88 protein-coding genes and 1 riboswitch (1 of these 89 running past the window's edge) are annotated in these 115343 nt (G+C 70.5%); of the genes, 39 read left to right on the top strand and 49 right to left on the bottom strand.

All coding sequences use genetic code 11. The features are described 5' to 3' along the window. Positions 1-532 carry the 3' portion of an ABC transporter substrate-binding protein gene (locus ACWEMY_RS02595; protein WP_452388572.1) on the top strand. Its footprint begins 398 nt before the window's first position, so the window shows 532 of its 930 coding nt (coding positions 399-930); its start codon lies beyond the left edge, outside the window; its stop codon occupies positions 530-532. Positions 533-574: 42 nt separating this feature from the next. Here ACWEMY_RS02595 and ACWEMY_RS02590 read toward each other — a convergent pair whose 3' ends face one another. Then, on the bottom strand, positions 575-1120 hold the full coding sequence (locus ACWEMY_RS02590; protein WP_452388571.1) for a hypothetical protein: 546 nt from the start codon (positions 1118-1120) through the stop codon (positions 575-577). A 108-nt stretch (positions 1121-1228) separates the two neighbouring features. Between ACWEMY_RS02590 and ACWEMY_RS02585 the strand changes: the two genes are divergently transcribed. Both ACWEMY_RS02585 and ACWEMY_RS02580 read left to right on the top strand, forming a co-directional pair. Next, complete coding sequence (locus tag ACWEMY_RS02585) at positions 1229-2377, top strand: sensor histidine kinase (RefSeq protein WP_452388570.1); 1149 nt, start codon at positions 1229-1231, stop codon at positions 2375-2377. Beyond that, a complete protein-coding gene (locus ACWEMY_RS02580) occupies positions 2374-3015 on the top strand; it encodes a response regulator (protein WP_452388569.1) in 642 nt (213 codons plus the stop codon). Before ACWEMY_RS02585 ends, ACWEMY_RS02580 begins: the two co-directional genes overlap by 4 nt. A gap of 56 nt (positions 3016-3071) precedes the next feature. On the opposite strand, the gene ACWEMY_RS02575 is transcribed toward ACWEMY_RS02580, so the two are convergent. Further along, a complete protein-coding gene (locus ACWEMY_RS02575) occupies positions 3072-3218 on the bottom strand; it encodes a hypothetical protein (protein WP_278262055.1) in 147 nt (48 codons plus the stop codon). Between the two features lie 279 nt (positions 3219-3497). On the opposite strand from ACWEMY_RS02575, the gene ACWEMY_RS02570 reads away from it, so the two are divergent. Genes ACWEMY_RS02570 through cynR form a run of 3 tightly spaced genes read left to right on the top strand, consistent with a single transcriptional unit; the run spans position 3498 to position 5344 of the window. Then, entirely contained in the window at positions 3498-3779 is a 282-nt protein-coding gene (locus ACWEMY_RS02570; RefSeq protein WP_278262560.1) for a hypothetical protein, read from the top strand. 40 nt (positions 3780-3819) lie between these two features. Continuing rightward, positions 3820-4404, top strand: a complete 585-nt coding sequence (locus ACWEMY_RS02565; protein WP_452388568.1) for an NAD-dependent epimerase/dehydratase family protein — start codon at positions 3820-3822, stop codon at positions 4402-4404. 52 nt (positions 4405-4456) lie between these two features. Beyond that, positions 4457-5344, top strand: a complete 888-nt coding sequence (cynR, locus tag ACWEMY_RS02560) for a transcriptional regulator CynR (protein WP_452388567.1) — start codon at positions 4457-4459, stop codon at positions 5342-5344. Here cynR and ACWEMY_RS02555 read toward each other — a convergent pair. The 8 genes from ACWEMY_RS02555 to ACWEMY_RS02520 form a co-directional block, all read right to left on the bottom strand. Then, complete coding sequence (locus ACWEMY_RS02555; protein WP_452388566.1) at positions 5337-6590, bottom strand: serine hydrolase; 1254 nt, start codon at positions 6588-6590, stop codon at positions 5337-5339. The genes cynR and ACWEMY_RS02555 overlap by 8 nt on opposite strands. A gap of 186 nt (positions 6591-6776) precedes the next feature. Next, positions 6777-9506: a fumarate reductase/succinate dehydrogenase flavoprotein subunit gene (locus tag ACWEMY_RS02550; RefSeq protein WP_452388565.1), complete on the bottom strand. Its 2730-nt coding sequence runs from the start codon at positions 9504-9506 to the stop codon at positions 6777-6779. Then, a complete protein-coding gene (locus ACWEMY_RS02545) occupies positions 9503-10243 on the bottom strand; it encodes an ABC transporter ATP-binding protein (protein ID WP_452388564.1) in 741 nt (246 codons plus the stop codon). Before ACWEMY_RS02545 ends, ACWEMY_RS02550 begins: the two co-directional genes overlap by 4 nt. Beyond that, complete coding sequence (locus ACWEMY_RS02540) at positions 10240-11091, bottom strand: ABC transporter permease (RefSeq protein ID WP_452388563.1); 852 nt, start codon at positions 11089-11091, stop codon at positions 10240-10242. Before ACWEMY_RS02540 ends, ACWEMY_RS02545 begins: the two co-directional genes overlap by 4 nt. Next, a complete protein-coding gene (locus ACWEMY_RS02535) occupies positions 11088-12512 on the bottom strand; it encodes an ABC transporter substrate-binding protein (protein WP_452388562.1) in 1425 nt (474 codons plus the stop codon). Before ACWEMY_RS02535 ends, ACWEMY_RS02540 begins: the two co-directional genes overlap by 4 nt. A 20-nt stretch (positions 12513-12532) precedes the next feature. Further along, positions 12533-12760 (bottom strand): 4Fe-4S dicluster domain-containing protein, encoded by a 228-nt coding sequence (locus ACWEMY_RS02530; protein ID WP_278262063.1) that lies wholly within the window; start codon positions 12758-12760, stop codon positions 12533-12535. Then, a complete protein-coding gene (locus ACWEMY_RS02525) occupies positions 12761-13528 on the bottom strand; it encodes a GntR family transcriptional regulator (protein ID WP_452388561.1) in 768 nt (255 codons plus the stop codon). A gap of 194 nt (positions 13529-13722) precedes the next feature. Beyond that, complete coding sequence (locus ACWEMY_RS02520; RefSeq protein WP_452388560.1) at positions 13723-14397, bottom strand: PaaI family thioesterase; 675 nt, start codon at positions 14395-14397, stop codon at positions 13723-13725. 78 nt (positions 14398-14475) lie between these two features. On the opposite strand from ACWEMY_RS02520, the gene ACWEMY_RS02515 reads away from it, so the two are divergent. Beyond that, positions 14476-15129 carry an HAD family hydrolase gene (locus tag ACWEMY_RS02515; protein ID WP_452388559.1) on the top strand — a complete coding sequence of 218 codons (654 nt, stop codon included), beginning with the start codon at positions 14476-14478 and terminating at the stop codon, positions 15127-15129. A gap of 59 nt (positions 15130-15188) precedes the next feature. Then, positions 15189-15677, top strand: a complete 489-nt coding sequence (locus ACWEMY_RS02510) for a hypothetical protein (RefSeq protein WP_452388558.1) — start codon at positions 15189-15191, stop codon at positions 15675-15677. Here the strand turns inward: ACWEMY_RS02510 and ACWEMY_RS02505 are convergent. The 3 genes from ACWEMY_RS02505 to ACWEMY_RS02495 form a co-directional block, all read right to left on the bottom strand. Next, a complete protein-coding gene (locus ACWEMY_RS02505) occupies positions 15674-15958 on the bottom strand; it encodes a hypothetical protein (RefSeq protein WP_452388557.1) in 285 nt (94 codons plus the stop codon). The two genes, ACWEMY_RS02510 and ACWEMY_RS02505, sit on opposite strands and share 4 nt — an antisense overlap. Positions 15959-16021: 63 nt before the next feature. Further along, on the bottom strand, positions 16022-16807 hold the full coding sequence (locus tag ACWEMY_RS02500; RefSeq protein WP_452388556.1) for an ABC transporter ATP-binding protein: 786 nt from the start codon (positions 16805-16807) through the stop codon (positions 16022-16024). Next, a complete protein-coding gene (locus tag ACWEMY_RS02495; protein ID WP_452388555.1) occupies positions 16804-17475 on the bottom strand; it encodes a FadR/GntR family transcriptional regulator in 672 nt (223 codons plus the stop codon). The genes ACWEMY_RS02500 and ACWEMY_RS02495 overlap by 4 nt, the downstream gene beginning before the upstream one ends. A gap of 257 nt (positions 17476-17732) precedes the next feature. Here ACWEMY_RS02495 and ACWEMY_RS02490 point away from each other — a divergent pair, with 257 nt between their 5' ends. Further along, positions 17733-19388 (top strand): 2-isopropylmalate synthase, encoded by a 1656-nt coding sequence (locus ACWEMY_RS02490; RefSeq protein WP_452388610.1) that lies wholly within the window; start codon positions 17733-17735, stop codon positions 19386-19388. A 45-nt stretch (positions 19389-19433) separates the two neighbouring features. Here ACWEMY_RS02490 and ACWEMY_RS02485 read toward each other — a convergent pair whose 3' ends face one another. Next, entirely contained in the window at positions 19434-20441 is a 1008-nt protein-coding gene (locus tag ACWEMY_RS02485; protein WP_452388554.1) for a YeiH family protein, read from the bottom strand. A gap of 118 nt (positions 20442-20559) precedes the next feature. On the opposite strand from ACWEMY_RS02485, the gene ACWEMY_RS02480 reads away from it, so the two are divergent. The 3 genes from ACWEMY_RS02480 (at position 20560) to ACWEMY_RS02470 (ending at position 23050) form a co-directional block, all read left to right on the top strand. Continuing rightward, positions 20560-21144, top strand: a complete 585-nt coding sequence (locus ACWEMY_RS02480) for a YdcF family protein (protein WP_375926848.1) — start codon at positions 20560-20562, stop codon at positions 21142-21144. 36 nt (positions 21145-21180) lie between these two features. Beyond that, positions 21181-22131 (top strand): LysR family transcriptional regulator, encoded by a 951-nt coding sequence (locus ACWEMY_RS02475; protein ID WP_452388553.1) that lies wholly within the window; start codon positions 21181-21183, stop codon positions 22129-22131. An 82-nt stretch (positions 22132-22213) separates the two neighbouring features. Then, positions 22214-23050 carry an IclR family transcriptional regulator gene (locus ACWEMY_RS02470; RefSeq protein WP_375926855.1) on the top strand — a complete coding sequence of 279 codons (837 nt, stop codon included), beginning with the start codon at positions 22214-22216 and terminating at the stop codon, positions 23048-23050. Between the two features lies 1 nt (position 23051). Here the strand turns inward: ACWEMY_RS02470 and ACWEMY_RS02465 are convergent, their stop codons facing one another. After that, positions 23052-24746, bottom strand: a complete 1695-nt coding sequence (locus ACWEMY_RS02465; protein WP_452388552.1) for an FAD-binding dehydrogenase — start codon at positions 24744-24746, stop codon at positions 23052-23054. A 97-nt stretch (positions 24747-24843) separates the two neighbouring features. Here ACWEMY_RS02465 and ACWEMY_RS02460 point away from each other — a divergent pair, with 97 nt between their 5' ends. Further along, on the top strand, positions 24844-25056 hold the full coding sequence (locus ACWEMY_RS02460) for a hypothetical protein (RefSeq protein WP_278262076.1): 213 nt from the start codon (positions 24844-24846) through the stop codon (positions 25054-25056). A 276-nt stretch (positions 25057-25332) separates the two neighbouring features. Further along, positions 25333-25902 (top strand): cutinase family protein, encoded by a 570-nt coding sequence (locus tag ACWEMY_RS02455; RefSeq protein ID WP_452388551.1) that lies wholly within the window; start codon positions 25333-25335, stop codon positions 25900-25902. Positions 25903-25911: 9 nt separating this feature from the next. On the opposite strand, the gene ACWEMY_RS02450 is transcribed toward ACWEMY_RS02455, so the two are convergent. After that, positions 25912-26514, bottom strand: coding sequence for a TetR/AcrR family transcriptional regulator (locus ACWEMY_RS02450; protein ID WP_375926866.1), 603 nt, complete (start codon positions 26512-26514; stop codon positions 25912-25914). Between the two features lie 148 nt (positions 26515-26662). Between ACWEMY_RS02450 and ACWEMY_RS02445 the strand changes: the two genes are divergently transcribed. The 5 genes from ACWEMY_RS02445 to ACWEMY_RS02425 are packed head-to-tail and all read left to right on the top strand — an operon-like array spanning position 26663 to position 30981. Then, on the top strand, positions 26663-27889 hold the full coding sequence (locus tag ACWEMY_RS02445) for an alkane 1-monooxygenase (protein WP_375926869.1): 1227 nt from the start codon (positions 26663-26665) through the stop codon (positions 27887-27889). Then, positions 27886-28062: a rubredoxin gene (locus ACWEMY_RS02440; protein WP_452388609.1), complete on the top strand. Its 177-nt coding sequence runs from the start codon at positions 27886-27888 to the stop codon at positions 28060-28062. The genes ACWEMY_RS02445 and ACWEMY_RS02440 overlap by 4 nt, the downstream gene beginning before the upstream one ends. Beyond that, positions 28059-28241 (top strand): rubredoxin, encoded by a 183-nt coding sequence (locus ACWEMY_RS02435; protein WP_452388550.1) that lies wholly within the window; start codon positions 28059-28061, stop codon positions 28239-28241. Before ACWEMY_RS02440 ends, ACWEMY_RS02435 begins: the two co-directional genes overlap by 4 nt. Further along, complete coding sequence (locus ACWEMY_RS02430) at positions 28238-29419, top strand: NAD(P)/FAD-dependent oxidoreductase (RefSeq protein ID WP_452388549.1); 1182 nt, start codon at positions 28238-28240, stop codon at positions 29417-29419. Before ACWEMY_RS02435 ends, ACWEMY_RS02430 begins: the two co-directional genes overlap by 4 nt. A 35-nt stretch (positions 29420-29454) precedes the next feature. After that, positions 29455-30981 (top strand): DUF4246 domain-containing protein, encoded by a 1527-nt coding sequence (locus ACWEMY_RS02425; protein WP_452388548.1) that lies wholly within the window; start codon positions 29455-29457, stop codon positions 30979-30981. 99 nt (positions 30982-31080) lie between these two features. Here the strand turns inward: ACWEMY_RS02425 and ACWEMY_RS02420 are convergent, their stop codons facing one another. The 5 genes from ACWEMY_RS02420 to ACWEMY_RS02400 form a co-directional block, all read right to left on the bottom strand. Next, complete coding sequence (locus ACWEMY_RS02420; RefSeq protein WP_452388547.1) at positions 31081-32283, bottom strand: alpha/beta fold hydrolase; 1203 nt, start codon at positions 32281-32283, stop codon at positions 31081-31083. Positions 32284-32431: 148 nt separating this feature from the next. Next, entirely contained in the window at positions 32432-34465 is a 2034-nt protein-coding gene (locus tag ACWEMY_RS02415; protein ID WP_452388546.1) for an SDR family oxidoreductase, read from the bottom strand. A 314-nt stretch (positions 34466-34779) separates the two neighbouring features. Next, the gene (locus ACWEMY_RS02410) at positions 34780-36411 is read right to left on the bottom strand and encodes an ABC transporter permease (protein WP_452388545.1); all 1632 of its coding nucleotides are present in this window, start codon (positions 36409-36411) and stop codon (positions 34780-34782) included. After that, positions 36408-37337 carry an ABC transporter ATP-binding protein gene (locus tag ACWEMY_RS02405; protein WP_452388544.1) on the bottom strand — a complete coding sequence of 310 codons (930 nt, stop codon included), beginning with the start codon at positions 37335-37337 and terminating at the stop codon, positions 36408-36410. The genes ACWEMY_RS02410 and ACWEMY_RS02405 overlap by 4 nt, the downstream gene beginning before the upstream one ends. 3 nt (positions 37338-37340) lie before the next feature. Next, positions 37341-37964 (bottom strand): TetR family transcriptional regulator, encoded by a 624-nt coding sequence (locus tag ACWEMY_RS02400; RefSeq protein WP_452388543.1) that lies wholly within the window; start codon positions 37962-37964, stop codon positions 37341-37343. A gap of 65 nt (positions 37965-38029) precedes the next feature. Between ACWEMY_RS02400 and ACWEMY_RS02395 the strand changes: the two genes are divergently transcribed. Next, a complete protein-coding gene (locus tag ACWEMY_RS02395; protein ID WP_452388542.1) occupies positions 38030-39961 on the top strand; it encodes an acyl-CoA dehydrogenase family protein in 1932 nt (643 codons plus the stop codon). A 4-nt stretch (positions 39962-39965) separates the two neighbouring features. Here the strand turns inward: ACWEMY_RS02395 and ACWEMY_RS02390 are convergent, their stop codons facing one another. The 3 genes from ACWEMY_RS02390 to ACWEMY_RS02380 all read right to left on the bottom strand — a co-directional run bounded on the left by ACWEMY_RS02390 (position 39966) and on the right by ACWEMY_RS02380 (position 42978). Then, complete coding sequence (locus tag ACWEMY_RS02390; protein ID WP_452388541.1) at positions 39966-40565, bottom strand: phosphatase PAP2 family protein; 600 nt, start codon at positions 40563-40565, stop codon at positions 39966-39968. A gap of 22 nt (positions 40566-40587) precedes the next feature. Then, the gene (locus ACWEMY_RS02385; RefSeq protein WP_452388540.1) at positions 40588-41466 is read right to left on the bottom strand and encodes an NERD domain-containing protein; all 879 of its coding nucleotides are present in this window, start codon (positions 41464-41466) and stop codon (positions 40588-40590) included. A 114-nt stretch (positions 41467-41580) separates the two neighbouring features. After that, a complete protein-coding gene (locus ACWEMY_RS02380; RefSeq protein WP_452388539.1) occupies positions 41581-42978 on the bottom strand; it encodes a DUF2252 domain-containing protein in 1398 nt (465 codons plus the stop codon). 122 nt (positions 42979-43100) lie between these two features. On the opposite strand from ACWEMY_RS02380, the gene ACWEMY_RS02375 reads away from it, so the two are divergent. The 9 genes from ACWEMY_RS02375 (at position 43101) to ACWEMY_RS02335 (ending at position 75847) form a co-directional block, all read left to right on the top strand. Next, positions 43101-43736, top strand: a complete 636-nt coding sequence (locus ACWEMY_RS02375) for a CDP-alcohol phosphatidyltransferase family protein (protein ID WP_375926908.1) — start codon at positions 43101-43103, stop codon at positions 43734-43736. Positions 43737-43778: 42 nt separating this feature from the next. Beyond that, a complete protein-coding gene (gcvH, locus tag ACWEMY_RS02370) occupies positions 43779-44177 on the top strand; it encodes a glycine cleavage system protein GcvH (RefSeq protein WP_375926911.1) in 399 nt (132 codons plus the stop codon). Positions 44178-44353: 176 nt separating this feature from the next. Then, positions 44354-44839: an oxoglutarate dehydrogenase inhibitor Odhl gene (gene odhI, locus ACWEMY_RS02365; RefSeq protein ID WP_110041099.1), complete on the top strand. Its 486-nt coding sequence runs from the start codon at positions 44354-44356 to the stop codon at positions 44837-44839. A 70-nt stretch (positions 44840-44909) separates the two neighbouring features. After that, positions 44910-45689 carry a transcriptional regulator FtsR gene (gene ftsR / locus ACWEMY_RS02360; RefSeq protein ID WP_375926915.1) on the top strand — a complete coding sequence of 260 codons (780 nt, stop codon included), beginning with the start codon at positions 44910-44912 and terminating at the stop codon, positions 45687-45689. A gap of 156 nt (positions 45690-45845) precedes the next feature. After that, positions 45846-46319 (top strand): bifunctional nuclease family protein, encoded by a 474-nt coding sequence (locus ACWEMY_RS02355; protein WP_278262095.1) that lies wholly within the window; start codon positions 45846-45848, stop codon positions 46317-46319. Between the two features lie 172 nt (positions 46320-46491). Continuing rightward, positions 46492-47049: a MerR family transcriptional regulator gene (locus ACWEMY_RS02350; protein ID WP_375926919.1), complete on the top strand. Its 558-nt coding sequence runs from the start codon at positions 46492-46494 to the stop codon at positions 47047-47049. Between the two features lie 76 nt (positions 47050-47125). Next, a riboswitch (glycine riboswitch) is annotated at positions 47126-47225 on the top strand. 155 nt (positions 47226-47380) lie between these two features. Then, positions 47381-50191 (top strand): aminomethyl-transferring glycine dehydrogenase, encoded by a 2811-nt coding sequence (gene gcvP, locus ACWEMY_RS02345; RefSeq protein WP_452388538.1) that lies wholly within the window; start codon positions 47381-47383, stop codon positions 50189-50191. A gap of 511 nt (positions 50192-50702) precedes the next feature. After that, positions 50703-75077: a non-ribosomal peptide synthase/polyketide synthase gene (locus tag ACWEMY_RS02340; protein WP_452388537.1), complete on the top strand. Its 24375-nt coding sequence runs from the start codon at positions 50703-50705 to the stop codon at positions 75075-75077. Then, complete coding sequence (locus ACWEMY_RS02335; protein WP_452388536.1) at positions 75074-75847, top strand: FkbM family methyltransferase; 774 nt, start codon at positions 75074-75076, stop codon at positions 75845-75847. Before ACWEMY_RS02340 ends, ACWEMY_RS02335 begins: the two co-directional genes overlap by 4 nt. On the opposite strand, the gene ACWEMY_RS02330 is transcribed toward ACWEMY_RS02335, so the two are convergent. Beyond that, positions 75844-76443, bottom strand: coding sequence for a TetR/AcrR family transcriptional regulator (locus ACWEMY_RS02330; RefSeq protein WP_452388535.1), 600 nt, complete (start codon positions 76441-76443; stop codon positions 75844-75846). The genes ACWEMY_RS02335 and ACWEMY_RS02330 overlap by 4 nt on opposite strands. A 60-nt stretch (positions 76444-76503) precedes the next feature. Here ACWEMY_RS02330 and ACWEMY_RS02325 point away from each other — a divergent pair, with 60 nt between their 5' ends. Beyond that, positions 76504-77994 carry an ABC-F family ATP-binding cassette domain-containing protein gene (locus ACWEMY_RS02325; RefSeq protein WP_452388608.1) on the top strand — a complete coding sequence of 497 codons (1491 nt, stop codon included), beginning with the start codon at positions 76504-76506 and terminating at the stop codon, positions 77992-77994. After that, positions 77987-78829 carry a Vgb family protein gene (locus tag ACWEMY_RS02320; protein ID WP_452388534.1) on the top strand — a complete coding sequence of 281 codons (843 nt, stop codon included), beginning with the start codon at positions 77987-77989 and terminating at the stop codon, positions 78827-78829. Before ACWEMY_RS02325 ends, ACWEMY_RS02320 begins: the two co-directional genes overlap by 8 nt. A 3-nt stretch (positions 78830-78832) precedes the next feature. On the opposite strand, the gene ACWEMY_RS02315 is transcribed toward ACWEMY_RS02320, so the two are convergent. The 5 genes from ACWEMY_RS02315 to ACWEMY_RS02295 all read right to left on the bottom strand — a co-directional run bounded on the left by ACWEMY_RS02315 (position 78833) and on the right by ACWEMY_RS02295 (position 83655). Further along, positions 78833-80500, bottom strand: a complete 1668-nt coding sequence (locus ACWEMY_RS02315) for a VWA domain-containing protein (protein WP_452388533.1) — start codon at positions 80498-80500, stop codon at positions 78833-78835. Positions 80501-80615: 115 nt separating this feature from the next. Beyond that, positions 80616-80870 (bottom strand): WhiB family transcriptional regulator, encoded by a 255-nt coding sequence (locus tag ACWEMY_RS02310; RefSeq protein WP_375926946.1) that lies wholly within the window; start codon positions 80868-80870, stop codon positions 80616-80618. Next, positions 80867-81409, bottom strand: a complete 543-nt coding sequence (locus ACWEMY_RS02305) for an HNH endonuclease (RefSeq protein ID WP_375926949.1) — start codon at positions 81407-81409, stop codon at positions 80867-80869. The genes ACWEMY_RS02310 and ACWEMY_RS02305 overlap by 4 nt, the downstream gene beginning before the upstream one ends. Before the next feature lie 294 nt (positions 81410-81703). Further along, a complete protein-coding gene (locus tag ACWEMY_RS02300; protein WP_452388532.1) occupies positions 81704-82993 on the bottom strand; it encodes an acyl-CoA dehydrogenase family protein in 1290 nt (429 codons plus the stop codon). Positions 82994-82995: 2 nt separating this feature from the next. After that, positions 82996-83655: a TetR family transcriptional regulator gene (locus ACWEMY_RS02295; RefSeq protein WP_452388531.1), complete on the bottom strand. Its 660-nt coding sequence runs from the start codon at positions 83653-83655 to the stop codon at positions 82996-82998. 245 nt (positions 83656-83900) lie between these two features. Here ACWEMY_RS02295 and ACWEMY_RS02290 point away from each other — a divergent pair, with 245 nt between their 5' ends. Beyond that, a complete protein-coding gene (locus ACWEMY_RS02290) occupies positions 83901-86078 on the top strand; it encodes a malate synthase G (RefSeq protein ID WP_452388530.1) in 2178 nt (725 codons plus the stop codon). Between the two features lie 1227 nt (positions 86079-87305). Here ACWEMY_RS02290 and ACWEMY_RS02285 read toward each other — a convergent pair. The 4 genes from ACWEMY_RS02285 to ACWEMY_RS02270 form a co-directional block, all read right to left on the bottom strand. Continuing rightward, positions 87306-87908, bottom strand: a complete 603-nt coding sequence (locus ACWEMY_RS02285) for a DUF6182 family protein (protein WP_452388529.1) — start codon at positions 87906-87908, stop codon at positions 87306-87308. Positions 87909-88292: 384 nt separating this feature from the next. Further along, the gene (locus tag ACWEMY_RS02280; protein WP_452388528.1) at positions 88293-89435 is read right to left on the bottom strand and encodes an alkane 1-monooxygenase; all 1143 of its coding nucleotides are present in this window, start codon (positions 89433-89435) and stop codon (positions 88293-88295) included. 112 nt (positions 89436-89547) lie between these two features. Further along, positions 89548-90951, bottom strand: coding sequence for a sugar porter family MFS transporter (locus ACWEMY_RS02275; protein WP_452388527.1), 1404 nt, complete (start codon positions 90949-90951; stop codon positions 89548-89550). Position 90952: 1 nt separating this feature from the next. Then, positions 90953-92557: a glucose-6-phosphate dehydrogenase gene (locus tag ACWEMY_RS02270; protein ID WP_452388526.1), complete on the bottom strand. Its 1605-nt coding sequence runs from the start codon at positions 92555-92557 to the stop codon at positions 90953-90955. 108 nt (positions 92558-92665) lie between these two features. On the opposite strand from ACWEMY_RS02270, the gene ACWEMY_RS02265 reads away from it, so the two are divergent. Both ACWEMY_RS02265 and ACWEMY_RS02260 read left to right on the top strand, forming a co-directional pair. Then, entirely contained in the window at positions 92666-93541 is an 876-nt protein-coding gene (locus ACWEMY_RS02265; protein ID WP_452388525.1) for an LLM class F420-dependent oxidoreductase, read from the top strand. 123 nt (positions 93542-93664) lie between these two features. After that, the gene (locus tag ACWEMY_RS02260) at positions 93665-94744 is read left to right on the top strand and encodes an alkaline phosphatase family protein (protein ID WP_452388524.1); all 1080 of its coding nucleotides are present in this window, start codon (positions 93665-93667) and stop codon (positions 94742-94744) included. Positions 94745-94757: 13 nt separating this feature from the next. Here ACWEMY_RS02260 and ACWEMY_RS02255 read toward each other — a convergent pair whose 3' ends face one another. Next, positions 94758-95603, bottom strand: coding sequence for a class I SAM-dependent methyltransferase (locus tag ACWEMY_RS02255; RefSeq protein WP_452388523.1), 846 nt, complete (start codon positions 95601-95603; stop codon positions 94758-94760). 29 nt (positions 95604-95632) lie between these two features. Next, on the bottom strand, positions 95633-96496 hold the full coding sequence (locus ACWEMY_RS02250) for an alpha/beta fold hydrolase (RefSeq protein ID WP_452388522.1): 864 nt from the start codon (positions 96494-96496) through the stop codon (positions 95633-95635). 202 nt (positions 96497-96698) lie between these two features. On the opposite strand from ACWEMY_RS02250, the gene fdxA reads away from it, so the two are divergent. The 3 genes from fdxA (at position 96699) to ACWEMY_RS02235 (ending at position 99141) form a co-directional block, all read left to right on the top strand. Beyond that, positions 96699-97034: a ferredoxin gene (gene fdxA, locus ACWEMY_RS02245; protein WP_452388521.1), complete on the top strand. Its 336-nt coding sequence runs from the start codon at positions 96699-96701 to the stop codon at positions 97032-97034. A 66-nt stretch (positions 97035-97100) separates the two neighbouring features. Continuing rightward, positions 97101-97748: a dihydrofolate reductase family protein gene (locus ACWEMY_RS02240; RefSeq protein WP_452388520.1), complete on the top strand. Its 648-nt coding sequence runs from the start codon at positions 97101-97103 to the stop codon at positions 97746-97748. A 163-nt stretch (positions 97749-97911) separates the two neighbouring features. Next, positions 97912-99141, top strand: coding sequence for an amidohydrolase family protein (locus ACWEMY_RS02235; RefSeq protein ID WP_452388519.1), 1230 nt, complete (start codon positions 97912-97914; stop codon positions 99139-99141). A 22-nt stretch (positions 99142-99163) separates the two neighbouring features. On the opposite strand, the gene ACWEMY_RS02230 is transcribed toward ACWEMY_RS02235, so the two are convergent. The 10 genes from ACWEMY_RS02230 to ACWEMY_RS02185 all read right to left on the bottom strand — a co-directional run bounded on the left by ACWEMY_RS02230 (position 99164) and on the right by ACWEMY_RS02185 (position 111314). After that, entirely contained in the window at positions 99164-100990 is a 1827-nt protein-coding gene (locus tag ACWEMY_RS02230; protein WP_452388518.1) for a glycoside hydrolase family 15 protein, read from the bottom strand. 51 nt (positions 100991-101041) lie between these two features. Continuing rightward, positions 101042-102421 (bottom strand): hypothetical protein, encoded by a 1380-nt coding sequence (locus tag ACWEMY_RS02225; RefSeq protein WP_452388517.1) that lies wholly within the window; start codon positions 102419-102421, stop codon positions 101042-101044. Between the two features lie 9 nt (positions 102422-102430). Further along, complete coding sequence (locus tag ACWEMY_RS02220) at positions 102431-103258, bottom strand: ABC transporter permease (RefSeq protein ID WP_452388516.1); 828 nt, start codon at positions 103256-103258, stop codon at positions 102431-102433. Positions 103259-103281: 23 nt separating this feature from the next. Continuing rightward, positions 103282-104220 (bottom strand): ATP-binding cassette domain-containing protein, encoded by a 939-nt coding sequence (locus ACWEMY_RS02215; RefSeq protein ID WP_452388515.1) that lies wholly within the window; start codon positions 104218-104220, stop codon positions 103282-103284. Next, positions 104217-105437: a glycosyltransferase gene (locus tag ACWEMY_RS02210; RefSeq protein ID WP_452388514.1), complete on the bottom strand. Its 1221-nt coding sequence runs from the start codon at positions 105435-105437 to the stop codon at positions 104217-104219. Before ACWEMY_RS02210 ends, ACWEMY_RS02215 begins: the two co-directional genes overlap by 4 nt. Before the next feature lie 4 nt (positions 105438-105441). Further along, positions 105442-106926, bottom strand: a complete 1485-nt coding sequence (locus tag ACWEMY_RS02205) for a condensation domain-containing protein (RefSeq protein WP_452388513.1) — start codon at positions 106924-106926, stop codon at positions 105442-105444. A 417-nt stretch (positions 106927-107343) separates the two neighbouring features. Beyond that, positions 107344-108648 carry a diacylglycerol/lipid kinase family protein gene (locus ACWEMY_RS02200; RefSeq protein WP_452388512.1) on the bottom strand — a complete coding sequence of 435 codons (1305 nt, stop codon included), beginning with the start codon at positions 108646-108648 and terminating at the stop codon, positions 107344-107346. A 55-nt stretch (positions 108649-108703) separates the two neighbouring features. After that, positions 108704-109135 carry a DUF7144 family membrane protein gene (locus ACWEMY_RS02195; protein ID WP_452388511.1) on the bottom strand — a complete coding sequence of 144 codons (432 nt, stop codon included), beginning with the start codon at positions 109133-109135 and terminating at the stop codon, positions 108704-108706. A 23-nt stretch (positions 109136-109158) separates the two neighbouring features. Continuing rightward, positions 109159-110763 (bottom strand): MFS transporter, encoded by a 1605-nt coding sequence (locus ACWEMY_RS02190; protein ID WP_452388510.1) that lies wholly within the window; start codon positions 110761-110763, stop codon positions 109159-109161. A 17-nt stretch (positions 110764-110780) separates the two neighbouring features. Further along, complete coding sequence (locus ACWEMY_RS02185; RefSeq protein ID WP_452388509.1) at positions 110781-111314, bottom strand: hypothetical protein; 534 nt, start codon at positions 111312-111314, stop codon at positions 110781-110783. A 391-nt stretch (positions 111315-111705) separates the two neighbouring features. On the opposite strand from ACWEMY_RS02185, the gene ACWEMY_RS02180 reads away from it, so the two are divergent. After that, complete coding sequence (locus ACWEMY_RS02180) at positions 111706-112077, top strand: YybH family protein (protein WP_375927169.1); 372 nt, start codon at positions 111706-111708, stop codon at positions 112075-112077. Between the two features lie 3 nt (positions 112078-112080). Here the strand turns inward: ACWEMY_RS02180 and ACWEMY_RS02175 are convergent, their stop codons facing one another. Continuing rightward, positions 112081-112422, bottom strand: coding sequence for a hypothetical protein (locus tag ACWEMY_RS02175; protein WP_375927171.1), 342 nt, complete (start codon positions 112420-112422; stop codon positions 112081-112083). Between the two features lie 166 nt (positions 112423-112588). Between ACWEMY_RS02175 and ACWEMY_RS02170 the strand changes: the two genes are divergently transcribed. Continuing rightward, positions 112589-113311 carry a 2'-5' RNA ligase family protein gene (locus ACWEMY_RS02170; RefSeq protein ID WP_452388508.1) on the top strand — a complete coding sequence of 241 codons (723 nt, stop codon included), beginning with the start codon at positions 112589-112591 and terminating at the stop codon, positions 113309-113311. Here ACWEMY_RS02170 and ACWEMY_RS02165 read toward each other — a convergent pair. Together ACWEMY_RS02165 and ACWEMY_RS02160 are read right to left on the bottom strand one after the other, a co-directional pair. Further along, positions 113301-113639: a 4Fe-4S dicluster domain-containing protein gene (locus ACWEMY_RS02165; protein ID WP_375927175.1), complete on the bottom strand. Its 339-nt coding sequence runs from the start codon at positions 113637-113639 to the stop codon at positions 113301-113303. The genes ACWEMY_RS02170 and ACWEMY_RS02165 overlap by 11 nt on opposite strands. Continuing rightward, complete coding sequence (locus ACWEMY_RS02160; RefSeq protein ID WP_452388507.1) at positions 113636-115228, bottom strand: FAD-binding protein; 1593 nt, start codon at positions 115226-115228, stop codon at positions 113636-113638. The genes ACWEMY_RS02165 and ACWEMY_RS02160 overlap by 4 nt, the downstream gene beginning before the upstream one ends. Positions 115229-115343 lie beyond the last annotated feature (115 nt).

Below are 115343 nucleotides of genomic sequence, written 5' to 3'. Positions count from 1 at the left end.
CCTCGATCAGGTCGGCCTGACCTGGTCGGATGTCGAACCGGTCGATGTCGACGTGCGCGGCGGCGGTGCCGCCCTGCTGAGTGGCGAGCTCGACGCCTGGGTGGGTACCTATCCTGGCCTGCGCGAGGTGGAGGCGGCCACCGAGCTCACCACCCTGGTCGACACCGCGTCGGTCTTCAGCCACCCGTCGCTGTGGTTCACCCGCCGCGACCTGGCCGAGAACAACCGGGCGGCGGTCGAGGCCGTGCTCGCGGCGCTGCGCGAATCCGATGCCTGGATCATCGCGAATCCCCGCGCGGCCGCGCAGTACTTCGTCGACGACGCGCAGGCCCGCGGCCTGCCCGCCGACCTCGACGCGTGGGAGGCGGCCCTGCGCGGCAGGCCCTTCGGTATCCACCCGGTGAGCGAGGCGTTCCTCGACGAACAGCAGCGCGCCGCCGACCTGCTGGCGGCCAACGGCCTGCTCCCGCGCACGGTCGACGTGCGCTCGGCGGTGCTGCCGGGCATCGCGGAGGAAACCGTCTCCGCCTGAACGAACGGCCCGGCACCCTCTCCGGGGGCCGGGCCGAGTTCGTCAGCGCCGTGATCCGCTGACCCACACCGGCCCGGTGACCAGCCAGATCACGGTGATCACGCCCAGCGTCCCGAACACCCCGGCCAGCTGCTCGCGCTGCTCGGCATCGGCCACGGTGTAGCTCAGCGCCAGCGTGAGCAGCGCCGCGATGGCGGCCGCGCCGAGCCAGCGCGCGAAGTCCGCCCACTCCTTGCGGGCCCGTTCCGGTCCGTCCTTCGGCACCTTCACCGGTGCGGGACCCCCGGCGAAACGGTAGGCGAAACGGGCGTCGAGCCATGCGATCATCCGGTGCCCGAACATCACCGTGCAGCCCAGGTAGATCCCGGCCAGACGATGCGCGAAACCCACCTCGCCACCCCGGTGCAGGTCGACGCCCACCGCGACGACGAGGACCACGTCCAGCACCGGGACCAGCGCCAGCGTCACCAGGCCCGCGCGCCGCAGCCGTGCGGCATAACGCAGCAGCAGCCCGCCGACCACCAGCACCCAGAACCCGATCTCGCAGGCGGCGATGGTCAGCAGTACGGGATTGTTCAGCTCGTCCATACCCTCACTGTGCCGGGCGGACCGGTGCGTGGTCGTCGTGCGGAAGGCGCGCGTGCGGTCCGTCTTTCGGGGGACCCGCACCCGCCCCGCGGTGTGCTGGAATGGGGCATGCCCACGCCGCGCTCGCCCCTGGACCGGCTCGCGGACATCTTCGACAGCGCGACCGCCGCCGCGGTCGGGGTCTTCCTGGTCGGGCTGCTGCTGTGGGCCGCCGGTGGCTGGGCGGTGGTCATCGACCGCGACCTGTACCCGCCCCCGGCCAAACTCGCGCTGCTGGGCGCCGCGTTCGCCATCCAGCTCACCGCCCAGCGCAGGCCCGCGCTCGCCTTCGGGCTGATGGTCGCCCTGCTGGCCGGTGACTTCGTGCTCGGACCCTCGCTGCCGCTGTGGATCGCGCTCACCGATGTGATCTTCCTGGCCGTCAGCACGGGTTCGGACCGGCTGGGACTGGTGGTCGGCTGGTTCGCGGTGCTCGTCACCGCGGGCGGCGCGCTGCTGGCCCTGGCCGTGTTCGGCGTGCGGGCGGCGTTGTACACCGCCCTGATCGCGATCGCCCTCACCTGGTCGCCGCTGGGGTACGCGCGGGCCGTACGCGCCTCGCGGCGGATGGTCGGGGTGGAACGCAATGCCGCGCGCGCCGAACTCGCCGCGCGCGACGCCGAACGCGCCGCCGCCCTCGGCGAGGAACGCCGCCGCGTGGCCAGGGATCTGCACGACACGGTCGCCGGACACCTGTCGGCGGTCGCGATCCTGGCCGAGGTCGCGCAGAAGGACCCCGGCAACACCGCCGTGCTCGGCACCATCCGCGCGGGTAGCCTGGCCGCGCTCGACGAGATGCGCGCGACCATCGACCTGCTCACCACCCCCGAGGACACCGCCGTCACCGCGCGGCTGTCCTCCCTGGACGGGCTCATCGAGGCCGCGCACGCCGCGGGCGGCACCGTGACCCTGCGCGGCGCCGACGACCTGGCCCTGCCCACCGCGGTCGAATCGGTGATCACCCGTATCCTCGGCGAGGCCATCGCCAACGCCACCAGGCACGCCCCCGGCGCTCCACTGGAGATCGAGGTGCGTCGCGAGGCGTCGCGGGTGGTGGTGACGGCCTCGAATCCGATCGAGCCGGACAGCGCCGTCGGACAGGGGAACGGATTGCGCAACATGGCCTTTCGCGCCGAATCGATGGACGGCACGCTCACCGCGCGCGCCGAGGACGGGCTCTGGCGCGTGCGCCTGCGGCTGCCGCTGGGGCAGCGATGACGGTGACGGTCGTGGTCGCCGACGACCACGCGACCATCCGGGCCGGCATCACCATGCTGCTCGAATCCTCCGGGCAGGTGCGCGTGGTCGGGGAGGCAGCCGACGGTGTCGCCGCGGTCGGCCAGGCCAGGGCGCTGCGCCCCGACGTGGTGCTCATGGACGTGCGGATGCCGCGCGTCGACGGGCTGGAGGCCACCGCGGCGGTGGTGGCCGACACCGACGCCAAGGTCCTGGTGCTCACCACCTTCGCCATCGACGACTACGTGCTCGGCGCGCTCGCGGCGGGCGCGAGCGGGTTCCTGCTGAAATCGGTCGGCGGTGACGAACTGGTGCGCGCCGTGCTCGCCGTGGCCGACGGCGACGCGGTGCTCGACCCGAAGATCACCCGCGCGGTCATCGCGGCGCTGCCCCGCGCCACCACCCAGGCACCGGCGCCCGACCTGTCCGCCCTCACCGACCGGGAACGGCAGGTACTCGCGGGACTGGGTGCCGGACTGTCCAATCACCAGATCGGCAGGCGTCTGCACATCGGCGAGGCCACCGTGAAGACCCACGTCTCGCGGGTGCTGAGCAAACTCGGCGTGCAGTCACGCGTGCAGGCCGCGGTGATCGCGACCCAGGCCGGACTCGAACCGTAACCGGCTGTGCCCCGCGACCGGGGCGGTCGCGGGGCACAGGCGCGGCGGGGTGGAGCTCAGCGTGCTGGTTGCGGGTCGGACTGATCCGGACGGATCCGGCGTGATTCAAACCAATAGGTCAGCGACACTGTGGCATAGGAGGTCACTACCACTGTTGCGGTCACCAGAAGAAACGCGGCGATCAAAGGGATCAGGAAAGCCATGTGCCCTCCTCGCGGTACGGTAGGCGTGCGATGAAGGTGGTGGTCAGCGCCTCGTCGCGCCGATTGTGGACAAGCCCCGCGTACTCGATCGTAGGGGCCCGGCGCGAGGAGAGCACGGCCCGGCGCGTGTGATCGCGATCATGTATCAGCTGGAGTGTCACCCGCGTCACCTCATCGGTTCTGAGGTTGAATGTTCAATCGATCTGGGTTCTACCGCGTCACGAGTTCTCGACATCGGCTTCACCACGAAAACCCGACGAAGGAGCAACGATCGTGAGCATGATCCTGGCTGTGTTGGACAGCGCCGTTCTCGCGCAAGTCGGCAATCCCACGCCGGAGGCGCCGCCGATGGCGGAGAAGATCCTGCAGTTGGGCCGGTATTTCACCTGGATGATCCTGCTGTCCGGCGTCACCGCCATCACCTACGGTGGCGGCCGCTTCGCCTGGGAGAAGTGGAGCGGCGGCGGCCTGCAGTCCCCGAAGATGATCGCCAGCGCGATGGCGGGCGGCGCGGTCGCCACCAGCGCGGGCACCATCATGAACGCGGTGATCGGCGCGTGAGCGCGACACCGTGACGCGCGGCCCCGGCTAAGGTCGGGGCGTGCGCATCTTTCTCGCCGGCGCGACCGGCGTCATCGGAACGCGACTGCTGCCGTTGCTGATCGGCGCGGGCCACGAGGTGGCCGGGCTGACCCGCTCCCCGGCGAAAGCGGCCGCGATCCGCGACGCCGGGGCACAGCCGGTGGTGGTCGATGTCTACGACGCGCCGGGGCTGACCGCCGCGGTCACCGCCTTCGCGCCCGAACTGGTCCTGCACCAGCTCACCGACCTGCCCGACGATGTCGCCGAGCTGGCGAACTCCGGCGCGGCCAATGCCCGCATCCGCACCGAGGGCACCACGAATCTGCTGGCCGCCGCCGCGGCGGCGGGCGCGTCCCGGTTCCTGGCCCAGAGCATCGCCTGGGAACCGCCCGCGGGTCGCGGCGCGGTGATCGCCGACCACGAATCCGCGGTGCTGGCCGCCGGTGGGGTCGTGCTGCGCTACGGCCAGTTCCACGGCCCCGGCACCTATTACCCCACCACCCCACCCGAGCGGCCCCGCGTCCACGTCGACACCGCCGCGGCACGGACGGTGGACCTGCTCGACGCCCCCACCGGCACCGTGGTGATCGTCGACCCGCAATAGCGGCCACCGCGCGCTCGCCGGGGCGCCGATAGTCCCTGCCTATCATCGAGACATGGAGCTGCGCCACGTCCGCTACCTGCTCGCCGTCGCCGAGCACGGGAACTTCACCCGGGCGGCCGAGGCGCTGCACATCTCCCAGCCGACGCTCTCGCAGCAGATCAAACAGCTCGAGCGGCTGCTCGGCGCGCAGTTGCTCGACCGCACCGGCCGCACGGTGCGGCTGACCGACGCCGGTCGGGCCTACACCGAGCACGCCCGCAACGCCCTGCGCGACCTCGAGGCCGGTGAGCGCGCGGTGCACGACGTCCAGGATCTGCACCGGGGACATCTGCGCGTCGCCATGACCCCGACGATCACCGCCTACCTCGTTGGCCCGCTGCTCGACCGGTTCCACCGCGCGCACCCCGGCATCACCGTCACGATCACCGAGACCACCCAGGACCGGCTCGAAGCCGACCTGCTCGCCGACACCGTCGACCTGGGTATCGCCTTCAGCGGCGCACACGCCCCCGGCATCGACCACACCGCGCTGGGCACCGAGTCGTTGAGTCTGGTCGTCGGCGCGGGGCACGCCCTCGCCGGGCGGTCCGCGCCGCTGCCGGTCGGGCGGCTGGCCGACGAACCGCTGGCACTGTTGCGCCGTGACTTCGCCACCCGCGCCCACATCGACGCCTACCTGGCCGGGTGCGGTGTCATCCCGCGCGTCGCGGTCGAGGCCAACTCCATCGGCGCCCTGGTCGAGGTCACCCGGTGCGGTGCCCTCGGCACCGTGCTGCCCGACGCGATCGCCCACGCCCACCCCGACCTGCGCCCGGTCGCCCTCGATCCCGCGGTCCCGTGCCGCACGGTGGAGCTACTGCGCCGCGACACGGCCTATCACTCGGCCGCCGCCCGCGCCTTCGCCGCTGTCGCCCGGGAAAGCACCGAGGCAGTCACCTGAGGTCGAGCCACTCCGGGGTGCGCTCGAGGCGCGGCAGGGTCGCGGAGATCTGGGCGACCAGCTTCCACGGCCGATCGGTATCGGTGGCGGCTTTGCCGCTGGTGAGGATCGCGCCGGACAGGCCGCGTTCGGGGTCGGCCCAGCCGTACTGGGTCGTCAGGCCGCTGCGACCGAAGTGCGCGCGGGTGTCGCGGCCGAATTTCGAACGGCGGCCGCCGAGTTCGAAACCCGCCCGGCTGACCCGGCCCGCCGCACCCGGAATACGCTTGGCCGGGCGGATCGCGTCACGTAGCGTGGTGGGTTCGATGATCCGCACCCCGTCGAGTTCGCCACCGCGCGTGAGGATTTCGTAGAAGCGCGACAGTTCCGCGGCGGTGGTGACGAGATTGCCGGAGGGGAGTTCGGCGGCGAGGAAGGCGTCGTTGTCGGCCTTGGACGCCTTGTCCATCCTGCCGCCGAGCGCCTTGCGCGCCAGGAACAGCGACAGGCGCGAGGGCGGGGGACCGGTCTTCACACTCGGCACCACCTTGTCGATATCGGCGGGCGCGACGCCGAAGGTGGTCCAGCGGAAGCCGAGTGGGTCGAGCACCTGCTCGGCGAGGTGTTCGCGCATGCGCTTGCCGGTGGCCCGCTGCACGAGCAGCCGCTGGATCAGTCCGCTGGTCAGCGCGTGGTAGACGCGGAACCGGCCGGGCGGCCAGCTCGGCACCAGATCGGTGAGCGCCGCCAGCGCCAGCTCCTCGTCGGGCACCACCTCGCTGGCCCGGTACGGCGACGGCATGAACGGGACACCCGCGGAATGCGACAGCACGTGACCGATGGTGATGCGGTCCTTGCGATGCGCGGCGAACTCCGGAATGTATTCGCACACCGGGTCGTTCAGCGCGAACGCGCCCTGCTCGACGAGCATGGACATCACCGTCGCGGCGACACCCTTGGCCGTGGAGAAACCACAGAACGGGGTGTCCGGGGTGACGAGGATCTTCTCCGCGTCGGGGGCGTCCCGGGGCCCATTGCCCCAGCCGTGGCCGATGGCCCGGTTCAGTACGATCCTGCCGTTGCGGCGCAGGCACACCTGGATCGCGGGCGTGGTCCCCATGGCGTACCAGTCGCACACCGACGCCCACAGCCGCGCCACGGCCTCGGGCGACGTGCCCGCCGCCAGCGGATCGTCCTCGGGCCCGACGGTCGTCACCGACGTCAGATCCTCGGCGACCGTCACCACACTGCCGGTTCGTGCGCTCATGGGCCCCACCCTAGCGACGGCGCGGGTCCCCGACACTGTGACGAAGACACCTCGGGGCCCTGACCTGCGCAGACGATGGGTTCAGCCGGTCGGTACCCGCGCCGGGGCACCGGTGCTGTTCGGCGTGCTCCGCCCGGCGGAGCGGGGATCGTGCGGTGGTGCGGCACGACCCCCGCCCGGCGGTGCTCACGCGGAGGCTTCCGCGGTGATCCTGGCCGGATCGACCGGGGTCCGCCCCGCCGCGACCACGGCCCGGCGGGCGTAGGCGCGCACATCGGCGTCCGGATCGGCGACCGCGGTTTCCAGCGCGTCCACCGCGGCATCGTCCCCCGGCCAGGTGGCCAGGGCGAGCACGGCGGCCTTGCGGACATCGAGGTGCCGGTCGGCGAGCGCGTCGGTCAGCGGCGCGACGGCCACCTCCGGCGCGGCACCCGCCAGCCCCCGCGCCGCGCCGACGCGCACCTGCCACGCGGAATGCCGCAGTGCCGCGGCGATGTCCACGACATCCCCGGCGCCGGGGCCCAAGGCCGCGTAGGCGGTCAGCGCGGCGGCGCGCACCAGCGGATCGGGATCACCGGAGAGCACCCGGACCACCTCGATCCCCCCGGTCCCGATGGAGGCGAGGCCCTGGGCGACGGCGATCCGCACTTCCCGGTTGAGGTCCGCGGCGATCGAGGCCACCGCGTCGGCGTCGTCGAGCGACACCAGCGCGCGGACCGCCTCGATCCGCACCCGATGGTCGGAATCACTCAGCGCCGCACGGAATTCGGCGGCCGAACCGGCACGCAGCGCCCGCAGCAGGTCGACGACGGTCGCCCGGACCAGCGGATCGGGCGAGCCGAGATGACCGGCCAGCGCTCCCGCGCCCGGCAGCACCTCCACCAGCTCCCGCAGGCTCTCGGTCGCGGCCCGGCGCACCGAGGCCGCCTCGTCACCGAGCGCGCCCACCAGCTCGTCGGCGAACCCGTCGGGGGTGTTCTCGGTGAGCACCGACAGCGCCGCCACCCGCACGACCGGATCGGGATCGGCCAGGTAGCTCGAAACATCCTCGACCGCAGGTGAATCCAGCGCCAGCAGCGTGACGAGCCGGGGTGAGGACGGCGTGGTCGCCACCGGCTGACTGCGCGCGGGCGCGTCGTGCTGCGGCGCGCGGGTACCGACCAGCTCCGGCTGGGCGATCACCTCCACGATCGGCTCGGCCGAGGGCACATCGTCGAGCCCCGGCACCGGCACCAGATACGGCGCCACCGACCGCTTCACGAACTCCATCTCGCCCTCGGCGGTCTTGCGCAGATTCAGGTGGAAGTTCCACGACGCGTCGTCGCGGTCGGGCAGATCGGCCCGGTCGTGGTAGAGGCCCCAGCGCGATTCGGTGCGGGTCAGCGAGCTGCGCGCCGCCATCTCGGCGCAGTCGCGGATGAACGACACCTCCGCCGCCCGCATCAGCTCGTGCGGCGTGCACGCCCCGATGCCCTCGACCTCCCCGCGCATCCGCTCGAAGGTCTCCACCGCGATCGACAGCTTGGCGGCGGTCTTGGGCGGCGCCACATAGTCGTTGACGAAACGGCGCAGCTTGTATTCCACCTGCGGCTGCGGCGGGCCCTCGGGCTGGCGCAGCGGCCGGTAGATCAGTTCGTGCGCGTCGGCCAGCTGGTCCTCGGGCAGCTCGGTGGGCGCGGTGACCTCCTCGAGGGTCGAGGCCGCGTGCGCACCGGCCAGATCGCCGTAGACGAACGCGCCGATCATGTAGTTGTGCGGTACGCACGCCAGGTCACCGGCCGCGTAGAGCCCGGGGACCGTGGTGCGGGCGTTGTCGTCCACCCACACTCCGGACGCGGAATGTCCACTGCACAAACCGATCTCGGAGATGTGCATCTCGATGTCGTGGGTGCGGTAGTCGTGGCCGCGATTGGCGTGGAAGGTGCCGCGGGTGGGTCGCTCGGTGGTGTGCAGGATCGATTCGAGCGTGGACAGCGTCTCGTCGGGCAGATGCGAGACCTTCAGATAGATGGGCCCGCGCGCGGATTCGATCTCCTGCTTCACCTCGGCCATCATCTGCCCCGACCAGTAGTCGGAGTCGACGAACCGCTCGCCCTCGGCATTGACCTGGTAGCCACCGAACGGATTGGCGACATAGGCGCAGGCGGGACCGTTGTAGTCCTTGATCAGCGGATTGATCTGGAAGCACTCGATCCCGGACAGTTCCGCACCGGCGTGATACGCCATCGCGTACCCGTCCCCGGCATTGGTCGGGTTCTCGTAGGTGCCGTACAGATAGCCCGAGGCGGGCAGGCCGAGCCTGCCGCACGGACCGGTCGCCAGGATCACCGCCTTGGCGCCCACGGCGACGAACTCGCCGGTGCGGGTGTTGAGGGCGGCGGCACCCACCGCGCGCCCGTTCTCGGTGAGCACCCGCACCGGCATCAGCCGGTTCTCGATCTGGATCCGCTCGCGCATCTTCCGCTGGCGCAGCACGCGATACAGCGCCTTCTTCACGTCCTTGCCCTCGGGCATCGGCAGCACGTAGGAACCCGACCGGTGCACCCGGCGCACCGCGTACTCGCCGTACTCGTCCTTCTCGAACTTCACGCCGTAGCGTTCGAGCCGCTGCACCATCGCGAAACCGCGGGTCGCGGTCTGATACACCGTGCGCTGGTCGACGATGCCGTCGTTGGCGCGGGTGATCTCGGCGACGTAGTCCTCCGGTTCGGCCTTGCCCGGGATGACGGCGTTGTTGACCCCGTCCATTCCCATGGCGAGCGCGCCGGAATGGCGCACGTGCGCCTTCTCCAGCAGCAGCACGTTCGCGCCGGACTCGGCGGCGGTGAGCGCGGCCATGGTGCCCGCGGTGCCGCCGCCGATGACGAGCACATCGCAGTCCAGCCGGACGCGTTCGGACAGCTCGGGAATGTTCACAGTAGCTCCAGGATCCGGTCGCGCAGCTCGCTGCGGTCCACCGCGGAACGCGGCTCGGGCACCTCGACGACCGCGCGCAGCGACCCCGCGCCGAGCACGGCGATCCGGTCGCCGAGCAGCAGGGCCTCGTCGAGGTCGTGGGTGACGAAAACGATGGTGGTGGGATGGGCGCGCCAGGTCTCGACCAGCAGGCGCTGCATCTCGGTGCGGGTCTGGCTGTCGAGCGCGCCGAACGGCTCGTCCATGAGCACCGCGCGCGGCGACCCGGCCAGGCTGCGCGCCAGCTGCACCCGCTGACGCATCCCGCCGGACAGGTCACGCGGCAGATAGTCGGCGTAGCCGGTGAGCCCGACCTCGTCGAGCCAGCGCCGCGACCGGGTGGCCCGCTCGGCCCGGGGGACACCCCGAAGCCGCAGGGCCAGTTCGACATTGGTGCGCGCGGTGCGCCACGGCAGCAGCGCGTCGTCCTGGAAGACCAGGGCGCGATCGGCCGAGGGCCCGGTGACGGTGTCGTCGTCGGCGCGGATGACGCCGCCGGTGGGCAGGCGCAACCCGGCCAGGGCGCGCAGCAGCGTCGACTTGCCGCAGCCGGATTTGCCGACCAGCACGAGGATCTCCCCGGCGGCGACCGCGAGGTCGATATCGTGCACGACGGTCTTGGCGCCGTAGCTGATCCGGACCGATTCCAGGTCCAGCCGCATCCCGGCGGAGACGGTGGGGGCGAGGGTGGTGGTCATGACGCGACCTCTCTCGGCAGCCAGCGGGTGACCCGGCGGCCTGCCAGTTCGACGATGCCGGAGGTGAGGAAGCCGAGGACGCCGATGGTGATCATGCCGACGAACACGGCCGGGTAGTCCACGATCGTGTAGGACTGCCAGGTGCGATAGCCGATGCCGAGGCGCCCGGAGATCATCTCCGCGGAGATGAGGCAGATCCAGGCCACGCCCATGCCCACCGACAGGCCGCTGAACACGCCCGGCAGGATGCCGGGCACGACCACCCGGGTCAGCACTTCGCGCCGGGAGGCGCCGAGCGTGCGCACCGCGTCCTCCCAGATGGTCGGCAGGGCGCGGGTGGCGTGCCGGGTGCTCACCAGCACCGGGAACAGCGAGGCGGTGAAGGTGATGAACACGATGCCGGACTCGTCGCTGGGGAACAGCAGGATGGCCACCGGCACCAGCGCGATCGCCGGGATCGGGCGGATGAGCTCGGCCAGCGGGCCGAACACATCGGCCAGCAGCCGCGAGCGACCCAGGCCGATGCCGGCCAGCACACCGACCACGGCCGCCAGCCCGAACCCGGTGACGATGCGCACCAGCGACTGCGCCACATCCAGGTAGTACTGGCCGGTGCCCAGGTGCTCACCGAACTCGGCGACGATCTCGGTCACCGTCGGCAAGGTGTCGAACCGCAGCCCGAAGCGCACGTCACCGGCGGTGAGCGCCTGCCACAGCCCGACGGCCACCACCACCGAGGTGATCCGGATGGCCCGGGACACCCACACCGACCTGCCCGGCGCGGCGGGGGTCTCCGGCTCGGCGGTCGGCTCGGTCGCGACCGGGGAGCGGTCGGATACCGCGGTCATCCGCGGACCTCCGTCACGGCCTGGCGGTAGGTCACCGGAGTCGCCCCGGCGTGCGCGGCACGGTAGCGGTCGGCGGCGGCCTGTGTGGTGAACGGCAGGTAGCGCTCGCCGTCGCGCAGCCAGACCGCCTTGTCGGCGAACCAGCGGGTACCCAGCTCGGCGTCGGGCAGGTAGACCGCGCGCACGGTCTTGCCCGCCGCTTCGGCGGCCTGCACCGCGCGCAGCAGGCAGGCGGGGTTCGCCGCGGGCTGCGGCTTGTCGGCGCCGTCCACCCACACCTCACCGGCCAGCGCCGGATCGGTGACCGGCACCCCGCACACCGGGTCGGTCCCGGTGACCTTGCTCGGGTTGGTTCCCGAGGCCAGATCGGCGTCGTAATCGCCGCGGCCCGTGTAGGCCTCGCGCAGCGGACCGTCCTGGACGAAGCCGTCGATGTCGAGTTCGGCGAAGTCGCCGATGGACTTCAGATAATTGACGTCGTCCTTGAACGCGGCGATCAGGCTCGGCTTGAGCGTGGTGTCGAAGCTGGTGCCGCCGGGACCGTTGTAGAGGTACACCACCTCCTGCGGCAGCCCCGAGCCCTTCGCGACGATATCGGCCGCCTCGAACGGCTTCTCGTTGAGGAACGCGGTCGCGTCGAGCTGCGCGGCCAGGAACGCCTGGAGCACCTCGGGATGATCGGCGGCGTAGGCGCGGCGGGCGACCACGCCGTGGAAGGTCGGCACGTTCAGCTCGGCGCCGTCGTAGAGCAGCTTGGCCTTGTTCTGCTGCACCAGCAGACCCGGCCAGGCCACGAACTGCGAGAGCGCGCCCACCTGATGCGATTCCAGCGCTGTCGCCCCGACCTGGGGCTGCTGGTTGAGGACCTCCACCCCCTTGGCCGGATCGATCCCGGCGCGGGTCAGCGCCTGCACCAGGGTGCCGTGCCCGGCCGAACCCACACTGGCCGAGATCTTCTGGCCTGCCAGATCCGACAGCGAGCGGGCGGGCGAATCATTGGGCACCACCACCATGTTCAGCGCGCCCTTGGGGTTGTAGCCGGTGATCGACACCAGCTCGGTGCGGGCGCGCTCGTTGGCCTGGGTGCGCGAACCGTTGATCAGCAGCGGGTAGTCGCCCATCGAACCGATGTCGATCTTCTCCGCCACCATCTGCGCGGTGATCGGCGCGCCGGTGTCGTAGTCCTGCCACTCCACCTGGTACTTCGCGCCGCCCGCGTCGGTGAGCTGCTGCAACCGCTGCTCCAGGTAGCCCTGGGCGCGCAGCAGGGTGCCTGCGGTGACGGTGTTGATGGTCTTGGACTGATAGCCGACGACGACCTTCACGGTCCCCTCGGGCGCGGCATCGCTGCTCTCGAGGGAGCAGCCCGCGGCGGCGAGGGCCACGGCCAGCGCGACGGGGACGAGACGAGTGAGCTTCATGCGAGGATTCCCGGTGTGGTTCAGCGGAGCAGATAGGGCATGTTGACGGTGACGGCACCGGTGGGGCAGCGCGCCGCGCACGGCCCGCAGTACCAGCACTCGTCGACGTGCATGTAGGCCTTGCCCGAATCCTCGTGGATGGCAAGGGAATCGAGCGGGCACATGTCCACGCACAGGGTGCAGCCGGTGATGCACAGCGATTCGTCGACCGTCACCGGGACGTCGGCGCGCTGGGGGACCAGAGCCATCTAGAGGACCTTCCATTCGGGGGCGCTGCGGGTGAGGCTGCCGCGCATGGTGATGCGGTCACCGCGCAGGCGGATGTACTCGAGGTCGACGGGTCTGCCGTCGTCGAGGTGGGTCAGGCGCTCGAGCATGAGCAGCGGCGCGCCGGCCGGGGTGTCGAGGGTGGTGGCGGTGTGCGGGTCGGCGGCCACCGCTTCCAGCGCGAGGTCGGCCGCGCCGAGCGACTGCCCGGTGACCTGTTCGAGCAGCACGAAGACATCGGTGGTCTCGAGATCGTGGGCGAGCACCTCGGCGCCGATATCGGGGGCCAGATAGGTCAGGTCCAGGCTCAGCGGCAGGTCGGCCAGGAACCGCAGCCGCTCGATGTAGACCACGCGCTCACCGGGCGCCAGCTCGAGGCGGCGCGCGACGGCCGGGGGAGCCGTGACGGTGGTGGCGGCCCGCACTTCGTTGCGGACGGTGCCGTGTTCCTTGAGGGTCTCCTGCAGGCCCAGCAGGGCGTCGAGGCCGTGATCGAACTTGCGCGCGGCCACCCGGGTGCCGACCTTGGGCGCGCGATCGATGAGTCCCTCGTCGCGCAACAGCGCCAGGGCCTCGCGCACGGTGTTGCGGGAGGTGCCGTGCTCGGCGGCGAGCTGCTGCTCACCGGGCAGGGTGCCCTCCACCGCGCCCGCCAGGATCTGGTGGCGCAGGATGTCGGCCACCCGGCGCGCCCGATCGGCACGCTGGCCACGGATCGGTGTGGCTGCCGTTTTCTCGCTGACCTGCATGAACAGCGACGATAGTGGCCATTTCGGGACCGGATTCCCGCGCGAGCGGGCGCCGGAATCAGCGGATGTTTCTACGCCGGGTGGCCCGGCGGACGACCTGCGTGGATGCGGTCATGCGCGGCTATTGCGCCACCCCGGCCGGTGCGGGCGACATTAGGATCAGGCCGATCGAATTGTCGCCCGCACGGGTTTTCTCAGGGCTGGCCGGGCTGCAACATGATGAACAGGCCGTGCGCCTCGGCACAGAGCCGCTCGCCGTCGTGCAGGGTCGCGCGCAGATACACCTTGCGGCCCTCCACGCGCTCGGTCCAGCCGCGCACGGTCAGTTCCTTGTTCAGCGGCGTGATCGAGCGGTAGTCCACGGTCAGCGAGGCGGTGCGCGTCACCGCGTGGGTGTGCACGGCCGCGGTCATGCCGAGGACGTCGTCGAAGGCCAGCGCGATGTGCCCGCCGTGCGCGGCGTTGTTGCCACCCAGGTGGAAGGTGCGGAAGGTCAGTGTCACCGTGACGCCGTCGACATCGGCGCTGTTCACGGTGTAGGGCGGCAGGGTGATGTTGCCGCGCGCGGGCAGATCCGTGCGGGTCCAGCTGGGCGAGGACCACTCGTCCACGACCGCCGCGTCCAGGCGGGCATTGAGCTGCTCGAGCGTGGCGATGGCCTCCTTGGCCAGCTCGTCGGACGGACTGATCAGGCGAATGCGGTCCATGAGGTCGCGGGCCTGCTCGACCAGTTCGCCGTAGTGCGGGCCGCCGACGGTCAGGTCCAGCCCGCGCTCCTTGCGCTGCTGGATCAGGTCGGCCACCGGCCGGAACCCGCCCTCGTGGTGCTCGGCGTCCGGCAGCGCGTTGGCAGCCTGTGTATCGTCCATATGCAACACGTTATCGCTTAGGCTGGTCCCTATCACCGAGCAGGTCTGTACGTACGGCAACGGCGAAAGGCTGAGCGCATGGGTATCGCGGCGGTTGTGTTCGACATGGACGGGGTGCTCATCGATTCCGAGCCGGTCTGGGAGCAGGTCAAGCGGGAGTACGTCGAGCTCAAAGGTGGCCGGTGGCAACCGGATTCGCAGCGCAGGATGATGGGGATGAGCACCACCGACTGGGCCGCCTACATGAGTGACGACCTGGGCGTGGCCATGCCGCTCGAGGACATCTCCACCAAGGTGGTCGACCTGATGGCCGACCACTACGCCCACCACGTCCCGCTGCTGCCCGGCGCCGTCGAGGCGGTGCGGCGCTGTGCGGGCCAGTGGAAACTCGGCCTCGCCAGCTCCTCGCCGCGTTCGCTGATCGACCTGGTACTCGCGAAAACCGGCCTGCTGGAGCATTTCTCGGCGATTCTGTCGACCGAGGAGGTGGGTCGCGGCAAGCCCGCCCCGGACGTGTATCTCACCATCGCCCAGCGCCTCGGCGCCGACCCCGACACCTGTACGGCCGTCGAGGACTCCACCAACGGCCTGCGCTCCGCCCACACCGCGGGTCTGCGGGTGATCGCGGTGCCCCGCCCGGAGTTCCCGCCCGAACACGACGCGCTGGCCGAGGCCGATGTGGTTCTCGACAACCTCGACCAGCTCACCCCCGAGGTCGTCACCGGCGCCTGACCGTCGCGCCCGCGGCGGATCGGTGTGCCCGTGCGGCCGGTATCCGGCAGACTGGCCCGATGGCTGCTGAGCAGGTGGACCGGCCCGAGGTCATCGTGCGCGTCGGTGACGGTGCCGACGCGCCCCGCGTCGTCGACCCGTTCGCGCCCGGCGCCGGACCGGCCGATCCGGCGCCGGACCACCCGTTCCTGCTGCTCACCCGCTCCGACGCCGAGCGCATCCAGGCCCGCTACCTCGACGACGGTACCTACGAGGTGGAGCACACCGAGGGCGCCGAGCAGCGGCAACTGTTCACCACCGACGCCCTGCTCGTGCGCGATGTCGTCTGGTCGTGGATCCAGCGGGACCGCTGGTGGCGCGACACCGTCGCCTGGACCACCGTCGATCCCAGCCTCGGCGAACTCGACGCCCTGCGCGCCGAGCTGACCGAGATGCTCGACGGCCTGTCGGTCATGGACTCGGTCACCGGCGAACTCGACCGCGCCCTCGCCAGGGCCGACGAACTACTGGGCGCCGACTTCGACGACGAGCGGTTCGAGCTCGGCTAGCCGGGGAGCGGGGCGGCGGCGACATCCTCGACGCCCTCGCACCAGTCGTCGAAGGCGTCGAACTCGGCCTCGGCCCAGGTCGGGACGGAATCCTCGACGGCCTCCTCGATCGGGTCCCAGTAGCGATCGCAGCCCGCGGGGGCGGGCGGCCAGGACTCGATGAACTTCACCAGCGGTGACGACGGTGGTTCCGGCTCCTGGGCGGCCGCGAGGCCCGTGGTGGCCAGGGTGAGCGCGGCGGCCACGCCCGCGGTGGCGGCGATCCGGTGCACGATTCGCATGACATCCTCCTGCTCGATCCGAACATGTGATGTCCTGCGATCCTAACGCTCCCGGCGCGGGCGTCAGCGGGCTCGCGCGCTCCAGCGGCCCTCGTCCCGGCGCACCTCGATGGGGTGGTCGAAGGCCGTGGAGACGTGCTCGGTGGTGATCACTTCCCCCGCCGGACCTGCGGCGACGGTGTGGCCGCCCGCGATGAGCAGGGCGTGGGTGGTGCTGCTGGGCAGCTCCTCGAGATGGTGGGTCACCAGGATCGAGGCGACCTCGGGATGGGTGCGGTCGAGGGTGTCGACGGTGCTGAGCAACTGCTCGCGCGCGGCCAGGTCGAGACCGGTGGACGGCTCGTCGAGCAGCAGCACCTTCGGGTCGCTGATCAGGGCGCGGGCGATGAGTGCCCGCCCGCGTTCGCCCTGCGACAGGGTCGGCCAGCGATCCCCGGCCTTGCCGGACAGGCCGAGGGTGTCGATGAGCGCGTCGGTGCGCGCGAGATCATCGGAGGTGGGTGTCCAGCGCATCGGGAGGTCGTTGGTGCCGGTGATGCCGGTGAGGACGACCTCGCGCACCGACAGCGGATGCTGCAGGGCGTGGCGCGGGTTCACGTGCCCGATCGAGCGGCGCAGCCGGGCCAGCTCCACCCGCCCGAACTGCTCACCGAGCACCCGGACCACACCGCTGGTCGGGAAGGTGACCGCGCCGCAGAAACCGAGCAGCGTGCTCTTGCCCGCGCCGTTGGGGCCGAGCAGCGCCCAGTGTTCGCCGGCCCGCACGGTCAGCGAGATGCCGTTGATGATCTTCTTACCGTCGCGGCGGAAGGTCACCTCGTCGAGTTCGATCACCGGGACGCCGGTCATGCGAAAGCCTCCTTCAGGGCGGACAGGTGGGCGCGGCTGAATTCGGCTGCCGCCGTGGGATTCCGGTCGGCGACGGCCTGGGCGAGCTGTTCGTGCGCGGCGTGGTCGGCGTCCTCGGAGGCGACCGGGCGCAGGGCGAGCATGTCGATCATGGCCAGGCGCAGCCGCGGCAGGAAACTGTCGAACAGCTGGGTGAGCACGGGGTTGTGCGCGGCGACGATCACCGCCCGGTGGAAGGCCATGTCGGCGTCGACGTGTTCGGCCACCGTCTGTCCCTCGGCGCGGCGACCGGCCAGGGCCCGGCGGATGGCCCGCACGTCGGCCGGGGTGCGGCGTTGCGCGGCCAGGGCGGCGGCCTCGGCCTCGATGGCGATGCGCGCCTCGATCACGGCGGCGATGGTCGCCCCACGCAGCACGACATCCCAGTCCTCGGTCACGTCGAGCGCGGTGACGAACACGCCCGCGCCCTGCCTGCTGTCGAGCACGCCCTTGCCCGCGAGCTCCCGGATGGCCTCGCGCAGCGTCGAGCGGCCGACGCCCAGCTGGGCGGCGAGCAGCGTCTCGCCGGGTAATCGGTGACCCAGCGGCCATTCGCCCGCGCGGATCCGCGCGAGCAGGAGTTCGGCCGCCTGAGCGGCCAGCGGCTGACGCCGTACCTGCGATACCACCCGAATACCTCTCTACTTGTCTGAGGAGTTGTGGTAGAAGTGTACCCATCATGACCGTGTTGCTGCTCCTCGGCCGCCACGGCGGGGCCTGACCGACCGGCCGCCCCGCCGTGGGGCTTCGTCGTGGCCGGTCGCCGTCGTCTCGTGGCCCGTCGCGGCCAGGAAGCAGAGCACCTGTCATGAGTACCTTCCCCACCCTCTCGACCCCCGTCGGCGCCGTGGGCCCGCACGCCTGGAATCGCCAGCGCGGTTCGGCCATGCCGTCGCATCGCTATCGCGACATCCATCGGCGCGTGGAAATCCCGGCCACACCACGGGACTGGCCCGCCGCCCGGATCACCGAGGCGCCACTGTGGGTGCCCGTCGACCTGCGCGACGGCAATCAGGCCCTGGCCGAACCGATGGACCCGGTCCGTAAGCGCCGGTTCTTCGAACTGCTGGTCGCCATGGGCTACAAGGAGATCGAGGTCGGCTATCCCTCGGCCTCGCAGACCGATTTCGACTTCGTGCGCTTGCTGGCCGATACTGATATCGCACCGCCGGATGTCACCGTCGTCGTGTTCACCCCGGCCCGCAGGGATCTCATCGAACGCACCGTGGAATCGGTGCGCGGCATCACCAACGAGGTGGTGATCCACCTCTACACCGCCACCGCGCCGGTCTGGCGCGAGGTCGTCCTGGGCAAGGACCGCGCCCAGCTGCGCGAGCTGATCCTCGCCGGAGCCCGGGACGTGCTGGACCTGGCCGGTGGGTGGCCGAATGTGCGCTTCCAGTTCTCGCCGGAGGTCTTCAACCTGACCGAACCCGACTTCGCGCTGGAGATCTGCGACGCCGTCACCGCACTGTGGGAGGCGCGCCCGCAACGTCCTGTGACGCTGAACCTGCCCGCCACCGTGGAGGCCGCGACGCCCAACGTGTACGCCGACCAGATCGAATACATGCACCGGAATCTGGCCCGGCGCGACGGCGTGATCCTGTCGGTGCATCCGCACAACGACCGGGGGACCGGCATCGCCTGTGCCGAACTGGCCGTGCTGGCGGGCGCGCAGCGGGTGGAGGGGTGTGTGTTCGGCAACGGCGAACGCACCGGCAATGTCGACATCGCCACCCTGGCGCTGAACCTGCACGCGCAGGGCGTGGACCCGATGATCGACTTCTCCGATATCGACGAGATCCGCCGCACCGTCGAATACTGCACCCGCCTGCCCGTGCACGAACGCCACCCGTATGTGGGCGATCTCGTGCACACCGCGTTCTCCGGCACCCACCAGGACGCCATCCGCAAGGGCATGGCCGAGCACCGTGCCCGCGCCGCCGCGGCGAACCTGCCCGAGCGTGAGGTGCCGTGGCAGGTCCCGTATCTGCCGATCGACCCCGCCGACATCGGCCGCTCCTACGACGCGGTCATCCGGGTCAACTCCCAGTCCGGCAAGGGCGGCATCGCCTACCTGCTGCACACCGGCTACGGCCTGGAACTGCCGCGCCGCCTGCAGATCGACCTCGCCCGGCGCGTCCAGGCACACACCGACGACACCGGCGCCGAGATCACCGCGAAGGAGCTGTACACCCTCTTCGAGGAGTCCTACACGGCACGCGATCCGCGCATCACCCTGCGGCAGTGGCGGATCACCGGCGACAGCACCGAGATCACCCTCGACGTGGACGGCGGCGAACAGCGGTCCGTCCACCACGGCACCGGCCCGGTCGAAGCCCTCATCGCCGCGCTCGCCGCAGTGGGTCATCCTGTCGAGATTCTGGGCCTGACCCAGCACTCTCTCGAGGAAGGCGCCGCGGCCACGGCCGCGAGCTACCTCGAATACCGCACGCCCACCCGCTCCGGCTGGGCCTTCGGCCGCGACAACTCGGTGGTGGCCGCCTCCCTCGCGGCGGTGATGAACGCCGTCAACGCCTAGCGGGGCACCCGGGGCGGCCACCCACGCGGTCGCCCCGGGGCCCGCTCACCACCAGCCGGTGGCATACATCAGAGCCAGACTCGACAGCCCGAGAACCAGGCCGAGCGACCCACCCAGCAGCAGGGGACGGGCCCCGGCGGTCCGCAGCCGGTCGACGCTGAGCGAGGTGCCGATGGCGGCCAGGACGACGGCTATGAGCCAGCCACTGACCGTCCCCAACGGCTGGGTCAGGGCGGGCGGCAGGACGCCCAGACCCGCGACCACCGAGGCAGCGAGGAACAACACGACGAACAGCGGGAACGCCTGACGCAGCGAGCCCTCCGGCGCGCCCGTCTCCGCCGCCAGCCGACGACGCCCCAGATGCAGGCCCAGGCACAGCGGGACGATGGCCAGGCTGCGCACCAGCTTCACGATCACCGCGAAATGCGCCGCGCCCGTGCCGAAGACGACACCCGCCGCCAGCACCGAGGACGTGTCGTTGATGGCCGTGCCCGCCCACAGCCCGAACGCCTCCTGCGACATACCCAGCGCGCGGCCCAGCGGCGGATAGATCAGTACCGCCGCCACATTGAAGACGAAGATGGTGCCCAGCGCGTAGGCCACCCGCTGCCGATCCGGCCGCAGCACCGCGGTGGCCGCGGCGATGGCCGACGCGCCGCAGATGGTCGTGCCGACGGCCACCAGCGTCGCCGATTCCCGGTCGACCGCCAGCATCCGCCCCACCACGAAGGCGGCCACCGCGCCGACCAGCAGCGTGCCGATCAGCACGATCGCGGTCTCACGCCCGACGCTCAGGACCGAACCCACCGGCAACCCGAGACCGAGCAGCACGATCGCCACGCCGAGCAGCCGCTGCCGGGCGAGATCGAGCCCCGGATCGACCACCGCCTCGGCCCCGCGCGTGCGCCGCAGCACCATCCCCGCCGCCGCCCCGGCGGCCAGCGCCAGCACCGGCACCCCGACCGTCGGCAGCGCCGAGCCCACCGGCGTGGCCACGGTGGCCAGCAGGGCGGCGAGGACGAGACCGGGAGCGAGGGTGCGTGCGCGATTCACCCCTCCACCTTCGACGAGCCGAAGATTCCGAGGTAGAGGCCGCTTTCGGAGGTGCTCATAAGTGTTGCTTATGGCTTCGCGGCCGCGTCGGCGTGCCCGGATGTGCTTTCCTGGAACGGTGCGGAGAGCAACCCGGCTGACCGTCGGCGCCGGAATCGGACTGATGCTCTGGGGCGAGTGGGCCAACTGGCGCGCCTCGCGCCGGTTCGTGGGCGAGGTCCCCACGGGCACCGAAGCCGTGGTCGTCCTCGGGTATCGCGACACCGGCCCGCGGGCCAACGCGATGAACCGCTGGCGGGTCCGTGCCGGACTGCGCTCGATCGACCCCGCCGCCCCGGAATCGCGGCTGGTCCTGTGCGGCGGCGCCTGCGCCGGACCGGTGAGCGAGGCCGCGCTGATGGCGCGCTACGCGACCGAGGAGCGCGGCTACCGCGGCGAGCTCGCCCTCGACGACGCCAGCCGATCCACCTGGGAGAACATCGCTTTCGCGCTACCGCTGGTCAAGGACGTCGACCGGATCAAGATCGTCTCCCTGCCCACCCACGCCGAGACCGCCCGCCGCTACCTGATCGAGCAGAGCCCGGAACTGGCGCCACGCCTGGTCCGCGGGCGCGACTACCGATTCGGCGAGTGGATGCCGCTCAAACCGCTCATCGCCGTCTACGGCGTCGTCAAGGACATCCAGCGCCGCACCGGCGCCTGATGTGGCACCCGCGCGGGTGTCACCCATAATCGGCGCATGACCCTGCCGCCCGGAACCCCCGACCTCGAGGTCCTCGCCCTCCTGGTGACCGTGGCCGAACTGGGCAGCCTGGGCGCCGCCGCCCGCAGGCACGGCATCAGCCAGCCCGCCGCGAGCATGCGGATCAGCGCGCTCGAACGGCGCCTTCGGGTCAAGCTGCTCGACCGCGGCCCGACCGGCTCCGAACTCACCGATGCCGGACAGTCGGTCGTCGCTCACGCGCGCACCGTGCTGGCCGCGGTCGGCGACCTGCTCGACGACGTCGGCAGGCTGCGCGCCGAACAGGCACCGCGGCTGCGCATCGCCGCCTCGAAAACCATTGCCGACCATCGCATTCCGCACTGGCTGGCCGCGCTGCGCGCCGAACATCCCGAGGTGGTGATCGCGCTCGAGGTGGAGAACTCCACCCAGGTCGCGGCGCTGGTCCGCGACGGTGGCGCCGACCTGGGCTTCGTGGAGGGCCCGCATCCGCCCGCGGGTCTGGGCAGCCGGGTCCTCGGCACCGACGACCTGGTCGTGGTCGTGGCGCCCGAGCACCCCTGGGCGCGCCGGGCCACCCCCGTGACGCTCGGCGAACTCGCGGGCACCGCGCTGCTGTGGCGCGAGCCCGGCTCCGGGACCCGCGACACCGTCTGGGATCTGCTCAGCACCGCGGGCGCACCGGCCGGACCCGCCGCCGAACTGGGCTCGGCGGCCGCGATCGTCGCCGCCGCCCGCACCGGGATGGCACCCGCTGTGCTCAGCAAGCTGATCGCCGCGCCCGATCTGGCCTCCGGCGCCCTGATCGAGATCCCCTCGGCCGACAGCGCCCGGCTGACACGCAAGTTCCGCGCGATCTGGCGGCGCAACACCCCACCGTCGGGTCCGGCCGAACTGCTCGTCGAGCGGGCCGCGCGCCTGGAATCGGCCCGATCGCAGGCGCCGGAAAGGTCCGAATCGCCCCGGTGAACCGGTCGGTACAGCGAAATGGTGCAGAAGCGGAGCCGACGGCTCTAGTCTGATAGCGCTACGCACTGTGGAGGTTGGATCAATGACGGTCGAGATCGTGACCGAGCCGGCGCCGGAGGACCTGTGGACCGGATCGGGCCGCGCGACCGGCGCGCCGCCGACGTCGATGATCGAGCGGATGACGCTCATCCTCGACGCGTTCGACGCCACCACCCCCACGCTGACGCTGCTCGGCCTGGCCGAACGCACCGGGCTGCCGCGCTCCACCGTGCACCGCATCCTCGATCAGATGATCCGCCTGCGCTGGCTCGCCCACACCCCGGGCGGCTACCGGCTGGGCCTGCGTGTGCTCGAACTGGGCGGGCTGGCCGCCGAGCAGAACGAGCTGCGCGAAGTGGTCGGCCCACTGCTCTACGAGTTGAGCCAGCGCACCGGGCTGATCGGGCACCTGGCCGTGCTCGACGGGCGCGAGGTGCTCTTCCTCGACCGCTCCGGCGGACGCAGCCGGGTCGCCATCCCGACCCGCGTGGGCGGCAGGCTGCCCGCGCACTGTACGGCGGTCGGCAAGGCGCTGCTGGCCACGCTGGAACCCGGGATCGCCGAGGCGTCACTGCGCGGCAACACCGTGCCCAGGACCGCGCGCACCATTGTCGACCGCGCCGAACTGCATCGCGAGCTGACCCGCATCCGCAACCGTCAGGGCGTGGCCGTGGACACCGAGGAATCGCTGCCCGGCGTCGGTTGCGTGGCGGTGCCGATCCGTGGTCGCGGGGTGGCCGTGGCCGCGATCTCGCTGTCGGGCACCGTGCACGGCGACCGCAGCGCGCTCGACACCGCCCGCCTGGCCCGCGCGCTGGCCGAGGTCGCCAAGGAGGCGGCCCGCACCCTGGCACCCCGGCACGGCCGCCCCCTGCCCTGACTCAGCCGCGCGGCGCCTTCGCCATCGCGCGCCCGGCCGCCCGGCCGGAGAAGATGCATCCCCCGAGGAACGTGCCCTCGAGCGCGTTGTAACCGTGCACGCCGCCGCCGCCGAATCCGGCGACCTCGCCCGCGGCGTAGAGCCCGGGGAAGGCCGACCCGTCGGGGCGCAGCACCTGTGAATCGAGATCGGTCTGCAAGCCACCGAGCGTCTTGCGGGTCAGGACGTTGAGCCGTACCGCGATCAGCGGGCCCTCGGCCGGGTCGAGAATCCGGTGCGGCTTGGCCACCCGGCCCGCCTTGTCACCGAAGTACTTGCGGGCGTTGTGGATCGCGGCCATCTGCGCGTCCTTGGTGTAGGGATTGCGCACCTCCCGGTCGCGCGCGACGATCTGGCGTTCGAGATCGGCGGCGTCGAGCCGCGGGCCGCGCGCGATCGCGTTCATCCCGTCGACGAGTTCGGCCAGCGTGTCGGCGACGACGAAGTCCACCCCGTGCTGCTTGAACGCCTCCACCGGGCCCGGCGCGCCCTTGGCGACGCGGCTGCGCAGCGTGAGTTTGAGGTCCTTGCCGGTGATGTCGGGGTTCTGCTCCGATCCCGACAGCGCGAACTCCTTCTCGATGATCGTCTGGTTGAGCACGAACCAGGAGTAGTCGTGCCCGGTCGACAGGATCCGGCGCATGGTCTCGTTGGTGTCGAAACCGGGGAAACACGGTGCGGGCATCCGGATGCCGTCGGCGTCGAACCACAGCGAGGACGGGCCGGGAATGATCCGGATGGCGTGGTCGGGCCAGACCGGGTCCCAGTTGTTGATGCCCTCGGTGTAATGCCACATCCGGTCCCGGTTGACCAGCGAGGCACCGACCGCCTCGGAGATCCCGAGCATCCGGCCGTCCACATAGGCGGGGACACCGGAGATCATCGTCTCCGGGCACGGGCCCAGCCGTTCGGTGGGCCAGTTGCGGCGGATCAGCTCGTGCGCGTGGCCGATCCCGCCCGAGCTCACCAGCACCGCGGGGGCGTGGAAGTCGAACTCGCCCACCACATCCCGGTTCGACGCGACACCGCGCTCGGTGTCGCTGTCGGCGAGCACGCTGCCACGGACCCCGGTGACGGCACCGTCGGTGACGACCAGCTCGTCGACCCGGTGCCGGAAAGCGAAGCGCACCAGACCTTTCGCCTCACCCACGAGCACCGGTTCGAGGAAGACGCGCAGCACCTCGGGACCGGTGCCCCAGGTGAGATGGAACCGCGGCACCGAGTTGCCGTGCCCGTCGGCCAGCCCGCCGCCACGCTCGGCCCAGCCGACCAGGGGAGTGACCCGTAAACCCAAGGCGTGCAGGTAGTCCCGCTTCTCGTCGGTGGCGAAACGCACATAGGCCCGCGCCCACTGCCTGGCCATCCGGTCCTCGTCCTCGCGATCGAACCCGGCCGAACCCAGCCAGTCCTGCAGGGCCAGCTCGTAGGAGTCCTTGATCCCCAGCCTGCGCTGCTCGGGGCTGTCGACGAAGAACAGCCCGCCCAGCGACCAGAACGCCTGCCCACCGAGATTGGCGCGATTCTCCTGGTCGAGCACCAGGACCTTGCGTCCGGCCAGGACGAGTTCGTGGGTGGCGACCAGGCCCGCGAGCCCGGCGCCGACGACAATCGCGTCGGGAGTGAAATCTGCTAGCGGATCAGGCGCTGTGCTCGACATGCCCTGGAACGTAGCATTGGTGGGTCGGGGGTAGGGGAGAAGTCCTGGAAAACGCCCTGACCAGCGATGTTTCGTCGAGGAAAGGCCCACGATTTCCATGAAGGTCCGCACCCGTACCGGCGCCGCCGTGCTCACTCTCGCCGTCCTGGCGGGGCTCGGCGCCACCTCCTGCTCGAAGACCCGCTGGTGCGAGCGCGATCAAGGCGACGTCCTGGTCGCCGACTCCTACTGCGAACGCGGCGTCGCCGGCTACGAGTGGGAGCCCGACCACGACAAGCCCAAGTACAAGAAGAAGCCCAAGAAGCACTGATTCCGTGCCTACGGCCCTGCGCCGCAGGCGATTCCGAGACGCGATCGTGGCACAAGGGATGCCGAGTTCGCGCCGTGCCGATGCCGGTCAGCGGGTATTCCCACCCTGAGCGCGCCGAATGCCCTTGCGGCGGACGGTGATCGCTCATTTCTCTATTTCTCACAACGGCGTGAGTGGGTGGGCACGATGACCAACCGGAAGGTAATTCGAATCGGCGTAGGACGGGCAGCGCGAGCGCTGGCGGTGGTGCTACTGGCCGCAGGGATCGGGACAGCGATGTCCCAGACGACAGCGATGGCGCAGAACTGCGCGAGTATCGATGTCGTCGTCGCCCGTGGCACCAACGAACCCGGCTACCTGGGAGCGGTCATCGGTGACCCGCTCTACGCGGTACTGAGCGCTCAGCTACCGGTCGACACGATGGCCCATCGCGTGGAATATCCCGCCGACCTGCTGGTTCCCTCCTCGGTCAGCGACGGCACCCGGGCGATGACCGCGCACGTGATGGCCCAGGCCGCGGCCTGCCCCGACCAGCGGTTCGTGCTGGTCGGTTACTCGCAGGGTGCCGCGGTGACCCACGGCGTGCTGGGCTCGCCCGCCATGATGCTGCTGCCCGGGATGTATGTGCTGCCCGCGCAACTGTCGTCGCGGGTGGTCGCGGTGCTGCTCTTCGGCGATCCGCTGCGGCTGGTGGGCCAGGGCGTCGCGCCGCTGTACGCGGGCCGCACGGCGAACTACTGCACCGCGGGTGATCCGGTGTGCGCGGGCGGGATCTTCCCCGCCGCGCACGGTGCCTACGGCTGGTCCTTCGGGGCGGCCGCCGGGCAGGTGAACGCGCGGCTGTGAGCCCGCCGCTCAGGCGCCGGGCATCACCCCGGACAGGACAGCGCCGATCTGCGCGACCGCGCGATCGACGCTGCCCGTCGGCTGGAACAGGTGACTCAATGTCAGCCGCACCATGATCTCGACGATGCCGACGACCTCGTCGTCGGTGAGCTCGTCGAAGCGGTACTGCTCGCGCACGGTGGCGGTGAGCGCGGCGACGGCCCGGCCGAGCACCGGCTCCGGATCGCTGACCAGCGCGGGCAGCAGGGCGGTGTCGGCGTCCTGCCGGGCCGAGAGCACGGCCTTGATCAGTGTGTTGTCGCCCGCGGTCCGCAGCGTGTACTCCGCCGCCGCGGTCATCCCGGCGATCGGGTCGGTGCGGTGGGCGGCGAGCGTTTCGGCGATCCCGGTCAGGTAGATCCCGGTCTCGCGCTCGATCAGCGCGTCCGCGAGCGCCTGTTTGGTGCCGATCTCCTTGTACAGCACGGGCCTGCTGATGCCGACTTCCTTGGCCACCCGCGACATGTTCACCGACCCCCAGCCCTCGGTGATGACCATCGTGCGGGCGGCGTCGAGCATGCGATCGCGCAGCAGCTGACGCATTTCGGCGTGAAAGTTCGGCGATTCGGCCACCTCCGCAGCATACATGTGCCGGTCGATCGGCACGTTCGTTGACAATCTGGCCAAATGTGTATCCATCTGGAACACAAACCGCTATGTTGTAAACGAAGGCGACTCCGGATGAGCATCTGTCCGGGTCTCGGCGATGAGGAGAATGGCAATGACGACATCTCGGATCGGTGACCACGACGCGTCCACCGCGCCACCGCACTGGCGTGATCCCAAGCGCTACCTGTGGCTGTTCGGTCTTATCGCCCCCAGCGCGACCCTGCTGGCGATGGGCTTCGTGTGGGCGTTCGACCAGCTCGGCTGGCAGGCGGTCGCGCCCGTGTGGTGGTGGCTGGGCCCGATCCTGCTCTACGTCCTGCTGCCGATCCTGGATCGCTTCTTCGGCCCCGACGGCGAGAATCCGCCCGAGGAGGTGATGGCGCGGCTGGAGAACGACCGGTACTACCGCTACTGCACCTACGCCTACATTCCGCTGCAACTGGTCAGCCTGGTTCTGGCCTGCTACCTGTGGACCGCGACCGACCTGTCGTGGCTGGGGATCGACGGCGGGCTGGGACTCGTCTCGAAGATCGGCCTGGCATTCACCATCGGCGCGATGGGCGGCATCGGGATCAACACCGCGCACGAACTCGGCCACAAGAAGGACGAACTCGAACGCTGGCTGTCCAAGATCACCCTGGCCCAGACCTTCTACGGGCACTTCTACATCGAGCACAACCGCGGCCACCACGTGCGGGTCGCCACGCCGGAGGACCCGGCCAGCGCCCGGTTCGGCGAATCCTTCTGGGGCTTCCTGCCGCGCAGCGTGTGGGGCAGCCTGAGCTCCGCCTGGGAGCTCGAGCGCACCCGCCTGCAGCGCCTGGGCACCAGCGTGTTCTCGCTGCGCAACGACGTGCTCAACGCCTGGCTCATGTCGGTGGTGCTGTGGGGCGCGCTGGTCGTGGCCTTCGGTCCGGCGATCCTGCCGTTCCTGCTGATCCAGGCCGTCTACGGCTTCTCGCTGCTTGAGACGGTGAACTACCTCGAGCACTACGGGCTGCTGCGGCAGAAGACGGCCTCGGGCCGCTACGAGCGCTGCACCCCCGAGCACAGCTGGAACTCCGACCACATCGTCACCAATATCTTCCTCTACCACCTGCAGCGCCACAGCGACCATCACGCCAACCCCACCCGTCGCTACCAGACCCTGCGCCACATGGACGGCGCCCCCGAACTGCCCAGCGGCTACGCGAGCCTGATCGGCCTGGCCTATCTGACGCCGCTGTGGCGCAAGGTGATGGACCATCGCGTCCTGGCCCACTACCAGGGCGACATCACCCGGGTGAACATCCAGCCCGCCAAGCGGGAGCGGGTCCTGGCGAAGTACGGAGCGGCCTGATGTCCTACGTCTGCCCCGTGTGCGACTACGTCTACGACGAGCGGAACGGCGCTCCCCGTGAGGGTTTCGCGCCAGGCACCGCCTGGGAGGCCGTTCCCGACGACTGGTGCTGCCCCGACTGCGGCGTGCGCGAGAAGCTCGATTTCCAACCGGCCGGAGAGGCGTCCCGATGAACGACTACAAGCTCTACCAGTGTGTGCAGTGCGGCTTCGAATACGACGAGGCGCTGGGCTGGCCCGAGGACGGTATCGCGCCCGGCACCCGCTGGGACGAGATCCCCGACGACTGGTCCTGCCCGGATTGCGGTGCGGCCAAGGCCGATTTCGACATGCGGGAGGTGAGCCGCGGATGAGCGGGCGTGTCGTCATCGTGGGCACCGGTGTCGCCGGGGCCACCGCCGCCCAGACCTTGAGGCGTGAGGGCTACGCCGGGGAGATCGTGCTGCTCGGCGCCGAACCCGACCTGCCGTACCGGCGGCCCGCGGTGTCCAAGGAACTGCTCGCCGCCACCGCCTCGTTCGAGCGCGTCCTGCTGAAACCGGTCAAGTTCTGGGCCGACAACGCGATCGAGCTGCGCCCGGCGACCCGGGTGGAGTCCGTCGACACCGACCGGGCCACCGTGCGTCTGCACACCGGTGAACAGCTCGGCTACGACAGCCTGCTGCTCGCGACCGGCGCACGCGCCCGCACGATCGAGACCGGCTCGCCGCGGGTACACACCCTGCGGGGCCGCGCCGATGTCACGGCATTGCAGTCGGCGATCGACACGGGGGGTTCGCTGCTCGTGCTCGGCGGTGGACTGATCGGGTGCGAGGTCGCCGCGACCGCCCGCGGGCTCGGCGCGCGGGTAACCCTGCTCGAGGCGGGCCCGGCCCTGCTCGACCGGATCGTGCCCGCGGCAGTCTCGGAGGTGGTGCGCGCACTGCATCGCGAGCACGGCGTGATCGTCGAGAACGATGTCAGGACAGCCGAACTCACCGATGGCGGCGAGGGTGTCACGGCCACCACCGCGGACGGCCGCGTCTACGGCGCCGCCGCCGCGCTGATCGCCATCGGCTCGGTGCCCGATACGGCGCTGGCCGAGGCCGCGGGCATCGCGGTGAACGACGGCATCGTCGTCGACCAGCATTACCGCACGTCCGCACCGGGGGTGTTCGCCGCCGGTGACGTGGCCAGTACCTTCCATCCGCACCGTGGTGTCTTCGAACGCGCGCAGCACTGGAACGCCGCCATGTCCGATGGTGTCGCGGCGGCCAGGGCGATCCTCGGTCTGCCCGCCACACCGGCCGAGATCCCCTGGGGCTGGACGGATCAGTACGGGGTGTCGATGCAGTTCGCCGGGTGGATGGACCCGCACGACGAACTGGTGGTCGAGGGCGATCCGGCCGCCCGGGACTTCCTCGCGGTGGCCCTGCGCGAGGGTCGCCCGGTCGGCGCGGTCGCCATGGCCAGACCCCGCGAGCTGCGGGCCGCACGCGCGCTCATCGCGGCGGGCGAGCCGTGGGCCGCGGAGCCGGCGCACGCCCGGTGATCGTGTCGGTGCGCTGAACTATCCTCGGCTGCGCCATGATTGATCTCGCCGCCTTTCCGCTGCCCTTCCACGTCGCCCACAAATGCCCGGTCGCTCCGGTCCGCACCCTGCGGGAACAGCAGATGATGCAGCTCAGTGCTCACATCCGCGCCAAGCCGCAGTGGTTCGTCAAGCGCGACGATCCCGGGATCGTGGCCAAGTGGGCGCGGGAGGCGGCCGAGCAGGGCCTCACGGAGGCCCAGATCCGCTATGTGCTCGCCGAATTGGCGTCCTATGCCGCAAAGCGGGACGAGCGGACCGGGATCGAGGTGTCGGCCGTGGACGGCGTCTGGCATTCGGACTCGCTGATCGAGGACGAACTGCGCGACCGGCTCGCGGCGGCGGTGCGGCCCCTGGAAGAGGTCCCGGATGCCGAGCTGGACTGGCATCCGGGCTCCGACGGTCAGGTGCTGGATCTGGTTCACCCCTCGCTGTTCTGTCGCGTGCGCGGGGTGAGCCAGGAGGCGGACGCGCCGTGGCCTGCGACGGATCGTGGCATCGCTCGGTACGCGCTGTCGGAGAAGTTCCAGTGGCTGCCCACCGATGTCGAGGTAGGTGCCGACGGCGAGGTCGAGTTCGCCTCGTACGTCAACAACGTCCATCCGGAGACCCACCGCGACCTCGCGGCGGTGCTGCCGGTGCTGTTCGCGCGGATGCGGCCGCTGTTCGAGAACGTGCTCACGGACCTGCGCAACCCCCTGCCGCCGCGGATCACCGCCGATCCGTTCGGTTGGTATCCGGCGGATTGGGACGGGGAGGAGCCGGAGGAGCCCGGCGACGATGCCGACGAGGCGGCCTGGGAAGCCTACGAAGCAGCCTCGGAAGCCTACGACGAGGCCGCCGACGACCGGTGGCGAAACCGTCGCCCGATCGTGCCCGACGCTCCGGAATACGACGCACCCGCACCCGTCGACGACGCGTCCTGGGTCGACCTGCGCGGCAGGCGCCTGCAGGTGATCGTCAAGCTGGCCACCATCCACCTCACCCCGGACAAACCCGAATACCCCGGCGGCTCCTGGCATGTCGAAGGCATGATGAACGAGCGCATCGTCTCGACGGGCATCTACTACTGGGACTCGGCGAACATCACCGGCAGTGAGCTCGGCTTCCGCGCGGCCATCGACGACCCGCACTACGAGCAGAACGACGCGACGGGCATGCGCGAGGTCTACGGCCTCGACGACGAAGACCCGTTGAACCAGTTCCTCGGCTCGGTCCCGACGACAGCGGGCCGCTGCCTGGCCTTCCCGAACATCCTCCAGCATCGCGTCGCCCCCTTCCAGCTGGCCGACCCCACCCGCCCCGGCCACCGCAAGATCCTGGCCTTCTTCCTGATCGACCCCACCACCCCGATCACCTCCACCACCGATATCCCACCCCAGCAACCCTGGTCCCCGACCATCACCATGACCCGCGCCGAAGCCGAAGCCTTCCGCGAGGAACTCATGAAAGAGCGCAAGTACTTCGTCGACGAACATAACGAAGACCTCTACGAACGCGAATTCTCCCTCTGCGAGCACTGATCCGCCGTGGAAGGGCCGACGTCTGCCGGATACCGGTGTCGGCCCGCATCGGCGCGACCAGGCAATCCACCGCGTCGGAGCGCTGTGGAGCGGTCGGGCTCAGCGCAGGAGGTCGGTGAGTGTTCGGGTGGTGGGTTCGGGAAGGTAGATGGCGCACTGGCCGATGAGGGCGCGGATGGCGTGGGTGGCTTCCGGGGTGAGGGGAGCGTGGTCGAGGATATCGAGTTCGTTGGCGAGGGTGAGCAGGGCGAAGTCGGGGAGATCGACGGCCGTCAGGGGGAGGGTTTCGCCGGTGAAGCGGTCGGTCAGGGGGAGCGGGGATTCACCGAGGTGCGGGTAGGTGGCCGCGCGGTCGCAGGCGCCGTACTGGTAGACGAGGGATTCGGCGGTGGCGCCGAGGGCGGTGCGGAGGCGGCCGCGCTGGTCGGGCGGCAGCAGCGGGTGGGGAAAGCCGTCGGTGCCGTAGGTGGCGTGGGCAAGGGCGGCCAGGCGCACGCGGGGGCCGCCGCCCAGGGTGTTGACCAGGTCGTGGACGCGCCGGAGGTGATCGAGCAGATCGCCGCCGGGGTGGTCGATCAGGGCGGCGCCGAGTTCGCGCAGCAGCGCCAGGGCGGGCCACGTCGAGGTGGTGTCCGCGAGGACTCGGGCCAGTGCCGCGGGCTGGTCGCGCGCGACGAGGTGACCGGCCCCGGGCACGTGGGCCACCGTGGCGTGGGGAGCGAGGTCGAGCAGGTCGGCGGCATCGGCGTCGGTGACCGCTGAGCCGAGATCACCGCGGACCAGCAGGATCGGCAGGTCGAGACCGGCGGTGATCTGCCGCAGCCGCGGCACCTGGGTGAGCGTGTCCTCCACGAAATCCCGGTGGCGGTCGAGTAATCCGCCCGCACCGAGGAAACCGCGGACCCGATCCGCGTCGAGGCCGGGGACGACATCCACCAGCACCAGACCCGCCACCTTCGCGCGCGTGGACGGATCGGCGAGCGCCGCCACGGCGGCGAGCCCGCCCAGTGACGCGCCGACGATCACGCAGCCGGGTTCGGCGTCCACCAGTGCGGCGACATCGGCCGCGCACGGTGCCAGGGCGTCCAGCGTGCCGTCGCTGTCGCCGTGCCCGCGCTGGTCGAACGCCACACAGCGCAGCCCGTCCGCGACGAGGCTGTCGACGACCGGTGCCCACACCCGGCGCCGCTCCCCACCCGCGTGCAACAACAGAACCGTCGGCCCGTCACCCACCTCGTCGCCGCGCAGCACGGCATCGGGACGGATCAGGTTCCTGGGTCGGAATACGTTGTGCTCGCCCATGACTCACCCCCACGTCGAGTAGCTCGACGCCGAGGCTACCCCGCCCGCACCACGTCCGGCAGGCCGAGTGACGACGCGCTCGCCCCGGACGCGAACGGCCCGGTCACGACCGTGGACAGGTCGTGACCGGGCCGCGTAACCGCGGGAACTACCAGTGCACGCCCGGCAGGATCCGGCTCATCCGGGCCGCGGAACCCGGCACCACCATGAGCGGGGTGAGCACGGGCGCCAGCGCGGTGAGCGCATTGCGGGACGGCTCGGCGGGTGCGGCGGGCTCCACCGGCTCCGCGACCACGGTCGCGACGGCCGGTTTGCCCTGGGCCGCCGTGGATTCCCCGAACAGGCGGAAGCCGGTGTGCATGATCGTGCGCTTGAGCGAGGGCAGGAACATCTCCACCGCCTGGGCGAACGTCCCGACCGGGGTGTCGATGCGGTCGGGCCGCTCGAGCAGCGCGCGCACGACGATATCGGCGGCCCGCTCGGGCTCGGGCAGCGGCAGCGCCCGGTACAGATCGGTCGGGGCGACCATGGGCGTGCGCACCAGCGGCATCCGGATCGAGGTGAAAGTCACTCCGGCACCACGGTTCTCGACAGCGGCGATATCGCTGAAGTTGTCCAGCGCCGACTTGCTGGCCGCGTAGGCGGCGAAGCGCGGGACCTTGGTCTGCACCGCGATCGAGGAGATGTTGACGATGTGACCGAAGTGCCGCTCCCGCATCGAGGGCAGCAGCGCCAGGATCAGTCGCACCGCGCCGAAGTAGTTCACCGCCATGGTGCGCTCGAAATCGTGCATGCGGTCGACCGAATTGGCGACCGAACGGCGGATCGAGCGGCCCGCGTTGTTGATCAGGTAGTCGACGTGACCGTGCTCGGCGAGCACCTCCCGCACCAGCGTGTCCACGCCCGCGGCATCGGTGATGTCGCACGGGTAGGTGAACGCGGTGCCACCCTCGGCCCGCACGGATTCCGCCGCGGCGGTGAGGTCTTCGACGCCGCGGGCCACCATGAGCACGATCGCTCCCCGGCGTGCGACGGCCTGCGCCGTGGCCAGCCCGATACCCGAGGACGCCCCGGTGATCAGCACCGTCCGGCCCGAGAGCGGATGCGCGTGCGGGGCCGGGCGGCCGCGGTTCGGGTCGAGATTGGCCCGCCAGAAATCCCACAGCTTGTCCGCGTAGGTGCCGAAGGCGGGCACCGTCAGGCCGGGCAGTTGCGCGCGGGTGGACTCGGAGACGAACTCGGCGGTGAATCCCACGTGCGGCGCCACCGCCGCCGGAATCCCGGCCTGCTCGAACAGGAAGTCACGCACCGCGTGCGCGCCGGGCAGATGCCCGATGCCGGTGAGCGCGCGGGCACTGCCGGGCACCGTGCCGATGCCCGCGGGCCCGCCCGCGGCCGTGGCCAGCGCGCGGTAGATCTCCCCGAACGGCTGCGGCTCGGGGTTGACCAGGTGGAACGTGCGCCCGTCGAGGCCCTCGCGCCGCACCAGGCGCACCATCGCCTCGGCGACGTAGTCGACCGGCACCACATTGGTGGCGCCGAGATCGGGCAGCGGCAGCGGCAATTCGGCGGGCAGCGCCGCCAGCGCGGAGATGGCGGAGAAGAAGTAGTAGGGCCCGTCGATCTTGTCCATCGCGCCGGTGCGCGAATCACCGACCACGATCGCCGGCCGGTAGACCCGCCAGCGCAGGTCCTCGGCCTCGCGGACCAGTTTCTCGGCCGCGAACTTGGTGCGGTGGTACGGCGAGGTGAGGTTCTGTCCGAGGTCGAAGTCCTCCTCGAAGAACTTGCCGCGGTGGTCACCCGCGACCGCCACCGAGGACACGTGGTGCAGCACGGCGCCGAGCTTGCGCGCCAGCGCGATCACCGACCGGGTGCCCGCCACATTGGCCGCGTGCGCGGTCTCCTCGTCGGCGGTCATGTCGTAGACCGCGCCCAGGTGCAGCACGTGGTCGGCGCGCGGGGCACCGTCACCCAGGCCCAGATCGGGGGCCGTGAGGTCGCCGACCAGGGCGAACACGCGGTCGCTGTCGGGGTGCTTCGCGGTCAGTTCGGTGAACTTGGCCAGCGATTCGGCACGCACCAGCACGTGCACGATCGCGGTGGGATCGGCCGCGAGCAGCCCCTGCACCACTCGCCGACCCAGAAAACCGGTACCGCCTGTCACGATGTAGGAAACCATCGCCCCTCCTGAAAATCTTGGAAAACGCCTGTCGCGCAACAGTGATCCGGCATGCGGCGGTGGATGCGGAGACCGACGGACGAAGTCCGGCTGCACGGTGGCGGGAATGAGAGAACCGGGCACATCGTCGTCCCGGGTACGTTTACCGTACTCGTCAGTAACCTAGCCCGGCAAGCGCGTGGCGGCCGATACCCGTGTGGGGTTTGTCACCCGTTGTCGCAGGTCAAAGGGTGTGTGTGACAGACAATTTCAGTAACTCGCGGTTTCGGACAACACGCCGCTACCGGGCCGCGGTGGCCCGGTAGCGGTCGGCGTCAGCGCAGATCGCGGCGCCGGAAGGCGAGGACTCCCACCGCGAGACCGGCCGCCGCGACGGCGAGCAACCAGGCGAGTGGTGCCGGTGCGAAGGCGGCGCCGGGCAGCTTCGGCGGATGGATGAACGGCACCAGATCCAGCATCCACTGCGGCAGCCCGCCGAGCGAGCCGAGCAGGAAGACCACGATCATCGCGCTGAGCACGGCCCAGGCGAGCGCGGCGTACTTCGGCACCACACCGAACAGCAGCATCGCCACGGCGGTCAGCACCCACACCGCGGGCAGTTGCACCGCGACCGCGCCGAGCGACTGGCCGACCTTGTCGGCCGTCCCGCCCTCGGTCGCACCCCACACCACGCCGATGCCCAGTCCGCAGACCAGCAGTGCCACCGCGGGCCCGGCCACCGCGAACAGCAGGTGACTGCTCGCGTACCGCACCCGTCCGACCGCCGCCGCCAGCACCGTCTCGGCCCGCCCGGAGTTCTCCTCCTCGTGCAGCCGCAACACCGACGACACCGAATAGGCGGCCGCCGCGGCGGCGAGCATGGTGATCGCGTAGGCGATGAACGACTTCTCCAGATCGGCCGAACCGCCGAGGGAGGTGACCACGTCCTTCAGCGTGCCCGAATCGTCGAGCATGCCGCCGATGCTCTGCACCGCGCCGCCGATGAGCAGACCGTAGAGCCCGAAGCCGATCGTCCAGGCCAGCAGAGAGCCGCGCTGCAACCGCCACGCGAGACCCACCGGGCCGGCCAGCGCCGCACCCGCGGCGGCCGGACCGGCGCGATCGGCGAGCATCCCGGCACCCAGATCGCGCGTGCGCAGCAGCTGGTAGGCGAGAGCGGTGGCCAGCGCGCCGAGCGCGGCCAGCAGGATCAGTACCCACCAGCGCTCCTGCGCGAACGGCCGGATCTGCAGACACCAGCCCAGCGGCGAGAACCACGACAGCACGCCGTTGCCCGCGTCCCCGACCGCGCGCACCGCGAACGCCGCCCCCAGCGCCGCGAACGCGACACCCCGGGCGATGCGCGCCCCGCTGCTCACCTGCGCGGCGACGGCGGCGATCGCACCCCAGACGAATCCCGACCCGGCCAGTGCCGCCCCGAAGGCGACCGAGCCCGCGATCGGCAGATCGGTGGCCATCAGCGAAGCGGCACAGACGATTCCGGCCACCGCGGCGGCGCCGTAGGTCAGCAGCAACGCGCCCGTGAGCCCGGCGAAACGGCCGATGCTGGTGGCGCCGACCAGTTCCGCGCGACCGGTCTCCTCCTCGACCCGGGTGTGCCGGACGACGGTGAGCACCGCGGCGATGGCGATCAGCGCGTACATCGCCCCGGCCTTCCAGGTGCCGATCGAGCCCAGCGCGGAACTGAAGACGGGCCCGTACATGGCGATCAGCGCGGGACTGGCCGCGGTGGTCGCGGCGAACTGGTCCAGTTGCTGCTGGGTGCTGTAGAGGTCCTTGATCGAGACGATCTGCAACGCGGGCATCAGCCCGATCAGCAGCGCCCACAGCGGGGCGATCACCCGGTCGCGGCGCAGCGACAGGCGCAGCATCTGCCCGGTCCCCGCGAATTCGCCTGCGCCGAAGGGTGTTCCGGTGAACGGCGGCCGGGCCGCGACGGTGGTCATGCCCGCACCGCCGCCGCGCTCGGGTCCTGGTCGACGTGGTAGTGCCGCAGGAACAGGTCTTCCAGGGTGGGTGGCGCGGAGGTCAGGCTGCGCACCCCGGCGTCGCCGAGCACCCGGATGAGCGCGCCCAGGTGTTCGGCGTCGACCTGGCATCGCAGGGTGGAGCCGTCGCGTTCGACATCGTCGACGCCGGGCAGGGCGGCCACGTCGCCGGGATCGCCGGTGAGCTCGGCGGTGATGGCGATGCGGCTCAGGTGCCGCAGCTGATCCAGCGAACCGGATTCGACCGTGCGGCCCGCCCGGATGATGGTGACCCGGTCACAGAGGTGCTCGACCTCCGACAGGATGTGGCTCGACAGCAGGACCGTCGCTCCGCGGCCCGCCGCCTCGCGCACACAGTCCTGGAAGACCTGTTCCATCAGCGGGTCGAGTCCGGAGGTCGGCTCGTCGAGGATGAGCAGATCGGCGTTCGCCGAGAACGCCGAGACCAGGGCGACCTTCTGCCGGTTGCCCTTGGAATAGGCGCGCGACTTCTTGGTGGGATCCAGTTCGAACCGGTCGATCAGGGCGTCCCGGCGCTGCTGGTCGATCCCGCCGCGCATGCGGGCCAGCAGGTCGATCGTCTCACCACCCGACAGCGACGGCCAGAGCGTGACATCGCCGGGGACATAGGCGATCCGGTGATGCAGGGCGACGGCATCTGTCCACGGATCGCGCCCGAACAGGCTCGCTTCGCCACCGCTCGCGCGCAGGACGCCGAGCAGCACACGGATCGTGGTGGACTTGCCCGCGCCGTTGGGGCCGAGGAACCCGTGGATCTCACCGGGCCGGACCGTGAGGTCCAGGCCATCCAGGGCGGTGAAACGGCCGAACGTCTTACGCAGGCCCCGGATCTCGACGACCGGGTCGGAGGTGGCAGTGGGCATCTTCTACTCCTCGGTGAGGGTGTCGAACAGGGTCGAATCGGTGAGCATGCCGTGGGTGTAGAGCTCGAGCGCGGGCATCGTCAGCTCGTCGGAGAGATCGCGGATCGCGGCGCGGTAGTCGAGCTTTCCTTCGCGCTGGATGCGCATCTGCATGGCCAGGTTCATCGCCCCGACGTGGCAGAGCACGATGTAGCGGGCGCGCGCGGCCGGATCGCGGCTGGGCTTGATCATGCCCTCGGCCACCGCGGTCTGCAGGTACTGCTCGGCGTCGCCGATCATGTGCTCGAGCAGCGATTCGGCGAGCGTGCCGCCGGCCTGGAAACTGCGCAGCATGTACGCGACCAGGGGCGCGTAGACCTCGACCTCGGCCATGGCGTTCAGCATGGCGGTCGGGCCGCTGGTGCGGATGACGCGCAACTTCTCGTCCCGGATGATCTCGAGCACCCGCTCGTCGCAGGTCGCGCGCAGGCCGTCCTTGGACCCGAAATGGTGATTCACCAGGCCGGGAGACACGCCCGCCGCCGCGGCGATGGCCCGGACCCCGACCCCGAATCCCTGTTCGCCGAACAGGTCGATCGCGGTGTCGCGGATGCGGGCCGCCGTACTCAGATCGAGGGTTGAACGCATGTTCAATATGTTAAACACGCGTTCAATCCGTTGGCAACCCCTTCCGTCCCGCTAGTGTCGAAGGCATGGCTACCGGCACATCGACGACGGCAGGACATCTCCGCGCGGCACTGGACGGACCGTGGCGCGACATCAGGGAACAGGCGCGCGTACAGCTCGCCGACGACAGCTTCACCGACGATCCGGAACTCGACATCCACGCGGCCAGGGCCCGGGTGCTCGGGCAGATGAAGGCCATCGCCACGATGGGCTATCCCGAGCGCGGCTTCCGGCCCGAGAACGGCGGCACCGGCGATCCGGGCGGCGCGGTCACCGGGCTGGAGATGCTGGCCTACACCGACCTGTCGCTGTGGGTGAAATCCGGTGTGCAGTGGGGTCTGTTCGGCGGCGCGGTGGAGAACCTGGGCACCGAACGCCACCGCGACTACATCAAACGGCTGATCTCGCTGGACCTGCTCGGCTGCTTCGCGATGACCGAATCCGGTCACGGCAGCGACGTGGCAGACCTGGAGACCACCGCCACCTACGACCCGGCGACCCAGGAATTCGTCATCCACACCCCCACCCCGTCGGCGCGCAAGGACTACATCGGCGGCGCCGCCGTCCACGCGCGGATGGCCGCGGTGTTCGCGCAGCTCATCACCAATGGCGAGAAGCAGGGCGTGCACTGTCTGCTGGTGCCGATCCGCGACGAGCTCGGCGCCGACCTGCCCGGCGTGACCACCTACGACGACGGCCTCAAGGGCGGCCTGCCCGGTGTCGACAACGGCCGCATCGTCTTCGACCACGTCCGTGTCCCGCGGGAGAACCTGCTCAACCGCTACGCCGACGTCGCCCCGGACGGCACCTACAGCTCCGAGATCGAGAACCCGAGCCGCCGCTTCTTCACCACTTTGGGCACGCTGGTGCGCGGCCGGGTGAGCGTCGGCGGCGCCGCGGCCGCGGGGGCACGGGTGGGGTTGAGCATCGCCGTGCGCTACGCGCTGGCGCGCCGCCAGTTCTTCGACCCGGACAGCGGTGAGGAGACCCTGCTGCTGGACTACCGCAGCCATCAGCGCAGGCTGCTGCCGCTGGTCGCGAAGTCCTTCGCGCTGGCCTTCGCGCAGAACGACCTGGTGCGCCGGATGGACGTGATCCAGCGCGGTGACGAGACCGAGCCGGCCGCCCAGCGCGCGCTGGAGAAGCGCGCCGCCGGGTTCAAGGTCGCGCAGACCCGGCACGCGACCAGGGCCATCCAGGAGTGCCGCGAAGCCTGCGGCGGCGCGGGCTATCTCACCGAGAACCGCCTGGTGACCCTCAAGGCCGACACCGATGTGTTCACCACCTTCGAGGGCGACAATGTGGTACTCACCCAGCTCGTCGCCAAGGAACTGCTCACCGCCTACTCCGACGAGGTCCGCGATCTCGACGCCATGGGCTGGGTGAAGTTCGCCGCCACCATGGCCGGTGACGTGGTGCGCAAGCGCTCCGGTGTGCGCCAGCTCATCCAGACCCTGCGCGACCGCAGCGACGAGACCGTCGACGAAGGCGACCTGTCCAAGCGCTCGGTGCAGCTGCAGCTGTTCGCCGACCGCGAGGACTACCTGCTGCGCACCGCCGCGCACCGGCTGCGGGCCAGGGCCGCCGACACCGGCCCGTTCGAGGCGTTCAACAACGCCCAGGACCACATCCTGGCCGCGGGTTCGGCGCACATCGATCGCCTGGTGCTCGAGGAGTTCGTCGACGGCATCGCCACCATCGAGGACGAGGAGGCCAGGGCACTGGCCGAGACCGTGTGCGATCTCTACGTGTACGCCACCCTCGAGGAGAATCTGGCCTGGTACATCATGCACCGGTTCATGTCGGTGGAGCGGGCCAAGTCGGTGCGCCGCGGCGTGAACGAGCTCGTCGACCGGCTGCGGCCCGACGCGCTCACCCTGGTCGAGGCGATGGGTGTGCCGGAGACGATGCTGCGCGCCGAAATGCTGCACGACGCCAGCGTTTTCGACCGCCGATAGCGGATCAGCGGCGGCCCGGCCACCTGGGTGGGGCCGCCGCGAGCCCGCATCCGGCGATCGCCATCGCCGCCGCGGCCGCCGCACCACCGAGCACATCGGTGAGGTGGTGATAGCCCAGCTCGAGCATTCCCGCCGCGCTGGATACCAGCGCGAGCAGCGTCAGTGCCGCGACCGCGATCCGCGCCCGCGCGCCGCTCACCAGGCAGGCGAAAGTCGTCGCGAGGGCGACCAAGTGGACGGTGTGCCCGCTGGGATAGGCGAGATAGTCGTGTAACTGCCTGTCCCACAGCGGTTTCAGCAACCAGGCGTTGACGGCGACGGCGAGCGCGGGCACCACGAGCATCGTCGCCGCCTCGCGTGGGCGCCCGCGCAGCGCGAACCAGGCGAACGCGGCCAGCCACAGCCCCAGCACGACCGGGGTGTTGCTGGGCGCGACGAGCCAGTGCGCCGCGCCGGGGGCCAGGGCGTCGGTGACCGGGACCGCGACGGCGGTGTCGAGCGCGGTGGGCCCGTCGTCGGCGGGGAAGGTCAGCGGGAGGGCGACGGTCAGCGCGGCGCCCGCGCCGACCGCGGTCACCCGGGCGGCGCTCGCGCGGTCGATCACCGCCGTGACGATAGCGGGTGGGTCAGGCCGGGCCGTAGGTGAGCACCGCGGTCACCACGAACCACAGCACCCACACGATCGCGATGACCATGCCGACGGCCAGGGTGATCCGCAGGAACGCCCGGCCGAAATCGAGGTCGCCGGTCACCCGCGGGTAGAGCTTCCACGGGCTGTACCAGGGCGCGACCAGGCCGCCGGTCTGCGCCTCGCTCTCGAGCCGGGCCTGCTCCTCGGCATAGGCCTCGGCCTGGGCCTGGGTGGGCCCGCCGTGCCACAGCGTCACGTCCACCGGACCCAGGAATCCCTCGTTGAGCAGGTCCTGCGGCGCGGGCAGGTAGGGCAGGATGCCCAGGCCGCGGAAGGCGACGGCGATGTCGTTGGCCGTCCAGAGGTTGTGTTCCTTGGCGGCCAGCACCTCGAAGTACTCCTCGAGCCGGTGCGGGTCGTCGGTGACGATCACATCGAAACTCGGATCGTTCCAGCCCTGGTGCACATCGATCTGCGCGCCCCGCATGGGCACGATCACCCCGAGCCCGTGCACCGCGCGCTGACCGAGCCCCCGCGCGGCCAGGTAGTCCTGCAGCGCGAAGGTGTGCTCGCGCGAGCGCTCCAGCGGGGTCGACTTCTCCGCGCCGGCGAACCGCGCGATCTCGCCGGAGACCATCCAGGGGCCGTTGAGCGGGATCTCCAGCACACCGTCCTGCGGCGTGGTGAAGGTCTCGGCCTCGATCACCACACAGCTCGTCGGCGTCCAGACCACGGCGTCGAAGTGGTGCAGCCGGTCGTTGTGGAACAGGCCGCAGTTGATCGTGGCCACCCCGTGCGGGCTGGCCGGGTCCTTCCAGGTGCGCAGCCAGTCGATCAGTGCCAGCTCGGCATCGGTGCCTGCCGCATTCTGCACGCGCACGAGCATGGAGTCCGCCCTTCTGGGTCGTTGGCGCCGCGGGCCGAGAACCGTTGGCGTACATCGTAGCTCGATTACCGGCCGTTGCCCGGCAGGATGCGGGGGCGGGTGTCAGCTCGGCTCGGCGTCGAGCTCGCCCGCCTCGACCGCGGCGACCAGCTCCGCGTGATCGGCCTCGGTGCGGTCGGCGTAGCGCACCGCGAAGCGGGTGATCGCCGTCTCGAAGCGGTCGTCTTCCTCGCCGTCACCGGCCAGATAGCCCGCCAGCGTGCGCGGATCGAGCGAGCGCGCGTGCGCCCGGGCCAGTAGCGCGCCCGCGAGCCGACCGTAGTCGTCGAGGTCGTCGGCCGAGAGCCCGGCCGGGTCGATGCTGCCCTTGAGATTGCGGAACTGGCGGACGATGAAGGGCAGCGGCTCGTCCAGCGCGACGGTGGTCCAGCCGAGCAGGATGTCGGTCTCGGACTGCACGGTCCGCGCGCCCACCACGATCCGCTCGCCCTCGTGCCGGTCCGCGCCCGCGGGTAGGAACGGCGCCAGCGCCGACGGCCGCGCCTGCTTGACCTGCAGCACCAGCGACTCGCCGTCGTTGCCGTGCAGCAGGGCCACATAGCTGTGCAGGCCGACACTGCCCGTGCCGACGATCCGGAAGGCCACATCCGAGACGGCGAACCGGGCCAGCAGATTGCGCCGCGACTCACGGATGGTGCCCGCGTACTGCTCGAGCCCGTCGATCACGGCCTCGCGCACCGCGTCGTCGACGGGAGTGAGAATCGGCGGATCGCTGACGAAGCGGTGCTTGCGGATGCCGGTCTCGTGGTCGTCGAGATGCTCGGTCCACTTCGCCACCACCTTGGCGCTGGTGTTCTTGCGCGCCTTCTTGGCGGCCTTCTTGAAGTCGTCGAGCAGATCCTCGGCCTTGGCCGAGGCCAGGATCGACTCGTCGGGCAGCGCGCTCCAGGACTGCATGAACGGCATCTCGGCCAGCTCGGCGACGGTGCCGCGGTAGGAACGGGCCGCATCGCGGGCGGCCCGGGCGCAGTCGTCCTCGTCGGCGCCGCTCTCGCGCCCGGCCAGCACCAGGCTGGCCGCGAGCCGTTCCAGATCCCACTCCCACGGGCCCAGGATCGTCTCGTCGAAATCGTTGATGTCCATCACGATCTCGCCGCGCTGGGTGCCGTAGAGCCCGAAGTTGGCCGCGTGCGCGTCGCCGCAGATCTGGGCGGGCAGCCCGCTGTCGGGCCCGGCCGCCAGATCGGCGGCCATCAGCCCGGCGGCGCCACGGAAGAAGGTGAACGGCGAGGCGGTCATCCGGCCGATCCGCAGCGGGATCAGCTCCGCGATGCGGCCCTCGTTGCTCGCCGCGACGAACTCGCGCACCGTCGGCCGGTCCGGGGCCGCGGCGTCGCGGTCGCGCCCGGTCACGGGGGCCCGCTCGGCGGCGGCCCGGCCACGCGCGAAGGCGTCCTCGGCGGAGAGATAGGAGCGCAGATCAATACCACTGTCGGACACGACGGTCCACGGTAGCGGTTCCGGCGACGCTCGGCACCGGGACGGCGGCGCCCGGATGGTCCGTCGCGGTGTGTCGGCGTGGCCGGATGGCGCGATCACGGGTTCGTGCGGTATGCAGGGGCGTGGCAACCGAATCGGGAACGCCGGGCACGCACGACACCGAAACCGGTGGCGTGTTCAGCGACCGCATCCTGACCGTGCCCAATGTACTGAGCCTGGTGCGGCTGATCGGCATCCCCGTCTTCCTGTGGTTGATGCTGGTCCGCCACGCCGACGGGTGGGCGTTCACGCTGCTGATCGCCAGCGGGGTGACCGACTTCCTCGACGGCAAACTGGCCCGCCTGCTCGATCAGTCCTCGCGGCTGGGCGCGCTGCTCGATCCGCTCGTGGACCGGCTATACCTGGTCACGACTTTGGTGGCGTTCGTCGCACGCGGGCTGATCCCGTGGTGGATCGCGGTGATCCTGGTCGGCCGTGACCTGGTACTGACCGCGACACTGTCGGTGTACCGGCGCCGTGACCTGCCCGCGCCCGAGGTGATCTACCTGGGCAAGGCGGCCACGTTCGCGCTGATGTCGGCGCTGCCGTGGATCCTCACCGGGGAGATGGACTGGGCGGGCGCCGCTTTCGGCTGGGCCTTCGGCTGGGCCCTGCTCATCTGGGGTACCGCCCTGTATGTCTGGACCGGCGCGCTCTACGCCGGACTGGCCGTCGCCGTGGCGCGATCGATACCGCCTGTGCCGCACCGCGGCAGCTAGTCGATACTGTTACGCGCAACGTCGACGACGAAAGGACGTCCTGTGACCCGGACCCCTGAGGATCTGCGCTACACCGAAGAGCACGAATGGGTGCGGCGGACCGGCCCCACGGCGGTCCGTGTCGGCATCACCGACTACGCCCAGTCACAGCTCGGTGACGTGGTGTTCGTCCAGCTGCCCGACGTCGACAAGGACGTGACCGCGGGCGAGAGCATCGCCGAGGTCGAGTCGACCAAGAGCGTGTCCGACATCTACGCCCCGCTCACCGGCAAAGTCGTTGCGGTGAACGAGGATCTGGTGCAGTCGCCGGAGACGCTCAACACCGATCCGTACGACGAGGGCTGGCTGTTCGACCTCGCCTTCGATGACGAGTCGGCACTCGATTCCGTCCTCGGTGAACTGCTGGATGCGGCGGGTTACCAAGGAGTTATCGGGGGCTGAGCAAGCCTTCACAGTTCTCCCTGCACGGGTGCGCCCCGGCAGGGTACGGTCAAAGCCAAGCGGATACGTCGGGGAATCGACGCCGGGATCTTTCCTGGCGATGTGATCGCGCCGGTCGTGTCGCCGAATGAAGCACCTGCTTGCATGGATAATCAGGTTCGAGGAGGAGAGAAACGGTGAGCGAGAACAGGGACCCGGGTTACGGGGAGACCGCGGCCGAGACGACATCGGTCTTCCGCGCGGACTTCCTCAACGAGGTCGACGCGTCGCGCTCCGGAGAGCCGACCGGCGAACAGCCGGTACAGGGCGTCGAGGGCCTGCCGGTCGGCGCGGCCCTCCTGGTGGTCAAGCGCGGCCCGAATGCGGGTTCGCGTTTTCTGCTGGATCAGCCGACCACCTCGGCCGGTCGCCATCCCGACAGTGACATCTTCCTCGATGACGTCACCGTCAGCCGTCGGCACGCGGAGTTCCGTCAGGACGACGATTCCTTCCAGGTCGTCGATGTGGGCAGCCTCAACGGCACCTACGTCAACCGGGAGCCGGTGGACTCCTCGGAGCTGCAGAACGGCGACGAGGTCCAGATCGGCAAGTTCCGGCTGGTCTTCCTGACCGGTCCGCGCGCGCAGGCGAACGAGTCGGCGTCGGGCGCGGGGTCGCGATGACCCCTACGGTGCTGGTGCCCTCGATGGGCACAGTGCTGTGACAGGGGCGGCGCAGTGGGCACGCGGAGGGATGTCGATCGGCTCCGTGCTCGACCTGCTGCGACCAGATTTTCCCGACATCACCATCTCCAAGATCCGGTTCCTCGAGTCCGAGGGCCTGATCCGGCCGGAACGAACGCCGTCGGGATACCGGCGGTTTTCTGTCGCCGACTACGAACGGCTGCGTTTCGTGCTGACCGCGCAACGCGATCAGTACCTGCCGTTGAAGGTGATCAAGGAGCAGTTGGAAGCGATCGACAGCGGTGCGGCGACGCTGGGGGTGCGCGAAGCGCGCGCCCGCGCGCATCACCACAGCGCCGCGGAGGCCGGACAGTCGCTGTCCGGCCCCGCGCGCGCCGGTGACGAGGCCCCGCCGCCACCGCGGCGCCTGGGTGTCGTGCCGGGCGAGATCACCCCGGACGAGTTACGCGTCGAGGTCGGGGTGCGGCTCACCCGGGCCGATCTGCTGGCCAAGGCCGGTATCGACGACCGATTCCTCGACGATCTGCTGCGCGCGGGCCTCATCGTGGCGGGTGCGGGCGGATTCTTCGAGTCCGACGCCGTCACGCTGGCGCTGGCCGCCAAATCGATGGCCGAGTTCGGGCTCGAGGCCCGGCACCTGCGGGCGTTCAAGCTCGCCGCCGACCGCGAGGCCGCGCTGGTGGCCCAGATCGCCGCGCCGATCGCCAAGAGCCGTGATGCCGACGCGCGCGCCCGTGCCGAGGAGACGGTCCGCGAACTGGCGGCGTTGTCGCTGAACCTGCACGCCGCACTGGTCAAGGCCGCCGTGCGCACCGCGCTGGGCAACTGATTGCGCCGTCGCGGTGCACCGGTATCACCCCGGCAACACGCCGATTTCGGCCCGGACGTCGCCGTTGCGCGCCCGGGAATTCGCCTAGACTCGTGGTACGGCGAGCTGTGCAGCGGTCGTGCCGGCCGGCGGCGAGTATGGGAGGCAGGACAACTCATGAGCGAGATGCGCGTCATCGGCATCCGTGTCGAGCAGCCACAGAACCAGCCCGTGCTGCTGCTGCGGGAAGCATCGGGGGAGCGGTACCTGCCGATCTGGATCGGGCAGGCCGAGGCCACCGCGATCGTGCTTGAGCAGGAGGGGGTCACCCCGATCCGCCCGCTCACCCACGATCTGATCAAGATCCTGATCACCGAGCTCGGGCGCACCCTCAAGGAAGTGCGGATCGTGGATCTGCAGGAGGGCACCTTCTACGCCGATCTCGTCTTCGACGGGGATCTGCGGGTCTCCGCGCGGCCCTCGGACTCGGTGGCCATCGCCCTGCGGGTCGGCTGCCCGATCTTCGCCGAGGAGCCCGTGCTGGCCGAGGCCGGACTGGTCATGCCCGACGAGCGCGAGGACGAGGTGGAGAAGTTCAAGGAGTTCCTCGAATCGGTGTCCCCGGACGATTTCAAGGCCACCGACAGCTGAGCTGACCGGGCGATCTTCTACACCTGAAGTAGAGGTCGAGGGAATCGCCGCACGCGGTGCTTGGTGCGACGACTGTGCAGGTCCGACAATGGCAGGAGTAATCTCGAAAGTCGGGCAACATCGGTCGTGTCTGTCGAGACTTCGGATCGTCGGCAAAGGCAAGGAGCGGTCAGTGGAAGAGCAAACGCAGGATGTCGTGCAGCCTGGCTTGTTCCCGGACGACTCGGTGCCGGATGATCTGGTCGGCTACCGGGTGCCGAGCGCGTGTCAGGTCGCGGGGATCACTTATCGCCAGCTCGACTACTGGGCCAGGACCGGCCTGGTGGTCCCGTCCATCCGCGGTGCGGCGGGCTCGGGGAGCCAGCGGCTGTACTCGTTCAAGGACATCCTGGTCCTCAAGATCGTGAAGCGGCTGCTGGACGCGGGCATCTCTTTACAGAACATCCGCATCGCAGTCGACCACCTGCGCAGCCGCGGGGTGGGCGATCTGGCCGGGATCACCCTGTTCTCCGACGGCACCTCGGTCTACGAGTGCACCTCGCCCGAGGAGGTCGTCGATTTACTGCAGGGCGGGCAGGGTGTCTTCGGGATCGCGGTCAGCGGCGCCATGCGGGAACTGACCGGGGCGATCGCGGACTTCCCCGCCGAGCGGGCCACCGCCATCACCGACCGGCCCGAGGACGAACTGTCGTTCCGTCGCAAGGCGCGCGAGGACCGCAAAACCGGATAAGTGATCAGCACTACACCCCCGGCAGCCCCCAGGTGGCGCGGCCGGGGGTTCGCTGCCTCTAGACTCGGAGGTGCGTCGCCGCCGTGCGGGAGAGTCCCGGGTTCTTCGGAAGCCGGGCGCCGAAGGAGCAGCACCTCCCCGTCAATCTCTCAGGCAACAGGGACCGCCCGGTGATTCGACGCCTCTGGAAAGCGGTGGCATCCGGCTGCCCGCCCACGGGGAAAGGGACACGGCCGCCCGGTCGCGTCACCGAATCTCTCAGGCGCACAGACAGAGGGGGAGGGCTGGTACCCGTCGACCGCGTGGTCGACCCGCCCGACCTGGAGCTGCCGTGACCCGTTCGTTCGCCGACCGCCACATCGGACCCGATTCCGGCGAGCTCGCCCGGATCCTCGAGACCGTGGGCGTCGAATCCGTCGACGCGCTGGCCACCGCCGCGCTGCCCGCGACGATCCTGGACGAATCCGGCCTGGCCGCCCTGCCCGCACCGGCCTCCGAGCACGAGGTGCTCGCCGAACTGGCCGCCCTGGCGCAGGCCAACACCGTGGCCACCTCGATGATCGGGCTGGGCTACTACGACACCCTCACCCCGCCGGTGCTGGTGCGCAATCTGCTCGAGAACCCGGCCTGGTACACCGCCTACACGCCCTACCAGCCCGAGATCAGCCAGGGCAGGCTCGAGGCGCTGCTCAACTTCCAGACCATGGTCTCGGATCTGACCGGCATGGACGTGGCCAACGCCTCGATGCTCGACGAGGCCACCGCCGCGGCCGAGGCGATGACGCTGCTGCGCCGCGCGGGCAAGTCGAAGTCGCCGCGCCTGCTGATCGACACCGATCTGTTCCCGCAGACCAAGACCGTCCTGGCCACCAGGGCCGAGCCGCTGGGCATCGAGATCGTCGAGGCCGACCTCGCCGGCGGGGTGCTGCCCGAGGGCGAGTTCTTCGGCGTGCTGGTGCAAAGCCCCGGCGCGTCGGGTCGCGTCGTCGACTGGACGCCGGTCTTCACCGCCGCCCACGAGCGCGGCGCGCTGGTCGCCGCGGGCGCCGACCTGCTGGCCATGACGCTGATCACCCCGCCCGGGGAGCAGGGCGCCGACGTCTGTTTCGGCACCACCCAGCGCTTCGGTGTGCCGATGGGCTTCGGCGGTCCGCACGCGGGCTACCTGGCCGTGCGTACCGCCTTCGCGCGGCAGCTGCCGGGCCGTCTGGTCGGCGTGTCGGTCGACGCGGACGGCGCGCGCGCCTACCGCCTCGCGCTGCAGACCCGCGAACAGCACATCCGCCGGGAGAAGGCCACCTCCAACATCTGCACCGCCCAGGTGCTGCTGGCCATCGTGGCCGCCATGTACGCGAGCTACCACGGTGCCGACGGGCTGCGCGCCATCGCGCGCCGGGTGCACGAGCACGCGGCCGCGGTGGCGACCGGTCTCGGCGGCGCGGTGGTGCACGGTGCCTTCTTCGACACCGTGCTCGCGCACGTGCCCGGCGGCGCGGAAGCCGTTGTCGCCAAGGCGAAGTCGAAGGGCATCAACCTGCGCCTGGTCGACGTCGACCACGTCGCGATCGCCTGTGACGAGGCGACCACCGACGCGCACGTCGCCGCGGTGATCGAATCCTTCGGTACCGCACTGACTCCCGAGGCGGGCGCCGGTGCCGAACCGGTCGCGGTCGAGACCCGCACCTCGGACTACCTGACCCACCCGGCGTTCACCCGCTACCACACCGAGACCGCCATGCTGCGCTACCTGCGTTCGCTCTCGGACAAGGACATCGCCCTGGATCGCAGCATGATCCCGCTGGGTTCGTGCACCATGAAGCTCAACGCCACCGCCGAGATGGAGGCCATCACCTGGCCCGGCTTCGCGCGGCTGCATCCCTTCGCGCCCACCGAGGACGTGCCGGGCATCCTGGGGCTGATCGGCGACCTGGAGCGGTGGCTGGCCGAGATCACCGGCTACGACGCGGTGAGCCTGCAGCCCAACGCGGGCAGCCAGGGCGAGTACGCCGGTCTGCTGGCCATCCGCCGCTACCACCTCGACCGCGGTGACGACCACCGCGACACCTGCCTGATCCCCTCCAGCGCGCACGGCACCAACGCGGCCTCGGCGGCGATGGTCGGCATGCGCGTGGAGGTGGTGAAGTGCCGCGCGAACGGGGACGTCGACCTCGACGACCTGCGCGCCAAGATCGCCGACCACGCCGACCGGCTGGCCTGCATCATGATCACCTACCCGTCCACCCACGGCGTCTACGAGCACGAGGTCGCCGAGCTGTGCGCCCTGGTGCACGACGCGGGTGGTCAGGTCTACGTCGATGGCGCGAACCTCAATGCCCTTGTCGGCCTTGCCCGTCCGGGCCGCTTCGGCGGCGACGTCAGCCATCTGAACCTGCACAAGACCTTCTGTATCCCGCACGGTGGCGGTGGTCCCGGCGTCGGTCCGGTGGCGGTGCGCTCGCATCTCGCGCAGTACCTGCCGGGCGATCCGCTCGAGGCGGGCTCGCACGCGGTGTCGGCCGCGAACTACGGATCGGCCTCGATCCTGCCGATCACCTGGGCCTACATCCGGCTGATGGGCGCCGAGGGGCTGCGCGCGGCCACGCTGACCGCGATCGCCTCGGCCAACTACATCGCCCGCCGTCTCGACGCCTACTTCCCGGTGCTCTACACCGGCGAGAACGGCATGGTCGCGCACGAGTGCATCCTGGACCTGCGCGAGATCACCAAGCAGACCGGCGTCACCGTCGACGATGTGGCCAAGCGCCTGGCCGACTACGGCTTCCACGCACCCACCATGAGCTTCCCGGTCGCGGGCACGCTGATGGTCGAGCCGACCGAGAGCGAGAACCTCGAGGAGCTCGACGAGTTCATCGACGCCATGATCGCCATCCGCGCCGAGATCGACCAGGTCGGCGCCGGGGTCTGGCCGGTCACCGACAACCCGCTGCGCGGCGCGCCGCACACCGCGGCCAGCCTGGTCGGCGAGTGGGATCACCCCTACAGCCGTGAGGTCGCCGTCTACCCGCGCGGCCTCGGGCATACCCGCCCGAAGGTGTGGCCGCCGGTGCGCCGCATCGACGGCGCGTTCGGCGACCGCAACCTGGTGTGCTCCTGCCCGCCGCTGGACGCCTACCAGGACTGACCGCGACGCCGATTCGCTCTCGATGTACGGGCCCCGCCGATGCCTTCGGCGGGGCCCGCTGTCGTCCGGTTCGACTCCCCGCCATCTGAAACCCTCGATACCCGAATAAGTCGCCATTAACAAACTCGTCGCCTTTTTGTACGGCAATGAGTGAATGTCCAGTACGTGCGTCGCGGAAAACAATTCTCAGATATTTACGGCGAGGTGAATTGACGAGTGGCGATCCGGTATCAGGCGAAATGTCTATTTCGGTGACCCCCTCGCACGTAATTGTTACTAGCGTGTTCCCATGTATTCGTATGCCCGATGTTTGCTGGCAGGCTAGTGTCGGGGGGAAGGTTTCGGCAGAGAACCTGCTGGGTACAGCCCCGCGGGCTCGGAAATACGGCAAGGGGAACAGAATGGCCTATCGGCTGTAGCTAATCCGCGTCCACCGACGGTGTGATACAGGTGGATATGCGGCAACGAGGTCGAATAATAAGTCGGTAGCCATGCGAGGGGTCGGGTAATCATGGAGTCTGTCGATAGTCGCGCCGGAAATCAGGATCTGATTCCGCTTTCGTCCGCTCAGTACGGCATGTGGTTCGCTGACAGCGCGTACAGTGGGCCGGCCACGAATATCGCGCAGTATGTCGAGATCGTGGGACCGATCGACATCGCCCTGTTCAACCGCGCGGTGCACCTGGCGGCCGAGGAGACCGAGTCGCTCATGGTGCGGCTGGTGGAAGTGGACGGCGTCCCCTATCAGCTGGTCGACCGCGACATCACCTTCAACGAGCTGGTGCTCGATGTCGGCGCTCACCCCGATCCGATGGCCGCCGCGCTGGACTGGATGCGCCGCGACTACACCCGCCGCGTCGACGTCACCCAGCACCAGCTGGCCGTCACCCGGCTGATCCGCCTCGCCGAGGGCCGGCACCTCTGGTACGCGCGCGCCCACCACCTGGTGATCGACGGCTACGGCGCCTTCAATGTGCTCAGCCGGGTCGCCGAGCACTACAACGCGCTGCGGGAGGGCCGGGCCGCCACCCGGCTCGTCGCGGCCGCGCTGCGCGACATCGCGGAGGAGGAACAGACCTACCGGGCGGGATCGCGGTTCGACGCCGATCGCCGGTACTGGTTGGACAAGGTCGCCGGGCTGCCCGCGCCCGCCGGGCTCTCCGGGCGCGCCGCACGGCCGGGGACGATCGACCGGGTCGGCGCCCGGCAGCTCCCACCGCACCTGTGTGACCTGCTCGACCACCGGGCCGCCGCCCTCGACGCCTCGGCCGCCCAGGTGGTGGTCGCCGCCTTCGCGGCCTACTTCACCCGGATGACCGGCGCGCAGGACGTGGTGCTCTCGGTGCCGATGAGCGCACGGGTGACGATGCGGCTGCGCAATGCCGCGGCCATGCTCGCCAACATGGTGCCGATCCGCTTCGCCGTCGAGGACACCACCACCGTCGCCGGGCTGGTCGCCGCGGCCACCGGCGAGCTGGTCTCGGCGCTGCGTCATCAGCGCTACCGCTTCGAGGACCTGCGCCGGGAATCGCCCTCGATCGACAATTCCGCCACGACCTACGGACCGGTCGTGAACATCCTGTTCTTCGACTCCGAGATCCGCCTGGGTGACGCGGTCGGCCACTACCACGCGCTCACCTCCGGCGCGCTCGAGGACCTGCAGCTCAACCTCTACCGCACCGGACCGCAGGCGCCGCTGCTGATCGAACTGCACGGCAACGACAATCTCTACAGCGCGCGCGAGATCGACACGCACGCCGACACTTTCGTCGACTTCCTCGAGCAGTTCGTGCGCGCGGACGCGGACGCGCCGGTCCTGGATCTGCCGGTGGGCGCCGCGGCCCAGCCGGTCGACGCCCCCGAGGGCCTCGCGCCGACCGGAACGCTGGCGGACGCGCTGGCGCGGCAGGCGGCCTCGACACCGTCGGCCGGTGCGGTCACGGCGGGCCCGGAGACGCTGACCTACCAGGAACTCGACCGGCGATCCACCGGGCTGGCCCGGCGGCTGATCGCGCGCGGTGCCGGGCCCGGCGCGCTGGTGGCGGTCGCGCTGCCGCGCGGTGCCGAGCTGGTCGTGGCATTGCTGGCCGTCGTCAAGTCCGGCGCGGGTTTCCTCCCGCTGGATCTCACCCATCCCCGGGAACGGCTGGACTACGTTGTCGGGCAGGCGGATCCGGCGGTGCTGCTGGTCGACGCGCAGACCGCGTCGCTGCTGCCCGAGCGCCCGGACCGGACCCTCGTGCTGGAACCGGGCGAGGACCCCGGTGACGCCACCGCGCCGATCACCGACGCCGAGCGCACCGCGCCCCTGCGTCCCGACGACACCGCCTATGTCATCTTCACCTCCGGCTCCACCGGCAGGCCGAAAGGGGTGGTCGTCAGCCACCGGTCGGCGGTGACCTACCTCGCGAATTCCGCTGCCGCCCTGGACATCCGCGCCGGGGATGTGTGGACGTGGCTGCATTCGGTGGCCTTCGACTATTCGATCTGGGAGGTCTTCGGGCCGCTGACCAGCGGCGGCCGGGTCGTGGTCGTCGACGGGCCGACCGCGCGCGTCCCCGACGAGCTCGTCCGGCTGGTGGCGCGGGAAGCGGTGACCGTCTTCAGTCAGACCCCGTCGGCGTTCTACCAGTTCGCCGCAGCGGACCGCCGGTATCGGGCGGCGGGCGTGCCCGACGGTGTGCCGTCGATCCGGACGGTGGTGCTCTCGGGCGAGGGGCTCGATCCCGCGGCACTGGCGCCCTGGTACGCGGACAACCCGCTCACCCCGGTGCTCGTCAACAGCTACGGCATCACCGAGACCACGGTGTTCGTGACCCACACCGCGCTGGACCCCGCGTGCGCGGTGCCGGGTGCGCCCAGTGTGATCGGTGCGGCGCTGCCCGGCCTGCGGACCTATGTGCTGGACCGGCGGTTGCGGCCGGCGCCGGTCGGGGCGTGGGGGGAGATCTATGTCGCCGGAGCCCAGGTCGCCCGAGGCTATCTGGGGCAGCCCGCCCTGTCGGCGGGCCGGTTCGTCGCCGATCCCTGGGGGGCGCCGGGGGAGCGGATGTACCGCAGCGGTGATGTCGGCCGTCGCACCGGCGACGGTGACCTCGAATACCGGGGCCGCGCCGACCAGCAGGTGCAGCTGCGCGGCTTCCGCATCGAGCTCGACGAGGTGCGCGCCGCGCTGCTCGGCGACCCGTCGGTCGCCGCCGCGGCGGTCATCGTGCACCGCGCCGGCACCGACGCGGCCCGGCTCGTCGGCTATGTCGTGCCGGTCGACGGCGCCACCGTCGACGTGGATGCTGTTGTCGCGCAGGCGGCTACACGACTGCCGGAGTACATGGTGCCCGGCGTGGTGTCGGTGGTGGGCGAGCTGCCGTTGACGGTCAACGGCAAACTGGATCTGCGGGCGCTGCCCGCGCCGGACGAGGTGACCTCGGCGGGGTACGTCGCGCCGCGGACCGACGTCGAGGAGTGTGTCGCGCGGGCCTTCGCCGAGGTGCTGGGTGTGGAACGGGTCGGGGCGTTCGACAGCTTCTTCGACGCGGGCGGCAATTCGCTCACCGCGACCGGCGCCGTGGTGCGCGTCGCCGAGGCGACCGGGTGCGCACTGTCGGTGCGTGATCTGTTCGCCGACCCGACCGTGGCCGGGCTCGCCGAGCGTGTCGGGCGGGCGCGCCGCCGTGCTCGCCCCGCCCTGACGCCGGTGCCGCGTGCGGCGACCATGCCGCTGGCACCGGCCCAGCAGCGGATGTGGCTGATCAACCGGGCCGACCCGGCGTCGTCCGCCTACAACATCCCGCTCGTGCTGCGCATGACCGGGCGCCTCGATCCCGCGGCGCTGCGCGCGGCGCTGGCCGACGTGCTCGAACGGCACGAATCCCTGCGTACGCGCTATCCCGCGGTCGACGGTGCGGGCGTCCAGGAGATCCTCCCGCTCGCGGATGTACTGCCCGACTTCGGTTGCGAGCCGGAAGAAGTCGAGCCGGGCCTGCTCGACGAGCGGGTGCGCACCCTGACCTCCGAGGGATTCGATGTCACCGCCCGGCCGCCGCTGCGGGTGGCTGTGCTCGCCACCGGCGACCCGGACATCCACGTGCTGGTCCTGGTGCTGCACCACATCAGTTGTGACGGTGCTTCGCTGGCGCCACTGGCCGCCGATGTCGCCGCCGCGTACGCCGCGCGGACCCAGGGGCACGCGTCCGACCGGCAGCCACCGGCCGTGCAGTACGCCGATTACGCGGACTGGCACCGGCGCCTGCTCGGTGACGACACCGATCCGGAATCACTGCTCAGCGAGCAATTGACCTACTGGACAACCCATTTGGCCGGGGCCCCCGACGTGCTCGAGATCCCGGCGGACCGTCCGCGGCCCGCGCGTCGGTCGCTGCACGGCGGGGTCGTCGCCACCGAGCTCGCCGCGTCGACCTACGCCGGCGTCGAACGGCTCGCGCGCGCCGCCGATGTCACCCCCTTCATGGTCGTGCACGCGGCGCTCGCGGTCCTGCTCTCGCGCGTCTCGGGCAGCACCGACATCGTCATCGGCGCGCCACTGGCAGGCCGCGGTGACGCGGAACTGGCGCCCCTGGTCGGCATGTTCGTCAATACGGTGGCCCTGCGCACGCCGATCCGGGGCGAGGAATCGTTCACCGTCTTCCTCGAACGGGTCAAGGATGTCGACCTCGACGCGTTCAGCCACGCCGACGTGCCGTTCGACCGGGTGGTGGAGGCGCTCGACCCCCAGCGTTCGACCGCCTACGCTCCGGTCTGCCAGGTGTATCTGGCCTTCGACAACACCGAACTGGCCCGGCTGACCCTGCCCGACCTCACCGTCGACGTGCTCGATCCCGGCGCGGAACCGGCCAAGGTCGACCTCGTCGTCACCGTCGCCGCCAATGCCGAAGGCACCGGCGACATCGCCCTGCGGATCGACTACGCCACCGATCTGTTCGACGCGGCCACCGTCGAGGGCCTGGCGGCCCGCCTGGTGCGGGTGCTCGACGCCGTGGTGGCCGAGCCGTCGACACCGGTCGGTGACGTGGATCTGCTGACCGACGCGGAACGGGCGGCGTTGGCCCCGGTCCGCGGCGCCGCGGCGGTGCCCGGGGTGGCACTGGCCGAGCTGCTGGGGCGCGGGGTGACGATCTCGCCGCACGGTCCCGCGGTGGTGGCGGGCGAAACACACCTGGACTTCACCGAACTGGACGAGCTGTCCAACCGATTCGCGCGGCGTCTGCTCGACGAGGGCGCGCGGCCGGGCGAAGTGGTGGCCATGGTCCTGCCGCGGTCGGTGGACTTCGTCGTGGCGCTGTGGGCGGTCGCGAAGACCGGTGCCGCCCTGGTGCTGATCGATCCGCGCAATCCGCGCGACCGGATCTCGGCCATGCTCGCCGACAGCGGGCCGCGGGTCGTGCTGACCAGCGCCGAGGTCGAGGGCCGGGCACCCGAGGGACCGTGGTCGCTGCTGGTGGTCGCCGATCCGGTGTCGCGCAGCATCACCGAGGGCTACCCGCACACGCCGGTGACCGACAGCGACCGGGGCAGGCCCGTGCACCCCGGCGACGTGGCCTACGTGATCTACACCTCGGGCACCACAGGGGTGCCCAAGGGCGTCGAGGTGACCCACCAGGGCTTGGCGAATTTCGCCGCCGAACAACAGGACCGGTATGACGTCGACCCCACGGTGCGGGTCCTGCAGGCCGCCGGACCGGGTTTCGACGCCGTGATGCTCGAGGTCCTGCTGGCGCATCCCGGCGGCGGCGCGCTGGTGGTGTCGCCGGCGGATGTGTACGCGGGCGCCGATCTGGCGGAACTGATCCGGGCGCAGGAGGTGACGCACGCCTTCCTGACCCCCACGGTCATGGCCTCGATGTCACCGGTCGGGCTGGACTGCCTGCGCGTCCTGGTCGCGGGCGGTGAGGCGCTCACCCCCGAACTCGGCGCGGCCTGGGCGCCCGGCCGTCGGCTGCACAACGGCTACGGCCCGACCGAGACGACGATCATGGTCGCCATCAGCGACCCGGTACCCGCCGACGGTCCGATCACCATCGGCGGCCCGATTCGCGGGATCTCCGCGCAGGTTCTCGATGCCAGAATGCGGCCGGTGCCGGTCGGGACGGCCGGTGAACTCTATATCGGCGGTGTGCAATTGGCGCGCGGGTATCTCGGCCGCCCCGCGCAGACCGCGGCGAGTTTCGTCGCCGATCCGTCCGGTACGGGCACCCGGATGTACCGCACCGGCGACCTGGTGCGGTGGACACCGGAGCTGACACTGCAGTACCTGGGTCGCGCCGATCATCAGGTGAAGATCCGCGGCCAGCGCACCGAATTGGGCGAGATCGAAGCGGTCCTCGCCCAGGACCCGGCGGTGACCCACGCGGTCGTCGTCGTCCACGGGGAGACCGGGGCCGACCGGCTCGTCGGCTATCTGGTCGGTGCGGGCGTCGACGCCGAGCAGGTGCGTGCCGCCGCGCGTGACCGGCTGCCCGCGCACATGGTGCCGGATGTCTGCATGGTGCTGGACCGGTTCCCGCTGACCGCGAGCGGGAAGCTCGATCGCGCCGTACTGCCCGAACCGGTGTTCCCGGGACCTGTCGCCGACATCGCGCCGCGCACCGCCACCGAACGCGTCGTCGCCGGGGTGTATCGCGAGGTACTCGGCGCGCCGCGGATCAGCGCGCTGGACAACTTCTTCGATCTCGGCGGGAATTCGCTGACCGCGACCAAGGTCGCGGCGCGGCTGTCGGGCGTACTCGGCGTCGACATCCCGGTGCGCGCCTTGTTCGAGGCGCCGACGGTCGACGCGCTCGCCCGCGAACTGGATTCCGGAACGCCGGGGGTGACGCGCACGCCGCTGGGTCCGCAGCGGCGTCCCGACCGGATTCCCCTCTCACCGGCGCAGACCCGCATGTGGTTCCTCAACCGCTTCGACACCGCCTCCGCGGTGTACAACGTGCCCGTCGTCGTGCGGATCTCCGGGCCGCTGGATCTCGATGCCCTGCGCGCCGCGCTGGCCGACGTCGTGGCCCGGCACGAGACCTTGCGCACCCGGTACCCGGACAGCGACAGCGGGCCGTGGCAGGAGATCCTGCCCGCCGATGCCCGCGCGGCCGAACTCGCTCCGATCGACGTCGCCGCCGACGAGCTCGCGGACCGGATCGCCGAGGAGACCGCGGCCGGATTCGATGTGAGCACGGCGGTGCCGGTCCGGATCAGCCTGTGGCGCACGGGATCCGAGGACTACACGCTCGTGCTCTCGGTGCATCACATCGCCATGGACGGCTCCTCGCTCGGCCCGCTGGCCGCCGATATCGCCCGCGCGTACGGGGCTCGCGTCGAGGGCGAGGAACCCGGCTGGGCGGCGCTGCCGGTGCAGTACGCCGACTACACCCTGTGGCAACGCGACCTGCTCGGCGAGCCGGACGATCCGGCGAGCCCGACCGCCGAACAGATCCGGTACTGGCGCGCGGCGCTGGCCGACCTGCCCGAGGTCCTCGACCTGCCGACCGACCGGCCGCGACCCGCCCAGCAGTCCTTCTGCGGCGCCGCGCTGCGAGCGGTCGTGCCCGCCGACCTGCATCGTGATCTGGCCGCGCTCGCCCGTGGCCACGACGCGACGGTGTTCATGGTGATGCACGCCGCGTTCGCGGTCCTGCTGGCCCGGCTCTCCGGCACCGGGGACATCGCGGTCGGTACGCCGGTCGCCGGACGCGGTGAACCGGCACTGGACCCGCTGATCGGGATGTTCGTCAACACCCTGGTGCTGCGCGTGCACGTCGACCCGGCGGCGCCGTTCGGCGAGATCGTCGACCGGGCCAGGGAATGCGATCTCGGCGCCTTCGACAATGCCGCGATCCCGTTCGAACGGCTGGTGGAAGAACTCAATCCGCCCCGCAGCACCGCCCACGCCCCCCTGACCCAGGTCGGCTTCTCGTTCCAGAACATCGACATCCCGACCCTGAGCCTGGCCGAGCTGACGGTGGCGGCCGAACTGGTCGATCCCGGAGTGGCCAAGTACGACCTGCACCTCAATCTCGTCGACACCCTCGACGCCGACGGCAGGCCCGGTGACATCGGCGTCGAATTCGGTTACGCGACAGACCTGTTCGACGAGCCGACGGTGGCATCGATCTTCGCGCTGTTCGTGCGCGTCCTGCGCGGGATCGTCGCCGACCCCGGCCTGCCCGTGGGCGACCTGTCGCTGCTGGGGCCCGACGAACTCGCCGCGCTGGCCGCTCGCGACACCGGAACCACACTGCCCCAAGGTGATTCGACCATCGCCGAGCTGTTCGCGCACCAGGTCGCGGCGACGCCGGAACTGCCCGCCGTCATCGACGCCGAATCGGGCGAAGTGCTCACCTACCATGCATTCGCCGACGAGGTGAACGCGCTCGCACGAGTGCTCATCGGGCGCGGGGTCGGGCCGGGCAGCCTGGTCGCCGTGGCGATGCCGCGGTCAGTCGACCTGCTCCGGACGCTCTACGCCATCCACGCCGCCGGTGCGGCCTACCTGCCGCTCGACCCGGATCACCCGGTCGACCGCGTGCGGGCGGTGCTCACCGCGGCGGTGCCCGAAGCGGTGGTGGTCCGCGACGATCTCGACATCCCCGCCGGCGCACCGGTCTGGCGCCTCGCGGAGCTGACCGGGACCACCGGCTCGACCGCGCCGATCACCGATGTCGACCGGCACCGGCCACTGCACCCGGCCGACCTCGCCTACGTCATCTTCACCTCCGGCTCCACCGGTGTGCCGAAGGGCGTCGCGCTCACCCACGCGGCGGTCGCGAACCAGCTGCGCTGGCTGCGTGACCGGTACGCCATCGGCACCGACGACATCCTGCTGCTGCGCACCCCGGTCACCTTCGACCTGTCGGTGTGGGAACTGTTCGCCGCACCCACCTGCGGCGCCGCGCTGGTGGTCGCCGGGCCCGAGGACCACACCGACCCGGCGGCCGTCGCGCGGCTCATCGCCCGCCACGGCGTCACCGTCGTCGACTTCGTGCCCTCGCTGCTGGCGGCGTTCCTCGACCACGCGACCGGCGCCGAGCTAGCCACGGTCCGCCAGGTGCTGTGCATCGGCGAAGCCTTCGACGCGGTCACCGTGGACCGGTTGCGTGCCGTCGCCACCGCCCGGATCGACAATCTCTACGGGCCGACCGAAGCCGCCGTCAGCGTCACCGCCCACGCGATCGGCGAGCTCGACAGCGCCGTCGTCCCGATCGGCGTACCCGAGGCGAATGTGGTTGTCCGGGTGCTCGATTCGCGGCTGCGGCCGGTGCCCGACGGTGTCACCGGCGAGCTCTACCTCGGCGGTGTCCAGCTCGCGCGCGGCTATCACGCGCGCCCGGACCTGACCGCGGCGGCCTTCGTCGCCGACCCGTACGCCGCGGTTCCCGGCGAGCGGCTGTACCGCACCGGCGACCTCGTGCGCTGGGATCGATCCGGCGCGTTGCGCTACGTCGGCCGTCGCGACACCCAGGTCAAGATCCGCGGACTGCGCGTGGAACTGGGCGATATCGAAGCCGCCCTGCTCGCCCAGGAAGGGATCGGTGCCGCCGTCGCCCGGGTCCACACCGTGGCGGGTGAACAGGTACTGGTGGCCTACGCGGTGAGCGCCGAGCCCCTCGACACCGGCGCCCTGCGCGCCGCCCTGCTGGATCGCCTGCCCGCGTACATGGTTCCCGCGCAGGTGATCCGGATCCCGGCCGTCCCACTCACCACCAACGGCAAGATCGACTACCGGGCGCTGCCCACCCCGGACCCACGCGGTGCCGCCACGCGCTACCGGGCGCCCAGCGGTCTCGCCGAGGAGACGATCGCGACCGTCTTCGGCGAGCTCGTGCGGGCACCCTGGATCGGCGCCGACGACAACTTCTTCACCCTGGGCGGCAACTCGCTGCTGGCGACGCGGGCGCTCAGCCGCATCGGTGAGGTACTCGGCGCGACGATCCCCGTGCGCGCGGTCTTCGAGGCGCCGACGGTCGCCGAACTGGCGCGATGGATCGAACGGCAGCGCGCGAGCGGGGCGGTCACCGGCCCGGTGGCGGGTCCACGGCCCGACCGCGTTCCGCTCTCCCCGGCGCAGAGCCGGATGTGGCTGCTCAATCAGCTCGACCCCGAATCCGCCAGTTATGTGGTCCCACTGGCGATCCGGATCGACGGCACACTCGACACCGTCGGCCTGGCCGCCGCCGTCCACGATGTGATCGACCGGCACGAGATCCTGCGGACCACCTATCCCGCCGACGACGGCACACCCGCCCAGGTGGTGCTCGGCGCGGACGAGGTGGTCGCGGGCTGCGACCTGACGGTGCACCCGGTCGAAGAGATCGACCTGGAGCCGCGGCTGCGGCAGTTCTTCGGCCTCGGGTTCGACGTCGCCGTGGGCGCGCCGGTGCGGGTCGCGGTATTGCGGCTGTCCCCGTCCGCACACGTGCTGGCGCTGGCGGTGCACCACATCAACTGCGACGGCTACTCCGTCGCGCCGTTGGCCGCCGACATCGTCGAGGCCTATCGCGCACGCTGCGCGGGCACCGCGCCGGAGTGGGCGCCGCTGCCGCTGCAGTTCGCCGACTACGCGCTGTGGCAACGCGCGGCGCTGGCCGCACCCGACTCGGCCGCCGCCCTCGACCTCACCTACTGGCGGACCCAGCTCGCCGGCATCCCGGACGTGCTCGCCCTGCCCACCGACCGGCCACGTCCGCTCGAGCAGTCACACCGCGGCGCCACCGTCGAGGCCACTGTGCCCGCCGGGATCGCCACCGCCGTCGCGTCGCTGGCCCGCGGCAGCGGCGTCACCCCGTTCATGGTGGTGCACACCGCCCTGGCCGTGCTGCTCGCCCAGCTCTCCGGTGACGACGACATCACCCTCGGCGTCCCGTACGCCGGACGCGGCGACCGGGCGCTGGACCGTCTCGTCGGCATGTTCGTCAACACCCTCGTGCTGCGCACCCGGGTCCGCCCCGAACAGCGTTTCCTCGATCTGCTCGACCTCGCCCGGCGCACCGACGTCGAAGCCTTCGAGCACGCCGCCGTCCCGTTCGAGCAGCTGGTCGAGGTGCTCAATCCCGCACGCTCCACGGCACATTCGCCGCTGTTCCAGGTGATGCTCGCCTACCAGAACATGGCACAGGCGCGGCTCGAGCTACCCGGGCTCGACATCGAGCCCGTCGACGTCGGCACCGAGGCGGCGATCTGCGATCTGCTGCTGATGGTCACCGAGGACCGCGGGCCGCGCAACGAGATCACCGGCATGGCCCTGCGCCTGACCTATGCCACCGATCTGTTCGACGAGGACTCCGCTCGCCGCCTGGCCGACCGATTCGTCCGGGTGCTCGCCGCCGTCACCACCGACTCGACCATCGCGGTCGGTGACATCGACCTCGCCGACGAGCCCGCGGACGCGATCCGGCCCGACGCCTGCGACACCGCGGCGGTGACGGCGCCACGCACCCTGGTGGACGCCTTCGACGAGCAGGTCGTCCGCACGCCCGAAGCGATCGCCGTGCGGGTCCCCGGCGGTCCCGCGCTGACCTATCGCGAGTTCGACGCGCGGGTCAACCGGCTGGCCCGCCACCTCATCGCGCTCGGGGCGGGCCCGGAGACCCCGGTCGCCGTCGCCGTGCACCGCTCGATCGAGATGATCACGGCCGTCTACGCCGTGGTGAAGGCCGGTGCCGCGTTCGTGCCGCTGGACCCGGACCACCCCACCGCGCGCCTGGTCCACGTACTGCGCGTGGCCGATCCGCTCCTGGTCGTCACCACCGCGCACGACGATCGCGGCCTGCCCACCGACATCGCCCAGGTGCGCCTCGACGACCTGGATCTGAGCGCGCTGCCCGCCGGGCCGGTCACCGACGCCGAACGCCGTGCGCCGCTGCGTCCGGCCGACACCGCCTACGTGCTGTTCACCTCCGGATCCACCGGCGCGCCCAAGGGCGTCGCGCTGACCCACGCGGCGACCGTCCACCAGCTGAGCTGGGCGCAGCGCGAGTTCCCGCACGACGAGACCGATGTGGTGCTGCACAAGACACCGATCACCTTCGACATCGCCGTGTGGGAGTTGTTCTGGCCGTTGCAGACCGGGGCGCAGATCGTCGTCGCCGAGCCGGGCGGTCATCGCGACCCGGCCTACCTGGCCGGGGTGATCGCGGCCGAGCAGGTGACCGCGGTGCACTTCGTGCCGTCGATGCTCGACGTGCTGCTCGAACACCCGGGCGCGGCGCGGTTGTCGTCGGTGCGGTATCTGTTCCCGGCCGGTGAGGCGCTGGCCCGGCGGACCGCGGAACGCGCCCTGCGGGTGTTCGACACCGCCGAGGTGGTCAACTGGTACGGCCCCGCCGAAGCCGAAGTGGTGACGGCCTACCGGTGCACGGCGGATTCGCCGGTGCGCGGGGCGGTCCCGATCGGCTACCCGGTGACGGGGATGCGGGTCCACGTGCTGAACCCGCGGCTGCGGCCGGTGCCGGTCGGCGTCGTCGGTGAACTGTACGTATCCGGTCCGCAACTCGCCCGCGGCTACCACGGCCGTCCCGATCTGACCGGTTCGCGGTTCGTCGCCGACCCGTTCGGCGCACCGGGCGGGCGGCTCTACCGCACCGGCGACCTGGTCCGGCGCACGCGTGACGGCGCGCTGGAATACCACGGCCGCAGCGATTTCCAGGTGAAGTTCCACGGCCAGCGGGTGGAGCCCGGTGACATCGAGGCGGCGCTGCGCTCGATCGACGCGGTGGCGCGGGCGGTCGCGGTCGTCACCCCGGACCGCATCACCGCCTTCGTCACCCCCGCCCCGGGCCTGACGCTCGACGGCGGCGCGGTCCGCAAGCAGCTGACCCGGCTGCTCCCCGCGTACCTGGTACCCGCCATGGTGCGTGTCGTCGACACCCTGCCACTGACCCCGAGCGGCAAGCTGGACCGGGCCGCGCTCGCGCGCCCGGCGCTCGACGACACCGAGGAGTCCCCGGACGGCCGGACCGACCGGGCCGCGCTGCGGGCGAAGATGATCGCGGAATACGTCGCCCGCACCGACCGGGAGGTGGTGCTGGCCACTATCGTCGCCGAGATCGTCGGCACCGACCACGTGAGCGTCGCGGCCGACCTGTTCGACATCGGCATCAACTCGCTGTCGGCCGCCCAGGTCGCGGCCCGCGCGGAGGCGGCCCTGCGGGTGCGCGTGCGGGTGCGCGACATCTTCGAGGCCCCGAGCATCGCCGATCTGGCCGAACGTATCGCGTTGCGGGACCGCTACTCCGGTGTCCCGCTCGTCCGCCACGGTGATCGCGACGAGGTGCCCCTGGCTGCCGCGCAGCGGCGGATCTGGATCCTCAACCAGCTCGATCCCGGCTCGGGCGCCTACAACATCTGCTTCGCGGCCCGGCTGACCGGCCCGCTCGACGTGCGGGCACTGCGCGCGGCGATGGCCGACGTGGTGACCCGCCACGAACCGCTGCGCACGATCTACCCCGATGTGCGGGGCACCCCGCATCAGCTCGTGCGCGACACCGCGGTGGGCCTGCCCGAGCTGGAACCGGTCGAGATCACCGACCCGGCCCGGCTGGCCGAGGAACTGCGCGCCGCGGTGGAGTCGGGCTTCGACGTCGCCCGGACCGCGCCGGTACGCGCCGGTCTGTATCGCACCGGCCGTGACGAGCACGTGCTCGTGGTGGTGGTACACCACATCGCCGCGGACGGCGCGTCGATGGCACCGCTGGCCCGGGATGTCTTCGCCGCCTACCGCTCCCGCCGTTTCGGTGGCGAGCCCGACTGGCCCGCGCTGCCGGTCGACTACGCCGACTACGCGCGGTGGCAGCAGGAGACACTCGGTGCCGAGGACGATCCGGCCTCCACCGCGGCCCGCCAGATCGCCTACTGGCGAGAGGTCCTGGCCGACGCGCCGGAACTGCTCGAACTGCCGACCGACCGGCCGCGCCCCGCGGTCTCGTCCATGACCGGTGGCCGGGTGACGTTCACCGTCGAACCCGGTCTGCACGAGGCGATCGCCGAGCTCGCGCTGCGCGAGGGTGTCACCGTGTTCATGGTCGTGCACGCCGCGCTCGCGATCCTGCTCGGTCGCACCGCGCACAGCACCGATGTGTCGATCGGCACCCCGGTCGGCGGGCGCGGCAGGCCCGAACTAGACGATCTGGTCGGCATGTTCGTCAACACCGTCGTGCTGCGCACGCGGATCGACGAGGACCTGTCCGCGGGCGAGTTCCTCGGCATGCTGCGCGATATCGATCTCGACGCGCTCGCCAACGCGGACGTGCCCTTCGACCGGCTGGCCGAGCTGCTCGACCGGTCCCGATCCACCGCGTATTCGCCGCTGTACCAGGTGATGCTCGGCTTCCGCAATGCCGAGACCACCGCGTTCGAACTCGACGACATCAGCGTCGAGGTGCTCGACCCCGGCGTGGCGCAGGCCAAGACCGATCTGACGGTGCTGATGAACGAACTGGGCGCCGGTGCCGGGATGAGCGGCGAGATCGTCTACGCGACAGATCTTTTCACCGAGTCGACCGCGACACGATTCGCCGGGCGCCTGGTGCGGGTACTCGCGGCGATCACCGCGCGACCGGAGGCCGGGATCGGGGCCATCGATCTGCTGAGCGAGGAGGAGTCCGCGCAGCTGCTTCCCGCCGGGCAGCCTGCCGCCGTCGCGGCGCGGACACTGCCCGCGCTGCTCGCGATCGCCGCCGTCGACCCGGCCGCGACGGCGCTGGCCGGGTCGACGGAGACCGTCAGCTACGGTGAACTCGACGCCCGTTCCGACCGCCTCGCGGCCTGTCTGACCGCCGCCGGAGCGCGCACCGGAACCTTTGTCGCGCTGGCACTTCCGCGCTCGGTGGACTACCACGTGGCGCTGTGGGCGGTCGCCAAGACCGGTGCCGCCTTCGTCCCGATGGATCTGCGCTATCCGGCCGACCGCCTGGCCCACATGGCCGAGGACTCCGGCGCCCGGCTCGGCCTGACGCTGCGTTCGGCACTCGAGGGCGGCACCGCGCTGCCCGCCTCGGTGGACTGGGTGTGCGTCGACGATCCCGAGGTGATCGCCCGTTCGGCGGCCGCGCTCCGCGACGGCATCACGGTGCCCGCCCGGCCGGTCCGGCTCGCCGACGCGGCGTATCTGATCTACACCTCTGGCTCCACCGGCCTGCCGAAGGGCGTGGTCGTCACGCACGAGGGCCTGGCCGGGCTGGCGGCCGAGCAGGACGAGCACTACCGGATGGACCGCACGTCACGGGTGCTGCAGGTCGCCTCGCCCGCGTTCGACGCGGTGCTCATGGAATCGCTGATGGCCTACACCGCGCACGCCACCCTGGTGATCTCGCCCGCCGACGTGTTCGGTGGGCCGGAACTGGCCGAACTGATCCGCGCCCAACGTGTCTCGCACGCCTTCCTGACACCGAGCGTGCTGGCCACCATGTCACCGGCGGGCCTGGATTCGCTGTGCATGCTGACGGTGGGCGGTGAGGCGGTGCCCGCCGAACTGATCGCCACCTGGGCGCCGGGCCGCCGCTTCCACAACGTGTACGGCCCGACCGAGACGACGGTGGCGGTGTGCGTCAGCCCGGAGCTGGCGCCCGGCGACCCGATCACCATCGGGTCACCCATGCGGGGCGTGCGGGCGGTGGTGCTGGACCGGCGGCTGCGGCCGGTCCCGATCGGTGTGGCGGGCGAACTGTATCTGGCCGGGACCTCACTGGCCCGGGGCTACCTGAACCGGGCGGGCGTCACGGCGACGGCCTTCGTCGCCGACCCGTTCGGCACGGCCGGTACCCGCATGTACCGCACCGGTGACCTGGTGCGCTGGACGGGCGAGCACACCCTGGAATACCTCGGCCGCGCCGACTTCCAGGTCAAGATCCGCGGACAGCGCGTCGAACTCGGCGAGATCGACGCCGCGCTGATCGCCTGCCCCGATGTCGCCGCCGCGGTCACGGTGAGCAGGCGCGGCGCCGCCGGGCAGCCGACGCTGGCCGCCTATGTGGTGGCCGCGGACGGCACGACGCTCGACGTGCCCACGATCCGCGACCGGATCGCCGCGGCGCTGCCGGAGCACATGGTGCCCGCCACCATCACCGTGCTCGACGAGATGCCGATGTCGGCGACCGGCAAGATCGACCGGCGCGCCCTGCCCGAGCCGGTCGCCGAGCCGTCGGGTACGGCGACGGCTCCCGCCACCGACCTGGAGGCGACCGTCGCGGCGATCTTCGCCGAGGTCCTCGGGCTCGCGACGGTCGGCACCGAGGAATCGTTCTTCGCGCTCGGCGGCGACTCGATCATGTCGATCCAGCTCGCCGCCCGGCTGAAGTCCGCCGGGGTGGTCGTCACCGCCAGGGACATCTTCGAGCACCGGACGGTCCGCGGCCTCGCGACCGTCGCCGAGACCGCCGGACGCGCGACGCTGGCCGAACTCGCCGGTGGCGGTGTCGGTCCGGTGGCGCTCACACCGATCGTGTCGTGGTTCCTCGGCAGGCCGGGGGGCGCGCGGTTCGCGCAGTCGCTGCTGGTCGAACTGCCCGGTGACGCACGCCGCGACGACGTGGTGGCGACCGTGCGGGCCGTGCTGGACCGGCACGACATGTTGCGCGCCCGGCTGACCACCGACCACCTGGAAGTCCTGCCGCAGGGCGCGATCGACGCGGACGACGTGGTGTCGGTGCGGACTCTCGAGGCAGACAGTGTGCCGGGCAGCGCGGGATTCGCAACGGAGGTCGAGGCGGCCCTGGCCGCGGCCTCGGCGCGGTTGAACCCCGCCGCAGGGGTCCTGGTGCAGGTGGTGTGCCTGCTGCCCGGGTCCGGAGTCCGAGCCCCCGGACGGGCACTGGTCGTCATCCACCATCTCGCCGTCGACGGGGTGTCGTGGCGAATCCTGATCCCGGACTTCGTCACCGCCTGGCAGCAGATCACCGAGGGCCGCCCGGTCGAGCTGCCGGAGGTGGGAACCTCGATGCGACGGTGGGCCGAGGCCCTGACAACGTCGGCGGGCGAGCGGGCCGGGGAACTCGGCCTCTGGCAGGAGATGGGCGCGCGGCCCGAACCGCTGCTGGGGCGGGCGATCTTCGACCCGGCCGTGGACGTGCACGCGACGGTCGCGCAGACGACACTCACCCTCCCCGTCCCCCTGACCGCCGCGCTGCTCGGCGCCGTCCCCCGCGCCGCCCGCGCCACCACCGACGACGCGCTGCTCGCCGGACTCGCACTCGCACTGGGCCGTTGGCGTCGCCGCCGCGGTATCGAGCACGCGGGGGCACGCATTCTGCTGGAGAGCCACGGCCGGGAGGAACAGCTCGCTCCCGGTGCCGATCTGTCGCGCACGGTCGGCTGGTTCACCAGCGCGTACCCGGTCGATCTCGCCGTGGACGACACCGATCCGCGCGCGGCCGTGAAGGCCGTCAAACAGCGATTACGCGCCATCCCCGACAAGGGCATCGGCTACGGCATGCTGCGCCACCTGCATGCCGAGACGGCCGACGTGCTGGCGGCCCTGCCCGAACCGCAGATCAGTTTCAACAACCTCGGCCGGGCAGGCGTCGATCTCGCGGCCCTGTCCGGCGTCGCCTGGATTCCCGCGCCTGAAGACTTCGACCGGCACGCGGCCTTCGACCCCGACATGCCCGCCGCCGCCCCGCTGACGATCGACACGACTATCGCCGACACCCCGGACGGCCCGGTGCTCTCGGCGCGGATCGGCTACGCGACAAGACTTCTCGACCGTGACGAGGTCGAGGATCTGCTCGGGGAATGGCTCGGCGCGCTCAGCGATATCGCCGATACCGCCGCACGGGACAGCGCGTGGGGGCTCACCCCGTCCGATGTCGCCCTGGTGGCACTCACCCAGGACGACCTGGACGACCTCACCGCCCGGTACGGGCCGCTCGACGCGGTCTGGTCGCAGGCCCCGTTGCAGAGCGGGCTGCTGTTCCACGCCGAGCTGGCCGCGGGCGCGCTGGACGTGTACACCGCCCAATCCACCATGACGCTCACCGGCGCGCTCGACGAGACCCGGCTGCGGCGCTCCGCCCACGCCCTGCTCCAGCGGCATCCGAATCTGCGGGCCGCGTTCACCCGCACGGCGAACGGGACCGCGGTACAGGTGATCCCGGCCGAGGCAGTACCGCACTGGCGTGCCGTCGACGCCTCCGCCGCGGCGCTGCCGGAGATCCTCGCGGCCGAGCGGGCCGCGGCGTTCGACCCCGCCGACCCGCCGCTGGTGCGGTTCGTGCTGGTCACGGTGTCGCCCACCGAGTTCCGGCTGATCCTCACCGCACACCACCTGCTGCTCGACGGCTGGTCGCTCCCGCTGCTGCTGCGCGATCTGGTCGGGCTGTACGCGGTCGGCGCCCAGACGGCGCTGCTGCCCGGCGCGCCGTCCTACGGCGAGTACCTGCACTGGCTCGCGCGGCAGGACACCGCGGCGGGCGTGGCGGTGTGGCGCGACGCGCTGAGCGGGTTCACCGAACCCGCGCTGATCGCCGGGACCGGCGGCGAGGCGACCGTCGACATCCCGGTGGACCTGAATCTCGACCTCGACACCGACACCGACCGCGCGCTGACCGGCTTCGCCAGGGCCCACGGGGTCACCCTGGCGACCATCGTCCAATTCGCCTGGGCGACAGTGCTGGCCAACCAGCTCGGCCGCGACCGCGTCGTGTTCGGTGAGACCGTCTCCGGACGCCCGGCCGCCCTGCCCGGTGTCGAATCGATGATCGGCCTGTTCGTCAACACCGTGCCCGTCCCCGTGCACGTGCGCCCGGACCGCACCTTCGTCCAGGCCCTGGAACGGTTGCAGGCGGACAAGACCCGGCTGCTCGACCACCACCACATCGCCCTGTCCGACATCACGGCCGCCGTCGGCGGGGGCGGACTGTTCGACACCCTGGTGGCGTTCGAGTCCTACCCGGTCGACAGCAGCGGGCTCGGCGACGCCGATATCGACGGGGTGCGGGTCATCGCTGTCGAGGGCACCGATGCCGCGCACTATCCGATCACCGTGCAGGCCCACCACACCGACACCCTGCACATCCGCGTGCGCTACCAGCGATCCCGGGTCGACGCGGACACCGCCGCCGGTTTCGCCGACCGGATACACCGGGTCCTGCGCGCGCTCGCGACCGATCCGGACACCCCGGTCGGCGAGGTCGACCTGCTGACCACGGCGCAACGCACGGCGCTGGTGCCCGCCAGGGGCGCCACCGGCGTGCGGCCCGAGCCGCTGACCGACCTGCTCCGGCGCGGACTGACCCACGACCCCGGCGCGGTGGCGGTGGTGTGCGGCGCCGAACAGCTCACCTACGCCGAACTCGACGCCGAGGCACACCGGCTGGCCGCCCGGCTGACCGCGCACGGCGTCCGGCGCGGGCACACCGTCGGTGTGGTCGTGCCGCGCTCGGTCGCCCTGATCACCACGATCTGGGCGGTGGCCGAGCTCGGCGCGGCCTGCGCGCTGCTCGACCCCCGCAACCCGGCCGAACGCCTGTCCCTGATGCTGACCGACTGCGCGGCGCGGGTGGTGGTCACCGTGACGGCCACGAGCGACGGTGTGCCCGAAGGGGACTGGAGCCGCCTCGTCGTCGACGAACCCGCCGCCGAGGTGCCGGTGGGCGACCACGCCGTGGCGGTGCGGGCCGCCGACACGGCCTATGTCATCTACACCTCCGGCACCACCGGCACACCGAAGGGTGTCGCCGTGACCGGGTCCGGGCTCGCGAATTTCGCCGCCGAACAGCGGGAGCGCTATCACGTCTCCCCGGACAGCCGGGTATTGCAGTGCGCCGCACCGGGTTTCGACGCGGTCATGCTCGAGGTGCTGATGGCGCACCCACACGGCGCGGCACTGGTGGTGTCACCGCCCGACGTCTTCGCCGGCGAAGAGCTCGCCGCGGTGATTCGCGAACACGCCGTCACCCACGCCTTCCTGACCCCGACCGTGCTGGCCACCATGTCGCCCGGGGGCCTGGACTGCCTGCGGGTGCTCGTCGCGGGCGGCGAAGCGGTACCGGCCGAACTCGCCGCCGTGTGGGCGCCCGGCCGGGAACTGTTCAACGGCTACGGGCCCACCGAGACGACGATCATGGTCGCCATCAGCGATCCGCTGCGCGCGGGGGAGACCGTCACCCTGGGCGGCCCGATCCGCGGCACCACGGCGGTGGTGCTGGACGCCCGGTTGCGTCCGGTGCCGGTCGGTGTGACCGGCGAACTGTATGTCGGCGGGGTCCAGTTGGCCCGCGGTTACGCCGGGCGTGCGGGCGCCACCGCGGCGAGCTTCGTCGCGAACCCGTACGAGCCGGGGGAGCGGATGTATCGTACCGGCGACCGGGTCCGCTGGACCGCCGAGTATCGCATCGAATACGTCGGCCGCGCCGACCATCAGGTCAAGATCCGCGGCCAGCGCATCGAACTCGGTGAGATCGAAACGATCCTCGCGGACCACCCGGAGGTCACCCACGCGGTCGCGCTGGTGCGTGCCGACGGCCAGGGAATCGAGCGCCTGGTCGCCTACCTGACCGGTGGCGCCGTCGACCCCGAGCAGGTCCGGGCCTGGGCCAGGGGCAGGCTGCCCGCCCCGATGGTGCCCGAGCGATGCGTGGTGCTGCAACGACTTCCGCTGACCACGACCGGCAAACTCGATCGCGCGGCGCTGCCCATGCCGGTCTTCACCCCGGGCGCCGGCTATCTCGCGCCCACCACCGAGACCGAACAGGTGGTCGCCGAGGTCTGCGCCGAGGTCCTCGGCCTGGACCGGGCCGGAATGCGGGCCGACTTCTTCGACCTGGGCGGGAACTCCCTGACCGCGACCCGGATGACCGCGCGGCTCGGTTCCGCACTGGGCGTGCGGGTCTCGGTCCGTGACCTGTTCGAATTCCCGGTGCTGGCCGACCTCGCCGCGCATCTGTCCGGCCGTGACCTGGTCGGACGTCCGGCGCTGACCCGGCGTGCCGGTGACGAACCGGTCCCGCTGTCGCCCGCGCAGCTGCGGATGTGGTTCCTCAACCAGTTCGACGCCTCGGTCGGTGCCTACAACGTACCGCTGGTGATCCGGCTGACCGGCGAGCTCGACCTGTCGGCCCTGCGCGCCGCCTGCGCGCTGGTCATCGGCAGGCACGAGTCGCTGCGCACCACCTTCCCTGTGGTCGACGGCATTCCGCGTCAGGTCGTCGTCGACGCCGACGAGGTGGTGCCCGCGCTGCGGCCGGTCGTGATCGAGGAATCGGTGCTGCCCAAGGCGGTCGGCACCGTGGTGTCGGCCAGCTTCCGGGTGACCGAGGCGCCGCCGGTGCGTGCCGAGTTGTTCGAAGTGGGCCCCGACGATCACGTGCTGGTCATCGCGGTGCACCACATCTGCGCGGACGGCCTGTCGATGATCCCGCTGGCCCGCGACGTCGCCGCCGCCTATCACGCCGCCACCACCGCGACCGAGCCCGCCTGGCCCGCGCTGCCGGTCCAGTACCCCGACTACGCGCTGTGGCAGCACGAAGTACTCGGCGAGGACAGCGACCCCGACTCGCTGCTGTCGCGCCAGCTGACCTACTGGCGCGAGACACTGGCCGGGCTGCCGGAACTGCTCGAACTGCCCACCGACCGGCCGCGTCCGGCGGTGGCCTCGATGCGCGGGCAGGCCTTCGATTTCGCGATCGGCGCGCCCCTGCAGGAACGGATCGGCGAGGTGGCCCGCGCGGCGGGCGCCACACCGTTCATGGTCGCCCACGCGGCCCTGACCGTGCTGCTGTCGCGACTGGCCGGTACCGGTGACGTCGCCGTCGGCACGCCGATGTCCGGACGCGGCGAACGCGAACTCGACGACCTGATCGGCATGTTCGTCAACACCGTCGTCCTGCGCACGGCGGTACGGCAGGCCGACCCGTTCGACACGCTGCTGGCGACCGTGCGGGCGGCGGATCTGGCCGCCATGGCCCACGCGGATGTCCCGTTCGAGCAGATCGTGGAGGCGATCAACCCGCCGAGATCCACCGCGCACCTGCCGCTCTACCAGGTGACCATCGACTACCAGAACCTCGACGAGGCCGTACTCGCCCTGCCCGGGATCGTGGTGGAGCCGGTCGAGAACTATTTCGAACAGGCCCAGTCGGATCTGAATGTGAAGCTGGTCGAACGCTACGACCCCGACGGCAGGCCACTGGGCATCGTGGGCCGGCTGACCTACGCCACCGACCTGTTCACCGAGGAGTCGATGGAGCGCTTCGCGCGCTGGTACGTCCGGATCCTGGAGGCGGTCACCGCCGATCCAGGGACCGTGGTGGGCGACATCGAGTTCCTGGAACCACGACAGCGGCGCGAATTGCTCGATGCCGCAGGCGAACCCGGCGCGCAGGTCCCCGCGGCGACCATCGGCGAACTGTTCGCGCACCGGGCCGCACTCGCGCCCGACGCCGTCGCGGTGACCGACGGCGCGACGAGCCTGACCTATCGGGAACTCGACGAGCGCGCCCGCGCCGTGGCCGCCCGGCTCGTCGCCGGCGGGGCAGGACCGGAAACACTGGTGGCCGTGGCGCTGCCGCGCACCGCGGATCTGGTGGTCGGCCTGCTCGGTGTGGTGATGTCGGGTGCGGGTTATCTCCCGCTGGACGTGGCCTATCCGGCGGAGCGGCTGCGGTTCGTCCTCGACGACGCCGATCCGGTCGCCCTGCTGACCTGGTCCGGCGTGCCTGCCGGGTTCCCGGAGTTCGACGGTCCCGTCGTCCATCTCGACGCGGCGGCCCCCGTCGCGGACACACCTGCGCCCCGCGTGCCCCGGCCGGAGAACCTGGCCTACATGATCTACACCTCGGGCTCGACCGGGCGCCCGAAGGGGGTCGCCGTCACCCACCGTGACGTGGTCACCCTGCTCACCAATGCGAACGAGAAGTTCGCTGTCGGCCCCGACGACGTGTGGACGCTGTTCCACTCCTACGCCTTCGACTTCGCGGTCTGGGAGATGTGGGGCGCGCTGCTGTCCGGCGGCCGGGTGGTGGTCGTCGACTACGAGACCTCCAGGACACCGGACGCTTTCGTGGAGGTGGTGGCGCGCGAGCGGGTCACCGTGCTGAGCCAGACACCCTCGGCCTTCTACGGATTCGCCGAGGCCGAGCAGCGGTACCGGGAAGCGGGCGGCGGCGACCTGGCATTGCGCTACGTCGTCTTCGGTGGTGAGGCGCTCGATGTGAACCGGCTCAGCGGGTGGTTCGGCGCGCATCCGAGCGGATCGCCCCGGCTGGTGAACATGTACGGCATCACCGAGACGACCGTCCATGTCGGCTTCGCCGAGGTCGAGGGCGAGCGGGCCGGTGGGATCGGGACCGCGCTGCCGGGGATGACGGTCCACGTCCTCGACGAGCGGCTGCGGCCCGTCCCGGTCGGTGTCGCCGGCGAGCTGTACATCGGCGGTGAGCAGCTGACCCGCGGCTATCGTGGCGCCGCCGCGCTGACGGCGGGCCGGTTCGTGGCCGCCCCGTTCGGTGCGCCGGGCACCAGGATGTACCGCGCGGGCGACCTCGGCCGGTGGCGTCGCGGGCCCGGCGGGCTCGAGCTCGAGTACCTGGGCCGGGCCGACGCCCAGATCCAATTGCGGGGATTCCGTATCGAATTGGGTGAGGTGGAGTCGGCGCTGCTGCGTCATCCCGACGTGGCGCAGGCGGCGGCCGCGGTACACCGCCACGCCAGGGAGGTCGACCAGCTGATCGGCTATGTGGTCCCCGTGGCGGGCCGGACCGTGGATCCGGCGCAGATCCGGCAGTCCGTGACCGAGGTGCTCACCGGCTACATGGTTCCCGCCGCCGTCGTGGTGCTGCCCGCGCTGCCGGTGACCGTCAACGGCAAACTCGATCGAAAAGCCCTGCCCGCACCCGTCTTCGACGACGACACCGTCGAGCCGGAGACACCGCGGACCCATTCCGAGGCGGTCGTCGCCGCGGTCTTCGCGGAGGTCCTGGCGGTGCCGCGGGTCGGCGCCACCGACGGATTCTTCGACCTGGGCGGCAACTCGCTGCTGGCCACGATGGCGGTGACGGAACTGTGCGCCCGCGGCGTCGCCGTCGAACTGCCGTGGATGTTCGACGACGCCACACCCCGCGCGCTGGCCCGCCGCGCCGACGAGGCCGACGGTTCCTCGGGCATGCAGGTCCTGCTGCCGCTGCGTCCCGCCGGGTCGGCCGCGCCGCTGTTCACGATCCATCCGGCGGGCGGGCTGGCCTGGTTCTACGGCGGGCTGGCCGGGCAGTTGCGTGACGACCGGCCGGTGTACGGATTGCAGGACCCGCACGTCGTCGCGGCCGAACCCGTCGCCACCTCGATCGAGGAACTGGCGCGGCGCTACGCCGAGGAGATCCGCCGCGCCCAGCCCGACGGGCCCTATCACCTGCTCGGCTGGTCGCTGGGTGGTGCGATCGCGCACGCGGTGGCGGTGCGGTTGCAGGAACAGGGCGCGCACGTGGCGCTGCTGGCCATGATGGACAGCGCCGCGGGCACCCCACCCATCAGCGCACCGAACGCCGTCTCCGCACCCGGTGAGCTGATGGCCGATCTGCTCGGTGGCTGGCGTGAACTGTTCGATCTCGGCGACGCGGTCACCGCGAGCACACCGGAGCAGGCCTGGCAGGTCGTGCGCGAACAGATCACCGGGACCGGCCTGTTCACCGCCGAACAGGTCGACCGCGTGATGCGCAGTTTCGACACGGCGGGCACCCTCGCCGAAACCTACCGTCCCCGTGTCTTCGACGGTGACCTGGTGTTCTTCACCGCGGGCAAGGATCGCCCCGACCCGGCGGCCATCGCCGGTACGTGGCAACCGCACATCACCGGAACCCTGCACAACACCGTCGTCGACGCACGGCACCTCGAGTTGACGCACCCGTCCGCACTGGCCGTCATCGGCCCCCTCCTCGAAGGATTCATGTCCTCATGACCACTGCGCAGAACCTCCGCCTCGACGACGGCCGCACCGTGAGCTGCACCAGCCCGGCCGAAGCCCGCATGCTCTGGAACGAGATGGTGGCCGACGGCTTCTACCGGCAGGCCGCGGCCACCCTGCGGCCCGGTGACCTCGTCGTCGACATCGGCGCCAATATCGGGCTGAGCGCGATGATGTTCGCCGACACCGATTCCGCGATTCGGGTGATCGCGGCCGAGCCCGCCCCCGCGACCTACGACTGCCTGCGCCGCAACATGGCCGCCCACGTGCCCGACGGCGTCGCCCTCGAGGTCGCGGTCGGCGCCGCGCCCGGCGTGCTGCCGTTCACCTGGTACCCCCGGGCCACGGCGAACTCGAGCCTGTACGCCGATCGCGCCGCCGACGACGAGGCGACCGCGATCTTCCTGCGCAACAGCGGCCTGCCCGACGACGCGATCTCGCTGATCACCCGCGGCCTGCACGACGGCGAACAGATCGATGTCGAGGTCACCACGGTGTCGGCGATCCTGGCCGCCCACGACACCACCGCCGAGATCGGCGTGCTCAAGATCGATGTCGAGCGCGCCGAATTCGATGTGCTGCTCGGCATCACCGAAGCGGACTGGTCCCGGATCAGAGCGGTCGTGGCCGAGGTCCACGACTACCACGGGCGCCTCGGCGAGTTCTGCAAGGTCCTCGACGCGCACGGGCTCAGCCCGCGAACCCGCCAGGACCCGTCCCTGGCGGGCACCGAACTGCACGAGGTCTACGCCGTGCGCGCCTAGTCCCCGGACCACTCGCTCGCGGACGCCGCCACCGCCGCGGCGGCGTCCGCGGCCCGGCGCGCGTCCGCCGCGGTGACCGGTTCGTGGGTGACGAACAGCCGATGGAACACCGGGGCCAGGGCGAAGCGGACGATCTCGACCGGATCGGGGACCGGCGCGATCTCGCCCCGGGCGACGGCCCGCTCGACGAGGACCGCCGCCTCCCGGTGCCGGGCCGCGTAGAAGGAGCGCAGCGCGGCCGCCGCCTCCGGATGCTGCATGCCCGCCGCGACGAAAGCACCGGCCACACTGCCGGATTCGGGATCGGTGAACCCGGTGCGCAGCAACTCGGTGAGCGCGCGCAGATCCCCGGTCAGGCTGCCGGTGTCGGGGATCGACCAGGGTTGCTCGCCTGCCCGGTCGAGCGCGTCGGCCACCAGCCCTTCGGGCCCACGCCAACGGCGGTACACCGTGGTCTTGTGCACCCCGGCGCGCCGGGCGACGGCCTCCACCGTCAGCCCGGCGTAACCGTGTTCGGCGAGTTCCTCGGCGGTCGCGTCGAGCACGGCCTCCCTGACCCGGGCGCTACGGCCACCCGGCCGACGTTTCGTTTCCAAAAACAACTCCTGTTGCGTTAGTAAGTGGTCCTTGCTACGTTAAAGCTACACAAGTTGCGATTGGAGCGTTGTTTGACCACTCAGCTGTCCCTGCACGGCGTATCGAAGTCCTACGCGGGCAGGCCGGTGCTCGACACCGTGTCCGCCACCATCCGGCCGGGTGAACGGGTCGGGATCGTCGGCGAGAACGGATCGGGCAAGTCGACGCTGCTTCGGCTGCTGGCCGGCCTGGAGACCGCCGACGCGGGTGCCGTCACGGTGACCGCCGACAACGGCATCGGGCACCTCGCGCAAACGCTGTCCGGCACCACCGTGGGCGGGGCCGTCGAGGCGGCGCTGGCGGAACTGCGCGCCTGGGAACGCGGGATGCGCGAAGCCGCCGAAGCCCAGGACATGGACCGGTTCGGTGACCTGCTCACCCGCTTCGAAGCCCGCGACGGCTACGTCGCCGACGCCCGGGTCGACGCGGCCCTGCACGGCCTCGGCCTGGCCGGAATCGATCGCGATCGAGCGCTCGCCACCCTCTCCGGCGGCGAGCGCGCCCGCCTCGGGCTCGCCTGCCTGCTGGCGGCCTCACCCGAGGTACTGCTGCTCGACGAGCCCACCAACCACCTCGACGAGGCGGCACTGACCTGGCTGGAGAACCGGTTGCGTACCCATCGCGGCACCGTCGTCGTGGTATCGCACGACCGGGACTTCCTGGACCGGGTGGTGACCGCCGTCATCGATGTGGCCGACGGGACACTCACCCGCTTCGGTGGTGGCTACAGCGGTTTCCTCGACGCGAAGGCCGCGGCCCGGATCCGCTGGGAACAGGACTACGCGCGGTGGTGCGAGGAGATCACCCGGCTCGAGGAGTTCGCCTCGACCACCGCGACGCAGGTGGCGCACGGCCGCGCAATGACCGACAACAACAAGATGGCCTACGACCGCAACGCGGGCCGGGTGCAGAGTTCGGTCGCCTCGCGGGTGCGCCGCACCGCCGAACAGCTGCGCCGCCTGCGCGCCGACCCCGTGCCGTGCCCGCCGCAGCCCTTGCGCTTCCGCGGCCGGTTCGCCACGGCGGGACAGGGTCGCGGGTTCGCGGTCGGTGCGATGACGGTGGGTCCGCGCGACCGGCTGCTCATCCACGGACCCAACGGTGCCGGGAAGTCGACACTGCTCGACGCCGTATATGCCGCGGCACCGGAACGGGTCGGCTACCTGCGCCAGGACGAGCCGTTCGACCCGGACCGCACCGTCGTGGAGACCTACGGATTCGGCCGCGCCGCTCTGCTCGCCACCGGGTTGTTCGATCCGGAATCGTTCGACCGCCCGGTGGGTACGTTGTCGGAAGGGCAGCGGCGCAGGCTGGCCCTGGCGCGTGTCCTCGCCGGTGAGCACGACCTGCTGCTGCTCGACGAACCGACCAACCACCTCTCGCTCACCCTGGTCGACGAGGTGGAACGCGCCCTGCACGAATACCGGGGTGCGGTGGTGGTCGTCTCGCACGACCGCGCGCTGCGCCGCCGGTTCCGGGGAGTACAGAAGGGAATCCAGGACTGTGCCTGACATCGTGACAGTGGTGGAGGTCGACGGCGCGCCCTATGGCGTCACCGTCGGACCGGACGACGCGCTGTGGTTCACCATGGCCACCCAGGGCGCGCTCGGGCGCTACCGGGACGGAGTGGTCGACACGATCACCCTCGACCCGGCCGACGGACAACCCACCGTCCTGGTGACCGGGCCCGACAACGCAGTGTGGTTCACCGAGTTCCGTGGCGGACGGCTCGGCCGCGTCGCGGAGCAGGGCAGCGTCACCAGCATCGCGCTGGACGGACCCTACGGATTGTGCGTCGGTCCGGGCGGACTGTGGTTCACCGAGTTGTCCAGCGGTCGTGTCGGGCGGATCGCGGCCGACGGCGGTATCGACCGGGCCGAGGTCGACGGCATGCCGTCCATGATCACCGCCGGTCCCGACGGAGCCGTGTGGTTCACCGTGAACCAGGGCAATGCGATCGGGCGGGTCGACACGGATCTCACGGTGACCCGGTACCCCTTGCCGACGCCGGCCGCCGCGCCGGTCGGCATCACCGCGGGCCCCGACGGCGCGCTGTGGTTCACCGAGATCGGCGCCGGGGCCATCGGCCGGATCGCGGTGGACGGCACGATCACCGAATTCCCGCTGCCCGACCCGGCGGCCCGCCCACACGCGATCGTCACCGGACCGGACGGCGCCCTGTGGTTCACCGAATGGGCGAGCGGGCGGCTCGGCAGACTCACGACCGACGGCACCGTCAGCCACCTCGACCTGCCCGGCGAGGAACCGCACGGCCTCACCGTCGACCGCGCGGGCCATCTCTGGATAGCCATGGAATCCGGTGCGCTGGTGGAGGTTTCCCCCTGACGATCAGGGTGTGGTGAGAGCCTTCACCACCGCGGTACCGAAACCGAGATCGTTGCTGGAGGCCATCCGCGTGTAGGTGCCGCCGGTCTGCTGAGAGAGGGTCTGCAGCGTCTGGGTGCCTTCCCCGCCGATCACGATGACATCGATGCGGACGGGCCTGCCCGCGTCGGTCGCGGCCGTGATCTGGCTGAGCAGTGCCGGTCCGGTCAGCGACGAATCGTCGTCGGGACCGTCGGTGATCAGCAGGATCGAATTCGTGCGGCCGGGGGAGTAGGCGGCCACGGCGGCGCGATAGGCGGCCAGCACGCTCGGATAGGCCTGGTCGGCGCTGACCTGGGTCGCCTTCGTGGAGGTGACCGCGGAACCGAACGCATTGCGCTGGGTGTCGCTGAGCAGCGCGGTCGGGACCTGCACCTGATAGGGGTTGGTGCCGTCGAGGTTCTTGCCGAAGGTCCACAGCCCGAGGCCGAAGTCCGGCGGGATCACCTGCAGGGTCGAGGCGAGGGCGGCGCCCGCGTTGGCCAGGCGGGTGGTCGACCCGTCGGCCGTGCTCATCGACGAGGACACGTCGAGCAGCACGGTGGCGTTCACCCCGAGTACCGGGTTGGCGAGGGTCGACTGGACCTTCTGCAGCGCGCCCTTGGGCGGGTTGGCCGGTGCCGAGCCGATCGCGGGGCCGAAACCGTCGGCGGCCAGCGCGGCCGCCTGCTCGGGGGCACGCAGGAAGTCGATGAAGCGCGACGCGATCAGGTTCTGGGTCTTGTCCACCCACGGGCCCGACAGCAGCGCCGCCGGGTAGTCGGCCACCGGGGCACTGCCCGCGGGCCGGTAGGCGGTGAGCCCGCCGGTGCCCAGTTGCTGCTGGGTTGCGGCCACGGCGTGCACCGCGTCGGCGGTGGGGTCGGCGGTGATCTCGGACATGGCGGTCATCAGGTCGGCCGGGGTGGGCGCGCCCGCGGCCAGCCCGGAGATCGCCGCGACGACCTGCCCGTCGCCCGCGGCCTGCTCGCTCAGTGGTTCGGTGCCCGAGACCGCGGCCCCGATCGACGCCGCGGCGGCGGTGGTGGCGTCACCGGCGGGCAGCGCCATCCGCAGCCCACCCCAGCCGGACAGGCCGAGCTCACCGAGCGAGCCCTGCTGCAACCGGGGCAGATCCGCCCAGGTGATCTGGTGCTGCTCGAGCACCTGGCGCAGCGCCTCGGGTACGCCGAGCACGATCGGGCTGGTGGCGATCGAGGCGGGCGAGCCCTCGATCAGACCGGGCACCCGAACCAGATCGATGGACCGGCTCGAATCGGCGATCCACAGCCCGGGCTTCGGGCCCAGCGCCGGATCCCACTGGGCCGCGTCGGCCAGACCGGCGACCAGCGCCGCCGACGGCCGCGCGGACACCTTCACCTGCGCGCAGTGATCACGCACCCGCGGCTTGCTCGCGTTGTAGGTATCGGCCGCCGCGCGGACCGGCCCGGCGATGGCCGGATCGACGGTGACGTCGAGCGAGGCGGGCCCCTCGACGCACTCGGCGGCCGCCGCGACATCGGTCGAATCGGCGCGATCACTGAACTGGAACCACGCGAACACGGCCACCAGCACGAGCACGAGTACCGACGCCGCGATAACCGGACCTTTGCTGATACTCCGAGATCTGGTCCCGCTGCGATGTGTACCCACGCGGCAAGTTTAAGGACCTGTGACGTCGGGACCGCAGCCGAGCGGTGTCCCGGCTGTTCGCCCAGGTCACAGCACCGGGGCCGGGTGCCCGAACGGACACCCGGCCCCGATGAAGTCACTCGCGGATCACCCGGCCGCGGTCGAACTCACGGCCACCCCAGACCCCCGACTGGCCGGTGCTCGCCGCGTACTCGGTGCACCCCGCGAGCAGCGGGCAACCGGCGCAGATCCGGCGGGCGTAGTCGAAGTCCTGCGACGGGTACGGGAACCACGCCTCGTGGTTCGGGTCACCCCGGCAGGCGGCGCGGTGCCACTGCCCCGAATCGGACAGGGTCAGCAGGGTGGTCAGGGCGAGGTCGGTGGTGGTCACGGCGCGTACTCCTTCCAGATCCGGCGCTGCGTGCGGGCGAGCGGGTCGGGAGCCTTGGGCTCCCACAGCAGCCGCATCCCCGCCTCTTCGGGGGTGCGGTCAGCCTTGGACGTATTGCAGGGGGCGCAGCAGGCCACGAGATTGCCCCAGGTGTTGGGGCCGCCCCGGCTGCGCGGGCGGATGTGGTCGACGGTCTGCGCCCAGCTCGCGCAGTAGCCGCAGCGGTGCTTGTCGCGGCGCAGCACCCCGGCCAGCGTGGCGCGGCTGGCCTCGTCGACCGGGGCGACGTGGCCCAGGTAGACGTAGCGCAGCAACCGGACGGTCTCGGGCAGCGCGATCACCAGGTGCTGTGACCGGATCGGGAACCGCGGCGCCCGCTCGATGACGGTCTCCGCGGCACCGCTGATCAGCAGTGTCACGGCCCGGTCGGCGGTGATCTCGTCGAGGGCCTCGTAGCTGGCGTTCAGCACGAGCACCCTGGTGCGTATCCAGGTGTCGGAAGTGGGCGCCATCGGGTCGACGGCATGACGGATCGTCATGGGAATCACCATGTTTTCCAGAGAAGTGAACGAGAGGCCGGAGCTGGGTGGGGCCGCGTCAGCGGGCGAACAGGAGACGGGCCATAGCGCCGGTCGCCGCGTCGCGCGACTCGCCGTGGGCCTTGTCGGCACCGCGATAGCCGATACTCGACTGTCGTTGTGGCACACGATGTTTCATGGCCGTCTCCTCCTCTCGAAAGCTCTCGTCGCTACCGCCGGTGCGAAATCACCGGCGTGGAATTCATGGTGGCAGACCAGCCGCCGATTGTCGGCTGATTTATTTCCGGTAACGGCTCAGAGGTTGCCCGCCTCGTGGTCGAGCCGGCGGGCGACGAGGTCGCGGGCGGATTCACGCAGGGCGGGACGGAACCCGCTGGGGTAGACCGGGTCCGCCGGGGCGTACTGCTTCAGCACCTCCTTGGCGAGGGTGATCTTGTGGACCTCGGTGGGCCCGTCGGCGATGGCCATGACCTCGGCGTAGGTGGTCATGTCGAGGAACGGCAGGTCGGTGCTGACACCCATCGCGCCGTGCAGGTGCAGGGCGCGGCGGGCGATGTCGTTCATGACCGTGGGCATGGCCACCTTGATGGCCGCGATGTCCTTGCGCACGGCGCGGTAGTCCTGGGCTCGGTCGATGCGCCAGGCGGTGCGCAGCACCAGCAGCCGGAACTGCTCCATCTGGATCCAGCTGTCGGCGATGCGTTCCTGGGTCATCTGGAAACCGCCGAGCACCCCCTTGCGGGCGGGCCGCGAGACCGCGCGCTCGCACATCATGTCGAACGCCTTGCGGACCAGCGCCACGGTGCGCATGGCGTGATGCACCCGCCCGCCGCCGAGCCGGGTCTGCGCGACGACGAACCCGTCACCCTCGCCGCCGAGCAGATGATCGGCGGGCACCCGCACATCGGTGAACCGCAGGTGACCCTCGTGCTCGCTGAACCCGGGCACCGTGAAGTTGCGCACCAGCTCGATGCCGGGGGTATCGGCCGGGACGATGAACATCGACAGCCGCCGGTGCGGTTCGGCGCCGGGATCGGTCACCAGCATCACGATGTGGAAGGTGGCGAATTCGGCGACCGAGTTGAACCACTTCTCACCGTTGATCACCCACTCGTCCCCGTCGCGCACCGCGGTGGTGCGGAACGCCGTGGGGTCCGAGCCGCCGGTGGGCTCGGTCATCGCGTAGCAGGACCCGATCTCGCCGTCGAGCAGCGGCTGGAGATACTTCGCCTTCTGCTCCTCGGTCCCGAAGTGCGCCAGGATCTCGGCATTGCCGGAATCCGGTGCCTGACAACCGAACACGAGCGGCGCCCACATCGAGGTCCCCAGCACCTCGTTGAGCAGCGCCAGCTTCAGCTGACCGTAGCCGGGCCCGCCGAGCTCGGGTCCCAGATGACAGGCCCACAGCCCCTGATCCTTGACCTGCCGCTGGAGGGGTCGCAGCAGTGCCCGGATCTCGGGGTCGGCCCGGTTGTAGGGGTTGGGGTAGACCAGATCCAGCGGCTCGACCTCGGTGTGGACGAACTCCGCGACCCAGTCGAGCTTGCGCTGGTAGTCCGGATCGGTCTCGAAATCCCACGCCATGGTCAGCCTTTCGTGTTGTCGCCCGCGGCCAGCAGCCCGGACAGGACGGTCTCGGTGAGGAGGTCGGCGATCTCGGCGGGGGAGTGCTCGCCCCGTTCGCGATACCAGAGGGCCAGCGAGTCGAGCATGCCCAGGATGCCCCGGGTGACGACGTGATCGGCGCTGCGCAACTGCCCCGCGGCGTGCCCGGCGTCGATCACCTCCTGCCACCGGCCGCGCAGCCGGTCGCGCAACTGCTGGAGTTCGGCCGCGCGCGCACCGGTGAGGGCGGTGGCGTCGCGCAGGTGCACCGTGACCGCACGACGGTGGGTGATGATCAGCTCCACCTGGCCGCGGATCAGCAGCCGCAGGATCAGGACCGGATCGGCGGCGGTGGCGACGAGACGTTCGGCCTCGGCCAGCAGCAGCCGGGTGTAGCCGCCGAGGATCTGCCACAGCAGCTCTTCCTTGGACCCGATGTGGTAGTACAGCGCGCCCCGCTGCACATCGGCTCTGGCGCCGATCTCGGCGACGCCGGTGGCGTGGAAACCACGCTCGGCGAAGAGCTCGAGCGCCGCCGCGTGGATGCGCGCGGCGGTATCGGCCGCGTCGTGCCCGGTGGCGGGTGGGCGGCCGCGGCGGCGGACCGGAGAACCCGGCTCACCGGGGTGCGCGACGGTCACCGTGCCTCCGCTCCGGCCGGGCGTGTGGCGCCCGTCACCGAGTAATGTTCCGATCAGTACATTAAATCGCGGCGGGCCTACAATCAAGAGGTGGTCCGCCACGCCCACCTCACCGGTCGGTGAGTCGGCGTGGCGGAATGGATATCGCCCGCTGGGCGTTTCGACCCACACGGGACGTCACCGCTACCCACGGGTAACATGACATCCGACTTTCCCACCCGGCTATCTCAAAAGTGAGGCAGTAGATGACAGAGCGGATTCAGGTCGGCGGGCTCCAGGTGGCCGGCGTTCTCCACGATTTCATCGTGAACGAGGCGCTCCCCGGTACCGGCGTGGACTCCGCCGCGTTCTGGGCAGGCGCCGAGCAGGTCATCAACGACCTCGCGCCGCGCAACCGTGCCCTGCTGGCCGAACGCGACGAGATCCAGGGCAAGCTCGACGCCTGGCATCAGGAGAGCCCCGGCACCGGTTACGACAAGGGCGCCTACAAGCAGTTCCTGACCGAGATCGGTTACCTGCGTCCCGAGCCCGCGCCGTTCCAGATCGGCACCGGCAACGTCGACGCCGAGATCGCCACCACCGCGGGCCCGCAGCTCGTGGTGCCGGTGATGAACGCGCGCTTCGCGATCAACGCCGCCAACGCGCGCTGGGGTTCGCTCTACGACGCGCTCTACGGCACCGACGCCATCTCCGAGGCCAACGGCGCCGAGAAGGGCACCGGCTACAACCGCGTGCGCGGCGACAAGGTCATCGAGTGGGGCCGCAACTTCCTCGACGACGCCGTCACCCTGATCACCGGCTCGCACATCGGTTCCTCGTACTACAAGATCGTCGACGGCGAGCTCGAGATCGGTCTCGAGGACGGCACCGACATCGGCCTGGCCGACCCGTCGCAGCTGGTGGGCTACCTCGGTGACCCCGAGGCCCCGACCTCGGTGCTGCTCAAGCACAACGGCCTGCACATCGAGATCCAGATCGACGCGAACTCCCCGATCGGCTCGACCGACACCGCGGGCGTCAAGGACATCGTGCTCGAGTCCGCGCTCACCACCATCATGGACTTCGAGGACTCGGTCGCCGCGGTCGACGCCGAGGACAAGGTCGCCTGTTACCGCAACTGGCTCGGCCTGAACAAGGGCGACCTGGCCGAAGAGGTCACCAAGAACGGCAAGACCTTCACCCGCACCATGAACCCCGACCGCGTGTTCACCGCGCTCGACGGTTCCGAGCTGGTGCTGCACGGCCGTTCGCTGCTGTTCGTGCGCAACGTGGGCCACCTGATGACCTCCGACGCGATCATCGACGCCGAGGGCAACGAGGTGCCTGAGGGCATCCTCGACGGCCTGGTCACCTCGCTGATCGCCGTGCACTCGCTCAACGGCACCGCGAAGCTGGCCAACAGCCGCACCGGCTCGGTCTACATCGTGAAGCCGAAGATGCACGGCCCCGACGAGGCCGCGTTCACCAACGAGCTGTTCGGCCGGATCGAGGACGTCCTCGGCCTGACCCGCAACACCCTCAAGGTCGGCATCATGGACGAGGAGCGCCGCACCACGGTCAACCTCGCCGCGTCCATCGAGGCCGCCAAGGACCGCGTGGTGTTCATCAACACCGGCTTCCTCGACCGCACCGGCGACGAGATCCACACCTCCATGGAGGCCGGGCCGATGGTCCGCAAGGCCGAGATGAAGACCCAGACCTGGATCACCTCCTACGAGGACTGGAACGTCGACACCGGCCTGGCCAAGGGCCTGCCCGGCAAGGCCCAGATCGGCAAGGGCATGTGGGCCATGCCCGACCTGATGGCAGGCATGCTCGAGCAGAAGATCGTCCACCCCAAGGCCGGCGCCAACACCGCCTGGGTGCCCTCGCCGACCGCCGCTACCCTGCACGCCACCCACTACCACCAGGTGGACGTGTTCAAGCGCCAGTCCGAGATCGCCAAGGGCGGCCCGCGCGCCACCGTCGACCAGATCCTGGAGATCCCCCTGGCCCAGTCCACCGACTGGTCCGACGAGGAGAAGCGCCAGGAGCTCGACAACAACTCCCAGGGCATCCTGGGCTACGTCGTGCGCTGGATCGACCACGGTGTCGGCTGCTCGAAGGTGCCCGACATCAACGACATCGGCCTCATGGAAGACCGTGCCACCCTGCGCATCTCGAGCCAGCTGGTCGCCAACTGGCTGCGCCACGGCATCGTCACCGAAGCCGACGTGGTCGCCAGCCTCGAGCGCATGGCCCCCGTCGTCGACCGCCAGAACGCCAACGACCCGAACTACCGCCCGCTGGCCCCGAACTTCGACGACAACATCGCCTTCCAGGCCGCCAAGGAACTGGTCCTCGAAGGCACCAAGCAGCCCAACGGCTACACCGAGCCGATCCTGCACCGCCGTCGTCGCGAGTACAAGGCCGCGCAGAAGTAGCGGCATCGGACGTGTGAAAAGTAGCTCCTAGCAGCACTTTTCGCTGACGGCCCCGCACGGAGAGTTCCGTAGCGGGGCCGTCGTCGTTGGAGATCACCGTGACACGGCAACCGATCGCAATGATCCGCCACCGGACCGTCCGCAGTACCCGCATATGTCGGTCGGGCGTGAGAACTAATCCAGCGTGGTCAGCGACGTTTCTTCTGGTTTGCGCGACCGCGGTTGGGCGGACGCTTCTGCCTCTCACCTCCTGGGCTGGGAGGGTTGGCCGTCAGGTATTCGATCAGCTTTCCTGTTGCCTCGCGAGATCGGTCCGCGTGCGGAACGCGAGATGCCATCGATGCGGCTGGAATATCAGCACCCGGGGTTGCGACAGGTCTCGGGCCTATCCGCAGATGTTCAGGGACATTCCGCAACAGAGTGGTCAGGGCGCGGGAGAGGCCTTCTCCTTTGGAGCTCACCGAGATCGGATAGGTCGCTGCTCGAACCTTCGGTCCATCTCTGTACTCTCGCTTGGCGGAGCCGAGAACAGCCTTTCGGTCGAGTATGTCGAGCTGATCGTCCCTGAGAACTTCTCCTTGGTAGATCTCCAGGTCGCTGATACAGGGTCCCCGCTCAGGTCGTTGCGGGTAGAACCCCGTGTGGGGGTAGAAGACGATCTCACCGCTGGTGGTGAGGAGCAAGAAGTTGACTTCTTGATGGTCAGGGCAGCTCCAGATCACTTCGCGACTCAAGATCCAGCAGTGGTGCCCGTCGAACACACTGGTTTCGATATCGGCCCGAAGGCATGCTGCAACGACCGTGCCGGCGTACGCACGGAGGCGTTCCGGGTCAAGCTCGGAGCGTTCGTAGGCAAGCTCCCGCGCGGTGTGTGTCCGTGGCATCGGTACCTCGACCGTCTGTAGACGTCGTTCTCGGGCACTGCTGTTCGACGATGTCCGAGAACACGCCGGCTAGCTCTTGGCTCCGCATTTGTCGTTGGTGCATCGACCGTCCTCAGTACACGTCGCGCCGCACTCGTTGCATTTCTTCGCCACTGCCATCGCCTCTCTACCGGCGTCCTGGTCGGACGCGATCCAGCCGTAGGCGAGTGTACGACCGCTGAGGACACCGGACTTCTACTTCTGACGAGATCGATCGGGCTACTGTCGACCTCGTGGATCGGCCATCCCGTGCCGTGGCGGCATGGGTGACGATCGACGGCACGCACTACGTCACGTCGTTGCCTCAGCGAGTCAGTGCCGCAAAGCATTTGAGCTCACCGTCGCGGTCGGGGGCTACTCGTAGATAGTCGAAAGGGCCGTCGATCGGATCGATTCCACTGACGTGTCGAATCTGTAGTGAAGTCGCTCTTCCGATCAGGTTCAAGACGACGGACTCGGCGATTACGTGGTTGACGTGTACGAGATAGTTCTCCGTGGCGAGATCGGTGATATCGACGATCAACTCGACCGATCTCGCACTGGGTTCCACCACCGAGCCGGCCCTCGCCGTAAACCCCGCGGGCGGGACTCCTGATGGCCCGTGGAACGGCTTCAACAGCCTGCGCAAAGCGATCCCACTGCCGCTGGGTACGGGGTCGTACCATGCAATGCTGGTGCCATGCCCCGTGTGATGCGGCTCAAATCTCGACGCGAGATTATTCGGGCGACCGGCCAAGAAGAACGTCCGTGTGAAAGGCGCGCCCCAATCGCTGAGTTCTGGGGGAACAACACCGCCGAACAGCCACTCGCCCTGCTCTGGGTGGCCCGCCAAGTCTTCCCACCCATTTCGAGAGCATCGACATGGCCGCGGAAACCAAGCATTTCTACCCCAACGCTTCTTCGGCATCGACCTCACCGACACTCAAGTCACCGACCTGCTCGCTGCTCGCTGGTAACACGATCCGAGGTCGGGGGAGATCGGCACATCGCTGTTTCCACCCTGCGTTATCCACGGAATCCGGTTGAACCATCTGGGCGATTCCCCGATGGTTCCGGGGTGGCGGCAGGCTGGGTCATGTCTCCCGATCGCGTCCCCCGGTTCTTGCCCGGTAGGCCGTAGGGCCGGGCGTCATGTTCGCCGTGGCGGTGACTGTCGGTGATCGGCATCAGAAATGGCACTCTCTCGCAACGGCGGGATATCCGGTCAGTAATGCGTCGAGGAATGCATGCCGACGCCGGCGTCGGACGGTCTCCGCGAGTCGACTATCACGGACCGCGTCGAAGACTTCCGTCAGCGGTGGCGAGTTGCAGGATCTTGTCGCGTTTTGCGTCGCTCGATGTTCGCGCGGTTCAGATCGCCGTCGTAGTGTGCGGCGACTTTCGGGTCCATCACCCGCCGCCACAGGGGTGGGACGGTGGCCAGCAGGATCATGGTCGGGTAGCCCGCGGGCAGTTGGGGGGCTTCGTCGTCGGAGCGGAGGGTCTGGTAGCGGCGGCCGGGGTTGGCGTGGTGGTCGCTGTGGCGTTGCAGGTGGAACAGGAAGATGTTGGTGACCAGCCGGTCGCTGTTCCAGCTGTCACGAGGTGTGCAGCGTTCGTAGCGTCCGTTGGGACGGCGGCGGCGTAGCAGGCCGTAGTGCTCGACGTAGTTGACCGTTTCGAGTAGCCCGATGCCGATCGCGGCCTGCACGATCAGCCAGGGGATGAGCGCTGGACCCCAGATCGCGATGAGTGTGCCGAACAGGACCGCGCTCATCGCCCATGCCTGCAGGATGTGGTTGTGCGGGCTCCACCAGCCGCGGTCGCGCCTGCGTAGACGATCTCGTTCGAGTGTGTAGGCCGAGCGGAAGCCGCCGGATATCGAGCGTGGCAGGAACCGCCACAGCGATTCGCCCAGGCGAGCGCTGGCCGGATCCTCGGGTGTGGCGACCCGGACGTGGTGGCCGCGGTTGTGCTCGACGAAGAAGTGGCCGTAGGCGGATTGGGCGAGGGCGATCTTGGCCAGCCAGCGTTCGGATCGTTCGATCCGGTGTCCGAGTTCGTGGGCGGCGTTGATCCCGATGCCGCTGACCAGCCCGACGGTGGCCGCCAGGCCGAGTTTGTCGACCAGGTCGAGTTCGTCACCGGTCCACATCGCGCACGCGATCACCAGGCCGATCAGCTGGATCGGCAGGAACAGGAAGGTGCACCATCGGTAGTAGCGGTCGTTCGACAGCGCCGTGTAGTCCTCGTCGCGTGGGTTGGTGCCGTCTTCGCCGACGATCCAGTCCACCAGCGGAATGGCGATCAACACGATGACAGGGCCGATCCACCAGAACGCCTCGATGCCGGTTCGGTAGACGAGCTGGGATGGGAGGAGCGCGCAGGCGGGCGCGATCAGTCCCAGGGCCCACAGGTAGCGCTTCGGGTCGGTCCGGCTCGGTGGCTGGTCCATCCTCGGCTCCGAACTTCGGGAACGTGATCGATGCGACTATCAGATTTCATCGCGTCGAGAACCCTGTTCGTTAACCAGCCGATAGCTGACCTGTCGCCCGCGGGCACCGGCGTCAGGCGGTCGCGGTGTCCGGCTTCTGCCTGCCTGCGCGGGCTTGCAGGTCGGCGTCGATCTCGGCGAAATCGCGGTCCTTGGTCTCCGGGACGAGGCGGTAGACGAAAGCCAGCGCGATCAGGCACACGACGGCGAAGATCAAGAACACCGGTCCCGATCCGAGTGCTCCGGTGAGCGGCAGGAACGCCGTCGACATGACGAAGTTCGACAGCCAGCTCAGCGCCGAGCCCGCGCCCGAGCCCTGGGCCTGCGCATCGGGCGGGAAGACCTCCCCGAGAATCACCCAGAACACCGGACCCATGCCGATGGCGAAGGACGACACGAACACCAGCATGCACACCAGCAGCGTCACCGAGCCGAGGTCGACGAGGAACGCGATACCGAGCAGCGCCACCGAGATCCCCATGCCGGTCAGCGAGATCAGCAGCAGCGGCCTGCGTCCGAGCTGGTCGATCAAGCGCAGCGAGACGAAGGTCATCGCGAGATTCACCGCGCCGATGATGACCGAGTAGATGATCGAGTTGGACGCGCCGAGCCCGGTCTCCTCCATGATCGTCGGCGCGTAGTAGAGCACGGTGTTGATGCCGACGAACTGCTGCAGTGCGGCGAGCCCCAGGCCGACGACCAGCGCCGGGCGCACCCGTGGCGCCAGCAACGCCCGCCACCCCTTGTGCTCTGTTTCCTTGTCCTGCTGCTGTTTGCGCTGTCGTTCCTCGTCGTCGCGGCGATAGCGCTGCATCACCGACTCCGCGCCCTCCGGGCCGGTGACCGAGGCGATCGCCGCCCGCGCCTCCTCGGTACGTCCCTGCGCGATCAACCAGGTCGGCGTCTCGGGCAGCCGCACCACGATCACCGCGAGCACGACGGCCGGAATCGCACCGACCCAGAACATCGCCCGCCAGTCACCGCTGCCGCTGAAGGCGAGGTTCACCAGGTACGCGACGAGCATGCCGACTGTTTGCAGCAGCTGGTTGAGCGTGAGCATGCGGCCGCGGATCTGCGCAGGGGAGATCTCGCTCAGATAGGTGGGAACCAGCGCCGAGGCGATACCGACGCCCAGGCCCATGATCAGGCGGCCGAGCAGCAGGACGGTGAAGTCCGTGGCCAGCGCCGACACGATGAATCCCACCGCGAACAGCACCCCGGCGCCGCCGAGCACCAGCTTGCGGCCGAATCGGTCGGCCAGTCCGCCGGTGACAGACGCCGACACCATCGCGCCCAGCAGCAGGATGCTGGTCACCAGGCCCTGCTGGCCGTCGTCGAGGTCGAGGTCGCCGCGGATGTAGAGCAGTGCGCCGGAGATGATGCCGGTGGCGTAGCCGATCAGGAAGGTGGCGAGGTTGATCCACAGTCCCCACCGAGCGACCATGCGCAATCCCGCGCGGGGGATCTCCTCCGCCATCTCACGCCTCCCGGTCGGGCAGGCCGGTCGCGCTCCAGCCGTCCGGGCCGAGGCTTCCTGCCGCGTATTCGCCCATGGGGACCTTGTTCTCGCGCCACGCCTGGCGAACCGGTTCGATGATCCGCCAGCACTGCACGGCCATGTCGCCGCGGACCGACAACGGCGGGATGCCCTCCAGAATGCCCACGAGCACGTATCCGTAGGGCGGGAGCGCGCCCGCGCCGAACTCGCCCGCCAAGCTCACCGGATCGATGTCCAGCGAGTTGCCCGGCCCGCTGATGTTCACATCGAGCGCGAGCGTGTTGGTGCCGAGCGGGATGCCGATGTGGAGCCGGTTGGGTTGTGCGTTGCCGGTCAGGCCGGTCGGAACGTGCTGGGGCGGCTGGAAGGTGACGGTCACCTCGGTGCGGGGCGAGCCCAGCGATTTTCCCGAGCGCACCCGGAACGGCACACCGGCCCAGCGCCACGTGTCGATCGCGAGCACCAGCTCGGCGAAGGTCTCGGTATTGCGGGACGGGTCGATGCCGTCCTCGTCCACGAAGGACGGCACCTGACGGCCGTCGATCTCGCCGGCGGTGTAGCGCGCGCGTCGGCTGTAGCGGATCGGGTCGTCGTCCCAGATGTGAGTCGCCCGCAGGATCTGTGCCTTTCCGTCGCGCACATCCTCGCCCGCCAAGGACGGCACGGGCTCCATGGCGAACAGTGCCAGCACTTCGAGCAGGTGGCTCTGGATCATGTCCGCCATCGCGCCGGTGCCGTCGTAGAAGGCGGCGCGCCCCTCCAGGGTCAGGCTCTCGTCGAAGATCACGTCCACGCTGTGGACGTGCTGGTTGTTGAGCAGCGGTTCGATCACGCGATTGGCGAACCGCACGCCCAGAATGTTGAGCACCGCCGACATGGCGACGAAGTGATCGATGCGGTGCACGTGGTCTTCCGGCACGAGCTGTGTCACCAGGTCGTTGAGCGCGGCGGCGCTGTCGGCGTCGCTGCCGAACGGTTTCTCGATCGCGAGCCGGGTGCCTTCGGGCAGGTCGACGCCGGTCAGCGCACGGCAGGCTTTCTCGGTGATGGCGGGCGGCAGCGCGAAGTAGATGACGAGCTGCCCTTCGCAGGAGCCCAGCAGCGCGCGCAGATCGTCCTCGCCGGTGACGTTCGCGCGCACATACCGAGTGCTGTCGATGACCTCGCGCACCTGGGGCCCGTCGGCATCCACCGTCGCGAAGGACTCGACGACCTGCGATCGCCACCGGTCGTCGTCCCAGTCGTCGAGCGCACTGCCGACGAGCCGAAGCTTGTCCACCCTTCCGGTGCTCAACAGCGCGCCCAGGCCGGGGAGCAGTAGCCGCGCGGTCAGGTCCCCGCTCGCGCCGAGAATGATCAGCGTCTGCTCGGGTGAGGTCTTCGGCTGTGTTGTCGAGTCTGAAGGCATTGTGCTCGGCTCCTGTTGTTCAGAGTGCGACGGGCAATGCGACTGGCTGTTTCGATCCGAAACCGACTGTTTCTCTAGGTAATTCACGACCAGCGAACCCCTACCGCTGTCGTTGTGCTCCGTTTCCCGGAGCGCGCGGCGAGGCGATGGCCGCTGATGTCGCTCGATCGAACTCACGCGGGAAGTACTCTACGTCGCAGACCGGCTGGTGGACGGAATCCGGGGTTCGCGTCATGTACCCGGGCGTGGCTGCCCGGTGCCGTCCTCACGCCGCTCGGCAGAGGTATGGGCGGGAATAGGGCGGGGTGGGTGGCGGTTGCGTCCGGCATGACGAAGCTTGCCGGAACATACGGTGTGTGGCGTGGGTACCTGGGGTTCACTCCCGAGGCCGCGCGGGAGATCGAGGAGTTGGGGTTCGGGGCGGTGTGGCTGGGTGGGTCGCCGCCGGCGGATCTTTCGGTGGCCGAGTCGCTGCTGGAGGCCACGGAATCGTTGACCGTGGGAACCAGCATCGTCAATATCTGGTCGGCGCGGGCCGGTGCGGTGGCGGAGTCCTTCCATCGGATCGAACAGCGGTTTCCCGGGCGGTTGTTGCTCGGCATCGGCGCCGGTCATCGTGAGGCCAACGGGGCGGAGGCGATCAAGCCGTATGACGCGCTGGTGAGTTATCTCGACGAACTCGACGCGGCGGGGGTGCCGCAGGAGAGCCGGGCGCTGGCGGCACTCGGTCCGCGAGTACTGGAATTGGCGCGGGACCGGACCGCCGGTGCGCTGCCGTATCTGGCCCCGCCGGAGCACACCCGCATCGCCCGCGAGGTCGTCGGTGCGGACTCACTGCTCGTCGCCGAGCAGAAGGTGGTCGTCGACGGTGACCCCGAGCGCGCGCGGGCTGTCGCCCGGAAGATGATCCCGATGTATCTGGGGTTGGTGAACTATGTCAGCAATCTGCGGCGGCTCGGCTTCACCGAGGAGGACCTGTCGACTCCGGGCAGCGACCGGCTCATCGACGTTCTCGCGCTTCACGGGGAACCCGACCGGGTGGCTGCCGGGTTGGCCGAGCATCTGGATGCCGGGGCGGGTCACGTCGCGATTCAGGTCCTGAACGAGGACTACCTCGCGGCCCTGCGCAGCTTGGCGACGGTGCTGCCGCTCGCGCGGTGAGGTGACGGGAGCCGGTCGACCCGGGGCTTGTCGCCGGGTCGGGGTTCCCGGTGGGCGGGACTGTATCGGTCGATTGCCCAATTCGTGGGGTGGTGGGTTCGCTCGGCAACTACGGTCCCGCACATGGCTAGCACTCACCGCGTACTCGCGGCTATCGCCCTGGCCGCCGTCCCGTTCGCGGTGGCGGCGCCCGCCCCGGCGGACCCGGTCGTGAACAAGGTCGTGGTCATCGGTATCGACGGCACGCTGTGGAGTGAGGTGTCGGCGGCCGATGCCCCGAACCTCGACCGGCTGGCCGCCGAGGGCACCCTGGCACGCACGTCCATCGCCCCGCACACCACGATGTCGTGCGTCTCGTGGGCGACGGCGCTGACCGGCGTGTGGGATACCAAGCACGGGATCCAGGACAATGGGTCCACCTGCAACGCAGGGCCTTTCGCGCAATATCCGACGGTGTTCACGCAGGTGGAGCGGGAGCGTCCGGCCTTGTCGACGGCCTCCATCGGCACCTGGGACACGATCGGCATGATCGCGCGGACCGGCAGTCCGCACGCCGACCGTGTGTCGGTCACCCAGCTCGACCCCACCGGTGCCGGGATCTGCGAGACCACCGCCGATTCCGCCGCCACCGCGGAGGCTGTCACGGCCATCACCGAAGACGGGACCGATCTGCTGTTCACCCACCTCGATCAGGTGGACATCGTGGGTCACACGCTGCGTGGAATCTGGCCGCAGGCGTATCGCGATGCGATCAGCCGCGCGGACGGCCTGGTCGGCAAGATCGCTGACGCGGTCGACGCGCGGGCGGCCGCGCATCCGAACGAGCGGTGGACGATTCTGATCACCACCGACCACGGGCACAAGCCGGAGGGCGGGCACGGTGGGCAGAGCGCCTACGAGACAGCCAGTTTCGTGATCGCGCGCGGGCCGGGGTTCGCGGCGGGTGCGCAGAACAACGGCTACACCCTCGCCGACATCACACCGACTGTGCTGGATCTGCTCGATGTCCCGGCCCCCGCGTCGCTCGACGGCGAGACGATGGTGACCGGCGGCTCGGGCGACCCGGCCGCACCGGTGCCGAATACTCCGCCGGTCGACTCCGGGATCACCGGTTCGTCGTCAGGTTCGGCGCAGGCGGCCATGGTGGCGAATCCGCTGTGCGTCCTGGGGTCCGGTTCGGCGGGCGGTTCGTCCGAGAGGTGAACTCGCCGGGTTCTCAGCGCTTCGCGCGCAGGATGCGGATGGCGCGCAGGGCGGCGGGCGGTTCGCCTCCGGCGTTCGGGAAACCGTCGAGGTAGCGGGTGAGCAGGTCGAGGGCGGAGTGGTCGTCGATGTCGGTGAAGCCGAGGTCGCGTAACTGGGTGGCGATGTCCTCGGGCGTGAAGTAGCTGAACACGGGTTCACCGATGTCGGCCAGGCGATCGGCGCGTGCCCGCTGGTGGGCGCGGCCTTCCTCGCTGTCGGCGGGCTGCAGGTAGTCGAACACCACCTCGACCGGTCCGCCCTGACCAGCGATGTATTCGAGGGTGGCGTGGGCGGCGTGCGAAGTCAGGTAGAAGACGACGCCGAGCCACACGAACACGGCCGGGCCAGACCGATCGAATCCTGCGGTAGCCAATCCCGCTGCCAGCGTCTGGGTTTCGAAATCGACAGGCACGAAGGTCGCGGTGTCGGGGAGTTCGATTCCGGCGGCGGCGAGGCGTTCGCGTTTCCAGGCTTGGGTGGCGGGGCGGTCGACCTCGAAGACCCGCACAGCGGGGAACGGATTGCGGTAGGCGAAGGTGTCGAGGCCCGCGCCGAGGACCACGACCTGCCGCACACCAGCGGCGGCGGCCTCAGCTACGGCGTCCTCGGCGAAGCGTGAGCGCGCGGCGAAGAACAGGCGGCGGGGCCGATCGCTGACCACGTCACCGAGCTGGTTGTCGGCCAGTTCCGCCGCGGAGACGCCGAGCAGGGGCACTGCCAAGGGGTCGGTGAAGATCTGTGGGCGGTCCACGACCTGGTGGTGGGCTCGGGCGTACGCGGTGATGAGCGCGGTGCGGCTCGGTCCCTCGTTCTCCATGCCCACGAACCTACCGGGGCCGTTCGACGCTAGAGGGCGAGCATCGCGGTGGCGACCTGGTCGGCCGAGGACGCGCGCAGGGCGGTACCCATGTCGTCGAGGACGAGCAGGCGTGCGCCGGGGATCTCGGCGGCGAGGGCCTCGCCGTTGCCCACCGGGAAGAACGGGTCCGCGCGACCGTGCACCACGAGCGTGGGCAGATCGAGGTCGCCGAGCCGGCTCCGCCAGCGGGGTGCGCAGTCGATGCGGGAGAACACCATTCCGAGCTGGTTCGCCTGGTGCACCGCGGGATCGGCCGCGGGTGTCCGGTCCCAGATCCGGGCCGCTGTCGCTCGGGTCTCCGCCGGATCGTCGCCCAGCGGCTCCGCTGCCTCGGCGGCGAACGCGGCGACAGCGTCGCGGTCGGTCCAGTCCGGCTGCGGGCGGGAGAACAGGTCGCCCAGGATCGCGAAGTCGTGGTCGGGCAGGTCGTCGTCGACCGGGCCCGGCGCGACCGGCCTGGTGCCGACCAGGGTCAGCGCGGAGAACAGGTGCGGGTGGTCCAAGGCGGCGACCTGGGCGACCATCCCGCCGACACCGATGCCGCCGAGATGCGCTGTCCCGGCGCCGAGCGCGGCGACCAGCGCGGCAGTGTCGGCGACGAGGTCCCGCAGATCGTAAGCGGGATTGTCCGGATCGAGGGTTGTCGAACCGCCGGAGTCGCGCAGGTCGTAGCGGACCACGCGGCGTCCACCCGAGGCGAGCCGCTCGCAGAGCGTGTCGGGCCAGGACAGCATCGTCGTGCCGCCGACCAGCAGGATCAGCGGGTCCTCGGTGCGGCCGAAGCTCTCGATCCCGAGATCTACCCCGTTCGCCCGTACCGCGGTCGGGCCGCTGCGTGGCGGTTTCGTCATGGCGGAACGCTCCTGTCTGTAGGTACCGGAGGTATAGACGACGGTTGCACCGGAAAGTCATCGGTGCGGTCGGGATCGGCGGTGCCACCCATAAGGCTTGTTTATGGGGTGGTCGGCAGTTGGGCACTACTCCGGTGTGCGGGAACGGCCCAGGATTGGGGGCGAGCCCGGTTCGCGGGGTTGCTCGGCAGAGGAGGGCAGTATGGCGTTCGTGATCGGTGCCGCGTGTGTGGATGTGCTGGATCGTGCCTGTGTCGACGAGTGCCCGGTCGACTGCATCTTCGAGGGCAACCGGATGGCGTATATCCAGCCCGACGAGTGCACCGACTGCGGTGCGTGCGAACCGGCGTGCCCGGTGGAGGCGATCTACTACGAAGACGACATGCCCGCCGGGCAGGACGTGTTCATCGTCGAGAACGCGCGATTCTTCACCGAGCCGCTGCCGGGTCGGGCCGAGCCGCTCGGGCACCCTGGCGGCGCGACGGCGGTGGGTCCGCTGGGGGTCGACACCGTGTTCGTGCAGCAGTACCAGCCATGAGCCGATATGTCACACCGCAGGAGTAGGTTCGCAGCTACTTGATCGGTGCGAGCGGAAGGGTTCGGGATGGCTCAGCGGGTGCGGGTGCAGAACTTCATGTTGTCGGCCGACGGGTTCGGGGCCGGCGAGGGGCAGAGCCGGGAGCGCCCGTTCGGGCACGCCGATCCGTCGAAACTGGCGTCCTGGGCGGGGGCGACGGCGCACTGGCCGAATCGTTCGGAGCCGGGCGGCAGTGAAGGACTCGACGACTACTTCACGCGCGACTTCCACAACAACATCGGCGCCGAGATCATGGGCCGCAACAAGTTCGGGCCGCAGCGCGGGCCCTGGGAGAACTACGACTGGCAGGGCTGGTGGGGCGACGAGCCGCCGTTCCACACCCCGGTCTTCGTCCTCACCCATCACCCCCGGCCCTCGTTCACGCTGGGCGACACCACGTTCCACTTCCTCGACGCGTCACCGGCGGACGCGCTGAAGGAGGCGTTCGCGGCGGCCGACGGCAAGGACGTGCGCATCGGCGGTGGGGTGGCGACCGTGCGGGAATTCCTCGCGGCCGACCTGATCGACTCCCTGCACTGCGCGATGGTCCCGGATGTGGCGCTCGGGCGAGGGGAACGACTCTGGGAGAGTCCGGACGAGCTCACCGACCGGTTCCATCTGGAGAAGGTGCCGAGCGCGAGCGGGATCGTGCACCACCTGTTCTGGCGCAAGTGAGCCGTCCCGGACAGTCGACTCCACCCTCGCCCAGGGGTATCTCGGCCGACGGCGGCGAAAGGGCCGCGGCCTCCCGCGAAAAGGCTCGATGACTGCCTATGATCGAGCCCTCCGCAACAGCAAGCTCCAAGCAAACCGATCCGTCCGGTGTTGGAGGTATCGAATGGCCACTTTGCTCACTGGTGCGACCGTGTGGGACGGGCTCACCGATTCCCCTGCCGGGGTGCGCGACATCCTCGTCGACAAGGATCGGATCAGCGCGATCGGCGAGCACCTTCCCGTCCCGGACGGAGCGGTCGTGATCGACCTGGCCGGCCACACGGTGACACCGGGGTTCATGGATTGCCACACCCACGTCACCCTCACACCGGCCCTGGCGCCGGCGATCGCGAAATCCGGTGCGGCGATCGCGCTGGCCAGCCTGCCGGTATTGAAGACGATGCTGCTCAACGGGTTCACCACCATCCGTGACCTGATGACCGCCGACCTCGAATACAACACCCTCGATCTGCGCAACGCGATCGCGGCCGGTCTGATCGTCGGTCCGCGCATGCTGGTGGCGCCGCACCTGATCTCCGCGCGTGGTGGCCACGGCGACTTAAGCGCGATCCTGGACGCGCAGTTCCAGGGTGGACACCGCCTGCTGGAGATGGCCGCCGCCGACGGCTGCGACGAGATCCGAACCCGGGTGCGCACCGAGATCCGCGCGGGCGCCGACTGGATCAAATTCGGGGCGACCGGCGGATTCTCCAGCCCCTCCGACGACCCGGCCCAAACCACCTACAGCCAAGAGGAAATGGACACCCTCGTCGCCACCGCACGCGACCTCGGCCGCCACACCACCCCGCACTGCCTGGGTAACGAAGGCGTCCAGCGCGCGGTCCGCGCCGGTGTGCGCAGTATCGAGCACGGCAACCTGGCCACCGCGCAGACCCTGCAGATGATGATCGACAAGGACGTCTTCCTGGTGCCCACTCAGTACACGATGCTCGACGATGCCCGCCGCGTCGACGACGACGCCTACTGGGTCCACCAGCCCGCCTACAAGAGGCACAAGTACCGCGTCCATCGTAAAGCGTTGCTCGACGGCGCCACATTCGTCGCGGAATCACAGGTGAAGATCGCGTTCGGGACCGATGCGGGCATGTTCCCGCACGCGGACAACTGGAAAGAGTTCCCGATGATGGTCTCGACCGGGATCAGTAACGCACGAGCGCTGAAAGCCGCTACCAGCGTCGCCGCCGAGCTGCTCGAGCTCGACGACCTCGGCGTGCTGGCGCCGGGCAAGATCGCCGACATCATCGCCATGCCCGGCGACCCGTTCACCGACATCGACGTCACCGGCACCGTGGATTTCGTCATGAAGGACGGCGTGGTCCACAAACAGCCATGAGGTCGGCTGTTCCTGTGTCGGGTCAGTCGCGGGATTCGGCGCGGTCGAGTTCCTCGTCGAGGGCTTGGGCGGCGGCGATGAGGGCCAGGTGGGTGAAGGCCTGGGGGAAATTGCCGAGTTGTTCGCCGGAGGGGCCGATCTCCTCGGCGAACAGGCCGACGTGGTTGGCATAGGTGAGCATCTTGTCGAAGGCGTAGCGGGCCTGCTGGACCCGGCCGGTGCGGGCGAGCGCCTCGACGTAGAGGAAGCTGCACAGGTTGAAAGTGCCTTCGGTGCCGCGCAATCCGTCCGGCGAGGCTTCCGGGTCGTACCGGTAGACCAGGCTGTCGCTGACGAGTTCGCGTTCCATCGCGTCCAGGGTGCTCAGCCACATGGGGTCCGAGGCCGCCAGGAATCCCATGCGCGGCATGAGCAGCAGCGAGGCGTCCAGGACATGGGTGTCGAAGTGCTGCACGAAGGCCCGGCGTTCGGGGTCGTAGCCGCGCTCGATGATCTGCGCGAACACGGCATCGCGTTCGGTGCGCCAGCGGATCAGGTCGGCGGGCCGGGCCTGCTCGGTCGCGAGGCGGATCGCGCGGTCGAAGGCCACCCAGGCCATCAGCCTGCTGTAGGTGAAGTTCTGCCTGCCGCCGCGGGTCTCCCAGATGCCCTCGTCGGGGCGGTCCCAGTTGTCGGCGAACCAGTCGACGAGTCCGGCGAACATCTTCCACCCGGCGATGCCCGCGATCCCGGTGGCCTGGGCCAGGGCGTCGGCGGCCTCGCCGTAGATGTCGAGCTGGATCTGGTCGGCGGCGCCGTTGCCGAGCCGGACCGGTGCCGAATTCTGGTATCCGGCCAGGTGGTCGAGTGTTTCCTCGGTGAGGTGCGGGTCGCCGTCGACCCGGTACATGATCTGCAACGGTTCGCCCGAGGTGGTGCCGCCCGCCCCGACGCGTTCGCGCAGCCAGTCGCGGAAGGCGTGCGCCTCCTCGGTGAAGCCGAGATCCATCAGCGCCCGCACCGACAGCGAGGCGTCCCGGATCCAGGTGTAGCGGTAGTCCCAGTTGCGTTCGCCGCCGATCTGTTCGGGCAGGCCCATGGTGGCGGCGGCGATGGGCGCGCCGGTCGGGTGGTAGGTGAGCAGTTTGAGGGTGATCGCCGACCGGTTGACCATGTCGCGCCAGCGACCGCGGTAGGTGGAGGTGCGCAGCCAGGTCTGCCAGTAGAGCCTGCACCGGTCGAACGCCTCGCGGACACTGTCGTAGCTCGCCCGCTCGGTGAGCCTCGTGCCCGGGGCGGTGGTGGTCAACACGATGCCGGCGACGTCACCGGCGGACAGGGTGAAGGCCGAGACGGCGTCGGTGCCGTCGGCGCGCAGGGCGATCTGGGCGGAGGTCTCGAGGTGCAGACCGGCCACGGGCGAGTCGAAGACGGCGGCGTGGTCGTCGATCGGGTCGAGGGTGTGGGTGGCGCGCCCGTAGTCGAAGCGGGGTCGGCAGCTCAGGGTGAAGGTGAGCGTGCCGCGCACCACCCGGATGACGCGCACCAGCCGGTGCCGCTCGGCCGGTTCGTCGTCGAGGAGCGGTTCCATGAAGTCGGCGACCTCGCCGACGCCATCCGGCCCGCTGAACCGGGTGAGCAGGATCGCGGTGTCGGGCAGGTAGAGCTGGCGGACGGTGACCGTGTGGGAGGTGTCGACCGCGACCGCGCAGTGTCCGCCCTTGTCGCTGTCGAGCAGCGAGGCGAAGACGCTGGGTGAGTCGAAACGCGGCGCGCACCACCAGTCGATCGTCCCGTCCGCCGAGACCAGTGCCGCGGTCTGCAGATCCCCGACGATGCCGTGCTCGTCGATCGGTGGGTAGTCGTTCACGTCTCCAGCGAACACGCGTACCCGCACGCCGTCCTCACCCGGAGAGGGTGATTACCAGTAGTGCGGCCGCAGGTCCCAGGACGCGAGTTCGGCCGTCAGCTGCTCGCGCAGGCTCGCGCGGGTGGGGAAGCGGTCGGGGTCGGCGCCGGTGACGGCGAGGGTGACGGTGCGGCCGTCGGTGGAGAACGACAGGTTGACCCCGACCTCGACGCGCCGGAACATGGCCGGGTCGTTGGCGCAGACCACCGGGCGCATGAGTACCGCGGTGGCGCGATGCCCGGCGAAATCGGCCACACCGAGGGCGGATTCGCCCAGGTTGGTGCACAGGCATTCCGGGGCCTTGGCGGTGCGGGCGAACCAGCGCAGGACCGCTCGAGGGAGCACCATCTGCAGTGGTTGCAGGTGTTGCGGGGCCGGGGTGGTGGCCGGGTCCCGGTAGGCGGTGGCCGCCTGCTTGACGGCCGTGCGGACGGCAGCCAGGTCGATGGGTTCCCCGGCGCGGTAGGTGACCGCGATCGGCAGGCCGGTGGTGGCATTGGCGCGCGGATCACCGGGCACGCGCAGTGAGTGCGGGACGTCGACGCGGATCTCGGCGGCGTCGCCGACCCTGCCGGAACGGCCGAGCAGACCGGCGCCCACGGCGATGAGCAGGCCGTTGGTGGTGCCGTGGTGACGGCGGGCCACGGTTTCCCACTGGTCCAGGTCGATCTGGGCGACGAGGTCGGCGGGCGCCCACCGCGCGGGGTGGGGGAGTTCGGGCAGTGGCGCTCGGGGGTTGCGGGCAGGCTCGGTGACGGTGCGGCTCGCGATGGCCGCACGGATACCGCGTGCGATGGCGCGGGTCTGCCCGGCCGCGTCGGAGAGGTTCGTGCGCAGCGGGTTTCGTGGTGCGGTCCCGACCAGGTGTCCGGAGCTGGTGGCGCGGTCGGGTTGCTCGTTCGCGGACAGCCGGGCCAGTGCGTCTCCGACGGCGAACAGCACCGCGCCGCCGTCGGAGACGACATGGGAGGTCACCAGCGAGACCAGTGTTCCCCCGGACGCGGTGGGGGCCGCCGAGAGCTGCCAGACGCGTCCGGTCGCCGGGTCGAAATCCACGCGGCCGCGGTCGAAGAACCAGTCGAGGACGTCGTTCTCGGCCACCGGTGCCGTGTCCAGGTCCAGCGGTAACGACTCGGTGGCGGGCAGCCAGTACGGGCGGGCGAACGGCAGCCGTGCGGGGTGCACGCGCCGGGCCAGGAAACCTTGCGCGAGGTGGGCGTGCAGCCTGGTCAGCACCGGGTGGGGCAGCGGTGCGTCGAAGCGCCAGGCGAGCTGGTTGACCAGGGCGTTGCCGTAGAGGCTGTGCAGTTTCAGGAACAGGTCGTCGTCGGCGGTGAGGCGGTTGACGGCGGCGGGCGCGACGGCGGTCGCGGCCGGGGCGGTGAGTGTCATGGGAACTCCTCAGCGGGCGCGCAGGGTGCGCACGGTCAGGGGCGCGAAGACCGCGGCCACGGCGAACGAGGCCACGATCGACCACAGCGCGTCGGCGCCGACGACACCGTCTTCGGCGAGCGCGCGCACCGCGGACACGAGATAGGACACCGGGTTGTAGTCGGACACGACGGCGAGCCAGGTGGGCATGGATTCCTCGGGGACGAGTGCGTTGGAGGCGAAGCTGAGGAAGGTCAGCACCAGCATCGACATGCCCTGCACCGCCGCCGGTCGCGACACGGTGACCCCGATGAACGCGAACAGCCAGCTGATCGCCGTGGTGGCCAGCACCACGAGCACCGCCCCGGCGGCGAAGCCGAGCGGGTGCTCCGGCCGGTAGCCCATCGCGAATCCGACGATCACCACGGTCGTCGCGGCCAGCACGTAGCGGGTGGCCCCGGCCAGCAGCGCGCCGGCGACAGGCGCGGAGCGGGCGATCGGCATGGCGACGAACCGGTCGAATACGCCGGACCGGATGTCCTCGGAGAGCTGGACGCCGGTGGCGACCGAGGAGGTGAGCACGATCTGCACGAGCACCCCGGGAATGAGGATCGGCAGGTACGCCTGCATGCTCCCGGCGATGGCGGTGCCGAAGATGCTGCCGAACAGCACCGGCCCGACGATGGGCAGCAGAAGGGCGTCGTAGAGCAGCTGCGGGCTGTGGCGGAAGGTGAGCAGGCCACGCCAGGCCATCATCAGTGAATGGAACAGCGCGGCGCGTGGCCCCACCCGGGTGACGCGGGGGCGGCGGTCGATCGTCGTGGGCGCGGGGGCGATCTCGGTGGTGGTGAGAGTCATTGCGGGCCTCTGGCTTTCGCGGGTCAGGCGGCGGTGCCGGTGAGAGCGAGGAAGACCTCGTTGAGATCGGGACGGTCGACGGCGAAGCCGCGCAACGGGATCGCGGCCGCCCGGCAGGCGGCGACGATGTCGGCGGCGGTGCCCGCGTCGGCCAGGGCGACGGTGAGGGTGCCCGCCGTCGAACCCTCCGGGATCTCGCCGGTGAGCCGGACGACGATCCCCTCGGCGCGGGCGGAGTCGGCGGGGTCGGCGAGGTCCAGCCGCAGCACCTGCTCGCCGATGGAGGACTTCAGTTCGGTGGCCGTGCCCTCGGCGACGATCGCGCCGCGGTCGATGACGGCGATCCGGTCGGCGAGTGCGTCGGCCTCCTCGAGGTACTGCGTGGTGAGCAGCACGGTCGCGCCCCGGGCGACGAGGCGCCGGATCACGCCCCACATCTTGTCGCGGGTGTGCGGGTCCAGGCCGGTGGTCGGCTCGTCGAGGAAGATCAGCGGGGGATCGGTGATCAGCGTCGCCGCCAGGTCGAGCCTGCGTCGCATGCCGCCGGAGAACTGCGCCACCGGACGGTCGGTCACCGCGGACAGCTCGAATTCCGCGAGCAGCTCGGCGCTGCGGTCGGCGGCCGCGCGGCGCGAGAAGCCGAGCAGGCGGGCGAACAGGCGCAGGTTCTCCCCGGCGGTGAGGGTTTCGTCGACGGAAGCGTACTGGCCGGTGAGCCCGATCAGGGAGCGCACGGCGGTGGCGTCGCGCACGATGTCGTAGCCGAAGATCTCGGCGCTGCCGCGGTCGGGACGCACGAGGGTGGCGAGCATGCGCACGGTGGTGGTCTTGCCCGCGCCGTTCGGGCCGAGCAGCGCGAAGACGGAACCGGCCGCGACGGTGAGATCCACGCGGCCGACGGCCTGGAAATCGCCGTAGGACTTGCCGAGTCCGGTGGTGCGGATGGCGAGGTCGGTGCTCATCGGAGCCTCCTGGGGGCGGGAATCGGGGCGGCCAGGGCCGCGACGGTGTCGGCGGCGCGGTCGACACCGTCGTCGGTGTATTCCGTGGCGTACGCGGCCGCGCGCAGCACGACGTCGGGATCGGCGACCCGGTCGAGCAGTTCGGTGAGCCGGTCGCCGGTGAGGTCCTTCGCGCGCACGGTCGCGGCGAGGCCGAGCTGCCGCAGGGCCGCGCCCCAGTAGGGCTGGTCGGCCTGCACCGAGCAGATCACCTGGGGCACACCGGCTCTCAGCGCGGCCGCGGTCGTACCCGCGCCACCGTGGTGCACGGCGGCGACACAGCGCGGCAGCACGGCGGCGTGGTCGACGTGCGCCACGACCGCCACCGCCTCGTCGATTCCCGGCGGGAGAGGACTCCAGCCGCTGGCGAGCAGCAGCCGTCGGCCCCGCCGCGCGCACACCTCCCGCAGCATCGCGGCGAAAGCGAGCGGATCGCCGACATCCATCGACCCGAAGCCGACATAGACCGGTGCGCTGCCCGCCGAGAGCCAGGCGTCGAGATCGGGATCGGCGGGTGGCCGCAGCAGGCCGTCGCGGTCGGTCGGGAAGCCGGTGAACGGGCCGGGCAGCTGCGCGCGCAGGCCGGGGAACAGGTCCGGGTCGTAGGCCTGGATCGCGACGGTGGCGGTGTGGGCCTGCGCGCGGGGCAGGATCGGGGCGAGGGCGGCGGCGCGCAGACCGGTGAGGATCGTCCAGCCGAGTCGGTGCACGGCTGCGGGCAGACGCCGCGCCCACGGGGCGGGCACGACCGGGACGGCGGTATTGGGCTGGATCGGGAAGAAGTGCAGCGCGGCGAACGGCAGGCCGTGGGCCCGCGCCGTCGCGGCCGCGGCCTCCTCGCCGGCCATACCGGCCACGACCACATCGTGTCCGGGCACGAGTGCGCGCAGGTCATGCACCATTTCCGGTACGCCGCGGCGTTGCAGATCGAGGGTGGCGCGCAGCCGTGCCCTGGGGTCGCGGCTGCCGAATCGGGTGTCGGTGCGCTGCGCCAGCAGCAGCGCGGCGCTGTCGTAGCCGTACGGGACGGTCGCGATGCCGTGTGCCTCGGCGAAGGGGACGAGGTTCGGCGCCAGCGCGAGAGTCACCTCGTGACCGCGCTCGCGCAGCGCGTGGGCCAGCAGGATGCCGGGTTGCGCGTCGCCCCGGCTGCCGGTGAAGGCCAACAGTGCCCGCATCCGCTCACCCCACCTGGGCCGCGCCGGTCAGCGGGTCCGGGGCGCCACGGGAGGCGTCCGGCGCCTGCGCGTACCCGACCGGGTCGGCGGCGGAGTGCGTGGCCGCGACGAGCTGCGCGTGCGGTGCCGGTGCGGACTCCATCGCGGTGATCGCGCGCAGTGCGTGGCCGAACTCGGTCAGGAATTCCTCCATCACCTCCGCGGGGAAACCGGCCGGGTAGCGGGTGGAGACGTAGAGACCGTCGGCGGCGCGCACCACCCACAGGAACACCTCGTCGGGGGAGTAGGACTCGGCGCGCAGGGTGCGTCCGCGCAGGTCGGCGACGAGTTCGTAGCCGGGCAGCACCCGGATGTCGAGGAAGGAGACGCCGAAGCGCGGCGTCTCGGCGACCCGCAACAGCTCGAGCACGCGGCTCCACGACGCGTCGCCCGCCGTGCGGGCGCGGCGCAGGGCGGCGCGGGTGCGGTCGAGCACGTCGGCGACACCGTCGCTGTCGGTGAGGGCGATGTCGACCGGCACCACATTGACGAACCAGCCCATCGATTCCAGCCAGCGCAGATCCGGCCGGGTCGCGATCGGCATGACGGTGCGCAACCCGCTCTCGCCGAACCGGTGCCGGTTGGCCAGCGCCAGTCCCGCGAACACCGCCACCGACAGGCGGTGCCGGATCGCGTCCAGCGCGGCCTCGACACGCTCGAGGTCGGCCAGATCGAGCACGCGGCGCGACACGCTGGGCTGCGGCAGGCCCTCCTCGACCGGGTGTTGGGCGTGCGGGGCGAAGCGCGGCATGGACCCGCCTGCGAGGAATTCACGCCAGGTGGTGACGGCGGGGCAGGACGGCTCGAGCGCCAGGGCGGCCGCGCGTTCGAGCACCGCGAAGTCGGCGGCGCTGCCGAAGGTGGCCGACGCCCGCGACGGCAGACCCTCGACCGCCTCGCGGTAGAGCGCGCGCAGTTCCAGGATCAGGATGGCCTGCGAGTAGGCGTCGAGCACCGAGTGGTCGGCGGCCACCACGACGGTGAAGTCGGCGGTGTCCGGATGCTCGACGGTGGCGGCCAGGCAGTGTGGCCACACCAGCGGCGACAGGCACAGTTCCAGTGCGCCCCGCAGGAATTCGTTGATCTCGGAGCCGTCGGTGAGCCCGTCGATGGGCTGTTCGGCGACGACCAGGTCGTCTACGGCGGCGGTGAGCCGGGTGCGGGCGGACGGATCGACGGTGGTGCGCAGGCCCTCGTGGCGCGCGTGCCAGCGCCGCAGCGTCTCCCGCCAGGCCTCGGCCAGGAACGGGGCGTCCATCTCGAACACGGTGCCGATCCAGCGGCCACGACCCGGCAGCGGGTCGGCGGGGTCGACTCCGGCGCAGTATCCGGCATGCACGCTGGTGAGCGGGCGGGCGTCGGTCTGCCAGGCCGTACCGGGCAGTTCCGGGGTCCAGATCGACAGCATTCCGGGGCGGATCTCGAATTCGGACAGATGGGTGTATTCCATGACCGGGTTCACCTCGTGACGAATACAGGCCGAAGCGGCGGAAGAACGATTCGAAAAGGGGCACGTCGATGTGACACCACTGATGCTCTGGATCTTCGACGGTGGATATTCCCGGGAAGCCTCGGCGGGTTCGATGCTATAGCCAGCGCGCCGGAATTCATGCCTGTGAGTGCGGTCACCGATCCGCTGAACAATACTTTCTGATCAAAATTCCCGGGGGCGGCCGCGGCGGATCATCGGTGGCGCGCACACTATTTCGGGTGGAGGAAATGGTGGACATCGGTGTCCATCGAGAGTTTTGTTCACGCGCGACGGATATACGGTGTAGTCGTCGTCACAGTCCGGGTGAATCGTTGTCCGGTGCCGTTTTCCGTCCGTTCACTTGCGACGATCCGGCAGCGGTGGAATCAGCCCGGATCACCGGCCGCGGAAGGCCAGATCGCGCAACCTGAGCCAATCGATCGTGGGCGCGGCGGGTGGCGTTCCCGGCCGGTTCCTCGGCACCCACACCCGCAGCGCGCCCGGTTCGACGACACAGCGGACGGGGGTGTCGAGTTCGAGGGACTCGCCGTCGACGCCGACCGGGATACGTGGCGCGTCGGCGTCGACGGTGACCTCGGGCGCGGCGCGCTGGGTCAGGCCGCGGCTGCGGGTGCGGCGGATCAGGCCGACCGCGTCGCGGGTGCTCGCGACGGTGAGGGTGACCGCGCCGAGCAGGCCCCGGTCGAGCCGTTCGCGGCGGCTCAGGCCCGCGAGGTCGCTGGTGCCGTACGGGTTGTTGCTCACCAGGATCGCCTGGGCGCCGGTGACGGTCGTCCCGTCGATCCGCGCGACGAGATGGTGGCCGCGATGACCCGCGAGCAGGTCGGGGAGCAGGCGCAGCACCGTCGCGGTCTTGTCGTCGCGGTAGGCGGGACTGCGCACGATCTCGGCGTAGACACCGAACGACGTGTTGTTGACGAACGGCAGGCCATTGATCCGGCCCAGGTCCACGCGCAACTCGACCCCGTCGCGCAGCGCGTCGAGACCGGCGGCGGGATCAGCGCGATCCAGCCCGAGGTCCATCGCGAAATGGTTCCGGGTCCCCGCGCTGATCACCAGGAACGGCAGCCCGTGCTCGGCCGCGACACCCGCGACCAGGGCCTGCGTGCCGTCACCACCGGCGACCCCGAGCAGGTCCGCGCCGCGCGCCACGGCGGCACGAGCCAGGGCGACGACATCGACCTGGCCGGTCAGCAGCACGACTTCGGCCCCGAGTTCCTCGGCCCGGCGCGGCAGCTCGAACCGCTCGACCTTTCCGCCGCCGGAGCGCGGATTCATGATCAGGAACGGGTGCCGGGCCCGGGCGGCGGGCAGCTCGGGGGCGGTGGTGCGCGAAGTCTCCGGGCGCAGGGCGATCCGCGCGCAGGCCAGGGCGGCGAGGGCGGCCGCCGCGGCGAGCAGCACCACCCACAGCAGATGCGCGCGCACGAACAGCGCCACGACCACGATCGGGGTGAGGGCCGCGATGACCAGCGACGCCCAGCGCAGCAGCCCGTACCGGGTCAGCAACCAGTAGAGCGCCGCCGTGGTGACCACGACACCGCCGGCCCCCACGATCAGCAGCCCGACCGTGCCCACCACTCCGGCGAACACCACCGGCACCGCGATGGTCACCGCGGCGAACAGATAGGCGGCCCTGGCCGACCAGCGCCGCACCCGCGTCCCGGAATCCTCGGTCATACCGTGGCGGACCGATTCCGGGGGCACGTCGCCGTCGCCCACGATGCGGTGGTCGTCAGTGCCGGGGTTGCCAGGTGCTGACCGCCCAGATGACGAGCACGCTGAGCGCGATGATCACGATCGACCACGCCGGATAGTACGGCAGGGAAAGGAAATTCGCGACGATCACCAGGGCCGCCACCGCCAAGGCGGAATACCGGCCCCACGCCGCTCCCAGGACCAGGCCGACGCCGACGATCAGGCCCAGCGCGCCGAGAACCACATGGATCCAGCCCCAGGTCGTCGTGTCGAAGCGGTACACGTATTCGACTCCGGCGACATACAATTCGTCGTTCGCCAGCGCGGCGATACCCTGCAATACCGAGGCCGCCGCCATGATGAGCAACAGGCACGCGGCCACCACGGAAATGCCCTCCGCGACGGCCTGTTTCTGAAATGGTTCTTCCACCGGCGACGTCATTCGTGTCGAACCTGTATTTCCGGTCATTGCCGAATTCTATCCGGCGACACTCAGCCTGAACCGCTCGATTCGGTCGCGGGCCGACGCGGCACCAAACCGGTGCCGAACAGTGCCATCACCGCGATCAACGCGGTCACGGCGAAAGCCACCTGGAGGGCCTCGAGCCGGGCCTCGGCGTTGACGCCCGCGATGGTCTCGGCGGTCGCGTCGTCCACGCCCGCGGCGTCGAGTGCCTCGTGCACCTGCCGGTCGGACAGGAACGGCACGCCCTGGGCCAGATCCGTGGTGGCCTGCGCCTGGACCGAGGCGGGCACCGCCGGATTGCCCTCGATGCCCGCCAGCGCCGCGGAGGACAGCGTGGCGATCAGCACCGAGCCGATCAGCGCGGTACCCAGCGACGCGCCGAGCGTGGTGGCGGTGTTCTGCAGGCCGCCGACCTCCGCACTGCGCGAATCCGGGACAGCCGAGACCGTGACCGCGCCCAGTTGCGAGGCCAGCGCGCCCAGTCCCAGGCCCATCAGCACCATCGGGATCGCCACCACGCTCGCGTCGGCCCCGGGATCCATTCCGGCCGCGAGGATCAGCACCCCGACGATCATCACGCCCAGCCCGAACCGGACCACCCGGCGCGGATCGGCCCGCGGGCGCAGTCGCGGGATGCCCACCGCGGCCAGGACCAGGGCGATCGACAGCGGCAGGATGCGGACGCCGGTCTCGAGCGCGCTGAGCTCGAGCACCACCGACAGGAACAGCGGCACCGCGAAGAAGACCCCCGCCTGCACGGCGAACTGCGCGAAGAACATGGTCGACCCGCCGACCAGCTGCCGGTTGCGCAGCAGCGCCGGGTCGATGAGCGGTTCCCGGCCGCGGCGCACCAGCCAGTTCTGCCTGCGCAGGAACAGATACAGCGTGAGCAGGCCGCCGATGAGCAACCAGAAGACCGCCGAGAGGCCGAACACCGCCGGTGCGCCGGTCTCGGGCCGCACCCACCCCCATTCGCTCGACCGCAACACCCCGAACACGATCGCGCCCAGACCGATCGCCGACAGCACCGACCCGACCAGGTCCAGCTCGACCCGGGGTGCGGGGGCGTCCTGGATCCGGCGCAGCACCAGCAGGATCGCCACCACGACGACCACCTCGCCGAAGAAGACGTAGCGCCAGGACGCGAAGGTGGTCACCGCGCCACCGAGCAGCGGGCCGACGGCGACGGCCATGGCGCCCGCCGCCGCCACCAGTCCGTAGGCTGCGGGCCTGCGCTCGGCGGCGAAGTTCCCCGCGACGAGCGAGACGATCGCGGGCATGATCAGGGCGGCACCGATCCCCTCGAGCAGTGACCAGCCCAGCAGCAGGACCGTCAGATTCGGCGCCGCGCCGGTGACCAGCGAGCCGATACCGTAGACGACCAGGCCGATCCCGAACACCCGGCGCCGTCCCAGGATCGCGCCCACCTTGCTGCCGGTGATCATCAGCGAGGCCATGACCAGGGTGTAGAGCGTGATCGCGGACTGGATGCCGGTGATGGTGGTGCCGAGATCCTGCGCGACGGTGGCCATCGACACGTTCATCACCGAACTGTCCAGCGTCATCAGGAACTGGCCGGAGGCCAGGACGGCCAGCACGATCGCACTCGACTTCACCGGTGGCGCCGACATCGGCATGCTCCTCGGGCTCAGTGGGTCAGGACGACTTTGACCACCACGATCGCGGTGGCCACACAGGTCAGCAGCAGGGCACCGGTCAGGGTCGACCGGTCCGGGCGCGCGCCCTGTAGCCGCCGGATGACGAAGACGATGCCGCCGATGCGGACCAGCATCACGGCCTCGGCGAGGACCTGCGCGGTGCGCGGTTCGAGCCAGCCGATCGCGGCGGCCGCGAGGATCACGCACGGCAGCACGGCGGAGGTGAGAATGGGCAGCGAGTCGCGCAGGTCGGTCCAGCGCTCGAGCCCGGTCGGTGGCTGATCCGACCGCACCGACCGGCCGATGTTCTCGGCGAAGGCGTGCGCGACGAAGGTCGACAGGGCGGTGCCGAGCACGACGAGGATGCCGACGTTCTCGTTCGACGGCGAGACCGGGATCAGCGCGGCCAGAATCAGGATGTTGCCGTAGATGTAGGCGCTGATCCGGCTGGCGGCATTGCGCTGGTCGAGCGGGACCCGGGAGAACAAGGGCCCGTGCAAGAGCTTGTGTCCGTTGCCTTCCATCGGCCCTCACCATGGTCGTCGGGTGACACCCCTCTGGTGAACTATAGGCGCCCGCGGGCTCGTTATCTGCGCGTTATCACAGCGTTGCCCAGCCGAAGCCGGTTGCTATGGTGGCGCGCGGAAGTTTGTTCGTTCGACCGTGAGGAAGACCATGGGAAGCACTGCCCTCGACGTCATCGCGTTGCTCGTGAACCGCGCCGCCGAGTTCTGGAACTGGATGGCGACCGGCTCGTCGGGGTTCCCGCCGCTGTGATCGGTTGAGGCACGCTGACGAAACCCCCGAACAGCCACCGGCTTTCGGGGGTTTCGCCGTCTGCGCTGCGGTGAACCGAACGTGTCGGACCCCGGCGTTACCGTTGTCGCACAGCCCATATCGAGGACAGGGGTGGCGATGACCGAGAACGACAACGCCGCGCGCGAACGTGCCCGGCGCCCGGAAGACCTGAGCAGGCTCGTGGTCGAACGGCTCAACGCCGGCGATGTGGACGGTCTGGTGGAGTTGTACGAGTCCGACGCGGTGCTCGCCCTGCCCGACGGTGTCGTCGCGACCGGGATCGAGCAGATCAGGGCCGCCTACACGCGGCTGGTGGCCTCGCGGCCGGTGTTCCAGCCGGGCGCGCAATCGCCCGCCTTACGCGCGGGCGACCTCGCGCTCACCTCGTCGCGGCTGCCGGGCGGTGGTGGGGCCACGGTGGAGGTCGCGCGGCGGCAGCCCGACGGGAGCTGGCGGTGGATCCTGGATCAGCCCAATGTGCTGGGCTGAGCGTCAGTTCTGCTGCAGGCCGGAGTTCAGCACGACGACCACCTTGTCGGCGGTCACCTCGCTGACCCGCACATCGACCCCGTCGGCGGCCTGGGACTGACCCACCGGCACGGTGATCTGCTGACCACCGATGCTCAGGGTGACCAGGTCACCGTTGACGGCGACGAGCTCGGCGTCGATCCCGAGGACCGAGGCCTTGGCCTGCACCCCGCGCTCGAAGGTGATGGTGCAGCCGCCGACGGTGCACTCGGAGGTGGTGCCGGGGCCGGTCATGGTGCAGGCGGTGGCGGCGAGGGGAAGCAGCAGGGCGAACGCGCAGAGCGAGATCAGCCGTCGAACAGGCATGCCGGTCAGTGTAGTGCGCGCAGGCGCGCCGTGGCCCCAAGCGCTGACTCGGGATCGAAGAGGCAACGGAACGGTCTCGTCGTGTTGCGGGCCCACAGCGCCGGGGAATACCGTCGCTGAGAGGTAACTGGCATCGCAGCACCGGCCGAGATCGGGAGGTGGGACCATGATCGCGAGCGAGATGACGGTTGCCAGCCGCTGGTGGTGGCGGCCGGGGTGGACACCGGGGCGTTCCTTCTACGACTGGCAGATCGTGCCCACCCAGACCGTCGCCGACAAACTCGTCGAGATCTTCGCGCCGACACTGACCCGATTACCCGGGCTCGAGCAGGTCGACGCCGCCCGTCTGCGGATCGGGGTGCAGGGCATCGGTTTCGTCGACGGCGTCAAGGGCGTGCATCTGGCGGCGCTGGTCGCCGGGGCGCGCGACCTGCTGGCCGAGCACGCGCCGTTCCCGCTCACCTTCGGTCCGCCCATGGTCGCCGACGACTCGATCCGGCTGCCGATCGCCCTGCCCGAGGAACTGGTTCGCGTGCGCGAAGACCTCACCCGCGCGCTGAGCGAGGTATGGATCCGCGAGCGCATCCCCGAATTCGGCGAACCGCTGCAGCCCTACCTGGCCCTGGCGCACGCGACCGAACCGTCCTCGCGCGATGAGATCCGCGCGGCCCTGGCCGAGGACGGTTTCGTCGACTTCACCCTCGACGACACGGTCTCGTCCGTGTCGATGGTCGAATTGCTCTGCGAGAACGGCCGATACGACTGGTCGGAGGTCAGCACCGCCGACCTGCTGCGCGATCCCACTCCGGTCGTGGAGCGCACCGTCTTCGACGATCCGCTGTTCGGGCCGCTGCGCACGCCGGAGCGGGATCGGCTGCTCAGGAACTGAGCCGTGGCGGCGGGGTGCCGTGCGGGAGCCGCGGTCCCACCGCGAGCCGGGCACCCGGTGTGCGGCCGCGTCCCCAGCCGAGTTTCTCCCGGTAGCCGCCGATGTGCTCGGTCGGCACCGCGGCACCGGCGGGCAGCGGGGTGACCTCCGGGGCGACGTAGAGCGCGTCGACCGGGCAATACGCCTCGCACAGGAAGCAGGTCTGGCAGTCGGACTGCCGGGCGATGACCGGGATGCCGCTGTCGGTGCTGTCGAACACATTGGTCGGGCAGGCGGCCACGCACTTGTCGCAGCCGATGCAGTCGTCGGCGCGCAGCAGCTCGATCACGACGCCACCGCCAGTGCCCGCTCGCGGGTGGGCGCCGGATCCGTCCACGGCGCGTCCAGTCCGCCGGAGAGCAGATGATGGTGCTGGGCCGGGTCCAGGTCCGGATGATCGGCGCGCTTGCTCATGCCGCGGGTCTCGGTGCGCGCCAGCGCCGACCGGTACATGAGCCGCCCGACCGCGGTGATGGCCGCGGCCTGACGGGCCCGGATCCGTTCGTCCCCGCTCACCCCGCCGAGCCCGTCGGACGCGGCCGACCACAGCTCGTCGAGCCGGGCCAGCGCCGGGCGCAGCCGTTCACCGTGGCGCAGGAAATTGTGCTCGATCGGCAGCAGTTCGGCCTGCGCGGCGGCCACCACCTCGGCAGCCGACACCGACGGCCCACCCTCGGGCCGCAATCCGACGCCACCGAGACCGCGCACCGCACCGGTACCGACCTCGGCCGTCCGCGCGTAGCGAGCCGCGCCCGCACCCGCCCAGCTGCCCGACGACATCGCCCAGGCCGCGTTGTGGCTGCCACCGCCGGTGAACCCGCCACAGATCCGCTCCCTGGTCGCCGCGTCACCGGCGACATACAGGCCGGGAACCGTTGTCGCGCACTCGTCGTCGACCACATCGATGCCGCCGGTGCCGCGCACGGTGCCCTCGGCGAGCAGATCGATCTCGAAGCGCTGGGTGAACGGATCGATGCCGCGCCGATCGAACTGCAGGAAGAAATTGGGCTGACCCACCCGCATCTGCGCCTGCACGGTCGCGTCCGCGCGATCGAGCTGGGCGAACACCTTCTCCTGCAGCAGGGTCCGCGCGATCACCGAGCGGCCGCGCGCCGAGCCTGCCTCCTCGAGCACCCGGCCGTCGGCACCGAAGAGGGTGGCGTAGCCGTAGTAGGCGGTCTTGGTGATGGTGGAACCCTTGGGCACCAGCGCGTAGGCGTTGGAGAACTCCATGCCGGAGAAGCGGGCACCGGCCTCGGCCGCCATGAGCGCGCCGTCGCCGGTGTCGACATTGGTGCCCAGCGCCCGCGACAGGAACGCGCAGCCACCCGTGGCCAGCACCACCGCGCGCGCGGTGATCCGGTAGTCGCGGTCGAGCTGACGCTGATGGCCCGCCGCGCCACGGACCGCACCGGACTCGTCGACGAGCAGTTCCAGGGCGGGACTGTGATCGTGGACCCGGACGCCGATCCGCGTCAGCCACGCCCGCATCCGGCGCATGTACTCCGGGCCCTGCACGCCGGTGCGCAGCGGTGTGCCGGTCGCCGGGTCGACCGGGAACGGGTACCGGCCCTCGACGGCGAGCCGGTTCATGTTCGTGTAGGTCTGATCCAGGACGCGATCCATCCAGTGGTGATCGGCGAGATAGCCGCCCAGCGCCTCCCGGCTCGCCTTCGCCGCGGCGCGTGCCTCGGCCTCGGGCGCCACATACCAGACACCGGTGCCCGACGGCGCGGTCGCGCCGCTGGTGCCGCAGTAGCCCTTGTCGACCAGGACCACGTCGGCCCCCGTCTCACGGGCATGGATGGCCGCCCAGCACGCGGCCGGACCACCGCCGATGATGAGCACATCGGTGCTCGCCTGCAATATCTCGCTCATAGGAAGCTGTCCTTGTTTGTTGGAGCGCTGGCGCGCTCGAGTTCGCGCCCCTTGGGCGGTCCCGTCGATCAGGCACCGTTGCTTGCTCCTTCGTCGCGTACGCAACGGCGCCTGA

This window comes from Nocardia sp. NPDC004415, assembly GCF_053602435.1.
Note: the sequence above shows the minus strand (reverse complement) of the source record. Positions and strands in the feature narration are given on the sequence as shown.

Coding starts and splice junctions, on each gene's coding strand:
- ACWEMY_RS02195 (WP_452388511.1), bottom strand. CDS start 109,135: ATGACCGGAAATACAGGTTCGACACGAATGACGTCGCCGGTGGAAGAA.
- ACWEMY_RS02180 (WP_375927169.1), top strand. CDS start 111,706: ATGACCGAGAACGACAACGCCGCGCGCGAACGTGCCCGGCGCCCGGAA.
- ACWEMY_RS02500 (WP_452388556.1), bottom strand. CDS start 16,807: ATGACCGGCGTCCCGGTGATCGAACTCGACGAGGTGACCTTCCGCCGC.
- ACWEMY_RS02395 (WP_452388542.1), top strand. CDS start 38,030: ATGGCTACCGGCACATCGACGACGGCAGGACATCTCCGCGCGGCACTG.
- ACWEMY_RS02530 (WP_278262063.1), bottom strand. CDS start 12,760: ATGGCTCTGGTCCCCCAGCGCGCCGACGTCCCGGTGACGGTCGACGAA.
- ACWEMY_RS02175 (WP_375927171.1), bottom strand. CDS start 112,422: ATGCCTGTTCGACGGCTGATCTCGCTCTGCGCGTTCGCCCTGCTGCTT.
- ftsR (WP_375926915.1), top strand. CDS start 44,910: ATGTCGATCGGCTCCGTGCTCGACCTGCTGCGACCAGATTTTCCCGAC.
- ACWEMY_RS02575 (WP_278262055.1), bottom strand. CDS start 3,218: ATGGCTTTCCTGATCCCTTTGATCGCCGCGTTTCTTCTGGTGACCGCA.
- cynR (WP_452388567.1), top strand. CDS start 4,457: ATGGAGCTGCGCCACGTCCGCTACCTGCTCGCCGTCGCCGAGCACGGG.
- ACWEMY_RS02210 (WP_452388514.1), bottom strand. CDS start 105,437: ATGCGGGCACTGTTGGCCTTCACCGGCAGCCGGGGCGACGCGCAACCC.
- ACWEMY_RS02515 (WP_452388559.1), top strand. CDS start 14,476: ATGGGTATCGCGGCGGTTGTGTTCGACATGGACGGGGTGCTCATCGAT.
- ACWEMY_RS02220 (WP_452388516.1), bottom strand. CDS start 103,258: ATGACTCTCACCACCACCGAGATCGCCCCCGCGCCCACGACGATCGAC.
- ACWEMY_RS02185 (WP_452388509.1), bottom strand. CDS start 111,314: ATGGAAGGCAACGGACACAAGCTCTTGCACGGGCCCTTGTTCTCCCGG.
- ACWEMY_RS02420 (WP_452388547.1), bottom strand. CDS start 32,283: ATGGGCGAGCACAACGTATTCCGACCCAGGAACCTGATCCGTCCCGAT.
- ACWEMY_RS02535 (WP_452388562.1), bottom strand. CDS start 12,512: ATGAAGCTCACTCGTCTCGTCCCCGTCGCGCTGGCCGTGGCCCTCGCC.
- ACWEMY_RS02250 (WP_452388522.1), bottom strand. CDS start 96,496: ATGACGAAACCGCCACGCAGCGGCCCGACCGCGGTACGGGCGAACGGG.
- ACWEMY_RS02490 (WP_452388610.1), top strand. CDS start 17,733: ATGCCGTCGCATCGCTATCGCGACATCCATCGGCGCGTGGAAATCCCG.
- ACWEMY_RS02305 (WP_375926949.1), bottom strand. CDS start 81,409: ATGACGATCCGTCATGCCGTCGACCCGATGGCGCCCACTTCCGACACC.
- ACWEMY_RS02510 (WP_452388558.1), top strand. CDS start 15,189: ATGGCTGCTGAGCAGGTGGACCGGCCCGAGGTCATCGTGCGCGTCGGT.
- ACWEMY_RS02335 (WP_452388536.1), top strand. CDS start 75,074: ATGACCACTGCGCAGAACCTCCGCCTCGACGACGGCCGCACCGTGAGC.
- ACWEMY_RS02405 (WP_452388544.1), bottom strand. CDS start 37,337: ATGCCCACTGCCACCTCCGACCCGGTCGTCGAGATCCGGGGCCTGCGT.
- ACWEMY_RS02275 (WP_452388527.1), bottom strand. CDS start 90,951: ATGGCGGAGGAGATCCCCCGCGCGGGATTGCGCATGGTCGCTCGGTGG.
- ACWEMY_RS02570 (WP_278262560.1), top strand. CDS start 3,498: ATGATCCTGGCTGTGTTGGACAGCGCCGTTCTCGCGCAAGTCGGCAAT.
- ACWEMY_RS02280 (WP_452388528.1), bottom strand. CDS start 89,435: ATGGACCAGCCACCGAGCCGGACCGACCCGAAGCGCTACCTGTGGGCC.
- ACWEMY_RS02265 (WP_452388525.1), top strand. CDS start 92,666: ATGGGCGGGAATAGGGCGGGGTGGGTGGCGGTTGCGTCCGGCATGACG.
- ACWEMY_RS02290 (WP_452388530.1), top strand. CDS start 83,901: ATGACAGAGCGGATTCAGGTCGGCGGGCTCCAGGTGGCCGGCGTTCTC.
- ACWEMY_RS02235 (WP_452388519.1), top strand. CDS start 97,912: ATGGCCACTTTGCTCACTGGTGCGACCGTGTGGGACGGGCTCACCGAT.
- fdxA (WP_452388521.1), top strand. CDS start 96,699: ATGGCGTTCGTGATCGGTGCCGCGTGTGTGGATGTGCTGGATCGTGCC.
- ACWEMY_RS02415 (WP_452388546.1), bottom strand. CDS start 34,465: ATGGTTTCCTACATCGTGACAGGCGGTACCGGTTTTCTGGGTCGGCGA.
- ACWEMY_RS02410 (WP_452388545.1), bottom strand. CDS start 36,411: ATGACCACCGTCGCGGCCCGGCCGCCGTTCACCGGAACACCCTTCGGC.
- ACWEMY_RS02400 (WP_452388543.1), bottom strand. CDS start 37,964: ATGCGTTCAACCCTCGATCTGAGTACGGCGGCCCGCATCCGCGACACC.
- ACWEMY_RS02460 (WP_278262076.1), top strand. CDS start 24,844: ATGAAGGTCCGCACCCGTACCGGCGCCGCCGTGCTCACTCTCGCCGTC.
- ACWEMY_RS02470 (WP_375926855.1), top strand. CDS start 22,214: ATGACGGTCGAGATCGTGACCGAGCCGGCGCCGGAGGACCTGTGGACC.
- ACWEMY_RS02190 (WP_452388510.1), bottom strand. CDS start 110,763: ATGTCGGCGCCACCGGTGAAGTCGAGTGCGATCGTGCTGGCCGTCCTG.
- ACWEMY_RS02520 (WP_452388560.1), bottom strand. CDS start 14,397: ATGGACGATACACAGGCTGCCAACGCGCTGCCGGACGCCGAGCACCAC.
- ACWEMY_RS02580 (WP_452388569.1), top strand. CDS start 2,374: ATGACGGTGACGGTCGTGGTCGCCGACGACCACGCGACCATCCGGGCC.
- ACWEMY_RS02300 (WP_452388532.1), bottom strand. CDS start 82,993: ATGGCGTGGGATTTCGAGACCGATCCGGACTACCAGCGCAAGCTCGAC.
- ACWEMY_RS02525 (WP_452388561.1), bottom strand. CDS start 13,528: ATGCAGGTCAGCGAGAAAACGGCAGCCACACCGATCCGTGGCCAGCGT.
- ACWEMY_RS02540 (WP_452388563.1), bottom strand. CDS start 11,091: ATGACCGCGGTATCCGACCGCTCCCCGGTCGCGACCGAGCCGACCGCC.
- ACWEMY_RS02555 (WP_452388566.1), bottom strand. CDS start 6,590: ATGAGCGCACGAACCGGCAGTGTGGTGACGGTCGCCGAGGATCTGACG.
- ACWEMY_RS02215 (WP_452388515.1), bottom strand. CDS start 104,220: ATGAGCACCGACCTCGCCATCCGCACCACCGGACTCGGCAAGTCCTAC.
- ACWEMY_RS02465 (WP_452388552.1), bottom strand. CDS start 24,746: ATGTCGAGCACAGCGCCTGATCCGCTAGCAGATTTCACTCCCGACGCG.
- ACWEMY_RS02425 (WP_452388548.1), top strand. CDS start 29,455: ATGATTGATCTCGCCGCCTTTCCGCTGCCCTTCCACGTCGCCCACAAA.
- ACWEMY_RS02200 (WP_452388512.1), bottom strand. CDS start 108,648: ATGACCGAGGATTCCGGGACGCGGGTGCGGCGCTGGTCGGCCAGGGCC.
- ACWEMY_RS02260 (WP_452388524.1), top strand. CDS start 93,665: ATGGCTAGCACTCACCGCGTACTCGCGGCTATCGCCCTGGCCGCCGTC.
- ACWEMY_RS02225 (WP_452388517.1), bottom strand. CDS start 102,421: ATGACACTCACCGCCCCGGCCGCGACCGCCGTCGCGCCCGCCGCCGTC.
- ACWEMY_RS02240 (WP_452388520.1), top strand. CDS start 97,101: ATGGCTCAGCGGGTGCGGGTGCAGAACTTCATGTTGTCGGCCGACGGG.
- ACWEMY_RS02430 (WP_452388549.1), top strand. CDS start 28,238: ATGAGCGGGCGTGTCGTCATCGTGGGCACCGGTGTCGCCGGGGCCACC.
- ACWEMY_RS02340 (WP_452388537.1), top strand. CDS start 50,703: ATGGAGTCTGTCGATAGTCGCGCCGGAAATCAGGATCTGATTCCGCTT.
- ACWEMY_RS02160 (WP_452388507.1), bottom strand. CDS start 115,228: ATGAGCGAGATATTGCAGGCGAGCACCGATGTGCTCATCATCGGCGGT.
- ACWEMY_RS02585 (WP_452388570.1), top strand. CDS start 1,229: ATGCCCACGCCGCGCTCGCCCCTGGACCGGCTCGCGGACATCTTCGAC.
- ACWEMY_RS02505 (WP_452388557.1), bottom strand. CDS start 15,958: ATGCGAATCGTGCACCGGATCGCCGCCACCGCGGGCGTGGCCGCCGCG.
- ACWEMY_RS02590 (WP_452388571.1), bottom strand. CDS start 1,120: ATGGACGAGCTGAACAATCCCGTACTGCTGACCATCGCCGCCTGCGAG.
- ACWEMY_RS02170 (WP_452388508.1), top strand. CDS start 112,589: ATGATCGCGAGCGAGATGACGGTTGCCAGCCGCTGGTGGTGGCGGCCG.
- ACWEMY_RS02545 (WP_452388564.1), bottom strand. CDS start 10,243: ATGACCACCACCCTCGCCCCCACCGTCTCCGCCGGGATGCGGCTGGAC.
- ACWEMY_RS02435 (WP_452388550.1), top strand. CDS start 28,059: ATGAACGACTACAAGCTCTACCAGTGTGTGCAGTGCGGCTTCGAATAC.
- ACWEMY_RS02255 (WP_452388523.1), bottom strand. CDS start 95,603: ATGGAGAACGAGGGACCGAGCCGCACCGCGCTCATCACCGCGTACGCC.
- ACWEMY_RS02445 (WP_375926869.1), top strand. CDS start 26,663: ATGACGACATCTCGGATCGGTGACCACGACGCGTCCACCGCGCCACCG.
- ACWEMY_RS02205 (WP_452388513.1), bottom strand. CDS start 106,926: ATGGAATACACCCATCTGTCCGAATTCGAGATCCGCCCCGGAATGCTG.
- ACWEMY_RS02355 (WP_278262095.1), top strand. CDS start 45,846: ATGAGCGAGATGCGCGTCATCGGCATCCGTGTCGAGCAGCCACAGAAC.
- ACWEMY_RS02475 (WP_452388553.1), top strand. CDS start 21,181: ATGACCCTGCCGCCCGGAACCCCCGACCTCGAGGTCCTCGCCCTCCTG.
- ACWEMY_RS02455 (WP_452388551.1), top strand. CDS start 25,333: ATGTCCCAGACGACAGCGATGGCGCAGAACTGCGCGAGTATCGATGTC.
- ACWEMY_RS02285 (WP_452388529.1), bottom strand. CDS start 87,908: ATGCCGAAGAAGCGTTGGGGTAGAAATGCTTGGTTTCCGCGGCCATGT.